This is a genomic window from Sediminibacter sp. Hel_I_10 (assembly GCF_000688335.1).
Taxonomy (GTDB): domain Bacteria; phylum Bacteroidota; class Bacteroidia; order Flavobacteriales; family Flavobacteriaceae; genus Psychroserpens.
The window spans coordinates 807,403-922,745 of sequence record NZ_JHZX01000001.1 but is presented as its reverse complement, the minus strand read 5'-3'; the positions used below and the strand labels follow the sequence as shown (position 1 = coordinate 922,745).

Genomic DNA, 115,343 nt, shown 5'->3' with positions numbered 1-115,343 from the left:
CCTTTGCTTAGATACATTGGTGTAAATTCTCGACCTATAGATAACGCATAAAATCCATTTTCAGGAATTCTTAGGGTATCTGTAAAAGTGCCATCTGCATTAATATTTATCTCAGTCTCATAATCACCAGCGGCCAACTTGGCCTTTTGGGCCTTAGTGTTTTCAATTTTTCCAGTTAATAAAGCGTAATCTACGTTCGCTTCTTTTTCACAAGCCAATATAGATAGCGCTGTAAACGCAATAAGTAATCGTTTCATGTTTTAAATTTTAATTCGCCCAAAAATAGAGTATTAGTAGATTGAATAAGAAAATTTAATAATTATTAACATTTCTTGGTTAGTAGTTAGGTATTACTCAAATTTGAACAGTAAATAGAACACATGAAAGACATACATTATATATCCTCTGAAAGATTGGAAATTTCTACTATAAGAGATATTATTTTTTTTGACCGTAAGGTGGAGCTCTCAGAAGAATCCGTTGAAAAGATTTTAAAATGTAGAGCTTATTTAGATGAAAAAATAAATACTGGGGAAACCGCAATTTATGGTATAAACACAGGGTTTGGCTCATTGTATAATGTAAAAATATCTAAGGATAAACTTGTGAAATTACAAGAAAACTTAGTGATGTCCCATGCCTGCGGTATTGGTGAGAATGTTCCAAAACCGATTGTAAAATTGATGTTGTTTCTTAAAATACAATCGTTAAGTTATGGACATAGCGGTGTGCAATTAGAGACGGTACAACGCCTTGTTGATTTTTATAATAATGATATTTTACCTGTAGTTTATACTCAGGGATCTCTGGGAGCATCTGGAGATTTGGCGCCTCTTGCGCATTTAGCGCTTCCTTTATTGGGTAAAGGGGAAGTTAATTATGATGGCAAGATATGTGCTACTGCAGAAGTTATGGATGCTTTTGGCTGGTCGCCCATTGTATTAAAATCAAAAGAAGGACTAGCATTGCTTAATGGCACTCAGTTTATGAGTGCTTATGGAATACATCTACTTTTAGAGTCTTATAAATTATCTTATTTGGCAGATTTGATAGGAAGTATTTCTTTGGAAGCTTTTGATGGGCGCATTGAACCTTTTAATGCTTTGGTGCATTTGGTAAGGCCACATAAGGGGCAATTAAAAACAGCAGAGCGAATTAGGGGGTTTTTAGAAGGAAGTGAACTGATTGTTCAGACCAAGGCACATGTACAAGATCCTTATTCTTTTAGATGCATGCCTCAAGTACACGGTGCCACAAAAGATACGCTTGAGTTTGTTAAAAAAACGTTTCTTACAGAGATTAATGCGGTAACAGACAACCCGAATATTTTTGTAGGTGACGATGAAATTATTTCTGGAGGAAATTTTCATGGGCAGCCACTAGCTCTTGCGCTTGACTATCTTAAAATAGCCATGGCTGAACTTGGGAATATTTCTGAGCGCAGAACGTATCAATTAGTATCAGGGTTACGGGGACTACCTATGTTTCTTGTTGATAATCCTGGGCTAAATTCTGGGTTTATGATTCCGCAATATACTGCTGCTAGTATTGTAAGTGCTAACAAACAGTTGGCAAGCCCTGCGAGTATAGATAGTATTGTTTCTAGTAACGGTCAAGAAGACCATGTGAGCATGGGGGCTAATGCCGCAGTACAAGCGTACACTTTGGTTGAAAATGTAAAGCGCATTTTAGCTATAGAACTCTTAAACGGTTCTCAAGCTCTGTTTTTTAGGGGGGCTTTGCGCTCTTCGGAAATGATTGAGGGATTTTTAAAGGCATATCGCAGCCAAATAGGTTTTGTAAAGGAAGATGAGATTTTACATGACTTAATGCAGAACTCAATAAAATTTATCACGGAGTTATCAGTTGAAAACGAATTGATTTTTGATTAAAAAATCATACTGCCAAAGAATCGGCCCATTCTTTCGCTTCGTCCAAATGATCAAAAACCTCAAAAGGTTTATTTAGAAATAATTTTTCAATCATGGCATTGGATTTAGCCATATAATTTGAAGAAACCACACAAAAGCCGAGTAGATTCTTTATTTGTGATACCGATTTATAAACATTTGGATCAACTCCGTATGAGTTGATGCGATGTGTGATGTAAACAAAAGGATTGCCTTTAAAATAATCTTGAGCAACAGCTTCAAGAATATCGCTTTTTTCAATATCAATCATTTGCCCTTCATCAACTATCACAATCATGTAGCCATTTTCGATATGGACTTTGCAGAATTCTAGTTTTAAAATTTCAGCCATGGATTAAATATAGCTATTGTTCTTGAAATAAAAAACGTATGCTTCTTTTTTATGAAAGCATACGTTTTTTTAATAAAAAGTGAACTTATGATTATTCAGGTTTGGCTTTTTCCTCAGCCTTCTGAATGTTAATGGTTAACTCATTTTTTTCGGCATCTAGATCCATTAAAATACTATCGCCTTCATGTAATTGAGAATTAATGATTTCTTCAGCAAGTGTGTCTTCAACGTACTTTTGAATAGCACGCTTTAACGGTCTTGCTCCGTATTGCTTGTCAAATCCTTTTTCAGCAATGTAGCCTTTTGCGACATCGGTAAGTACAAGCTCATAACCTAAATCTTTAATTCTAATGATTAAGTGCTGTAACTCAATATCAATAATTTTATTAATATCCTCTTTTTCAAGAGCGTTAAACACCATCACGTCATCAATTCTGTTTAAGAATTCTGGAGCAAATGCTTTTTTAAGTGCGTTCTCGATAACACTTCTCGTATTGTCATCGGCCTGTGCAATTTTAGCAGCAGTTCCAAAACCAACACCTTGACCAAAGTCTTTTAGTTTTCTGGCCCCAATGTTAGAAGTCATAATGATAATGGTATTTCTAAAATCGATTTTTCTACCTAAACTATCGGTCAAATAACCATCATCCAGTACTTGCAATAGCATATTAAATACATCTGGATGTGCTTTTTCTATCTCATCAAGTAGAATAACAGCATAAGGCTTACGTCTTACTTTCTCTGTAAGCTGACCACCTTCTTCATAACCAACGTATCCCGGAGGTGCACCAACTAATCTTGAGATGGCAAATTTCTCCATGTATTCACTCATGTCAATTCTAACAAGCGCATCTTCACTGTCAAATAATTCTCTAGCCAAAACTTTGGCAAGTTGAGTTTTACCAACACCTGTTTGACCTAAAAAGATAAAGGAACCAATGGGTTTGTTAGGATCTTTTAATCCCGCTCTATTCCGTTGGATCGCTTTAACAACTTTAGCTACAGCGTCATCTTGGCCAATAACTTTGCCTTTGATGAGCTCAGGTAATTTTGCCAGCTTGTTGCTTTCGGTTTGAGCAATTCTGTTTACAGGAATACCAGTCATCATAGAAACGACATCAGCCACGTTGTCATCTGTAACTATTTCGCGATGCTGTTTGGTTTCTTCTTCCCATTTTTCTTGGGCAATGGCCAAATCTTTTTCCAGTTGTTTTTCGTCATCTCTTAACTTCGCAGCCTCTTCGTATTTTTGTTTTTTGACTACGGTATTCTTGGTTTCCTTAACCTCTTCTAGTTTCTTTTCGAGCTCTAGAATTTGTTTAGGAACTTCGATATTGGTGATATGAACACGAGAACCAGCTTCATCTAGCGCATCAATGGCCTTGTCTGGTAAAAATCGCTCTGTCATATATCTGTTGGTCAACTTCACACAAGCTTCAATAGCTTCTGGCGTGTAATCAACATTATGATGTTCTTCATATTTACCTTTAATGTTGTTTAAGATTTCTATAGTTTGCTCAACCGTGGTTGGCTCTACAATCACTTTTTGAAAACGTCGCTCTAAGGCGCCATCTTTCTCGATGTATTGTCTATATTCATCTAAAGTTGTAGCGCCTATACATTGTATTTCACCTCTTGCTAAAGCGGGTTTAAACATGTTTGAAGCATCTAAGCTACCGGTGGCACCGCCAGCTCCAACTATGGTATGAATTTCATCAATGAACAAAATGATGTCATCATTTTTTTCTAGTTCGTTCATGACGGCTTTCATACGTTCCTCAAACTGACCTCGGTATTTTGTACCGGCAACTAAGCTCGCCAAATCTAAGGTCACCACGCGCTTATTGAATAAAATACGTGACACCTTTCTCTTTACGATACGAAGTGCAAGACCTTCGGCAATGGCCGATTTACCTACACCAGGTTCTCCGATTAATAAAGGATTGTTCTTTTTTCTTCGACTTAAAATTTGTGAAACTCTCTGTATTTCTTCCTCTCTACCCACAACAGGGTCTAGTTTTCCATCTTCGGCCATAACTGTTAGGTCTCTACCAAAGTTGTCTAATACAGGTGTTTTTGATTTTTTGTTCGATTTAGTAGAAGATTGGCCAAACGGATTTTGTTTCGCATCTCCACCATCATCGCCATCATCTTCTGAAAAAGATTCGGCTTTTGGAATTTCTAAATAGTCGTCATCATTTGTGATCATAGACTTGAATTGTTCTTTAACATTGTCATAATCCACTTTCAACTTATTGAGCAGTTTAGTAGTGGGATCATTTTCGTTTCTTAGTATGCACAATAAAAGATGTGCTGTATTAATAGACGTGCTTTGAAACAGTTTGGCCTCTAAAAAGGTTGTTTTAAGAGCACGTTCTGCTTGTCTTGTAAGGTGCAGGTTCTTTTTTTCGTTTGAAGACACCGTAATGTTTGAGTTAGCAGGGCTTAAGATTTCTACTTTGCGCCTTAAATGATTGAGATCAATCTCAAGCGCAGATAAGATATCTATTGCTTTACCATTGCCATCACGAAGTAGCCCGAGCATTAAATGTTCAGTACCTATAAAGTCGTGACCTAATCGTAAGGCCTCTTCCTTGCTAAATGCTATTACGTCCTTAACTCTTGGGGAAAAATTATCATCCATAGTAATTTCTTTCTGCATTAAAAATAATAAAATCTACCAAATAAAGGCAAAAACTATACCTTAATTGCGATGTACCTTAGCAAGGGATGAAAAATCAGGGCGAATTCAAAGTTTTTGACAAACTACTTATTAAAAAAACCTCAAATTGTTGTTAATAAAAACTTCTGAAAAACGACCTTCTAAAGACCTGAAAACTGCCCAAATTACTTATCTTAGCACGATTTGAAAACTTACAAAAGTCTAATTAAAACATATATATGGAAGAGGGAGAGAAATTGATTCCTATTAACATTGAAGATGAAATGAAATCGGCTTACATTGATTATTCAATGTCAGTCATTGTGTCACGTGCGTTGCCAGACGTAAGAGATGGTTTAAAACCAGTGCATAGAAGGGTTTTGTTTGGAATGCACGAATTAGGAGTTAGGTCTAATACCGCCCATAAAAAGTCGGCCAGAATTGTTGGTGAAGTACTGGGTAAATATCACCCACACGGTGATACCTCTGTGTACGATGCTATGGTTCGTATGGCTCAAGAATGGAGTTTGCGTTACATGTTAGTCGATGGCCAAGGAAACTTTGGTTCTATTGATGGAGATAGCCCTGCAGCCATGCGTTATACGGAAGCTCGTATGAGAAAGATTTCCGAAGAGATGTTAGCAGATATCGATAAGGAAACGGTTGATCTTCAGCTTAACTTTGATGATACCTTAAAAGAGCCTACGGTGCTTCCTACGAGAATACCAGGTCTTTTGGTTAACGGTGCTTCAGGGATAGCCGTTGGTATGGCTACCAATATGCCACCTCATAATTTAGCAGAAGTGGTTGATGGTACCATTGCCTACATTGAAAACAATGATATAGAGATTGATGAGCTTATTCAGCACGTAAAAGCTCCAGATTTCCCAACAGGAGGGATCATTTATGGGTATGACGGTGTAAGAGAAGCTTTTAAAACAGGCCGCGGACGTGTGGTGATGAGAGGTAAAGCTCGCATAGAAGAAGTTCAAGGCCGTGAGTGCATCATTGTTACTGAAATACCTTACCAAGTCAACAAAGCAGACATGATTAAAAAGACTGCGGATTTGGTTAATGATAAAAAAATTGAGGGCATCTCTTTAATCAGGGATGAATCTGATAGAAACGGAATGCGCATTGTATACGTGCTTAAACGTGATGCCATACCGAACATCGTTATAAATATGCTGTATAAATACACAGCATTGCAGTCTTCTTTTAGCGTTAATAATATTGCATTGGTAAAAGGGCGCCCACAGCTATTGAATCTAAAAGATATGATTCATTACTTCGTGGAGCACAGACATGAAGTTGTTGTTAGACGAACCACTTATGAATTGCGTAAGGCAGAAGAGCGTGCTCATATTCTTGAAGGTCTTATTATTGCTTCAGACAATATTGATGAGGTCATTGCCTTGATTAGAGCATCTTCTAATGCTGATGAAGCACGCGAAAAATTGATAGAGCGTTTTGAGCTTTCAGAAATTCAGGCCAAGGCTATAGTCGAAATGAGATTGCGTCAGCTTACAGGTTTGGAGCAAGACAAACTTCGAACTGAGTATGATGAATTGATGAAGACCATCGAAGATCTTAAGGATATTCTTGCCAATAAGGATCGTAGAATGGAGATCATCAAAGAAGAACTTGCTGTTATCAAAGAGAAATACGGTGATGAGCGTCGTTCTGTAATTGAGTATGCTGGTGGCGATTTGAGTATCGAAGACATGATTCCAGATGAGCAAGTAGTCATTACTATCTCCCACGCTGGATATATTAAAAGAACGTCATTAACTGAATATAAAACTCAAAATAGAGGAGGCGTAGGGCAAAAAGCCTCTACTACTCGAAATGAGGATTTCTTAGAATATTTATTTGTTGGTACCAATCACCAATACATGTTGTTCTTTACCCAAAAAGGGAAATGTTTTTGGATGCGAGTGTATGAAATTCCTGAAGGAAGTAAAACTTCTAAAGGAAGAGCTATTCAGAACTTGATCAACATTGAGCAAGATGATAGAGTTAAAGCTTTTATATGTACACAAGACCTTAAGGACGAAGATTACATCAACAGTCATTATGTCATTATGGCCACCAAAAAAGGTCAAGTTAAAAAGACCTCTTTAGAGCAATACTCACGTCCTAGAACTAATGGTATTAATGCTATTACTATTAAGGATGATGATGAACTTTTAGAAGCTAAACTCACAACTGGAAATAGCCAAGTGATGCTGGCCTTAAAATCTGGTAAAGCCATTCGTTTTGAAGAAGCCAAAACGAGACCTATGGGCAGAAATGCATCTGGGGTTAGAGGTATTCGATTAGCGAATGACAAGGATGAGGTTGTTGGTATGATCGCTATTGAAAACTCTCAAGAAGAATCGGTTCTGGTTGTTTCTGAAAAAGGCTACGGTAAACGAAGTTACATCGATGATCCAGAAGATGGAGAAGCGGTATACAGGATTACAAACCGTGGTGGTAAAGGTGTTAAAACCATATCCATTACAGAGAAAACTGGACACCTTGTAACCATTAAGAGCGTTACTGATGATGATGATTTGATGATTATTAATAGATCAGGAATTGCAATTAGAATGTCTCTTGAAAACTTAAGGATTATGGGACGCGCAACTCAAGGTGTGAAATTGATCAATTTGAGAGAAGGCGACTCTATTGCTGCGGTGGCCAAGGTCATGAAGGAAGAAGAGGAAGATATTGAATTGGATGAGGTGAACCTAAACCCTGACATCATCACAGATGATAGTGAGGATGGCACAACTATTGATAATTCAGAAGAAGAATAATTAATTAAAACAGATAACACTAAAAATTAACTCGTAATGAAAACAAGAATTATAGTTGCCTCAGCACTTTTGGTTAGTATAGTTTCCTTTGGACAAAAAAGAGAACTAAGAGATGCTGAAAAGGCCATAAAATCTGGAAATTTTGCCGATGCAAAATCTTCAATCGCTTCTGCCGAATCTTTAATAAGTAATGAAGATGAAAAGATGAGAGCAGAATTTTACTTTCTTAAAGGCCAAGCGTTATATGCAAATGGCACTGGAACCAATGAAGACATTGACAAGGCCATTGAAAGTTTTGAGATGGCAGAAAGTATTGAAGAGGAGTCTGGAAAAAAGAAATATACAGACGATATTGAAGAAGTGAAAACTAAAATGTTAAATAATTTTTTAACAAAGGCTAATGCAGCCCTTCAAAGTAAAGATTACATCAAATCCTCCCAAGGATTTGATAAGGCTTATAGAATGTCCCCAAAAGACACATTATATCTTTATTATGCAGCGTCTACAGCTGTAACTGCTCAAGATTATGATTCTTCTCTTAAATTCTATGAAGAGCTTAGAGATTTAGGCTTTACTGGAGAGGGAATGGAGTACTATGCGACCAGTAAAGAAACTGGAGAAGAAGAGAACTTTGATAATAAAACTATAAGAGATCTGTCTGTTAGACAAGGCACTCATATAGCTCCAAAAGATAGAAAAACAGAATCTAAATCTGCAGAGGTGGTCAAGAACATTGCTTTGATTCATTTAAGCAATGGGGATAATGCTAAAGCAGCAGCTGCTATGAAAGATGCAAGAGAGCAAAATCCTGATGATTTGGGACTGTTAATTTCTGAGGCTAACGTTCAGCTTAAAATGGGAAATAAAAAACGTTTTAAAGAGCTTATGGAAGAAGCTACCTCTAAAGATCCTAAAAATGCAGAGTTACAATATAACTTAGGGGTTATTGCTGCGGAAGCAGGCGAAAATGAAGCGGCTAAATCTTATTATGAAAAAGCTATTGAACTCGATCCTTCTTATGCTGACGCTTACGTGAATATGTCTGTACTGATATTAGGTCAAGAGAGCGAGATTGTTGAAGAGATGAACTCTCTAGGAACATCGTCTAAAGATAATGCGCGTTATGATGAGTTAAGATCACAACGAGTTAAAATCTATAAATCTGCAATTCCTTATTTAGAGACTGCTTTGAAATTAAAGCCACAAAATATTCAAGCTGCTAAAACACTTATGAATATTTACAGCGTAACCTCTGAAACTGAAAAGTTCAAGGCCATGAAAGCTAAAGTAGCTGAAATGGAAGCTGGAAATTAAGTTTCAGTAAAATTGATGTATAAAAAAGAGCGATCTGTGTAAACAAATCGCTCTTTTTATTTTGCTTTATTCTTAATAAAGATATTGATGCGATTTAGGATTAATTTAAGCCTAGATCTTAGCTTTAAACGATTTTTTTTATGACTCTTAGTTTATGAGTATGTTTGTTTTTTTCAGCATTGTAAATGCCTGAATGGTCCAATCTGTCAATTCTTACTTTTCCATGAGCATGAATGATGTAATTATTTTCCATGATGATGCCTACATGAATGATATCACCTTCAGCATTGTCAAAAAAGGCGAGATCTCCTGGCTCACTTTCCTCTATAAAACTCAAGGCTTGTCCTTGCATGGCTTGTTGCGACGCATCACGTTTCAGTAGATAACCATTTAGCAAATAAACCATTTGAGTAAATCCAGAACAATCAATACCAAAAGGTGTCTTTCCGCCCCAGAGATAGGGTGCGTTCAAATATAAAAAAGCCGTATTTAAGAGACTGTCTTTTCCTTGTTGAGATGAAATCGTCTTTCCATCAAACTTGTGCTGCAGTAAATTAACACCATTTAAAACGGCCCCCATAGGCACCGTATGTAAATTTTGTTCTTCGTCATGAACAAACTCAATGAGATCCTTGCTTAAAACAGGGACCTGATCATTCAATTCCTGATAATCTGACTCTGAAATCTCTTGATATTGCTTATTATCTATCCAACCTTCATAAGTATCGAAAGCCAATCGAATTTTACTCCAAGATTTACGCTGTTCTAAAACCTTAAAAAATTCACCATAGAGTACTTGTGAAACCAATTCACTTTTATCAGATGGCTCTGCTCTTAAGGGAACAATACTTAGGTTGCAAATGGCGTAAAGCATCAACAGGAGGATATATCAATTACGTTCTATAACTATTGCCGAAGCTCCACCACCGCCATTACAAATAGCTGCTGCTCCTATTTTGGCATCATTTTGTTTAAGTACACTGAGCAAAGTAATTAATATTCTTACTCCAGAACACCCTAAAGGATGGCCTAATGAAACAGCACCACCATTTACATTGACGTTTTTATCTGTAAGTCCTAGAATTTTCATGTTTGCTAGCCCAACTACAGAAAAGGCCTCATTAAACTCAAAAAAGTCAACGTCTTTTACACTGAGTCCAGCTTTATCTAAAGCCTTGGGAAGTGCTTTGGCTGGAGCAGTTGTAAACCACTTAGGTTCTTGTGCAGCATCAGCAAAACTCCTAATTGTAGCTAAAGGTTTTAAACCGAGTTCTTCAGCTTTTTCGCGACTCATCAAAACAACAGCGCCAGCACCATCGTTTATAGTAGAAGCGTTAGCAGCAGTAACCGTTCCATCCTTAGAGAAAGCGGGTCTTAATGCCGGTATTTTTTCTAATTTGACGTTGGTATATTCTTCATCTTCGGAAACCATTATGGCGTCTCCACGACGTTGAGGCACTTCTACAGGTACAACTTCATCATCAAATTTACCATCGCTCCATGCTTTTGCAGAACGTTGATAGGATTGAATGGCAAAATGATCTTGATCTTCACGTGAAAATTCATATTCCGAAGCACATAAATCGGCACAAACCCCCATAGCATTGTTGTCATATGCATCAACCAACCCGTCTTTTTGCATACCATCTTCTAGGGTGGCGGGTCCAAATTTGGTTCCTGTACGGGCGTGGTAATAATGCGGAATCAAGCTCATGTTCTCCATGCCTCCTGCAACTACAATATCTGTATCTCCTAAAGCTATAGATTGTGCAGCTTGCATTACGGCTTTCATACCAGAGGCACAAACTTTATTAACTGTTGAGCATGGTACTGTATCTGGTATTCCAGCATAAATGGCTGCTTGTCTTGCAGGTGCTTGTCCAGCTCCAGCTTGTACAACATGACCCATTATAACTTCTTCAACCAATTCTGGTTTGAGGTTTATTTTATCTAAGGCGCCTTTTATGGCAGTTGCTCCCAAACGAGGGGCTGCAACGGTTGATAGTTTTCCTAAAAAACTTCCGATAGGCGTTCTTGCCGCCGACACGATTACTACATCTCTACTCATGATTTGCTGTAATTTTAATTTTTACAAAACTACTCATTTTTAAATGAATTTTTGGCATCATATCAATAACATCAAAACCTAATACCATTATATTTTCTTACTTTTGAAATTGTCTGTAAATCACATCTTTTAAACATTAAGGTTTATGGAGAGACATAGTATCTATGAAGGATCTGGTAAATAAGTGGTATAAGAACCACGCGCTTTTGTATAAGATATTGTTGTTTTTAAGTACAACATTTCTTATCGTATATCTATTTCCGAAGAGCGGTAGGTTTAAGTATAATTTTGATAAGGGCAAACCTTGGCAATCAGAGAATTTATTGGCGCCTTTTAATTTTGCCATTAAAAAGTCTGCTGAAGAAATTCAAAATGAGCAAGTAGAGGCATCCAAGATCAGTCCTATTTATTTTGATATTCTAGAATCTGTTGAAGAAAGTGTGTATGCCAATTATGAGCGACAGTTTAAAGCGGCTTTTCCAGATAGTGTAAAACGATCGAATCCGAGATTATATAAAGTTGGGCAATCTGCTCTTGACGAGGTCTATGAGTTTGGTTTACTTGATGAGGGTTATGAATATGTGGAAGACAAAGAAGTCATTTTGCTCAAAGGACAAACCCAAAGCACAAGGGCTTTGTTTTCTGATTTAACTGCTATTAATGAGTTTAAAAGCATCATTGAAAAGAAGCTTGAAGATGAAGGTTATGGTACTTTTAAAACAGCTTTTGTATCGCTGTTTTTTGATATTGTAAAGCCAGATTTAACCTTAAATAAATCACTTACCCAAAATGCTCTAGCCGAAAAACTAGATGCTATTTCTAAGGTTAGAGGGAGCATCGAAAAAGGAACGCTCATTATTTCAAAAGGTGAGATTGTTGAGGGTAATAAATATGACATCTTGAAATCGTTAGAGGCGGAGTATGAATCTCAAATTTGGAGCGCCTCAGATTATAATTTGGTCATATTTGCCTATGCTTTGTTAGTGTCTTTAGCATTGTTAATGCTGCTGTTATTCCTTCGGAAATATAGAATTGAAGTCTTTTTGGATAACACCAAAGTGACCTTTATTTTCTTCAATATCCTTTTGATGATTTTATTGACGACTTTAATTGTCAATTATGATTCAAAGTATGTGTATGTGGTTCCGCTATGTATTTTGCCCTTGGTGTTGAAAGCCTTTTTTGACGCACGCTTAGGTTTATTTGCCCATGTGTTGACCGTATTGTTATTAGGATTTATTGTGCCTAACAATAATGAGTACGTCTTTCTTCAGATTATTGCCGGTATTGTGACGATTCTAACGGTTTCAGAATTATATAAACGCGCAAATCTATTTATTTCTGTAGGTCAAATTACATTGATTTATATGATTGCCTATTTTGCCTTTTTTGTAATCCATGAAGGCAGTATTGCTAATATGGATCTGGCTACATTCGGTTTATTTATCATTTGTGGTTTGGCAACGTTATTTGTACAGCCTCTCATATATATTTATGAAAAACTCTTTGGGTTGGTTTCAGATGTTTCGCTTTTAGAGCTATCAGACACCAATACCAAACTCTTAAAAGAACTTTCTAATAAAGCGCCAGGGACATTTCACCACTCGTTAAATGTGGCAAATTTAGCAGAAGCTTCAGCGAACGAAATTGGAGCCAACGCCATGTTGATAAGAGTAGGAGCTCTGTATCATGATATTGGTAAAATGAAGAATCCAACTTTTTTTACCGAAAATCAAGCCACAGGTCTAAATCCTCATGATGAGTTATCCACTAGAGAAAGTGCAAAGATCATTATTGATCATGTGTTGGATGGGATTGAAATAGCAAAGAAAAATAACCTACCAGACCGTGTGATCGATTTTATTAGAACCCATCATGGCACAAGTTTGGTGTATTATTTTTATATGAAGGAAAAAGGACTAGATGAAACCGTTGAAGAGGATGACTTCAGATACCCGGGGCCAAAGCCCTTTAGCAAGGAAACAGCCATTCTAATGATGTGTGATAGCGTAGAGGCAGCCTCAAAAAGTTTAAAAGAGCCATCGTCTATAAAAATAGATAAGTTTGTGGAGAGCATTATAGCAAAACAGATGGATGATGGGCAGTTTCTTAATGCCAACATCACTTTTAAGGAGATTCAAGCCATAAAGAAAATCTTAAAGACGAAGCTTGCCAATATCTTTCATTTGCGCATTGAATACCCTGAATAATTTTCATTAAAAAAAGTATTAAAAATAGTTGTTATGTTAATGATGATATCTTACATTTGCATCCGCATTTGAAGAGAATGCTAAGTTCATATACAATTGGAGAGGTGCCTGAGTGGCCGAAAGGAGCGGTTTGCTAAATCGTCGTACCTAGAAATAGGTACCCAGGGTTCGAATCCCTGTCTCTCCGCAAAGTTCTCATTTTTTAAATAAAGATAACCAATTCGGGGTGTAGCGTAGCCCGGTTATCGCGCCGCGTTTGGGACGCGGAGGTCGCAGGTTCGAATCCTGCCACCCCGACACAATTAGGTGGTTATAACGGTGTTATAATGATCGAAAAAATAGCAAATTCTTCTTGATAAGAATGCTAAAGATAAAGCCACTTTTTTAGTGGCTTTTTTGTTACTTTTAATTAGAAAATAATACGGGATGTGGCGCAGTCCGGTTAGCGTACACGGCTGGGGGCCGTGTGGTCGCAGGTTCAAATCCTGTCATCCCGACAATTTTTTAAATGACTTCGCTTGAGGCTTGTTTATCCATAGCTTCTTAGCTTTTGTGAAATCTTAGGCTAGTCTTTTTTAGAGCCTTCATGCTTGTACTAAAGACATTTTTACTCCAGAAAAGACATCTAGTTTCTATATTTAATGCTGAATCGTTTTAAGAGTGTCTATACAAGACCTTCTAAAAGGTAGTGATTTGTTCCTCGTCAACTCTCTTGACGAATAAGATCATTCAAATCAAACACGACATCCGTTGAGCACAGCGGATCCTAGATAATACTCTATATGCTTTTTGTAATTATAGATCACTTTCAAGAAGTGTCCTGTAAGTGCTTCTACGATTATATTTCATTCCTGTTCATACTCATCTTATCCAAGCTTAAAAACCACAAAAAGGAAATATTCTACTTAAAATCAAAATGTAAGATCTTCATGAGATTTTGTCCTAATTGATCAATAAGAGTGCATAGCTATTAGCCGAAACTTCACTTCACTTCACTTCACTAAAATTTTCAAGTATTGAGTACAAAGGAAATTTATTTAAGACAACCGATTGCTTATATTAAGTGTATTTATTACATTTGTTTTTGTGCTTTTCATAGTTATTATGATTAAATGTCAATACACCTTTTTTAGTCGTAATAACGCGTTTGTATACAATCTTTAAATGATCAGGATAGTTGTTTTATCTCTAACTTGATTTTCATTACGTTTTCAATGTAATTTGAGTCGGTTTCAGATTTTGAAGTGAAATTATAACTTATCTTAAAAGTGTTCTAATTACACTTATTTTTATTGATTGTTATTATTAAATAGAGTATACGTATCAATGGCTAAATTCGCATGTGTTTTTATTTGTTTAATTTCCGTTATTCAGGCTTTCTGCCAAGATAGCAAGGAATTAAAACTGTGGTACAATAAGCCTTCTGGAACGGTTTGGGAAAATGCCCTCCCCATTGGGAATGGATTTCAGGCAGCCATGGTCTATGGTAATGTTGAAAAGGAAATCTTTCAATTGAATGAGCATACAGTGTGGAGCGGAAGCCCAAATCGGAATGACAATCCTAATGCTTTGGCAGCTATGCCAGAAGTGAGACAGCTGATTTTTGACGGCCAATACCAAGCGGCTGAAAATTTAGCCAATGAAAAAATAATCACAAAAAAGTCTCACGGCCAAAAGTTTCAACCCGTTGGGAGTTTGGAATTGACGTTTAATGGTCATACTGACTATTCTGATTATTACCGAGAACTAGATATTGAAAAAGCTATTACCAAAACGAGCTATAAGCTTGATGGCGTCACCTATACCCGCGAAGCGTTCACATCCTTTGCTGATAGGGTAATGGCTATAAGGCTTTCAGCGGATACTCCAAACAAGATATCATTTTCGACGGTATTTACTAGCCAGCATAATAAACAAGAGATTAAAGTTAATGGAGATAATGAACTTTCACTTTGGGGAACGACTAGTGACCATGAAGGCGTTGAAGGGAAGGTCGAATTTAACGCTCTTGCCAAAATAAAAATAGATGGCGGAAGCCTAAAACAAAAGGACAACTCGGTTGCTATTGAAAAAGCCAATTCTGTTATAATATTTGTTTCCATTGCCTCCAACTTCAACAATTACAATGACTTGAGTGGCGACGAAGAGATGCGTGCAAAAGAGTATTTGGACAAAGCCTTCAACAAGGATTTTGAAACACTTAAATCTGAACACATCTCTGCCTATCAAAAATACTTTTACCGAGTGCAACTTGATTTAGGTTCTACCGAAGCGAGCAAATTTCCAACGGATGAACGACTTAAGAACTTTAAGGATGTTTCAGACCCTTCGTTTTTGACTCTTTATTACCAATACGGACGCTATTTACTGATCTCTTCATCCCAACCTGGTGGACAGCCCGCCAATCTGCAAGGCATTTGGAATGGCAATATGAACCCAGCTTGGGATAGTAAATACACCATCAATATCAATACTGAGATGAACTATTGGCCGGCAGAAAAGACCAGTCTTTCAGAAATGCATGAACCGCTTTTAAAAATGGTCATGGAACTTTCCGAAACTGGTAAGGAAACGGCAAAAGTGATGTATGGGGCAAAAGGTTGGGTGGCGCATCACAATACAGATATTTGGAGAATTACGGGCCCTGTCGATGGTTCCTTTTGGGGCATCTGGAACGGAGGCGGGGCTTGGTTGAGCCAGCATTTATGGGAGCATTATCTATACACTGGCGATAAAACCTATCTAGAATCCGCTTATCCTTCTCTGAAAGGTGCAGCGGAATTTTATGTAGACTTTTTAGTCGAACATCCAAAAAATAAATGGTTGGTGGTCGCTCCAGGTAATTCTCCTGAAAACGCACCCAAAGAACATCCAGGCGCCTCCATTACTGCGGGTTCTACCATGGACAATCAGCTGGTGTTCGATGTGTTTAGCGCTACGATTGAAGCTGCCAAAGTGCTTAACAAGGACAAAGATTTCATTGCAAAACTGGAAGGTTTAAGGCAACGATTGCCGCCGATGCAGATTGGTAAACATAATCAACTTCAGGAATGGCTAGACGATGTGGATAGCCCAGAGGATAAGCACCGACATATTTCGCATTTGTACGGATTGTTTCCATCGAATCAAATTTCGCCCTACAAAAATCCAAAACTTTTTGCCGCAGCAAAAAACACATTGTTACAAAGAGGCGATATCTCCACGGGTTGGAGTATGGGATGGAAAGTGAATTGGTGGGCGAAAATGCAAGATGGTAACAAAGCTTATCAACTGATTCAAAATCAATTATCGCCAGTCGGCACTATCGAAAGTGGCGGCGGAACGTATAACAATCTATTTGATGCACATCCGCCATTTCAAATTGATGGGAATTTTGGTTGTACCTCTGGAATAACCGAAATGCTGATGCAAAGCTCCGATGGTGCCATTCATTTAATTCCTGCGCTTCCAGATAATTTGAAAGATGGTATGGTTTCTGGTTTAAAAACAAGAGGCGGATTTACAATCGAAGACATGATTTGGAAAAATGGCGAATTGGTTTCAGTAAAAATCACTTCCAATCTTGGTGGAAATCTGCGGTTGCGAATTCCAAATGAAATGAAGTTCGAGTCCGGAAATAAATTAAATAAAGCTTCAGACGAAAATCCGAATTCATTTTTTGTAGTGCCAAAAATTAAAGAACCAATCATTTCGGAAGCATCCACGATTCGACCTTTACAATTAAAAGAAACGTTTTTGTATGATATCCCAACTGAAAAAGGAAATTCGTACCAATTCATTATAAAATCATAGATATAACAATAAACAAATGCAGATTCAAAACATACATACTTCAATTTTCACAATCGCAAAATCAATGGGTTTTGTGTTGGCATTCCTAATATCTTCAATTGGTTTTTCGCAAATGCAGTCCTTCGATTTACAGGACGTAAGACTAACGGATGGACCGTTCAAAAATGCCCAAGATGTGGATATGACCTACATTTTGGAATTGGAGCCCGACAGATTGTTGGCGCCTTATTTAATTGACGCTGGTTTGCCAGTTAAAGATGAGCGTTATGGCAATTGGGAAAGTATAGGTTTGGACGGCCATATTGCCGGGCATTATTTGTCCGCGCTTGCCATGCTATATGCGTCCACGGGTAATGAGGAATTAAAAACGCGCCTAGATTATATGCTTTCGGAATTGGAGCGATGCCAAAACGCAAATGACAATGGCTATGTAGGAGGAATACCGGAAGGGAAAGTTTTCTGGGAGCGTATTCACACAGGCGATATCGATGGCAGTGGTTTTGGACTGAATAACACTTGGGTGCCGCTTTATAATATTCATAAACTATTTGCGGGCCTGATAGATGCCTACCGCTTTACCGATAGTGAACAGGCGAAATCCATCGTCATAAAATTAGGAGATTGGTTCGTGGATTTGATTGCACCGCTTTCCGAAGCACAAATTCAAAATATTTTAAAAACGGAGCATGGCGGCATCAATGAATCTTTTGCGGATTTATACATGATGACAAACAATGAAACATATTTAAAAACCGCCGAAAAACTAACTCATAAAGCCTTTTTAGAACCTTTATTGAATGAAGAAGATAAGCTAACCGGTTTACACGCCAACACCCAAATCCCAAAAGTGTTGGGTTATGAAAAAGTAGCAGAATTGACTGATGACAAGGAATTGGCTGAAGCTGTCCAATTTTTCTGGAGAGATGTGACTCAAACCCGCAGTGTTGCTTTTGGTGGCAACAGTGTTGCTGAACATTTTAATCCGGTGGATGATTTTAGCGGAATGGTAAAGTCCAATCAGGGTCCAGAAACCTGCAATTCCTACAATATGGTCCGCTTAAGCAAAGCCTTGTTTCTAGACCATAATGATGTGAGTTATTTAGATTTTTACGAGCGCACGCTTTACAATCATATTCTGTCGAGCCAGCTTCCCGAAAAAGGCGGATTTGTATATTTCACGCCCATCCGTCCCAATCATTATCGCGTCTATTCGCAACCAGAGACTAGTATGTGGTGCTGCGTGGGTTCTGGTTTAGAAAATCACACCAAATACAGCGAACTCATTTATAGTCATAACCAGAATGATGTGTTTGTAAATCTGTTTATTCCATCTACTTTGAACTGGGAAGAAAAAGGGATTTCTTTAACCCAAAGCACGAAATTTCCGTATGAAAATCAATCAGAAATCATTTTAAATTTAAAAAATAAGCAGAAATTCATTGTAAACATTCGTCAACCCGAATGGGCAGAAAATTTTGAAATTTTAGTCAATGGAAAGGTTCAAAAGATGAATGACAAGCCTTCGACGTATAGAAGCATTGAAAGAAAATGGAAGTCTGGCGATAAAATTACCGTCAGATTTAAAACCTCGACTCATCTAGAAAATTTACCCGATGGTTCCAATTGGGTGGCGTTTGTGGACGGTCCTATCGTTTTGGCTGCCAAGACCTCAACCGAAGATTTAGACGGATTATTTGCAGACGATAGTCGAATGGGGCATGCGACTCACGGAAAATACATTCCGTTGGATGAAGCTTATGCCTTAGTTGGTGATAAAGACAGTTATTTATCTCAAGCAAAAGAGCTTGAAAACCTTCATTATAGTTTGGATTCTTTGGAGCTTCAACCATTTTTTGAAGTGCATGATGCACGCTATCAGATGTACTTTCAAACCTATAGTGCCGGTGAATATAAAGAGAAACAGGCCATCTTAAAACAGCAAGAATTAGACGCCGCAGCTTTGGAAGCAAAAACGGTTGACAAAGTGAGTTGCGGCGAGCAGCAGCCAGAAGTGGGGCATTTATACAAAGGGGAAAAAAGTTACTCTGGATATGATGAGGACCGATTTTGGAGAAGCACGCGCGGTTACATGTCTTACCAATTATCAAACAAAAACCGTGAAGGCCAATTTTTGGATATTTCAGCATTGGACGACATCACATTAGAGAACATTGACATATCTATCAATGAGATACCTGCAGAAATCATTTCATCAGAAAATAAAACCATTCGAATAAAATTGAGCGACAACGAACTTGTCAACGTGAAAATGTCCTCCACAAATGACAAACCGACACCGAGATTTTACGAATTACGAATTTTGAAAGACTAATTTTTAGAGCATACAAAACAATACAAATTGATGAACGTACTTTTCAAGTGCATACTGATTTTAAGCTTTTTTATAGGCATTACTTCAAGCGCGCAAGATAAAAAAGCTCAAAACCCCATCATCTATGCCGATGTGCCAGATGCATCGATGCTACGAGTTGGCGACACCTATTATATGAGTAGCACCACGATGCACATGAGTCCTGGCTTGCCTATCATGAAGTCGAACGATTTAGTGAATTGGGAACTTATCAATTATGGGTATGATACGCTTGGACATTCCGATGAACTCGATTTAGATAATGGGAAGAACATGTATGGTCGCGGCTCATGGGCGAGTTGCCTGCGCTACCATAATGAAAAATTTTATGTGAGCACCTTTTCTGCAACCACAGGTAAAACGCACATTTATGTGACTGAAAATCTTGAAAAAGGTCCATGGACAACCATAGAATTTCAACCTTCATACCATGACCATTCCATATTTTTTGATGACGATGGAAAAACCTATATGGTTTGGGGAGCTGGCAAACTCAATATTATCGAATTGAAAGACGACCTTTCAGGCGTTAAGGAAGATACCCAAAAAGTACTTATTGAAAATGCAAGCGCACCGGCCGGCGACAATATTATGTTGGGTGCGGAAGGTTCTCAACTTTATAAAATCAACGGTAAATACTACTTGTTCAATATTACATGGCCACAAGGTGGCATGCGCACCGTGATTATTCATCGCGCTGATAATATTACAGGTCCTTGGGAAGGTAAAGTGGGTCTGCAAGACTTGGGAGTTGCCCAAGGTGGACTTATAGATACGCCGGACGGCAGATGGTTTTCCTATTTATTTAAAGATAATGGAGGGGTCGGGCGCATTCCTTATTTGGTGCCTGTGACATGGGAAGATGGCTGGCCGATTATAGGGAACGATGGCAAAGTACCGCAACAGTTGGATTTACCAGCAAGCAAAGGTCTGATTCCGGGAATTGTGCATTCAGATGATTTCAAACGCAAGAAGAAAGAAGCGGATTTACCTCTGGTTTGGCAGTGGAACCATAATCCAGATAATTCACTTTGGTCGGTCAGAGAACGCGAAGGTTATTTACGATTGAAAACAGGACGAATCGATTCCAGGTTCGTTCAAGCGAAAAATACGTTGACCCAGCGCACTATTGGTCCAGAAAGTACAGGTTCAACACTCTTGGATATTTCAAAAATGAAGGAAGGCGATTTTGCTGGGCTTTGTTTATTGCAGAAAGAATTCGGATTGGTGGGTGTAAAGTTTGAAAACGGCCAGAAAAAAATAGTCATGATGTCAGCGCCAAAAGGCGAAGCAAAAGAAATGCAAAGTATTCCTTTAAATCAAAACAAAATTTACTTAAAAGCGGAATGCGATTTTAACGAAAGAGCTGACAAAGCGAAATTCTTCTACAGTCTCGATGGGAAAACTTGGAAACCTATTGGAGAATCCATCAACATGCCTTACACGCTGCCACATTTTATGGGCTACCGATTTGGACTGTTCAACTATGCCACAAAACATATAGACGGCTATGTCGATTTTGATTATTTCCATATTAGCGATACGATTTCAAAACAATAATAAAAGAGCATATGAATTTCAACAGAACAAAACAGGAAACAAAAACGATTTGGATGCTTTGCATCTGTTTATTTGGAATGTTGCAAGTAAGCGCACAAGAATTACCGTTTCAAAATCCTGAATTGAGTTCTGCAGAACGTGCTAAGGATTTGATTTCACGCTTGACGCTGGAAGAAAAAGCCACCTTAATGTGCGACCAATCCGATGCCATTCCAAGATTGGGAATAAAGAAATTCAACTGGTGGAGTGAGGCACTTCATGGGTATGCAAATAATGATAACGTAACTGTGTTTCCGGAACCGATAGGCATGGCAGCTTCCTTTGATAACGATTTGGTGTATCGTGTTTTTGACGCGGTTTCTGATGAAGGGCGTGCCAAGTACAATCAATGGATTGCAGATGGAAACGAAAATAAACGGTTTTTGAGTCTATCCGTTTGGACCCCAAATGTGAACATTTTTCGCGACCCGCGCTGGGGTCGTGGCCAAGAAACCTATGGCGAAGACCCTTATTTGACTTCGTTGATGGGTGTTTCTGTTGTGAAAGGACTGCAAGGCCCTGCAGATTCCAAATATCGAAAAATATTAGCATGTGCTAAACATTTTGCGGTGCACTCTGGTCCAGAATGGAGCAGACACGAACTTAATTTGAATGATGTCAATCCCCGCGAATTATACGAAACCTATTTACCTGCCTTCAAAGCCTTGGTTCAGGATGCTGATGTGCGACAAGTGATGTGTGCCTATCAGCGATTGGATGATGAGCCCTGTTGTGGTAACACAAGATTGTTGCAACGCATCCTGCGTGATGAATGGGGTTATGAATATATGGTGGTGTCAGACTGTGGTGCCGTTACCGATTTCTTTACCTCTCATAATGTGTCTTCTGATGCCGAACATGCAGCTGCTAAAGCTGTTTTGGCAGGAACGGATGTGGAATGTGTTTGGGAAAACTATCCCTTCAAAACCTTGCCTGAAGCGGTTGCCAATGATTTAATAAAAGAAGCCGACGTCAATAAAAGTTTGGAGCGTGTCTTAATTGGTCGTTTTGATTTGGGAGAAATGGACGATGATGCCATTGTGCCTTGGGCTCAAATTCCTGCATCGGTCTTAAATAGTAAGGAACATCAGGAGTTGGCGCTCGAAATGGCTAGAAAATCAATGACGCTGCTCCAGAATAAAAATAACATTCTTCCTTTAAAGAAATCAATCAACAAGATTGCAGTCATTGGTCCAAACGCTGATAACGAGCCAATGCTTTGGGGAAATTACAACGGTACCCCGAATCAAACTATTACTATTCTCGATGGCATTAAATCTAAAGTTTCCGAAGGAAGCGTGTTCTATGACAAGGCCAGTGATTTGGTGGATGATAAAGTGACAACTAGTTATTTTCCTGAAATTAGTTTCGACGGAAAAAAAGGCTTTAAAGCTACCTATTGGAATACCCCTGATAGAACCGGACCTGTAATTGCCACAACCCAAATTACAAATCCTTTAAAATTGACAACTGCTGGAAACCATGAATTCGCAACTGGCGTAAAATTGGAGGACTTTTCAGCTAAATATGAAGGCGAATTTGTAGCGAAAGAAACGGATACATTAGTGTTCAAAACAGGAGCGACTGGAGCGTTTGAATTATTGGTAAATGGCGAGTCCATTAGTAAATATACCAACTGGCGCACCATCCCTGGACGACTTCCTTTTAAGGTGGAAGCAGGCAAAACCTATAACATTGAGATTCTGTTTGCACAGTCCAATGACTGGCAAGCCAATTTGGAATTTGATTTTGGAAAAGAATTTGACATCGATTTTAGTGGATTGATTAAAAAATTGGAAGGCATTGACACCGTTGTTTTTGTCGGCGGACTTTCAACCTTATTGGAAGGCGAGGAAATGCCGGTTTCTTACCCAGGTTTTAAAGGTGGCGACCGTACCAATATCGAATTGCCATCTGTTCAGAAAAAATGTTTACAAGCCTTGAAAGATGCTGGTAAAAAAGTGGTGTTTGTAAATTGTTCTGGTTCTGCGATTGCCTTATTGGATGAAACAAAAAGCTGTGATGCCATTCTTCAAGCTTGGTATGGCGGTGAATCTGGTGGCCAAGCCGTTGCAGATGTACTTTTTGGCGATTATAATCCTGCCGGAAAACTTCCTGTAACCTTCTACAAAAATTCGGATGCTTTGGGCGATTTTGAGGATTATTCCATGAAAGGCCGCACCTACCGTTATATGGAGGATGCCTTGTTTCCCTTTGGATTCGGATTGAATTATTCCTCATTCAACATTGGTACTGCAAGTTTGAATAAAACGACTATCAAGACTGATGAATCGGTTCAAATGAAAATTCCAGTAAAAAATACGAGTAAGGTTGATGGCACCGAAATCCTTCAAGTGTATGTACATAAAGTGAATGATGTCGATGGTCCACTTAAAACATTGAAAGGATTTAAACGTGTTGAAGTAAAAGCTGGAAAAACGGAAACCATAACTATCGATTTGCCGGCATCTTCCTTTGAATTTTATGATGCAGATGCTGTCGCCATGAGGGTTTCGCCAGGCGACTATGAAGTTTTCTATGGAAACAGTTCAGATTCAAAAGATTTAAAAATGACGAAAGTGACCATACAGTAAAAACGCAATGATGAAGTTTCAGAATAAAATAGTACTCTTTTTAATAAGCTCTTGGCTAGGTGTGAATTCCATTCAAGCGCAGGAAAAATTATATCCCAACGAGTTTCCTTTGGAAGACGTAACCTTATTGGATGGTCCATTTAAAGATGCGCGTGACCTTAATATTGATGTCTTATTGAAATACGATGTGGATAGGTTTATGGCTCCTTACAGAAAAGAAGCCGGTCTGGAACCTAAAGCACCTTCGTACCCAAATTGGGAAGGTCTCGATGGGCATGTTGGTGGCCATTATTTGTCTGCTATGGCGATAAATTACGCTGCAACAGGAAATGAAGCATGTAAAAAGCGAATGGAATACATCATTTCTGAAGTTAATGAATGTCAGGAAGCGAATGCCATCAATCATCCAGAGTGGGGAGTCGGCTATGCTGGAGGTTTTCCCAATAGCGCAAAATTATGGCCAGCCTTCAAAAAAGGCGATTTCAGCTTATATAATTCAGCTTGGGCACCTTTTTATAATCTTCATAAAATGTACGCCGGCTTAAGGGATGCTTGGTTATATGCTGATAATGAAGAAGCCAAAACGATGTTTCTGAAATTCTGCGATTGGGGAATTGATATCACATCAAAACTTTCCGACGAACAGATGGAATCTATGTTAAATATGGAACATGGAGGTATGCCTGAAGTTTTTGCAGATGCCTACCAAATGACAGGCGAAGAAAAATATTTGATGGCCGCCAAACGCTATTCACATAAAGCGATTTTGGAGCCACTTTCAGAAGGCATTGACCATCTCGACAATAAGCACGCAAATACCATCATCCCAAAGATTGTTGGTTTTGAAAGAATTGCCGAGTTGGATAACAACGAAAAATATAACAATGCCGGACGTTTTTTCTGGGAAACTGTCGTCAACAATCGCAGTTTGGCCTTTGGTGGAAATAGCAGAAAAGAACATTTCCCGAGCAAGGCGGCAAGCATTGATTATGTGACTGAAGATGACGGACCAGAATCCTGTAATTCTTATAACATGTTGAAGCTGACGGAAGATTTGTTCCGCGTACATCCAGAAGCTAAATACGCTGATTATTACGAACGGACTTTATACAATCATATTCTGTCTACCCAACATCCAGAACATGGTGGCTATGTCTATTTTACCTCTGCACGTCCACGCCATTATCGCGTGTATTCCGCACCTAACGAAGCCATGTGGTGTTGTGTCGGGACGGGAATGGAAAACCATGGGAAATACAATCAATTTATTTATACCCATTCGAAAGATTTCTTGTATTTGAATCTTTTTATCGCTTCAGAATTAGATTGGAAAGACAAAGGCATCACATTAAAACAGGAAACTAATTTTCCTAATGAAGAACAAACGACCTTGACCATAACCGAAGGAACCGCAAATTTCAACTTAATGCTTCGCTATCCGAATTGGGTTAAGGAAGGTGCTTTAAAAATTTCAGTGAATGGTAAAAACGTTGATTACACAAACAAACCGTCTTCTTACATCAGCATTAACAGGAACTGGAAAAAAGGCGATGTCGTCAAACTCATGTTGCCAATGCAGAATACGGTGGAGCAAATTCCAAATGTGCCGCAATACATTGCGTTTTTGCACGGACCGATTTTATTGGGAGCAGAAACAGGAACCCAAGATTTAAAAGGCTTGATTGCAGATGACAGTCGTTTTGGACAGTATCCGGGTGGCGAACGTTTAGCATTGAACAAAGCTCCGATTTTGGTGGAAGACGATATGCAGCATATTGCTGAAAAATTAGAGCCTATAAAAGGCAACCCTTTAAATTTTAAGTTGAATGTCGAGATGCAAAATCCGCTGGCTACTAATTTGAAGCCTTTTTATAAAATTCATGATTCGCGCTATATGATGTATTGGTTGTCATTGACCAATTCAGGTTACAAAAGTTATGTGGATTCCTTGGCGACTATCGAAACGAAAAAGTTAGAGCTCGAAAAACGTACGGTCGATTTTGTGGGCACTGGCGAGCAACAACCCGAAAGTGACCATTATATGGAAACTTCCAATTCCTTTTCGGGTAATTCACAAGATGAGTTTTGGAGAGCGGCCAGAGATGGCGGTAATTTTAGTTATTTAATGTCCACCCAATCTGCTACCGACCTTGTATTGATACTTCGCTATTGGGAATTTTATTGGGGCACCAAAAAATTTGATATTTATATTGATGATGAAAAATTGGCATCCGTAGATACGTCCAATCATAGCAATATCAGTCAGTTTATCGAAACAGAATATCCTATTCCAAATGCGATGATACAAGGAAAGGATAAAATCAGGGTTCGTTTTCAAGCACAGCCGAATAGTAGTACCAGCGAGATTTATCATGTCCGTTTAACCAAGAAAGCAAATTTAGAATGAAGAAGGAATTTTTTACAAGCATGAAAAAACATCTGGTTATAGGTTTCCTATTGATGTCATCAGCAGTCATTTCACAAAATGCTGAAGTCATAAGTCCTGATGGAAAATTACAAGTGAAGGTTTCTGTTGACAATGGAAACGCTATCTATAAGGTCACTTATAACAATCAACCAATCCTTGAAAATTCGCCTTTAGGATTAATAACCAATGAAGGTGACTTCACTAAAAATTTAGGGTTTGTAGCCTCTTCCAAAGACACCGTTGAAAAGAATTTTGAGCAGGAAAAAATAAAACAATCGTCAATTAAGTATCAAGCCAACACCTTAAAGTTTACGCTCGAAAATTCAGATAAAAAACAGTTGTCCATCGTTTTTCAAGTTAGTAATAATGACATCGCTTTTAGATACGAATTGTCAATTTGGGATAAAACCATGGCTTGTGTGGTTGAAAAAGAGCTTACGGGGTATCGATTTCCAACGAACACAACGAGTTTTCTTTCGCCAATGATGGGTTCCATGACCGGATTTGCTCGTACCGCTCCAAGTTATGAAAGTGGTTATACTGCAGATGTTGCTATGGAAACAAATACTTCTGAAACCGGATATGTCTTCCCTGGACTTTTTCGAATTGGAGAAAATGGTTGGGCATTGTTGTCAGAAACGGGCGTTTCCAGTGCGTATTGCGGGTCTCACTTAAGCAGCTTTGAGGATGGTGTTTTTAGCGTTGCGTATCCCGATATGAAAAATAACAATGGTTTTGGAAGCACGGGCGCTCAAATTGGTCTTCCGGGAGTCACGCCATGGCGAACGATTACAGTTGGCGAAACGCTAAAACCTATTGTAGAAACGACCATTTCTTATAGCGTGGTGGAGCCACTATATGAGCCATCGCAAGAGTATAAATATGGACGTGGCACATGGAGTTGGATTGTCTGGCAAGACAATAGTATGAATTATGAGGACCAAAAAACATATATCGACTTGGCCGCTGCCATGGATTTTGAATACATTTTAATCGATGCTTGGTGGGATAGGGATATTGGTTATGATAAAATGAAAGAGTTGATTCAATATGCTAAATCGAAAGGTGTGGATGTGTTTCTTTGGTATAATTCCAACGGTGTGACCAATGATACGTTTATGACGCCAATCAGTAAGATGAATACCTCCATCGCCAGAAAAAAAGAAATGAAATGGCTCAAGGAAGCAGGTGTAAAAGGATTGAAAGTTGATTTTTTTGGTGGCGATAAGCAAGATACCATGCGTTTGTATGAAGACATTCTATCCGATGCGAATGATTATGGACTGATGATTATTTTTCACGGCGCCACACTCCCTCGCGGTTGGGAACGTATGTACCCGAATTTTGTCGGAAGTGAAGCCGTCATCGCTTCGGAGATGTTAATTTTTACCCAAGATGCACGCGACAAGGAAGCATTTTACGCATCCTTGCATCCATTTATTCGGAATTCGGTTGCGAGCATGGAATATGGCGGTGTACTGTTAAATACATTTCTGAACAAAGGCAACGAAAAGGGTCAAGAGCGATTAACCTCGAATGCATTTCAATTGGCGACCAGTGTCTTGTATCAAAACCCAGTTCAGATTTTCGGATTAACACCGAACAACTTGGAAGACGTTCCAAAATATCAACTCGATTTTTTAAGAAATCTTCCAACCACTTGGGATGAAACCGTTTTCATTGATGGCTATCCCGGAAAATACAGTGTTGTGGCTCGTAGACATGGCGAAAAATGGTACATCGCTGGCGTCAATGCGGAAACTTCCGCCAAAAAATTAAAGTTGAATCTTCCAATGTTGGCAGGAAGTAAAATAAATGTTTATAACGATGACAAAAATAAAAGCACTTTCATGGATGAGATTTCAATTGCTAAAAATGGAGAACTTTCAATAACCATACAATCAAATGGAGGATTTGTAATCACGAATTAATAAATATGAAAAACACATTAATCTTCCTATTAAGTATTATAAATTATTCGGTTTTAAGTTCGCAAAATCCGATCGTACAAACCAATTATACCGCCGACCCTGCGCCGATGGTACACAATGGCAAAGTGTATTTGTACACCAGCCATGATGAGGATGAGTCTACCTGGTTTACGATGGACGACTGGAGGTTATATACAACTGAAGACATGGTCAATTGGACTGACCACGGCGCTATACTATCCTATAAAGATTTTGACTGGGCCAAAAAAAATGCTTGGGCGCCTCAATGTGTTGCCCGTGATGGCAAGTTTTATATGTACGTCCCAATTACAGACCGTCAAGGTAAAAATGGTATTGGGGTGGCGGTTGGCAATAGTCCGTATGGGCCGTTTATAGACCCATTGGGCAAACCATTAATTTCCAATACGAGTGCTGATATTGACCCCACGATTTTTATTGATGATGATGGTCAGGCTTATATGTTTTGGGGAAATCCAGTTTGCTATTACGTAAAGTTGACCGAAGATATGATGACCTTGGATGGCGACATCAAACAAATCCCGAATACTATAGAAGCATTTGGTAAACGTGAAGGAAAAGTCAATGAACAAAGACCTACGACCTATGAAGAAGGACCGTGGATGTATAAACGCAACAATCTGTATTATTTATTCTTTGCTGCGGGTCCAATTCCGGAGCATATCGGCTATTCTACAAGCACCAATATCAACGGACCTTGGACTTATAAAGGAATTGTAATGCCAACCCAAGGCGGCGCTTTTACCAACCATCCCGGAGTCATTGATTTCAAAGGGAAAAGCTATTTCTTCTATCATAATGGCGCACTACCAGGTGGTGGTGGTTTTACCCGTTCTGTTTGTGTGGAAGAACTCAAATTTAATCCAGATGGCTCCATCGTTCAGATGAATATGACTGAAGGCATCAAACAAAGTTTGGGTACCTTAAATCCATATGTGAAAAATGAGGCCGAAACGATTGCCTGGTCAGAAGGCGTAAAATCTATGGAAAATAGGATGGTTGGTAATTTTATCACAGCCGACTATAATGACGCATATACTAAAGTGAAGGCGGTTGATTTCCAAAAAGAAAGCGCTTCAAAATTTACGGCGCGAATCGGTACTACTCATAATTCTGATGTGTCTATGGAAATAAGATTGGACAGTAAAGAAGGCGAGCTACTAGGAACGATAAAAGTGCCTATGACTGGCGGTAATGATAGATGGGAATTACGAACGATTGATATCAAAAACGTTTCAGGTGTTCACGACCTGTATTTTATATTCAAGGGAAAAGCTGCGAGCCAGATTTTGTTTTTTGATTATTGGATGTTCTCAAAATAAAGATAACTATGAATTTCAGAAATCAGATTTCAGTCAAAATAGCAGTGCTAGTTTTTGCTTTCAGTAGTTCGTATGCACAAAATCCTCTGATTAGAAATCAATTTACGGCAGACCCTTCTGCTCGTGTTTTTGGGGATAAAGTATATGTGTTTCCTTCCCACGATATTTTGGCGACAGAAGATAGAGGACGATTGGATTGGTTCTGCATGGAAGATTACCATGTATTTTCTTCGGAAAACCTGACGGATTGGACGGACCACGGCACCATCGTTCAGCAAAATAAAGTGGATTGGGTAAAACCTGATAGTTATAGCATGTGGGCACCGGATTGCATTGAACGAAACGGCAAGTACTATTTTTATTTTCCATCAACAGTTAAAGATTCATTTACGGATATCAAGGGTTTCACAATTGGTGTGGCGATTGCCGATAAACCTGAAGGACCCTATACAACCGAACCAATGCCCATTAAGAATGTCAAAGGGATTGACCCAAATGTGTTTATCGATAAAGACGGACAAGCCTATTTGTATTGGTCTCAAGGCAACATTTTTGGAGCCAAGCTAAAAGATAATATGCTGGAGTTGGATTCTGAAGTGATGACTTTAGGAGAACTTCCAACGAAAGGCTTAAAGGAAGGCCCTTATGTTTTTGAACGAAACGGTATTTATTATTTGACTTATCCCCATGTTGAAAACAAAACAGAACGTCTGGAATATGCGATTTCAGATAATCCTTTAGGTCCATTTAAAGTAGCGGGCGTTATTATGGATGAATCGTCAACGGGCTGCTGGACCAACCATCAATCCATCATAAACTTCAAAAACCAATGGTATCTGTTTTACCATCACAATGACTACTCGCCCAATTTTGACAAAGCAAGGTCCATCAGAGCCGATAGTTTAAGCTTCAATGCAGATGGGACTATTCAAAAAGTAATTCCGACCTTGAGAGGAATTGGAGTTTCAAAGGCTTCCAAAGAAATTCAAATAGACAGGTATAGCCAGATTAGTGAAAAAGGTGCCGCCATTGATTTTATAGATTCCACCGATACTTTTAAAGGTTGGAAAACAGTATTCAGCAACTCTAATGCGTGGATAAAATACAATACGGTTGATTTTGGTAAAAAACGCTTAAAATCAGTCGTCATAAAAACGAAATCAGAGAACGGAGGAACCTTGGAAATTCGTACAGATTCCATGAATGGAACTCTTATTGCGACTGTCACTATTCCTAAATTAGATAATTGGAAAGAATTAAAAATCACTTTGAACAAATTCAAAGCGTACACTCAAAATCTAATCATTGTCTCTAAAGATGATTCTAAAACTGAAGTAGACTGGATAAAATTTGAATAAAACACGAAAAATAAATAGAAATAAAATGAAAAAAACACAACTTATATTGCTCTCTGCAATGGCTGGATTAGCATCCTTTACGACTGCACACAGTCAATCAAAAAAAGCATCGAAGAATCCAGCACTATTTACCTCAGTTACCTACCAAGGAAATGACCAAATTTATAAAGATAACCCGCTAGAATCGAACGAATTTTACACGCCCATTTTACAAGGATGTTATCCAGACCCAGCCATTACGCGCAAAGGCGACGATTATTATATGGTCTGTTCCTCATTTGCGATGTTTCCGGGAGTGCCAATTTTCCATTCCAAAGATTTGGTCAATTGGACAGATTTGGGAGGTGTGTTGAATAATGTGGAAGAATTCAATCCGAATGTGACTGGGATAAGCGAAGGGGTTTATGCTCCGGGGATTACTTATAATCCGCATAACGACACCTTTTATATGATTGTGACGGCGTTTTCAGGAGGATTAGGAAACATCGTTGTGAAAACAAAAGATCCTAAAAAAGGTTGGGGCAGCCCGATAAAACTTGATTTTGGAGGGATTGACCCTAGTATATTCTTTGATGATAATGGTAAAGGCTACATCGTTCATAATGATGCGCCTGACAAAGGCAAGGAACTCTACAACGGACACCGTGTTATAAAAGTTTGGGATTATGACGTTGAAAATGATAAGGTAATTCCAGGAACTGATAAAATTATCGTGGATGGTGGTGTGGACCTTTCAAAAAAACCAATTTGGATTGAAGCGCCACATCTTTATAAAAAAGATGGAAGCTATTATTTGATGTGCGCTGAAGGCGGAACCGGTGGAAATCATACGGAAGTTATTTTCAAAAGTGACAGTCCTAGAGGGCCGTTTATTCCTGCGCCAAGCAATCCAATACTTACCCAAAGATTTTTTCCTAGAGATCGAAAAAACAAAGTGGATTGGGCAGGTCATGCCGATTTGGTCAAAGGACCAAACGACCAGTATTACGGTGTGTTTTTAGCGGTGCGTCCAAATGAAGAAAATAGAGTGAATACCGGCCGCGAGACGTTTATACTTCCAGTCGATTGGTCTGGCGAATTTCCTGTATTTGAAAATGGATTGATTCCATTAGAACCGAAATTGGAAATGCCAGAAGGTGTCGAAAATAAAACAGGAACCAATGGATTTGTGCCTAATGGTAATTTTACGTTTACAGAAAATTTTAGTTCTGATAAACTGGATTACCGTTGGATTGGATTAAGAGGTCCACGTGAAGCCTTTATGTCCACTTCAAAAAAAGGCTTACAAATCAATCCGTTTGATACGAACATCAAAGAGAAAAAACCGACTTCAACCTTATTTCACAGACAACAACATAACAGTTTTACATTCACGACCACTTTGGATTATAAACCAAAATCAGAAACTGATTTAGCGGGAGTTGTGGCACTTCAAAATGAGGGTTCTAATTATGTTTTCGGAGTCACTAAAAAAGATAAAGATTATTATGTAGTACTTCAAAAGAATAGCTGGCCATCACGAAGAGGCGATATTATTTCCGAAATAGTGGCAAGTAAAAAAATCGAGTTGGATAAAACTATCAATCTTCAGATTACAGCGAAAGGTGATACATATGAATTTGGCTATTCACTAGACGGAGCCAATTTTGAAACTGTCGGTGGCACCGTTTCCGGAGATATTTTGTCAACGGATGTTGCTGGTGGCTTTACAGGCGCTTTAATCGGTTTGTATGCGACTTCGGCTAATGATGCGATGCCAATAGTGAAATAGTCTCGTTTATTCTGATGTCGCTCGAATTTGCATCCTTGCGGCGAGAAGACGATAAAAATGTTTAATCACAACAATTGCAATTCAAAAATGAAAAATCATCTAAAACTAGTCATGGTTCTTTTGCTCACAACTGTCAGCAGTATGTATGCCCAAGACCCAAATTTTCATGTGTATTTAAGTTTCGGCCAATCTAATATGGAAGGCGCCGCGAAAATTGAAGCTCAAGACACCATCAATGTGAATGAACGGTTCCAGGTGTTGGAAACTTTGGACTGCCCAAATCTCGATAGGAAAAAAGGGGAGTGGTATACAGCCGTTCCGCCCTTATGTCGCTGTAATACAGGATTAACGCCTGTTGATTACTTTGGTAGAACGATGATTGACAACTTGCCGAAAGATGTTAGCGTTGGAGTCATCAATGTTGCGGTTGGTGGTTGTAAAATAGCCTTGTTCGATAAAGACCGTTATAAGGAATATGCTAAAACAGCACCAGATTGGATGAAGAACATGATTGCGGAATACGATGGTAATCCATACGGCAGATTGGTGGAAATGGCTAAAATTGCTCAAACAAAAGGAGTTATCAAAGGCATTTTGTTGCATCAGGGCGAATCGAATACAGGAGATTCGCTTTGGCCGCAACAAGTAAAAGTGGTTTATGATCATTTATTGAAGGATTTAGATTTGGAACCGAACAGCGTTCCTTTATTGGCGGGAGAAGTGGTTCACGCAGATCAAAATGGTGTTTGTGCAAGTATGAATGACATCATTTCCAAGTTGCCAGAAACAATCCCTTCGGCATCTGTAATTTCGTCTAGAGGCTGTTCAGTGCTTCCAGACAACCTTCATTTTGATGCTGAAGGCTACCGAACACTTGGGAATCGCTACGCTCAAAAAATGCTGACCTTATATGGTTATGTTCCCAATAGGGACGCTTATGCTATGGTACTTCAGGCGCCATTCGGATTTGATTTAGAAAATTCGAGTATCAAACATGGTAAGGTTGAAATGATTAGCTATACATCCAAAACTGTTGGCACAACTCGTAAAGCAAATGTGTATACACCTCCAGGTTATTCAAAGGATAAAAAATATCCGGTTTTATATTTATTGCACGGTATTGGTGGCGATGAGAATGAATGGATGAAAGGAGGAAATCCACAAATCATTTTAGATAATTTGTACGCTCAAGGAAAAGTGCAACCTATGATTGTGGTTATGCCCAATGGTCGCGCGATGAAAGATGATAGAGCGACCGGAGATATCATGGCCAAGGATAAAGTGGAAGCTTTTGCAACCTTTGAAAAAGATTTGTTGAATGATTTGATTCCTTATATAGAAAAAAATTATCCAGTTCTGAAAGATAGAGAACAGCGTGCGATTGCAGGATTATCAATGGGAGGAGGGCAGTCACTTAATTTTGGATTGGGCAATTTAGACACCTTTGCTTGGGTTGGCGGATTTTCATCTGCGCCTAATACCAAAGCACCAAAGGAGTTAGTTCCGAATCCTGAAAAAGCAAAAGATAAATTAAAATTACTCTGGATTTCTTGTGGTGATGCTGACGGATTGTTGCCATTTAGCCAACGCACCCACGATTATTTATTTGAAAATGACGTGCCTCACATTTATTATTTAGAACCAGGATATCATGATTTCAAGGTTTGGAAAAATGGACTGTATATGTTTTCTCAACAGTTGTTTAAACCGGTGGATGACAGTTCCTTCAGTAAATATTCTGTGTTGGGACAGGCTTCAAAAACGAATATGAATGACGCAAAATATCCGCAAGTCTTGCCAGATAACCGCGTCATATTTAAAGTAAAGGCTCCAAATGCTAATCAAGTGAGTGTAAAGTTTGGCAAAGAATATAACATGATGAAAGACGGCGCCGGTCAGTGGATGGTAACGACCGACCCATTAGATGAAGGTTTTCATTATTATGTATTGAATATTGATGGGGCAGAAGTGGTGGACCCTTCTACAGATACCTATTACGGAATGGAACGTCTTGCGAGCGGAGTTGAAATTCCTGGCAAAGACCAAGAATTCTATGCTTTAAAAGATGTGCCGCATGGCAATGTTCAAGAGATTTTATTTGCTTCAAAAAGCACACGTGCCACTAGAAGAGCCTTTGTATATACGCCGCCAGGTTACGGTACAGATGCTTCCAAGACCTATCCTGTATTGTATTTACAACATGGTTGGGGCGAAAATGAAACTTCTTGGAGCAAGCAAGGACACGCCAATTTGATTATGGATAATCTAATTGCTGAAAACAAAATCGAACCTTTTATCATCGTGATGGCTTACGGAATGACTAACGAAGTCAAATGGGGAAAACTAAATGAATTTGATGTGACTCGCTTTCAAACGGTGTTGGTGGATGAGTTAATCCCATATATTGATGCAAATTTCCGAACAAAAGCCAATCAAGATAATCGGGCGATGGCCGGTTTGTCGATGGGTGGATATGAAACAAAATTAATAACTCTTAATCGTCCGGAAATGTTTTCACACTATGCGATTTTAAGTGGAGGGACTTACACTCCTGAAGATTTAGAAAAACACCAAAACTTAAAATTAGTCTTTTTAAGCAGTGGAAGTAAAGAAAATCCCGAAGGTATAAAAAGTGCAACATCAGCACTAAAAGATGCTGGAATTAATGCCGCGTCTTACATTTCAGAAGGCACGGCACATGAATTCTTGACCTGGCGTCGCGGTTTGCGTGAATTGGCAATGCTCCTATTTAAGGAGTAACACTACTCTAGTAAACCCCACGAATATGCTGATGTACCTTCTCCTTATAGAACGATTCTAGTTTATTCATTAATTCATCAGGAAGAGGTGATAGCTCGCTTGCTTTTGCATTGTTCTTTATGTGTTTAGGTGAACTTGCCCCAGGAATGATGGTTGAGACCGCCTCGTGGTCTAGAATCCATCGAAGCGCCATGTCTGTCATGGAGTAGTTTTCTGGAGCAAATGATTTTAACTCATCCGCCAATTCGACTCCAATTTTAAAGGGAAGTCCAGCAAAGGTTTCACCCACGTTAAAGGCATCGCCATCTTGGTTGAAATTTCTATGGTCATTTTCCTTAAAGTGGGTTTGTTTGGTGAATTTTCCGGTGAGTAAACCACTAGCTAATGGCAAACGAACGATAATGCCAACCTCTTTTTCTTTGGCTTGTGGTAATAATTCATCCGTTAACTTTTGTCTGAAAATATTATAAATGACCTGAAGCGATTGAAGGCCTTCTTCATTGAGGCAAATCAATCCTTGCTCAACACTTTCTACACTGGCACCAAAATGTTTGATTTTTCCTTCTTTTTGAAGCTTCCGTAACCATTCAAATATGTCACCTTGTTTTAATGCTTCAAGAGGAATGCAGTGTAGTTGAATTAAATCTAATGAATCCACACCAAGTCGTTTACAAGAAGCATTTACACTTTCAATTAAGGCTTTTTCAGTATAGTTGTCAGGAAAAACATTGGAACCTCTACCAAATTTTGTTGCCACTTTAATATCAGCTTTGGAGTTCTTTAAAAACGCTCCTATTAATTCCTCACTTCTTCCATCGCCATAAACATCAGCGGTATCAAAAAAAGTAACGCCATTATCCACGGCTGCATCTAAAATTTTAAAGGCTTCTTGTTTACCGATTTCATCGCCCCAATTAGCCCCGATTTGCCAACACCCTAAACCAACTTCACTAATTTCGAGGCCATTTTTGCCTAATGTTCTTTTATGCATGTTTTTATATTTGTTTTTAGTATGATATATTTATAGCGCGCTATTTATTTCTTTTGTAAATGAAATATAGCTTCTGCAAATTTTTCTCCTAAATCGATATAGCCCTCACTATCATAATGCCACCGGTCTGAATACTTATAATATCTGGTGCTACGCACTATTGCAGCATTTTTATCAGTTTTCACATATTTTTCCTGTGCATATTGAACCAGTTCACCATAATCCCAAACCTTGCCATCCTTGTCATTCCAAGAATCTGATATTTTTCCTATGACTACAGGTAAATCATCAGAGTGGAAGTTAGCGCGCATCAAATCCATTAGACGTTTGAGATGATTATAATAATTGTTGGCAATTTGTTCTGTGTATGCTGCATCACTCTCTCCTTGCATCCAGAGAATTCCAGAAGGAATCAGAAGATCTTCTTTGCCGTCGCCATCGATGTCATTCGTACTTAGTGCTGTTTGCAGTGTCGTCAAGAAATGGTCATATTGGTTGATTCCATTGGTGCCTTTGTAATCCACATCCCATGACCCAAATGGACCAGCGGCAAGCGTATCGATGGAAGTACCACCTCTGGAATATTTTATAAAGGCGAATTTTTGATTTGGATATAACTCCTGTAATTTTTTTGCAAATGATAATTCAATACCGAACCGATTGGAGAGCTTATTTTTATCAGAATTCAATGTAAAGTCAGTGCCATGTCCTGGTTTTAATGTTTCCCATTTCCCCAATCCTCCATTTTCTTGTTCATCTGGAACGGAATTCCCGTGAAAGATAAAGACATCTTTGAATTCTTTGTTTAACGATGGAGGTAAATCAGAATTGTATCCATAGCCATCCATATTCGATTGTCCTCCAAGGTAAAAAACTTTGATAGTATCTTTGGCCTTTTGCTGGCTTATGGCAAAGGAAGGAATTAGAACACCAAGGATGAGCAGCAGTTTTAAATAATATGTCATTGATTGATTTTTAATTAAAAAACGTGATTATAATGGTTTAAAAATGAATTATAACTACTTGCGCAGTTATAATTCACCAACATGTAATTTATAAAATGTCCATGCTTCGTTCGCTACATTTCTACCCAATTCCAATCCAGCAACGTTATCTGCTTGAATGTGATAACCGCCTAAAACCCGAGACATACCTGCCATTTCCGCTGTTTTTGTAAATGTTGGAAATTCTAATGTGATGGTGTCCCCCAAATTATCAGGCTCGGTCATTGCTCCAGCAACCAATTGAACTTCCGAACCAAATTTGTCGCTTCCCGTCCACAGTCTTAAGGCTTCTGCACAGGCTCCACTAATAGTACTGTGACCAGAAGTATAACTTGGAAATGGTGGACATAAGAATGTATCTGGTGAATAGGGCCGCCATTGGCTTCCATCCATTTCCACCATGCCTTTTCCGACTCCACCCCATGCCTTTATTTTTTCTCCACCGTAATATTCATGAACCAGTGCATAGGGTCTTGCAAAGTCATAATACATTTTTGAATCCCAAGAAGCAATAAAAGCATCCATCGCAACAATTTGATTATAGAAATACATTTTAACATCTTCATCAAGTTTGTGATTATCTCTGCGAGACACATCTTGGGCAAATTTCAACCAGTGACCAGCTTGTTGGACGGATTGGGGGCCATCTCTCATGAATTCAACCAATGCCTTCTGGTGATCAGTTAAGTTGGCTTGCAGATCAATAAGTTCCTTAACTTCAATTTCCAGCTGTTTAGAACCTATCATGGGAGGTGGACCTGGTCGAAATTGATCTCCAGATTTTAAGGCTATGGGGTCTACCTTATCCCAAAAAGGCGTTAGACATCCAGGCGCAAATTGACCTCCTTTTCCATCCGAAAAATTTTTGGGTTGCCAACGGTTTGGATCTATATTTTCATCCACTGAATTAACAGGAGCGTATTTCACATAATTGAAATATGGCTTTCCATTAGATCCTTCTTCTTCACCATACTGATTTGAGCCATCTCCCTTTCGGGCTTCAATAACTGCTTTTGCAGCTAAATTACCAATTCCCTCAGGAGTAGCAGGATCTAATGATTGATTATTTGGGTCCAGTCCTAATTCTCTCATAAAATTAGCGAATAACTCTTTGTCTGATGAGTAATATTCATTTAAGGTTCTAAACGCGGCGTAGCTAATAGCTATTTCTTTATTCTTAAGCGTTTGTTCTTTTAATGATCTTTTATCCACACCCTCAAGATATACAGGAATGGCTTTTTCATCATATATTGACCAAGCATCAAAAACAGAAACGAATATCAATCCCAAATAACGAGAGGTTACTGTAGGCCTTGGTTTGAATTTTTGGGTATCGTTAGCTTGAGCCACTAATGCCATATGTCCCCATTTATAGGCAATATTTTCAACACCCCTAGGTTCTGTTAGCTTTAGGGAATCTTGATTCTTTTGAGCTTGATTGTTTTTACACCCGAAAAGAATTAAAATGACAATTAGAAAAGAAAATGATGTTTTCATGTTTTAATTTTTACAATTCTATATTGAATTTATGAAATGTTTGATGATGTCGTATAAAGTTCATGATCTCTTCTTGATTAATAAATATAACTAAATCTATTTCTTAACATAAAACGAACTTAATCCATTTTTTGAGTACGAACTGCATGATAACAACCTTAGCCTTTACCAAAATAGTCTCGAGAACGCTCCACTAAAGTTAAATAAATGTTCAAATTTATAGTTTCATTTACTAGAACGGCACTATTATCTTTCACCCTCAATTCTTGTTCTCCGCTAAGGAATCTCCATTTTCAAGGAAGGGCACAAATCACGTTGATTTAGCTAGTAAAGGGGGTGCTTCCTGATGCAACTTTTACTGCCGCTTAATTAGTGATAAAATGTAATTCTGATAATTCACCAATTGGCAACGGATGTGCTACTGCAACATTTGTTACTCTAAGGCCTACTGGATTATAGGTTCTATAAGTTCCTTTGAATTGACTTCTATATGTGATTTGTTTTAATAGTGAAACTAACATGCCTCAATCATCACGTAAAAATAATCAAATTAGGATACTATTTAAAATAGATTTATACAACCGATTGTTTGAATTTTAAAATGAAGAATTTAATTTGATTTTCATTTTCTAACCAGAGTAGGTATTGGAATTATCTCAAACGACGCTTAACTATTAAGTAATCTTGCTATTATAAGTAGGTACATGTGTTTTGTTTGTTTAAATGCAGGAATTGAGTGAAATATAGCTATTTTTTTGGTATGAATATTTGGTGTGTCCTAAGCATATGTGTCCTAAGCGGGCAGATAATATTAACCTTTAAAGAAGAGAGGGATTGCTAGTTTTACCTTGTAGAATCCACTAATTTATTATGTATTTTTTACGATTTTACGAAATCGGTTGCACAAATGTTGTGAATAATGCTTTTTTTAATTATTTTTCATTTTTCAAATTTATAAAACCAATTGCATATCCTTTAATTTAAATCATTACACAGTGTTGTATTCTTACACAGGATCGTAATAAAATTTGCTATAATTCTAATTGAAATAGAAATTGATAAAATGAAAAATAATTTTTTAAAACTAGTTGTTGTTTGTCTGTTTTCTGTGGGCTGTAGTTCTGATGATAGTAACGGACCTACTGTAGGCGGTCCCTCTGGCGGAACCGATGATGATGAGGTAGTCTCGGGAGATCCATTATTGTATATTCCTACTGAGAACCTAAAAGATATAGCTAGCTTTCCTATAGGAAATATTGTGTCGGCTGCTCGTTTAGATTCTTCGTCGGAAGCCCAATTTAAAACACTTTTGAATACTGATTATAACAGTATCACTGCAGAAAATGACATGAAAATGAACAACATTTTCATAGGTCCAGATACTTTTGATTTTAGTGATGGTAACGCTATTGTTGCCTACGCAAAAGCCAACGGAATGAGAGTTCATGGACATGCCTTGGTTTGGCACCCTGATTATGCCATACCAGATTGGCTCGAAAACTTTGCTGGAACCAATGATGAGTTTGAGGCACATATAGAAAACTATGTAAAAACCACTGTAGAACATTTCGCAGAAGAAAAGGATGCCGATGGGAACTCAATTGTTACTGGGTGGGATGTAGTGAATGAATATTTTGATGACAGTGGAGATTTGAGAAATAGTCTCTTTACCCAAAAAATGGGATCAGATTATATTAAAAAGATATTTCAATGGGCACGTGAGGCAGACCCTGACGTTAAGCTTTTTTACAACGATTATAATATTGCAGGTCAAACTAATAAACGCAGTTCGATTTTATCAATGGTAAGCGATTTTCAAAATAGTGTGCCAGCCATACCCATAGATGGTATTGGTATGCAAATGCACCTTGGTCTTGCGTGGCCTTCTCTACAGGAAATTTCATTGGCAATCACAGATGTTACTAATTCTGGCTTATTGGTTCATATTTCCGAACTGGATATACAGGTAAATTCAAATGAAGATATAACTAGCTTAACTTTAGAGCGTGCTCAAGAACAAGAATTATTTTACAACCATGTCTCTTCTGAGTATAATTCTATCGTGCCTTCCGATAAACAATATGGAATTACTATTTGGGGAATGAGAGATCAAGATAGTTGGAGATACGACGGCGGAACTGACTGGCTATTACTTTATAATTCAAATTATGAGTTTAAGATTTCGCATCGTGGATTTGCAGATGGACTTTAAAAAATTCGGTGGATACAGATTCAATATAGATAAATCACTGAAGAGAAGATTATGACTTTCAAAAAATAGGATTTCGTAAATTTTCTCTATAGCCTGAGCGGTAAATCTCGGAATTAATCGTGTGCCGACTAAGACAAAATATAGTCGGCCTGATTTTACGGGTTATTAACCTAAAATTTTTAATAATATCATCTTAATGATAGGAGGTTTAGCGAATTTGGAATATGTCCATATTCGGGATGGTAATTAATGCATTTAGTAAAGCTTGATAGCTGGTTTAAAAGTGATCTTATGAATATGACATAGAATTCTATTGACTATAGATCTCAATATTATTATGATGCTTTTTAATCTGAGCATATAACCGAAGCAGATAATAGTGAGAGTAAATTCAAAATAAATAACATAAAGAGTAAATTAAAATTAGATTATGATGATAAAGATGAAAACGATTACACAAATTTTAATGTTCATTCTAATGGCCTTGGGTTTAAGTTGTAGCAGCAGTGATGATAGTAACGGTGTAAGAGTTGGCGGGCCCATAATTCCCGCAGGACCTTCAGATCCTACAGTTTTACAATCAGATGCTTCTACAATTATGTCTTCAGAAACGAAACAAGACATAAGTGGATTTGGTGCCGCAACAGTTTTTAGATTGAATAGTCCCCTTAGCGCTAACGATATGGACAAATTATATGGAAATGATGAGGGAGAGATTGGGTTATCAATTCTGAGAATACGTGTTGCCCCAGATGATAATTCTAGGGCTATTGAGCTTAATCATGCACAAATGGCATCAAATAGAGGAGCTTTGGTTATGGCTACACCATGGAGTCCACCTGCAGATATGAAGACCAATAATGATTTAATAGGAGGGTCATTGAAGACAGAATCCTATGAAGATTATGCCAACTACCTCAATGATTTTGCATCATACATGGATGCTAATGGTGTTCCCTTGGAAGTTATAAGTATTCAGAATGAAGGTGATTATGAAGTCTCATATGAGTCTTGTAACTGGTCTGCCGCTCAAGTACGTGATTTTATGAGGGATTATGGAGGCCTTATAACCAATACTAAACTAATGCCCTCTGAGTCTTTTCAGTTCAGGCATGAACATACAGACCTGACCCTAAATGACCCTGTAGCGGTAGACAATGTAGATATTGTTGGAGGACATATTTATGGTACAGCGCTAGATAATTACCCTTATCCTTTGGCTATGGAAAAAGGGAAAGAACTGTGGATGACAGAACACTATACATCCAGTGACCGAAGTGCAAATCTGTGGCCTGACGCCTTGTTAGTTGGCCGGGAAATCCACAATTGTATGACTATAGGTCAATACAATGCTTATGTGTGGTGGTACGGTAAAAGGTATTACAGCTTTATAGGTGATGGTGAAGAAGGAACGTCTAATGGGGTTGTCACTAAGCGCGGCTATGTAATGTCAAATTTTTCAAAATTCATAAAGCCTGGTTATACAAGAATAGGTGCAGATGAGAATCCTCAAACGGGTATTTCCATTAGTGCATATTCGGGTGAGGGAAAAATTGTTGTTGTTGCCATAAATCAATCTGAGCAAACCGTAGAACAGCAGATTGTATTAACGGGAACAAATAGCACCACTGTTACTCCATATATAACTAGTGCTTCTCAAAACTTGGAGACTCAAGAAGCTGTTAGTATTGAACCAAGTATAGAGGCGTATTTATATGATTTGCCACCAAATAGTATAACAACTTTTGTAACTAATTAGTAAATAGATTATAATTATACAATCAACAACGAGTGGATAACTAGCTTAATTTTTATTTAAAATTCTAAAAATGTTATGGAATTAAGTCTATACAAGAATCAATTCTATCACATCAAAAATAATATTGCTAAACTCTCGATTTTAGTAATATTAATATGTTTTAGTTGCAAGAAAACTAATAAAATTGAAACAGAAACGAAGCTCGTTACTAAAAATAAGAAGAACGCTACCCAAGAGATGATTGACGATATCGAAAAGAGAGTAGCGTCATTCAATGTAGAAAGCGTACCATATATTTTCAATAATGCTAAGGTGTCTGCAATTGAAAAAAGGCTTCAATCGACACGAGGAAATGAGAGACTAAATATTTTATTTTCGTATGGTTTAGAATTGCTGAACGCGGGAAAAACAGAAGAATCAATTAACGTCTTAAAAGAGGTATTAATGGCACTTGATAACATTGATGTGCCATCCAAGTCAGAATCGGTTTACTACATCAAAAAGCAAATGGCAATCGCTTACATGCGAAAGGCAGAACAGGATAATTGTTTTGCTAATCATAATGAAGAATCTTGCATTATTCCCATAAGTCCTAAAGGCCAACATATTATAAAGGAAGGAGCCGAGCAATCCATTGCGATGCTTGAAGAACTTCTTGAGTTAAATCCACAAGATCTTGAATGTCAATATCTCTTGAATATCGCTCATATGACTTTGGGACAATATCCAGAACAGGTGCCAAAAAAATTCAGAATTCCAGAGTCTCATTTCTCAAAGTCCGGAAAAATTATGCAGTTTAAGGATATTGCAATGAGTCTGGGTGTTGATGTTAATCTTAAGTCTGGCGGGACCTGTGTTGATGACTTCAATGGCGATGGTTATTTAGATATTATTGCGTCTTCATGGGGTTTTGATGACCAAATCAGATATTTTGAAAACGATGGAGTAGGAGGATTTACAGACAAAACGAAAGAAGCCGGCCTTGAAGGCGTAACTGGTGGATTAAATTTGAGGCATGCAGATTACGATAATGATGGACATTTAGATTTCATAATTTTAAGGGGGGCGTGGTTATCCATATATGGAAGTTTGCCAAATTCCTTGATGAGGAATAACGGTGATGGCACATTCACAGATACTACAAAATCTTCAGGTATCTATTCGCTCAACCCAACACAAACGGCGGTTTGGGTAGATGTAAATTTGGATGGCTGGCTCGATCTTTTTATTGCGAACGAATGGTCTGAAGCCAAGCAGAGTTATTGTGAGCTGTTTTTAAACAATGGTGATGGTACCTTTAAGGATATTGCTAAAGAGGCGGGTATTACCATTCCAGGATTCTTTAAAGGGGTGGCTAGTGGCGATATAAACAATGATTTATATCCAGATTTATATCTCTCTAATTACGATGGTTTAAATACCTTGTACATTAACACTACAGAGAACTCTGGAAAACCATCTTTTAAATTAGCTGTAAATGCAAGAGTTTCAGAACCGAAATTAAGTTTTCCAACCTGGTTTTTCGATTATAATAACGATGGTTACGAAGATATTTTCGTTTCAGGATATTCTTCTTCAGAAATTCTGCCAGCTGAGATGATGCTTAGAAATATTAGATCAAATACGGCTGAATATAGACCCTTTTTATATCAAAACAATGGGGACAATACGTTTAGCGAAGTCTCCATGGCAAGTAATTTGACAGAACCCATTGCAACAATGGGATGCAATTTTGGAGACTTGGACAATGATGGTTATCTAGACTTTTATTTGGCGACTGGAGATCCTGACTTTTTTTCAATCGTTCCAAATAAGATGTATCGTAATGTAGGTGGGAAGCGCTTTGAAGATGTGACCTATAGTGGTGGTTTTGGACACATACAAAAAGGGCATGCGATTGGTTTTGGAGATATGGATATGGACGGTGATCAAGATATTTATGCCGTTATGGGAGGAGCAGTTGAAGGGGATGTTTTTAGAAATTTGCTTTTTGAAAATCCTATTGGAAATGAAAATAACTGGATCAATATTGTTTTGGAAGGTAAGCAAAGCAACAGATCTGCCATTGGTGCCAAAATCATTATCTCGATCGAGGAGAATCATAAAGAGCGCAAAATTTACAATACAGTTGATTCTGGCGCTAGCTTTGGTGGTAACAGTTTAATGGCCGAAATTGGATTGGGAAAAGCTAAAGTTATCAAAAAGGTTGAGGTCAAGTGGCCCCACCAAACCAGACTAATTTCTGTTTTCAAAAATGTAGAGGTAAATCAAACTATTAAAATTATAGAAGGAGGGGAAATTCAAAAGCTAGATTTGCCTGAATTTTCATTTAACAAAACGATGCCTTTGCATAAGCATAACTAGCCTTTATTGATTTTAAAAATAGTCAGAGGCCCACCATTATTAGTAATCAAATAGCATTGTTCGCCATTAATCGTTATTTTTTTCATGGCTTTCACATTGCCTTCGGTAAAAAAGCTATGATCCATATATGGTGAAAGATTCCCTTTTGAATCTCCTAAAAGGATATAGCCTGTGTTAGCATCATAGCGAATGGTTTCCACTTCTGCCTCGTATATGTTTCCAACGCCTAAGACATCCAAATGACCATCTTGGTTCACATCGATTATCTCAAAGGCCATTGTAGGACCAAACTGAGCTGTTGTGGGTAGCTTTTGAATTTCGAATGAGCCGTTGCCCTTGTTCCTGAGATAAAGACTACTAAACTCAAATGCTGTCTTATGATAAGCTGCATTTAACTCCTTTTCGCCATAGATATCAATCAGGGTAGAATTTGCGAATTCTTTATAGGTCTGGATCTTTTTACTTACAAAAGGATTTTGTTCTGTAGAGCATTCCTTCCCTCTAATAGGAACCAGATTGCCTTTGTAGTATTTGCTTAGAATCATATCATATTTGCCATCCTCATCAAAATTTGTAGAATAAATATGGAGCGGCTTTTCTTTTGTGGGATGAAACTTGTTGTTATCCCCCAAATTACCCACCAGATAATCCATTTTTCCATCTTTATCCAAATCCACTTCAGTAATGGTATTCCACCAGCCCTCAGTCTCATTTAATGAAGTATTTGGAGCTTTAGTGAATTTTCCGTTTTGGTTGTTGAAAAAGGTAATTGGAAACCATTCCCCAACAACAGCTAAATCCTTGTCGCCGTCGCCATCATAATCCGTAAAAAGGAGGTCGTTTACTATGCCTATATCTTTAAGTTCTGGGGCCAGTTCCTCTGTGGCGTCCATATAGCTTCCATTGTTATTTCTCAGTAAATAGGTCTTGGATGAAAGGGGGTATTTTCCAGGAATTACCTGCCCACCAACAATCAAATCTAAATCTCCATCCCCATCAATGTCATTAGCGGCAATAGCTTTAGTGATTCCTAACATCTTGGGCAGTTGGTTGGATTTTGAAAAAGTACCGTTTCCATCATTTGTGTAAAGTCTATCTTGAAGCAATGGATTATTCTCTCCAATTTCGTAGCCACCACTGCCAACATACAGATCCAAGTCTCCATCATTATCGGCATCAAAGAAAAAGGAGGTGTTATCTTCGTATCCACGTTCTCTTGAAAACAAGGCTTCATTGGTTCTTTTATATGTTCCGTTTTGAGTTTGAATGTATAATTCCCCTGCTTGATTCAATGCACCACCGACGTAAAAATCCTCAAGGCCATCCCCATTAACATCAGCTACAGATAGGGCAGGACCTTTTTGGGACTGCTTTTGGGGCAGCAAAGTTTGCAAATCAAAATCATTAAAGCTATTTTCTTGATGCTTGTAGGTAATTCCTAAACTATAGGGATTGACTGTTACAAAACTTTTAGTGACTTTCTCTGGAACAATTCCATCAAACTTAAAGTCTTTTTTATTGAATGTAAGGGACTGGTTCACTTCAATATCGTCCATAGCCAATACTGAATTATCTCCCCAAATGACTTCAATGCGATCTATGGTTTCCTCATCACCCAAACCAAAATTTATTTGATATCCCATGGATGACTGATAGCCCCTAGATGGAAAAAACTCTTGGTATTGTTTTTTTTCCTTTGAAAAGACTCTAACTTTTGCACCAACGGCGTTCATATTGTTTTTATCCCCGATAAGCTTAATGTTAATGTAATTGTTGGTTGAATTATTTTTATAAACTGCTGCCTGATCAGACATATTGTTCATTACTAAATCCAAATCACCATCGTTATCTAGATCGGCATAGGCCGCACCATTGGTATTTATTTTTTTACTTAAGCCCCATTCTTCAGTCATTTTTTTAAATGATAAATCACCATTATTTTTATAAATATAGTTTGCGATTTTTTCAGAAGGCATAATACTCGTTATATCTTCAATTGTCATAGCTCCTTTTTCCTTTTGCTGTCTAAGGGATTCTCTTTTATAATCTTGATTACCTAATTCTCTTTCAATACCATTAGAAACAAAAATGTCCTTGTATCCATCGTTATCAAAATCAGCAATTAATGGCGCCCAGCTCCAATCTGTTTTAGAGATTCCTGCCAATTGGCCAATATCGCTAAAAGAACCGTTACCATTATTCAATTGAAGGGTATTAGCCATATAGGAATGCAAATACCCTGAATTTATCATTTTCCAAAAGCCTTCCGTATTCATGGAAGCCATATTTTCTTTTCCCCGTCGGTGATCTTCAGCAAGCATATCCAAGACTATAAGATCTGGTAAAAAGTCATTATTAATGTCAGCATAATCAGATCCCATCCCATTTAATGGAATATGTTTCAACCTCGTATTAATTTGGTTTGAAAAAGTACCATCTTGGTTATTAATATATAAATAATCAGGATGTATAAAATCATTGGCGACATACACATCAAGCCAACCATCATTGTTAAAATCTCCAATAGATGCACTTAATCCCCATGTTTTATTCATGAGTTTTGCTTGAAGTGTAACATCTGTGAATTTGTTGCCATCATTTCTAAATAAATGGTCTGATGTTTCCCTAAAATACTTCCTTTCGGAACCACTCTCAATCTTACCGCTTTGGTCAAAATCTGAGCGATGATTAACCAAATACATGTCTAGATCTCCATCTTTATCAGAATCAAAGAAATAGGATTGGATAGAAAAACCATTTTGATCCAAACCCCATTGTTTTGCTTCGTTTTTAAACGTACCGTCTTTTTGGTTGATAAAGAGTTTATTTTTTCGAAGTTCATCATTTCTTAAAGATGCGGATTTACATACATAAATATCCAGCCAACCATCGTTGTTAATATCTATCATAGAGACTCCGGTTGACCATCCCTCATTATCTTCCAGACCCGCTTTTGCCGTTTCGTCAACAAATTTGAAATCACCCTTATTGATGTATAGTTTATTGGAATTTTGATTTGAAGTAAAATAGATATCCTCTAAACCATCATTGTTTATGTCTCCTATAGAAACTCCTGCGCCGTTGAATGCATATACATATTCTAGGTAATTAAAATTGATGTCTTGCTTAACCGTGTTTTTAAAATCTATACCTGTTGTCGAATTTTCTACCAGTGTAAACAAAGTAGTAGTATCAGGAGATTTTTTCTCTTTGCCATTGAAATCATTGCAGCTGATTAGCAATGTAATAAATGAAATAAAAAGCCATTTTTCAGAAGTCATTTCTATAGTTTAATTATATACCAAAATAGAAAAAAGGCCATCGAATGACGGCCTTATTATTTTAATCAATTAGTGCCAGTACTAAACTGATACCATATATATGTAATGTCGCCTATTTTAAAACTAATCTAAGGTAGGTACTAATGTGATGTTGTCAATAAAATATACTGCATTTTCTGTAACCCCAAGGTCTAACACAACACTTGCTGGATTAGTGTTAGCTGTAAATGTCCACTCAATTTGTTGCCATTCTGTAGTGATTTCATAATTAGCACTGTAAAGGGCCTCGGGCGTGGTTGAAAATCTCATATTCCCGCCGTTTCCAGGAGTGCCTTGTTGTGCTTTTATTAACATTGACAGTGTGTAACTAGCATCAACTTCTAAGGCAGTTGCGGCACTAGCTATCTGTGTTCTCCATGCATCACCTCCAAATCCAACAGCACGTAAAGATCTTCCAAAAAACGCCTCTTCAGCTTCAGTTGTAGCAGTCATTAAATCTGCTCCATTGAATTTTGACCAATTTACAAACTCATCACCATCTCCAGCTTCGAGTCCTCCATTAAGAAGTAGATTATCACTTATCCAAAATTTCCCTGGTGCTACGGCTTCACCACCATCTGTTACGACTGTGATGTTACTTGCTTCGTTTATGGTAAGTCCAGAAGGCACCGTTATGACTAGTTCTGTTGCCGTGGATGAAACAACATTTGCGTCTATGTCACCTATTCTTACGTTTTGAAGATTGTCAAAAGATAGTCCTCTTAGAGTAACTTCTTCTCCTTCTTGAGCAGCATTGGTCGATAAGCCTTGTATAATAGGGATTGGTCTTATATTCAAGTTGATTTCTTCAGTAACGATGTAACCATCTGCCATCACTAGTGTCAGCGTTCGTTCTCCGGCGCCTCCGGTGGTAGGTGCTATAAATGTAATAGTATTTCCATCCAGCTCATAAGGAAACTGGTCATTATCCACAAACACAAATAAAACTGAGTTGAAATTTTCGCCTTGTAGAATTACCTCTTCACCAACAAATAGCTCTTCAGGAGAAACACTGTTGATAACTACCGGGACAAAATCTGAATCATCTTCACAGCTTACTAAAGAGCTAATTGCGAAAACAGCTAAAAATGCACCTACTAATCTTAAAGCTTTTAACATATTTTTATTGTTTAATTAAATTATAAAATACTAGTGTTTTAAAAAAATGATTTAATGATATTTCAGAGCTAAATTGATTTAAATGATCAAAACCAAATATTATCGCTGAATTATTTAAGTAATTGTAATTTTACCGTATTGATAATCATACGACCAAAAAAAGCATTTAACGTAAATATACATACTTTAAATTAAAAATACAACCGATTGTGTTAATTGTTTTAACATAATTTCTTTTTTTAAAGAATTGCTTTTGTAACCGATTATGATTGATTTTAAGACATCGGAGTAAAAGTCCGCAAGAAGTGGTTCCAAGTTAGAATATTTTTTGAATTTGAGCAGTGGCATTAAAATAATCATGACCATTATTCAAATTGAGAGTGTTAGATATATAGATATTGCTGTCCTATTTTTACAATATAACGATAGCCGCTTATATTCATGCTTAGCATATTCCACTCTCTATGATCACATCGTCTAATTGATTGCTGTCGTCTGCATGCAAATGGCCTGGGGTCTTTGAATGAAAATGGTTTTGGGTGATCATGACTTTAAGAAAGTCAGATTTTCAAAAACATCATTCTTTAACTAAGGTAGAGGAAGAAGATGCTACAAAAAATAAAAAGAGGCTGTTGTATTAACGGCCTCTTTTTGTATAATTTGAATCTATTAGACTAACTCAAATGTATATATTTTATATATTATTGATACCCTGGGTTTTGGTATGCTGCCTTTTCAGCAGCGCTCATATTTAAAAGATCTATTTGGTTTAATGGAACAGGTCTTAAATAATGATAGTCCTCAATGGTTCTATTTGTTGTTGTAGGACTGTGATCAGAAGCATCATTCCCACCAATTTGGTAACTAGAGGCATATTCTTGCCATTTTTGAGTACGTACTAAATCAAACCATCTTTTCCCTTCACCAAAATATTCACGAGAACGCTCTGCAAGAATATAATCTATATCGATAACTGCTGGCGTTGCGTTTACCAAAGTAGTACTATTGTCTTCAATACGTTCTTCCTGTTCACCATTGTCAAAACGCCACATTCCAGCACGTGCCCGTAAGACATTTACTAATTGTCTAGCAGTATAGCCGCCACTTGCGCCTTTTACAGCAGCTTCAGCCGCAACAAGATAAAATTCAGAATATTTTGCAATTGGATAGGGGCGAGTTATGGCACCATTGGGTGACCCCAAACCGCCTTCATTATCTGTACGATAAGTTCCTAATTTCCATAAACCTGGATAAAACCTTCTATTTATTTCATTTAGGTTGATAACATAATCGGATCTCCCCGGTATTTCACCACCACCTATATTTCCTCCATTTACATAAGTCACGTTTGGATTATATTCATCCAAGAAAGAGATTACCGCGTCGCCTGGAGCTATTTCCAGTCCGTTAGCAGCCGTAAGAGTTGGTGTAGTATCACCTGCCTTATCCCAGTTTCCTCTATAGCTACTCACAAATGTAGCGTCGTATCGGGAATCATTGTCCTTGTCGTCAAAGGTTTCTTCAAAAACATTAATGGGAGGCGCCATACGCGTCCAAGGTCGTCCATAACTTTGAGCAGCCTCGCGTTGTACTGCGGCCACACCGTCAACACTGATGGTCGTATAATTAGAAGTTGCCATCCAAGCAGCAGTATTGGCACTGCCACCGGTACCACTAAAACCTATATCTGCACCATTATATATTTGACTTTCCTCGGTACGGTCTGCATATAAAAGCATCTCATTATGACGATCGTTGGTCGCTACGTGCACATCGTAAAAGTAATCGAGTAACTCGTAAGGCCCAGGGTTTTCAATCCCTAAAATAGCGGTATTATAGGCTTGCTGAAAATAATATCCAGCGCCATTTCCATTAGGATCGGTTCGTGGAGTGTCGGGATAAGTTGGAATATTATTAGGGTTTTCGAGCCACCAAGCATAAGTTAAATAAGCTTGTGCTAGATACAACCTTGCCACATTTTTAGTAACAGCACCAGTAATTCTTTGAGTATCTGGTAAAGCGTCTACAGCAGCTTCTAAATCTGGAAGTATAGCTCGAGCATACACTTCGGGAACCGTATTACGAACCGACGTTCTTGTCGCAGATTGATTGAATTGTAGTTCTCCAGAGCCTAGATCTAAAGGTACACCTCCATAGGTTTGAACCAATAAAAAATAATACCAAGCACGGAAGAATTGAGCTTCCCCTATTAAGGATTCATCCAGTCCAACAGCTGCAGCATTTTCAATAATTCCACTTGCCGTATTTATGGCGCGATAGGAGTTACCCCAAACCACACCTACCGCAAAACCACTTTGCGAGCTTAAATTTCCTTGGTCAGTGAGATCAAAATCGAAAAAGTTATTATCGGCGCTCTGTGCAGCAGCATACTCATCGGTTCCTGTTTCGGTCATGTTCAGATAATACCCGTCACCATAAATATTTCTCATATTTTGGTACAAGTAGGTTAACCCCCCTTCTACACCCTGCTCAGTTTGAAAGAACTCTGGGGTAAAACGGTCTCTCGGCGTTTCTTCTAGAATATCTTCAGAACAAGATGTTACAATAAAAGCAATAGCTAAAATTGCAATTGATAAATACTTAATTTTTTTCATAGTCATTTTTTTTAAAATGTTACGTTTAGTCCTAGCAAAAAGTTTCTCGTTGTAGGTGCATTGGCTCCAATAGTTGGTATACCATCAGAGATATTACCTGTATCAACCGCTACATTTTGACGTGTTCCGTCGCCATTTACCCCAGAGTTGGTCTCAGGATCAAGTCCAGATTCATCGTGAAAAGGGGAAAATAAAACAAAGGGATTTTGTACCGTGGCGTAAAGACGCAGCCTTTTGATCCCCGTGTTATCAAGAACATTTTGATCAATATTATATCCTAAGGTCATTGCCCTGATTTTTAAGTAAGAGCCATCAAAATAGCCTAATGTACTCGAATATTTTTGGTTGTCCCCACTTTGAATACCTCCAGGTGCAGGATATTTAGCATCTGTATTAGTTGGAGTCCAATAATCTACATCCACATTATTGTTTCTACCAGTTAATAAATTTAAATAACCGCTTGAAGAATATAGAGTACTAACGACTATACCACCGCTTTGAAACGCACCTACCATATTCAAGTCAAAGTTTTTATATGCAAAACGAGTATTAAAACCACCCTGAAAATCGGGAGTAGGATCAATAATCTTCCTATCGTCTGGACCTATGGCGCGAACAGGAGAGCCGTCTTCGTTATATTCACCCGTATAACGCACCTTTATCATACCTTCATTTCCTCCAGGTTCTAAAATATCCAGGTACTGAAAGTTAGGATCTGACTGATTCCAAAGTCCGATATTTTCAAAATCATAGATCACATTGAGCGGAGAACCTACAAACCAGAGCGCTCCCTCATTTCTTTCTACACCTTCTGTAAGTGCAGTAATTTCATTTCTATTGGTGTAAAAGTTAACACCTACATCCCAAGAAAAACCGTCAGGATTGTCAAAAATCACTCCATTTAGCGCAACCTCTAAACCTTTGTTTTCTGTGGTACCGATATTACGGAATACATTATCAACTCCACCAGTAGGTGGTAATGGCTCGTTCAATATCAGGTCACGGGTCTTGGTTAAATAATATTCCACACTTCCCGATAGGCGATTGTTTAAGAATCCAAAATCCAAACCAAAGTTATAAGTTTCCGAAAATTCCCAAGTTAAATCAGGGCCGGGTAATCCACTTACAAAATAACCTGTGGCAAAATTAGGTCCAAAATTATAGTTTACTTGGCCTAAGCTTCCTAACGTAGAGAAGGGAGTAACCGCCTGGTTTGCGGTTTCTCCGTACCCTGCGCGCAATTTGATAAGGTTAGCCCAAGTTGCGTTTTCCATAAAGGCTTCATTGCTTACGTTCCATCCTAAAGAAACCGCAGGAAACGTAAACCATTCATTACCCTGAGCCAATCGAGATGAACCGTCTCTACGTAAAGTAGCCGTCAATAAATAGCGATTATCGTATTGATACAAAATCCTACCCATCAAGGATAGCAGCCCACTTTCACTATATCCGGTACCATAACCTAAGATATCTTCAGTAAGTATAGTGTCGTCATCAAGGTTATACCATAATGAGGTCTCATCCGGTATATTTCGAGCACTGAAACCTATATTGTCAAATTTTGTGTTTTGCGAGGAAAATAAACCTACGAAATTAACTTTATGCTTTCCAAAATTTCTATCATAAATCAACTGATTTTCGATAAGATAATCTCTTAAAATAGAGCTGTTGTAACTTGCTGAAGATGGATTTATTGGATTAAAGTTAAACACGCCCTCTCCGGTAAAATTACCGTCTCTGGAGGAACGATAGTTCAATCCCACATTTAAGCGATATTTTAAGCCCTCAATTCCAGGGATATCTACTTCACCATAAATGTTGTTATAGCTACCAAAGTCCAATTGTTCATTCGCTCTTCTTTTCCCTGTTCGGCCAATTTCGTTTCTGGTAGGTACCCAAATATTATCTGCTTGGGTTTGAAGGCGTACAGATTCTAAAAAGTTACCGTCCTCATCAAATGGACTAAGCAAAGGAGATGCGCCCAGATTTATACCAACGATGCTGCTGGTTTCACTAAAGTTAGTCAACGAGTTAATCCCAAAACGTATATGATCTCCTATATTTTGATCGAGTTGTACCCGTAAGGTATACCTATCGAAAGAGTCACCGGGAATAACAGATGTTTCCTGAAAATAACCCAGTCCAACATTATAGGAACCATTTTCACTTCCTCCCTGAACACTGATATCGTGAGATGTCTGCAATCCATTTTTGTAGAGCAAATCTTGCCAATCGGTATCATTGCCTAAAGATTCATCACCACCTAAACCGAAAATTGGTGTCCCACCATTGTTAGCAGCCACGTCAGCACGTAATTGTATGAGTTGCGCAGCATTCATCATTGGGAATTTAGCAAATACATCCTTGACCGCATAATAGGTATTATAACGTATTTGTGGTTTTTGGCCTTTTGTACCTGATTTTGTAGTTATTAAAATGACTCCATTAGCACCCCGTGAACCATAAATTGCGGTTGCCGATGCATCTTTTAGGATCTCTAAACTTTCTATATCATTGGGGTTTATATCATTAAGACCTCCAGAAAAAGGAATGTTGTTTAGAACAATCAAGGGATCATTTCCTGCTGTAAGTGAACGTACCCCTCGAATACGAATTTGCGGTGCAGATCCGGGTCTTGTACTGTTGGTTTGAATATTAACACCTGCAGCCCTGCCTTGAAGTGCCTGCTGAAAGTTGGCACTTTGTACCTCATTTAAGTCCTCACCTTTAAGAGAAACTACAGAACCTGTTACAGATTCTCTGCTTTGAGTACCATAACCAATAACAACAACTTCATCTAAGACGCCAGCATCAGGCTCTAGGGTTACGTTTATTTGAGTTTGATTATTAATAGGTACTTCTTTAGTAACATACCCTAAATAAGTAAATACCAATACACCGTCAGAAGGTACGTTTTCGATAGTGTAATTTCCATCGAAATCTGCGGCAGCACCCTTACTTGTGCCCTTTAAAACGACATTGGCTCCAGCAACAGGACCGTTTTCATCGGAAATTACCCCTGAAACTGTGGTTTGGGCAGACATTACAGAGCAGAAGAGTATAGCTAGTATTACAAACCATAGCTCTTTAATGTTTCTCCTTTTATAATTTAAAAAGTTTGTCATAGAAGATCATTTTAGAAATTGAAGTTAGTTGTTGATAAAAAATTAGTTATTAATATTTTGACGAAACAATGGATTAAATCGATGAATAATTAATTGGCGTAAATCATATGATGTTAACATGTATAAAAAAATCAAACATATTATGGCACATAGATTATATATAGGATACTTTCTCAATCTTTTTAAAGAAACCTCTCAATCAATGATTTTTAGAGAGAACAAAACCTGTTCTATATTATCTAATATGTGTTCTATATTAACAAATGTAAATAATACATTTTTAAAAAGCAACCGATTGTGTGAAAAGTTTGTTAATTTATTTTTATAAAATTATTTGGCCTGGCGTTGGATATAATATTTTACTTATAAATCAGCATAATCGCTGATAAATTCGATAATAAACTCAATCGCAATAATTTAAGTTTCTATGAGATTATTATTTTTGATAAGGTTTTAGAGTTGTAATTAATCCGTTTTCGTCATGAATGATCTCACTTACTTTAACAGACCGCAAATGCGTGATTCCTTTTGATAAACTCGAATCATGATAGAACAAAAACCATTTTTCTTCAACTTGGCAAATCGAATGATGCGAGGTCCAACCTACAACTGGTTCCAGAATTCGCCCTTTATAAGTAAAGGGTCCGTAAGGATTATCACCAATGGCATAACAGATAAAGTGAGTGTCTCCTGTTGAATAAGAGAAATAATATTGTCCTTTGTACTTATGTAACCATGCGGCTTCGAAAAAACGCTTTTCATTATCACCTGCTAATAAAGGATTCCCTTGTTCGTCTAAAATAACAACATCTTTCGGCGTTTCTGCAAATTCCAACAAGTCATCACTCATTTTAGCTACCTTAGGCATTAATGCCAATTCATGATTTTTTGGAAGATGGGCTGTTGGGCTTTCAAGATGCTCAGCGTTGTAAGTACCTTCTCTCCAACGTTGTAATTGGCCGCCCCAAAGTCCGCCAAAATACATATAATAGCTACCGTCCTCATCTTGAAAGACAGCAGGGTCAATGGAGAAACTTCCTTTAATAGCCTCTGGTTGAGGCGTAAAAGGTCCTACTGGAGAATCACTCACAGCAACGCCTATTCTAAAGATTTCGTCATATCCTTTTGCAGGAAAGAACAAATAATATTTTCCGTCTTTATGGGCCGCATCTGGAGCCCACATTTGCCTTGAAGCCCAAGGCACATCATCGACATGTAAGGCTATGCCATTGTCTACAGCTTCACTATCTATGCTGTCCATAGATAGAACGTGGTAATCTTCCATGGCGAAATGGCTACCTAAATCGTCAAAGGCTTCTCCCGCATCGATGTCATGGGAAGGATATATGTAGATCTTTCCATTGAAAAAATGAGCAGAGGGGTCAGCGGTATAAATATGAGATACCAAAGGCTGTGAAATCGCTTTTTTGTTTAAAACTTCGAAATCAATATTATCTATATTTTTTTCAGGCATTGTAATTTTTTTTAATTAAGATTATAATCTTCTAATTTTTAAATCTTCTTCAATTGTAGTTTCTATTTTTTTATTGATTTCATAGAAAAACAATAAGCAAGCTCCAATTAAAAAAGGGATTCCAGGAAATATGCTGACTAACAGTTTAATACCGTTAACAGCCGAATCAGGTTGCGTAGTAGAATTAGGAATGTAATCAAAGACCCCTAAAAAATAGGAGGTCAGTGCTCCACCGATACTTAAACCAGCTTTTAGTCCTACCATCATAGCAGAAAATATGATAGCTGTAGCACGGCGATTATTTTTCCATTCAGAAAAGTCTGCTACATCCGCAATCATCGCCCATAGAATAGGGATGGTGATTCCGTAGAAAAAACCATGTAAAATTTGTGAAATAAACATCAGCATGACCGATGTAGGTGGGAAGAAATAAAATGCTAAAATGAACAGTGTTGAAATAAATAAAAACAAAGCAAATACATCTCGTTTTCCATATTTGTCTGCTAACCTTTTAGAAAAAGTAATCCCAACAATCATAAAAATAATACCACCCGCATTGAACAGTCCAAATCCAGCGGATATAGGATCATCTCCAAAATGATTTAACCCAATAGTTGATAAAAAGTCTAATACAGGTTGAATCAGTGCTGCGAGATTTTCTTTGTCAACATAGTTTTCAAAGTAATAGACGTAAGATCCACCTTTCATTGCTAGGGTAATAAATATCAACATCGTAAGTGTTAGCATGATGATCCATGGTCTGTTTTTGACCAAGTCGCCTAAATCTTCCTTAAGACTTGATTTTTGTTCTGGTTTAGGGATGACACGTTCTTTAGTTGTGAAAAAAGTAATCAATAACATAATCGTACCTGCTATTGCCAAAACCGTCATAACTTTTTCAATACCAAGAGCTTTATCGCCATCACCAGCACTTTTGATAATCCCTAGCATAAAAACTTGAACGAAAAATTGTGCGAACATAACCGCTACAAAACGGTAAGAAGACAAGCTATTTCTTTCGCTCATATCACCTGTAATGACGCCACTTAATGCGGAGTAAGGCAAATTATTAGCAGCATATAATAAAAGAAGCAAAGTGTATGTCACTACAGCGTAAATGACTTTGCCTTTATATGAAAAATCTGGAGTAGTAAAGGCTAATAATGCGATGACTCCCAAAGGTACTGCAGTCCATAAAATCCAAGGTCTAAATTTTCCCCATCTGGATTTTGTTCTGTCTGCCAATGCACCGATAATTGGATTAAACCCAAAAGCAGCAATTAGCCCTACCGTGAGCATGATTGCAGAAGCATGTTTTGGGGAAAGGCCATAAATGTCTGTATAAAAGTAGGCCAGATAGGTAACCAGTGTTTGAAAAACCAGATTGGCGGCAAGGTCACCCAAGCTATATCCAATTTTTTCCTTTATGGATAATTTATGTGAAATTGAACTCATATATCTACTCGTTATTTAACTGGTTGTTGTTTGTCAAATCGTTGTTTTAACGCTATGATACTATCGTATGCGGCTTTGGGTTTTAATTCTCTGTCAAAAAGTAAAGGATAATTAGTTCTTCCTCTCACAGGAAATCCATTAAGCCATGACTGTCCATCACTAACGCCCCAAAATGTTACTCTGCTTATTTTGTCTTTGTGTTTTAAAAACAGACTGAAAATATCTTTATAGCGGTTGGCCAATTTCACTTGAATAGAATCCGGTAATTTTTCTTTATACGGATTCATCCCTTCTTTGTTTTCAAAATTTTGACTGATTTCAGCACCTTGTAAATCCCAAGGGTTTGGCAACACACTAACATCTAATTCTGTAATAGCCACCTTGACACCAAGCGACGCATAATCCAAAATGCTTTGCTCAATGTCTTCTATTGAAGGAGAATCTAAATGCCAATGTCCCTGCATTCCAATACCGTCAACCTTTATTCCCTTATCTAGAATATTTTGTACCAATCTGATCGCTCCTTTTCTTTTATCGGCATTGGTCATGTTGTAATCGTTGTAGTATAAATCAGCTTTTGGGTCAATTTCTGCAGCCCATTTAAAAGCATTCGCTAAATAGTCTTCTCCCATTTTATCTAAGAAAACGGATTTTCTTAAGGTACCATCTTCATTCAATGCTTCGTTAACGACATCCCAAGAATTGATTCTGCCTTTATAGTGTGTTACGATATCTTTTACATGACGTTCTGTAGCGTTAGCAAACTCTAAACTATCTTCAATGGTCTGAAACCAAGGTGATAATTGGCTATGCCAAATCAATGTGTGACCATGAATAAACATATCATACTTTTCGCCAAGAGCCACAAACTTATCAGCGAGCTCATAATTGAAGCTGTCTCTTTCTGGGTGAATCATCATTGATTTCATAATGTTTTCCGCAGTGATACTGTTGAATTCATTACCGACGATTTTTGCCATAACTGAATCTGTTTCTTCAATTTGAAACGTATTGATAGCCGTCCCTATATAAAAAGCATCTTCATAGACATTTCTCAATGTGTTTGGTTTAGCGGGGGTTTCAATTTTCTCGTCTTTTGTCTTACAGCTTACAATAATTGCGAGTGCAGCGACGGCTAGCAAAATGTGTTTGGATAGTTTCATAAATTAGTATTAGTTAGTTTCTTCGTTAAAATATGGCACATCTTATCTGTTTACATTCAAGCTTTCTGGTGGGCCTAAATAGGTGTCTTTTAGAGTGCTTGCCTCTGTTTCGATGATGATTCTTTGAAGCACCAAACCTTCATCTACACGATAATAATTTAAAGTATGGTTTCCTGCTTCTTCAATAGTAAGTTCACTAGTAATGACTTTGATATTGTCGGCAACATTGTTGTGCCAATTTTTTGGAACCTTCCCATTATAATTAGTTATGTAAGGGTCAGCTGCATAATTAACTAGAGTAGGAGACTGCTTGTCCCAAGACAATCCATAATACATACCCTCTCTATTGGCGTAGTTAATGGTTGGCGAAAAGTACATATGCACTTTTATTGTTCCTTTCGTCTGAAAGTTGACGTCATACGACAGTCTTGGAGATTTCTTTGAGAGCTCAACTCGTCCTTTGTCAATCGGTAAAGAAATTACGGAAGCCCCAGTTTTACCCAAATTATCAACGACTTTCCATTCAAAATATTTTGGTTCGTATGTATTGGAAAAATCTTTGGCGTTGATGGCGATATAGCCATTATTTTCGATAAAACCTTCCGTGTTTTTGGTATTGAAATTATTTACTTTGATATGAACCGGAATCTCTTTCCCAGCTCCAGAAACGAAGATAGAGGCAGAATTAGAACCTTTCGGCGCTTTGTCCCAATCGATACTGATTTCAACCATTTCTTCAGTTTCCACAGAGCCTTCAGCTTTAGATATTTTTATCCAATCCTCATTAGCTTTGATGGAATAATTGAAAGCTTTCTTCCCTCTGTTGAAGATTTCAATCGCATACGATTGCTTGTTTAAGACATCAAAAACAGGAAGGACGGCGGAATTATTTTCTCCAGACCACCACTCTTCGGAATTTTCAATTGAAATGCCCATTTCGGCGTCATCTGCTGCATCGATTTTAAAGGTTTCCGGCATTTTATTAAATCTAGGTTCTTGCCAAATTTCATAACCAATATGGGTTTGAGACATCATATGGTCCCATTTGCCGTTGGCCATTTCCTTTTGATAATAATCAGTCAGCTCTCTATCTTTTTTGAATAATTCCACAACTTTATCGGCATAAGCGTTTGCCGAAGCCCTGCCTTGTTTTGCATAGAGATTGTTCTTTGCAGCACTCACATACAATTCATTAAGATTAGCGCTTGCCAATACAGGATAAAGCACTAGTTGATAATAAGCATCTTTATAGTTTTCTGGGAGTTTATCGTAGATGGATTGTGCCTGCTTTGCAAGAGCGTTATAATCTTCAACAACTCTGTTTGCTTCATTGTAATGCGTTAAACTATAGGTAGAGGGGTCAATTAATTCATGTTTTCTTCTCGCATTGAATTTGGTTGAACGCCTCATGATGTTTGCAATAGCTTCCGTTTCTATCCCATCAAAAACATCCTTTGCCCAATAGCTATAATAATTATCAAGATTATCGGCAGTGTAGGCTTCGGGATTCCATGCATAATCAAACCAAAACTCCAAAGGGAATTCCATCGGTTTTATATCGCCCACGTTGACAATCCATACTTGATTGACATTATGTTCATACGCCAAATGCATTTGTTCCCAAACCCGTTCAATCTGATTGGTGTTCATCCATTTGTAATTCCGAGGTCCACCAACATAATCAAAATGGTAATAGATGCCATAACCACCTTTTCGAGGTTTTGCATCTAGGCTCGGTAGTTTTCTTAAATTTCCCCAATTGTCATCACATAAAAGCAGTGTGACATCGTCTGGAACTTGCATGCCTTCATCGTAATAATCTTGAACCTCTTTATACAAGGCCCAAATTTGAGGCGTTTCCTCTGCTGGTTTCCCAGTCACGTCTTCAATAATCTTACGTTGGTCTTCTACAATACCTTCCAATAAATCGATGGCTGTTCCTTCGGTCATGGCTTCATCTCCGTCGCCACGCATCCCAATGGTCACAAGAGATTCCGCAGTACCCATATTTTCGATGCCTTTTTTCCAGAAATCGTTCAATCCTTCAGCGTTGGTATTGTAATTCCACTCACCTTTGCCAAAACGTTTCCATTCTTGTTGAGACCTGTCCATCGGTTCGTGATGTGAAGTACCCATAACGATACCATATTCATCTGCCAAAGGTCTGTTGAGTGGGTCGTCATCATTAAAAGCGTTATTCCACATGGCGGGCCACATGTAATTACCTTTCATTCTTAAGATAAGTTCAAAGACTTTATCGTAAAATTCCGCATTGAAGTTGCCATAATTTTCTTTGGCCCAACCTGAAAGGGCAGGAGCTTCATCGTTGATAAAAAGACCTCGATATTTTACTTTGGGTTCTCCTTGGGTGTGAATGCCCGGAAGAACATGTAATTCCGATTGTTTTTTAGCAGGAACATCCGCCCAAAAATGCCAGGCAGAAACTCCTATTTGAGTTGATAGGTCATAGATGCCGTAGATGGTGCCTCGCTTATCGGAACCAACAATTACCAAGGCTTTTTTAACGCCTGGCATGGGATTGTCTACAATTTGCGTGGTAAATTTTTCCCATTTGCCTTGCAGTTGCTTGGCATCGATTTTACCTTTTTTAACCAACTGATTGATAATTGAACTTTTTCCTAGGGTTCCAATGATGATGATGTAATCTGCAGAAATTGAATTAGTCATCAACAAATCTGGACGAATATCAGTAACATTAAAAAAGTCTGTTTGAAGATGCCCTGCCACACGTTTTACGCCAGCAAAATCATCGTCACTCATTAAAATAGGAGCGACGGTTCCGTTAGTTGCCAATGGAAAATTTTCTTTAGAAGCTTTCGATGTTACATATTTTTCAGGGTCAATGGCATACATACTATTGCTTACCATCATGAGTAAAACCCATATGATGACGAGAGGTGCTATTCTATTTGAAAATTTCATAGTGAATTCAGTTTCTTTTACTATTTAGGATGCTTTCAATTTATGACGAATACCCATTTCCAAACCTCTCAATTCGGCTAGGCCTTTAAGCCTTCCAACCAAAGAATAGCCTGGATATTGCTCTTTTCCCTCCTCGATGGATAATAAAAACCCGTGGTCAGGTCGCATTGGAAGGTCAATATTTCGATGTTGCATCAATAGAATTAATTTCTCCATAATGTCCTCAATCGGATTGTCGCCATTGAGATGTTCAGATTCTCTAAAGACATCTTTAGAATCTCTTTTTACATTGCGAATATGTAAAAAATGAATACGCTCTCCGTGGTTTTCTATGATTTGAACCAAATTATTATTTGGCTGTGCACCTAAAGAACCTGTGCAGTAACACAGTCCGTTAGCGTTTACAGGAACCGCCTTAAAAATAGCGTCCAAATCTTCTTGTTTACTGACGACTCTCGGTAGGCCTAAAACTGAAAACGGTGGGTCATCTGGATGAATAGCTAATTTAACGCCCAATTCTTCGGCTACTGGAGCAACTTCCGATAAGAAATGAATTAAGTTCGCTCTCAATCGGTCATTATTGATGTCTTTATAAGCATCCAATAAATCTAATATTTGTTCTCTGGTGAAATTGACCTTACTACCCGGAAGGCCTAGAAGTACGTTCCTAAAAAGGACTTCTTTATCCTGTTCTGATAAGGTTTTTCCGTAGTCAGCTGCAATTTGCTTTTCCTCTTCGGAATAATCATCTTCGACATTCGGTCTTTTCAATAAGAAGATTTCAAAGTAATCGAATGCCACCTGATTAAATAACAAGGCCTTGCTGCCATCTGGGTTTTCAAAGGCATGATTGGTGCGAACCCAATCTAGAATTGGCATAAAATTGTAAGTCACGACCTTGATGCCGCAGCTTGCAATGTTTTTTAAACTGATTTTGTAGTTTTCTATGTATTGCAGGTAATTACCATTCTGTTTTTTGATGTCTTCATGAACAGGTAAACTTTCAATAACCGTCCATTCCATACCGGCATTTTTGACAGTTTCTTGTCGTTCTTTAATGGCTTCAACAGTCCAAATATCACCTACAGGAATTTCGTGTAAGGCGGTCACAATGCCCGTAATTCCGCATTGTCGTAAATCATTTAAGGAAATGGTGTCGTTAGGTCCGAACCATCTCATTGTTTGTTGCATTTGCTTCATTGTATCCAAAAAAAATTAAAATCCTATACTATTACCGCCATCAACAGGAAGAATAGTTCCTGTTACGAATTTAGATTCGCTTGTAGCGAAATAGAAAACAGCATCACCAATATCTGATGGCTCACCTAGAATACCCATGGGGGTTCTAGAAAGCACTTTGTTTTTACGTTCAGGGTCACTATCCAATGCTTTTGCGGACATTTTGGTTTTAATAAAACCAGGTGCTACACAATTTACACGAATATTGAATTGCGCCAATTCAACTGCCATCGCTCGGGTCATCGCTTCAATAGCACCTTTGCTTGCGCTATAGGCAATCACTTTTGGAATGCCATATTGTGATGCCATGGAGCTGATATTTATGATAGAACCACCGCTATGATTTTTCATCACTTTGACAACTTCCCTGCTTACTGAAAATACACTTTTTATATTGGTGTGGATGATGTTTTCGAAATCTTCATCACTGACATCCGTAAATTCCTTTTTGGAATTGATGCCTGCATTATTTACCAAAATATCAATGTTGCCATCTTTAGCTATATCAGCAATCATAGCAGGAATTTCTGATAAATTATTCAAATCAAAAATGATTGGGATGGCGTTGGAGCCTATTTCTGTACAGGCATCTTCAGTTTTATCTTTAGTTCGTCCGATGACATAGGTGGTGATACCGTTATCACATAATTTTTTAGCGGTTGCAAATCCCAATCCGGAATTACCACCAGTAACTATTGCTATTTTTTTTGTCATGATTTTGATTAAGTTTAATTGCCAGGTGCAAAAGGAAAATTTAAAGCTTCAAAGTGCTCCAATGTTTCAGTTGGTTTTTCAACGTTTTCGGGTAATGGCTGTTTAGAATACTGTTGAAAATATAGTAAACAAGCATCCCGCCACCATTTTGCTTCTTTATATTGAATGTTCAATAACATGTTCACATCATTAAAGCGTTCTTCATCTACATAAGGTTTCACATTATTCCACGTGTTAACCATGGTTGCAACTTCGTCCACACCTTCCTGATATTTTAAAGCAAGATTGTTCCAAAGGGTATTGCCATTCTTTAGTTTGTAAGCCCATGACACATGATGGAACCACAATAACAATTCTTCTGGGCAGTTGTCTAGATTATTGAATGTTGTAGCAACTTCAGGAGCATATTGTGCGGTTGCATTGCTTCCGGTCGGCGTTCTGTCAAAACCGATCCCTAAACTATCCGCTTTATGATAATAAACAGGATTCCATTCTGGTCTAGATAAATCTGATACCCAAGGTCCCGGTCCGTAGTGATGACCGGTCGCCATAATGTGATGTAATCCTAAAGGCGTCATGTAGTTCACTACAGCTTCAGTTGATTTTAACATCATGTCTTTTACAGGTTGTATGAATTTCTCGTCGTTTGAGAAGGTGCAATGCAGCCATTCGTCGGCAATGTCATCCGCACTCAAATATGGGTTCCAAGCGAGACGCCCAAATCCATACCAATTGGCTTGTAACATTGGGTTGCCTGTCCAGTTGATATCATTTCCAATATTGCTGACGCCAGCCATTCCTGTCAGTTTTTTGTTATCTAAAGAACCATCAATCACTTTAGCGACGGTAGAACCTTTTCCTTTTCGGTAAGTGTCGGATTCTAAAACTTCCTCATATTGTTTTGGTAGAAAAATGGAATGGGTGCTTTGTCCCAAATATTCCTGCGTAATTTGAAACTCCATCATTAAAGGTGTTTTTGGCATCGCCCCAAACATCGGATGAAATGGTTCGCGTGGTTGAAAATCAATGGCGCCATTTTTTACCTGAACAATCACATTATCTTTAAATTGTCCGTCGTAAGGAACAAATTCAGAATAAGCTTGTTTGGCTCTGTCTGACACATCATGTTCAGAATAAACAAAAGCTCTCCACATCACAATTCCGTTGTGCGGTTTTAAGGCCTCTGCCAGCATATTGGCACCATCCACGTGATTGCGACCATAGTTCTGTGGTCCAGGTTGGCCTTCGGAATTGGCCTTTACCAGAAAGCCACCAAAATCTGGAATCTTTGCATAAATTTCATCTGCTTTTTCTTTCCACCATTTGATGACGGCTGCATCTAATGGGTCGGCCGTTTCTAAACCACCAATTTCAATAGGAGCAGAAAAACGAGCTGTTAAATATACCTTGATGCCGTAAGGTCTGAAGATAGTTGCAAGGGCTTCGACTTTATCCAAATACTGCGGCGTTAAAATAAGCGCATTGGCATTGACATTGGTCAAAACGGTGCCATTGATGCCAATGGAGGCATTTGCTCTGGCATAATCAATATAACGTGGGTCTTTGTAATCTGGTAAACGGTGCCAATCCCAAATTGAAAATCCGGCGTAACCACGTTCAACCGTTCTGTCTAAATTATCCCAGTGATTTAGAAGTCTAAAATCAATTTTTGGAGATTCTGCAATGTTGAGATTTTTTAAGGATGAATTCATTTGCATCAATCTCAGAAAATGATAAACACCATATAAAACAGCAACATCAGATTTTCCAGTAATTACGATTTGACTTTTCCCTTTGAGCGTAAATGATTTGATAATAAAACCTTCATCAGTTAATTTAGTAAACGTATTACCTAATTGCCCTGTAATATCCTTGCTTAAATTAGCCCTGTTACCAAGAATCAAAACGCTATTACTTTTGGATTGCGATTTGTAGTTAGAGTCTAGCATGCCAGCAAAGCCAAGCTCAAGCTCTTTCAACGCGACCTTAATGGTTTCCGTATCTCCAAAATGCACAAGGTTTTTAACATCAGCTTGGTAGTCTAATCTTAAGGTTTCATTTTTTATGTAGTCGTATTGTAGCCAAAGTTTGTAACCGTCATTAGCAAATCCTTTTGAGCAGATTAAGCATAAAATAATTAAAATTTTTCCTTTGTACATAGGTTTTATTTAATAATGGATTACCTGTAGAAATAAGACATTTTCACTAACAATACATCAGATAATTAAATGCGTATTTCATAATATTTACCAATGATAATTGCGAAGATAACAAAATATTCATAATTTGCAACCGATTGTGTTGCGGTAAAACTTGCGACTTCATATTGATTCGCAAGAATCATTTTTATAGATTATCACAAAGATAAAAACCCTTTTAACTAACCATGAAAACATTCACTATTAGATTTCTGATTACGACCATATTGATTGCCATATTGTTTTCTTGCAACGATAAACAAAAAGAAGATTTCACAAGCGATAAAGACCTAGATATTACTTTGGAATTTCCATTTCAAAATCACTCATTGGCAGTTGATGAACGCGTGAACGATTTAATTTCGAGATTGACACTTGAAGAAAAGGTTGGACAAATGATGAATGGCACACCTGCCATTGAACGGTTGCAAATTCCGCCTTATGATTATTGGAATGAAGCGCTTCATGGTGTCGGTCGTGCCTCTGCAGCCACTGTTTTTCCGCAGGCCATTGGCTTGGGTGCCACCTTTGACGCCGATTTGACGTATCGTGTTTCTTCTGCAATTTCAGATGAGGCTAGAGCGTTGTTCAATGCAACCAGTGAAAAAGGCAATTATAATCGCTATAACGGATTGACGTTTTGGACTCCAAACATTAATATTTTCAGAGACCCTCGTTGGGGACGTGGTCAAGAAACCTATGGTGAAGACCCTTATCTAACGTCAATTTTGGGAGCATCCTTTGTAAAAGGATTGCAAGGTGACAACCCTAATTATCTGAAGACTGCAGCCTGTGCCAAACATTTTGCTGTACATAGCGGCCCAGAGCAGGTAAGGCACGAATTCAATGCAGAGGTAAATCAAAAAGATTTGTGGGAAACGTATTTGCCCGCTTTCAAAGTATTAGTAGATGCAAAAGTTGAAGCCGTGATGTGCGCTTATAACAGTACAAATGGCGAGCCTTGCTGTGCCAATAATTATTTGCTTACCGATGTGCTCCGCAATCAATGGAATTTTAAAGGTCATGTATTGAGTGATTGTTGGGCCATATTGGATTTATATGTTGCAAAAGGAAAGGGAGGCCACGGTACGGTGACCACGCAGGCGGAGGCAGCGGCTTTAGCAGTAAAAAGTGGTGTTAGTTTGAATTGTGGCGATGCTTATGAAGCATTACCAGAAGCGGTAAAAAACGGATTGATAACAGAAAAAGAGATTGATGCACAATTGGCAATTCTCCTAAAAACACGTTTTAAATTAGGCTTGTTTGATAAAAAAGGGAGTAATCCTTACGATGCTATTTCTTTTGACGTCGTGAATTCGGAAAGCAATAGAGCCTTGGCAAGAGAAGCCGCTCAAAAAAGTATTGTTCTTTTGAAAAACAATGGGATTTTACCTTTAAAAACAGACCTTCCAAAATATTTTGTGACCGGACCCAATGCCACAAGTGTAGAAATTCTATTGGGGAATTATTATGGCGTCAATTCTAATATGGTCACTATTTTAGAGGGTATCAGTGCTGCCATAGATCCTGCGAGTCAGTTGCAATATCGATTGGGAGCGATGCTCAACCAAGAATCTTTAAATCCTATAAACTATGCCACGGGTAATGCTGGAAATAGCGATGTCACCATCGTGGTTTTAGGGCTCTCAAGTACCTTGCAAGGTGAAGAGGGCGATTCTATTGATTCCGACACAGCTGGCGATAGATTGGATTATGATTTGCCAGAAAACCAACTCAAGTATCTTCGGGATTTGAGAACAGCCGCTGATAAAAATACGGAAGATAAAAAACCAATTGTTGCTATGATTACAGGAGGAAGCCCAGTAAACCTTTCCGAAGTTCAAGAACTGGCAGATGCCGTTTTATATGTTTGGTATCCAGGAGAAGAAGGAGGGACGGCTGTGGCTGATGTGCTATTTGGGAAGGTGTCGCCATCTGGTAGATTGCCCATTACCTTTCCGAAATCATTAGACCAATTACCTGCTTATGAAGATTATTCAATGAAAGGAAGAACCTATAAATACATGGATGTAGACCCCATGTATCCTTTTGGTTTTGGGTTGAGTTATACTACTTTTACTTATTCAGATATTAAAACCGAAACAGCATCTATTTCAAAAAATGATAAGATTAAGGTTAATGTTACCATTAAAAATACAGGGAATGTAAAGTCGGACGACGTGGTCCAACTATATATTTCAGATATTGAAGCCTCCGTTCGAGTCCCTAATTCTCAATTAATTGCAACCAAAAGAATTACTTTGGAACCAAATACATCTAAAAACGTGGAATTTGAATTGACACCAGACGATTTCGAAATTGTAAAAGAAGATGGTTCTAGAAGTATTGAAGCTGGAAAATTTAAAATCTATATTGGTGGCTCCAGCCCCATGAAACGAAGTACAGAACTGGGAGCGGCTAAGATGGCCGAGTTGGAACTCACTGTAAATTAATAATCCATATCAAATGAATAAGTTACAATCGTTACTCATCATCTTAGTTTTTAGTGTATTTAATTCTACTTTAAATGCCCAAATAAAATTACCTCAATTGATTAGTGATGGCATGGTATTACAACGCGATGTCGAAATCCCGATTTGGGGCTGGGCGAGTGCTAATGAAAAGATTGTCGTTCGCTTTAATGGAAAAACGTATAAGACTTCCGCATCTGCTGCAGGCGAATGGAAGATGGACCTGCGTAAAATGAAATCTGGTGGTCCTTACACCATGACTATTTCCGGAAAAAATAACCTAGAGGTTAAAGATATTTTAATTGGAGACGTCTGGTTGTGTACAGGGCAATCCAATATGGTACATCAATTGGATATTCATGATGTGCTTTATGCTGAAGAAATTGCAACCTCGAACAATCCAAACATTCGCCATTTTAAAGTTCCAACCACCACAAGTATTGCTGGGCCTCAAGACGATTTGGATGGCGGAGAATGGCAGAAGGCAATCGGCGAGGAGGTCAGACCCTTTTCAGCAGTAGCTTATTTTTTTGCAAAGAAGATTTATGAGAAAAATCAAATCCCAATTGGATTGATAAATGCCAGTGTAGGCGGTACCCCAATAGAAGCTTGGATACCCAAAGAAGGCTATAAAAATTTCCCTGCCATTTTAAAAATTATAGAAGAAAATCAAGACAGCACGTTTGTAAACAATCTGAAGAAAAACCAGCCGTCAGTTCCTAAAGAGGTGGATGAGGAAACAGATAAAGGTCTCATTGGAGAATTGCCTTGGTATGATATTAACTTTAAGCCAAAAAACTGGAGACGAATCAATATTCCTGGATATTGGGAAGACCAAGGGGTGAAGGATTTAAATGGGGTTGTTTGGTACAGAAGGGACATCGACATACCAGCATCGATGGTTGGTGAGAAAGCACGCGTTTTTTTAGGAAGAATCGTCGATGCTGATGAATTGTATATCAACGGCGTCAAAGTAGGGAACAAAACCTACCAATATCCTCAAAGACGTTATGATGTGCCAGACCATCTTTTAAAAGCAGGTAAGAATGTGTTCGTGGTTCGTGTTACCAACAACTATGGGAAGGGTGGCTTTGTTACCGATAAACCCTACTATGTGTTTACTAAAAAAGATACTGTGGATTTAAAAGGCTATTGGGATTATAAAGTTGGAGATGTTTTTAAGCCATTTGATTTTTCAACAGTTTCAAACGGAAATCTAGAGACGCCAAGACCAAGACGTATAAATCCGCAAAACGAACCGACTTCCTTATACAACGGTATGGTGGCTCCATACCACCAAATCCCTTTAAAAGGCATACTTTGGTACCAAGGCGAAAGTAATACTGGTAATCCAAAAGCGTATGAAGCGTATCAACGCACTTTGATTTCAGGATTGAGAACCGTTTTTAATCAACCCAATCTGCCATTTATTTATGCACAACTTCCAAATTTTATGGATGTAGCTTATCTGCCTTCAGAAAGTAATTGGGCAGAATTAAGGGAAGCACAATTAGCAGCATCGACCGTTCCAAACACGGCAATGACCGTTAATATTGAATTGGGAGAATGGAACGATATTCATCCCGACAATAAAAAAGATGTTGGGGAACGTATGGCTTTGGCTGGATTGAAGTTGGCTTATAATGAAGACATTGTCTATTCAGGTCCTATTTATGATAGTTATAAAATAGAAGACCGTAAAGTCATCATTTCTTTTAAACATGTTGGAAGCGGATTAACAACTGATGATGGTGAAGCATTAAGCGAATTTGCGATTGCGGGAGATGATAAAAAGTTTGTATGGGCAAAGGCGAAAATAGAAGGCGATACCGTAATTGTTTGGAGCGATGAAGTTCCTAATCCAAAATACGTTCGCTACGCGTGGGCCGATAATCCTGATAATCCGAATCTTTATAACAAAGAAGGATTGCCTGCTTCTCCTTTTAGAACTAAAGAATAAAAATTGAAAAATATGAAATCACTTTTTATATTGATTGTGATGTATTGCTTAACATGTACACAAAACGTCGTTGCTCAAAACAATGAGAGAAACAGAGTCATTATATTATCTGATATTGAAGCAGACCCAGACGATACACAATCATTTGTTCGCTTACTATTATATTCAAATCAAATAGATATAGAAGGTATGATTGCCACAACGTCTTGTTGGCACAGAAATAGTGTGGAGCCACAATCCATTGAAAACATCATTCAGGCGTATGGTAAAGTGCGAATAAATCTCGAAAAACACGAAGCTGATTTTCCTAATGAAACAGAATTACTTTCACTTGTAAAAAGTGGTTTGCCAAAGTATGGTATGTTGGGCGTTGGAAAAGGAAAGGATTCGGAAGGTTCTGATTGGATTATAAAAATTTTAGAGGAAGATGATGAGCGCCCATTATGGATTTCGGTTTGGGGCGGCGTGAATACTTTGGCGCAATCACTTTACAAAATAAAAGAAACGAAATCTCTAGCAGTTGCAAAAAAAATGATTTCAAAATTAAGGGTTTATACCATTTCTGACCAAGATGATAGTGGTATTTGGATTCGAAATAATTTTCCTGAACTGTTTTATATTGTAAGTCCTGGCGACCATTACGCTACAGCAACCTGGAGCGGAATCAATACATTTTTTAAAGGCATTAATAACGAAGTCATTAGCAATAAATGGATTGCTGAAAATCTGCAGCAAAACCATGGTGCACTAGGAGTAGCCTATCCTGATACTGCTTGGGGCGTTGAAGGTGATACACCTGCTTTTTTGTCCTTAATCCCTAACGGATTAAACAACCCTGAACACCCAGAATATGGTGGTTGGGGAGGTCGCTACGAATTGTATAAACCTGATTTTTCTAAAACAACAAAAGGTGGTTCCATTGTAGAATTGGCTCCAGAAACTAGAGAAATTTGGACGAATGCTGTTGATTCTTACACGCCATACATTTACAATCAATATGGAAGAGCGGTTAAGAAAGATACCGTAACATTCAATGATTATAAAATAACGTTAGCCCGTTGGCGAGAAGACTTTCAGAATGATTTTAGGGCCAGAATGGATTGGTGTGTAAGTTCATATGAAGATGCAAATCATGCACCTTTAATCGAATTGAAAAATTCAAATTACATCACTGTGAAATCTGGAGAAGGTTTTGGGGTAGATGCGAGCGAATCAACAGACCCTGATGGTGACAGCATTTCATTTTTGTGGTTTCAGTATCCAGAAGCAGGAACTTATGAAGAAGAGATAAAATTTCAACCAGAAAACGCACATGCAATTTATATAACGGCACCAAAAGTTGAGAGGAAAGAAACACTTCATTTTATTCTCAAAGTAACCGATAAAGGTACTCCGGCCTTAACGAGTTATAAACGAATCATTGTGACGGTTCTACCAAAATAAAGGGTGTGTAAAAACTATATTTTTTTTGAAGACTCACGAACCAAAACTTCGGTGTTTAAGAATGTAATTTGTTTTACAATGTCAGTTTTCTTTTTCTTGCTTTTTAGATTTTTGAGAATAATTTCAGCAGAGGTTTCTCCCATTTTGAATGCAGGATGTGTAATGGTCGATAAATTAGGTTCAATAATGTTTGAAATGGGGTCATTGTTAAATCCAATGACCGCTAGTTGTTGCGGTATTTTTATGCCTAGTTTTTTTGCAGTTTGTATGGCACTTACTCCTAATATATCGCCAGGAGCAAAAATGCCATCTGGAGGGTTCTTTAATTGTAACAACTTTTTACAAGCCTTTTCAGCCTCTTCGTAGGTTATAGCATCTGTCTTGACTATAAGTTCGTCTTCTATTGGAAGATCATGCTCTTTGAGTGCTGCTAAATAGCCTTCTTTTCGTTCGTAATAAATACTGAATTCTAAACCTGCAGTAATATGTGCAATACGCTTACAGCCTTGAGAGATAAGGTGCTTAGTGGCTTTATATCCTGCATCAAAGTTATCTATAACGACGTGAAATGTATCAAAATTCTTCGGAACTCTATCCACAAAAACCAAGGCCGTATCATTATCAATAAATCTTCTGAAATGGTCGGTATTTTTTGTTTCCATAGCCAAGGAACAGATCACACCGCTAACACGGTTATCGTATAAAGATTGGGTCAAATTAACTTCTTCTTGGTAAGAGTCATGGGATTGCATGATCAATACCGTATAGCCCGCTTTTTGCGCTGCCACCTCAATGCCGCTAATCAATGAAGAAAGGAATGGTTGTGTCACAGTGGGTAATAAAACGCCTATGGTTTTCATTTTGTTACCACGAAGACTAGCGGCTAAATTATTGGGCCGATACCCCATTTCTGCCGCTGTTTTTTTAATCCTCTGAGCGGTTTTTTTACTAATGGTATGATGGTCTTTTAAACCTCTGGAAATAGTTGAAGTTGCTAAATTTAATTTTTTTGCAATATCATATATTGTAACTTCATTAGTAATCTTCATATGCAGTTAGTTAGTGGTTTCAAAGATACATCTTTTTTTATGGTTTTGTGATATTGACACGTTGCGACTGGCGTAATAGACCAGTGTAACATACAATCAACAAATTAAAACGATACATGTACAAGTTAAAATGTGATCTGATTTTTATAGCGTTTATTTAAGTTTAGTGAAAGCAAGAACGTCAAATTATTCGTTATGTTTGTAAGGTACTTAAAGACAAGTTTTAAAACTCGATAATGCGCTATTTAAGATGGATTCAATTTTTGGTGATTTGTAATGTCTTATTCACTTGTAAGGATGCAAATCAAAAAAACAAGGAAGTTTTAGCAACTGATGCTTTTTCAGAAGAAAAATTTGAATATACAAACGAGCTAGCAGGTGAAACAAGTCCCTACTTATTGCAACATGCCCATAATCCTGTAAACTGGAAACCTTGGGACGATAAAGCGTTTGAGCTTGCGAAAGAGAACAATCAATTGATTGTGTTAAGTGTTGGGTATTCGTCGTGCCATTGGTGCCATGTCATGGAGGAAGAATCTTTCGAAGACACTCAAGTTGCCAAATTGATGAACGATAGCTTTGTAAGCATAAAAGTAGATAGAGAAGAGCGACCAGATGTAGATACTATTTATCAAACGGCGCTAGAATTGGTAAATGGCTCAGGAGGTTGGCCCTTAAATGCTATTTTATTGCCTAATGGAAAGCCCGTGTATTTGGGAACCTATCATGATAAGGAAAGTTGGTTAGCGATATTATCAAAATTTAGTTCAGAGTACAACAATAATCCGCAGCAATTAGAGCAATATGCAGAGCTTCTGACCAATGGTGTTCAAGAGGTTTATGGCAATGCGACAATTAATCAAAATGAATCCATAAATAAGGAATTAATCCAATCGAGTGTTTTAAAAATATCAAAACTTTGGGATAAAGAATGGGGTGGCAATCTTGGAGATCAAAAGTTTATAATGCCGAGTGAACTGAATTTTTTATTGGATTATGCCATCATCGCAGATAACCCCGAAGTAAGAGAGCATATCAAAAACACATTGGATCATATTCTTTTGGGAGGTATTCATGACCATATAGGAGGTGGTTTTTTTAGATATAGTACCGACAATCAATGGAAATATCCTCATTTCGAAAAAATGCTTTACGACAATGCGCAACTGTTAAGTTTATACTCCAAAGCCTATCGTGTTTTTAAAGATCCTGCTTACAAAGACGTCATTGAATCAACACTCGAGTTTTTGAGTGCTGACATGAAGGGTGATCAAGGCGGTTACTTTAGTGCGATAGACGCAGATGTCAACGGAAAAGAAGGTGAATATTATACTTGGACCAATGCTCAATTAAAAAAGGTTTTGGGAACAGATTTCGCATTGTTTTCAAAATTTTATTCAATTCATAAAGAGAATTCAAAAGATGGCAAGTATCTACCTTTTAATAGAATGGCCGTTAGTGATTTTGCCAATTCCAATAGTATATCCGTTTCCGAATTACAAAATAAAATTTCAAAATGGAAGACGAGCCTGTTAAAGGTACGCAGAGAGAGAATACAGCCTAAAAAAGATGATAAGATCATCACCTCGTGGAATGCACTTTTGGTAAAAGGCTATGTAGATGCGTACACGGCGTTAGGTGATGACGAAATTTTACAAAAAGCGAAAAGCACTTTTGATTTTTTAATTAAGAATAATTATAAGAGTAAAAAACTGGTTCATATCTTTAAGAAAGATAGTAAGGTAAAGGACGTGTTTTTAGAAGATTATGCGTTTATGATTCAAAGTGCATTGGCCTTGTATAAAGTGACGTTCGATTTAAATTATTTAAATATCGCTAAGGAATTGAACCAAAAAGTCATTGCTGATTTTTCCGATAGTTCAGGCTTATTGACCTTTAGTTCGACAGACGAATTGATTACAAAAATAATTAGAGCCGATGATGGGGTTTTGCCATCTGCAAATGCGATCATGGCACAGAATTTATTAGAACTCGGACATATCAATTATGACAAAACCTTACTAAAACAATCCAAAGAGATGGTTTCATTGGTAAGCAGTCAGTTTAAAGACTATCCTCAAAATTTTGGAAATTGGGGCGTTTTGATGCTCAATACTTCCTATCCGTATTTTGAAATTGTAGTTACAGGAACTAATGCAAATGCATTAATTACTCAATTGAACACTTATTATATTCCAAATACCTTGCTTATTGGCTCTACTGTAGAAAGTGAGATGCCCTTGCTTAAAAATCGTTATGTGGAAGGAGAAACCTATATCTACATGTGCCAAGATAATACCTGTAAAATGCCAATTAAAACAACAGAGACCGTTTTATTACAATTTAATAAATTGGGTTATTTTGGATTGAATCCTTGATTTGTATTTTGAACAAAAAAAATATTTTGAAATAACTATCAACTAATTTGTTGTGATACAATTTATTGTTTCAGAGGCTTTATTTTAAAATAAAACAGAAAATTTTTCAGAAGAAATAAAATACAGTGATTTTTTGAATAAATAGCCTTTCATTATTTATTTTTGAAACAAACGGTTGCGGATTTTTGTGAATCCTCATTTTCGAATCCTAATTTTATGTATTTATCAAGAATTAAGACGCTTGCTTTTTTTGTATTTATCCTTAATTATTCTTGTAAGGATGACGCTATAATTAAAAAGCAAGCAACGGCAGAAACTCTTTTCACTAAAATTTCAAGTGAACATAGTAGTGTGCATTTTGCGAATTCGGTTGAGGAAACGTCAGAATTCAACGTTTTAAAATATTATTATGCATACAACGGCGGCGGCGTTGCTATTGCAGATATCAACAATGATGGCCTACAGGACATCTATTTCACAGCAAACCAAGAATCGAATAAGCTCTATTTGAATAAAGGTGATTTTAAATTCCAAGATATCACCACAAAAGCCAATGTTGCTGATGCTGGAGGTTGGACGACAGGTGTCACCATGATAGACATCAATAATGATGGTTGGATGGATATCTATGTGTGTAAATCAGCATCATTAAATGATAACGTACGTCGCAGAAACAAACTGTTTGTAAATCAAAAAAACGGCACTTTTAAAGAACAAGCTGCAGAATGGGGTCTTGATGATGACGGATTTTCGATTCAATCTTACTTTTTTGATTATGATAAAGATGGCGATTTAGATATGTATTTAATCAATCATAGAAGCGATTTCCTTAATTCCGTAAACCTGAAAGCAATCCTAGAAGACAAAGAGTTTTATCCTCAAACCTCTGACCACTTGTACCGTAATGATGGCACTAAATTTACAGATGTCACAATGAACAGTGGCATTGTAAATAAAGAGTTTAGTTTGAGTGCTTCCATTGGCGATTATAACAATGATGGTTGGTTGGATGTGTTTGTGGCCAATGATTTTATTACACCAGATAAATTGTACATCAATAATAAAAATGGCACATTTTCCAATCAAATAAATACAAACCTGAAGCATATCACATACAGTAGTATGGGGTCCGATTTTGCGGATATTAACAATGACTTTTTACCAGATTTGATGGTTTTGGATATGTCTGCAGAAGACCATAATCGAGGCAAACAAAATATGGCCAGTATGAATACAGAAGGTTTTTGGTGGATTGTGGAAGCAGGATTTCATTACCCTTACATGTCCAATGGTTTAAATTTAAATAATGGTAACGGTTATTTCAGTGATGTTGCCCAAGTAGCTGGTATCTCTAAAACCGATTGGAGTTGGGGACCATTGATAGCAGATTTTGATGGCGACGGATTTAAGGATATATTTATTACCAACGGCATTAAAAGGGAGATTGCAAATCAGGATTTTGGAAATTATTTGGACTCAAAACAAGATTCATTGCAATACATGCCTATTGACAAGATCTTGGATAATATGCCTTCCGAAAAACTTCAGAATTATGCCTTCAAAAACAATAAAGATTTGACTTTTAAACGTGTAATGGAAGATTGGGGTTTAAATCAAGCAGTTAATTCTAATGGTGTCGCTTATGCCGATTTGGATAATGACGGTGATTTGGATTTAGTCATTAATAATCTTGAAGATGAAGCCAGTATCTATCAAAATAATGCGACCTATAATTTTGTAAATATCAAACTTGTTGGTGATAGTAAAAACAGCAATGCGATTGGCTCAAAAATTAAAGTGTATACCGATAGCACGCAACAATATCAAGAATTATTTCTATCAAGAGGCTATCAATCGTCCGTATCTCCAATTTTGAATTTTGGAGTTGGTGATGAAGAAATGATAAATAGAATTGAAGTCGTTTGGAATGATGGTAAGATCTCGACTATGGAAAATGTCAAGGTGAATCAAACACTAACATTTGAGAAGGGCACATCGAAATCAGGTGCTGAAACGATGTATGAGCGACCAACTAATTTTACAAGATTGGATCCTGAATCATTGGGTATTACCTTCAAACATGATGAGAATACGTTTAATGACTTCTCAAAACAGGTGCTGTTACCTCAAAAACAATCGCAACAGGGCCCAGCATTTACGCAAGCGGATATTAATAAGGATGGCTTGATAGACTTTTTTGTAGGAGGTGCACTAAATCAACCCGCTGAAATCTATCTTCAAAATAGTAAAGGAACTTTTGATAAAACCCAACAGACTATTTTTGAAACAGATAAAAGCTATGAAGATAATGGCGCCCACTTTTTTGATGCGGATGGCGATGGTGATTTAGATTTGTTTGTGGCAAGTGGAGGTTATGAGCTCAATGAAAATGACGCTTTATTACAAGATAGGCTGTATTTAAATGATGGTAAAGGGAATTTTACGAAGTCCAATAACTTGCCTAAAATGCTAACCAGTACAAAAGCGGTTGTACCATTTGATTATGATAATGATGGGGATTTAGATTTGATTGTGGCGGGTAGAGTGATTCCAGGGAAATATCCGGTATCTCCAAAATCGTATATTCTTAACAATTCAAATGGAAAATTCACGGATGTTACAAAAACGATAGCACCGGATTTTGAGGAAGTAGGTATGGTGAACGACATCATTTTGTCTGATTATGATGGGGATAATGACCTCGATTTGATGGTTGTTGGGAAATGGATGCCCATAACTATTTTTGATAACGTGAAAGGTAAATTCGAAAAAAGAGCGATTCCATCGTTAACCGATACGGAAGGTTGGTGGAACACCATCTCAGAAATAGATTTTGATAAGGATGGCGATATGGATTATTTTGTGGGTAACATTGGTGGCAATAACAAATTTCATCCTTCCAAAGAAAAACCACTACATATTTACGGAAACAATTTCGACGCTGACGGGAACTACGATATGATTATGAGCAAACTCTATCATGGAAACTTGGTGCCAGTAAGAGGCAAAGAATGTTCCACAAGTCAAAATCCGTTTGTTAGCCAAAAAATTAAATCGTATAAAGAATTTGCAAATTCAACCTTGACAGATATTTATGGAGCGGACGTCATCGCGAATTCCTATCACAAAAAGGTCACTGAATTTGAATCGGTCTATTTAGAAAACAAGGGAAATGGTGAATTTGTCATCAAGCATTTGCCAACCACCGCTCAATTGGGTCCTACCATGTCCTATGTGTTTGCAGATGTAAATAAAGACGGACATTTAGATGTGATTGGTTCTGGAGCCATACATGAGTCCGAGGTTGAAACCGTTCGATATGATTCAAATGTGGGCTATATCTTATTAGGGGATTCCAAAGGCGGAATGACTCCTTACAAGGATATCAGTTTTTACAATGATTTAAATGCGAAGCATATGGAATTGGTTACCATACAAAACAATTCATATGTATTTATCGCAAATAACGATAGGCCGTTCGCGATTTTCAAACTCAATTAAGCCGATATTTAGAGGGTATTTATTTAAGCGAAGGTTTCAATATATAAAATTGATACATATAACCTTCGCTCTAATTAATCTTCTTTCGTGGAAAGTATTGCCTCCAATGCCTTTTTAGGTTGTTTATTGCGGTCGTACAGTAATGGGTAATTGGTTCTATTGGCTATTGGGTAGTCATTTTTCCATGACATCCCATCATGTAATCCCCAAAATGTGATTCGGCTTATCTTGTCTCGTTTGTTATAAAATATTTTAAATAGTTCAGCATATCTATTAGCTAATTGCTGTTGCATAGCTTCTGGCAAACCATTTTGATAAGGGTCTAAAAATGTTTTGAACTCTTCCAAATCATATTGCGGGTGCAATAATCCTGTTCCAATGATTTGACCTTCTTTAGTTAGTGGCAATACATCGATATCCAATTCCGTAATCATTACTTTTGCACCTAATGAAGCGAAGGAATCTATGGCAGCCTCAATATACTCGGTTTTGGGTAATTCAGTCCCCAATGTCCTTGAATACCTACACCATCCACTCTCACGCCTTCTTTTTGTAGCATTCGTATCATTCGCATAATTCCATCTCGTTTTGTAGGTCGCCAAGCATTAAAATCATTGTAATATAGTTCTGTGTTTGGAGCATATGTTTCTGTAAACTTAAAGGCATTTTTCACTAAAGTATCGCCATTACCAATGCCATTGACCCAAGTGGTTGGTCGGTAAGAGCCATCATTATCTATGATTTCATTGACAACGTCCCATGCATCTACTTTACCAGCGTATCTGCCGGCAATAGTTTCAATATGTTTGCGCATCTGCTCTATTTGCGCCTCTTTAGTTTTTGGTTGTCCTTCGTTATCCTTAAAAAACCAAGCTGGGGTTTGATTATGCCATATTAAAGTGTGCCCGACAATGAATAAATTATTTTGTTTTCCAAAATCAACAAAGTCATCGGCAGGTTTGAAATTATAAACGCCTGGTTCAGGATTGATGCGCTCGGCTTTCATGACATTTTCTGGGGTAATGGCGTTGAATTGTTCCAAAATAATCGTTCTAGAAATTGAATCCTTCCCAGATGCCATATCTTCATTTAAGGCATTTCCGATTAAGAAATCCTCCTTAAAAGTATTCTTCAACGTAGTGTTTGAAGTTTCACTTCTTGACTTTGAAGCCTTCTTTTGTTCTTCACAGCCAGTAATAAGGAAGACACAATAAAAGGATAGGAGTTTGAGTAGGATTCGATTCATTTTTAAGTAATTTAAGATGCAATTGAGATATTAATTAGGATGTTGTATTTTTTGAATCAATCATTTCAAAATTATGTACATCAGAAATATATTTTGAAATTTTTACGTAAATATAAATATAATATTTATTTTTACATACCAGAACAGAACAGAACGGTTAATGAATTTAGAAATTAATTTTGATAGCGATATTCCAAAGTATCAGCAGTTGGTTAATACCATAAATGATGCGCTTGCTAGCAGTACGATTTCTAGTGGCGATGCCTTACCATCTGTAAATAATATCTGTAAAGATTACAATCTTTCCAGAGATACGGTCTTTAAGGCCTATACTATTCTAAAGGAAAATGGGGTGGTAGAATCCGTTCCTAATAAAGGCTATTATGTCGCAAACGACACTCGAAAAGTCCTTTTAGTCTTGGATACGTTCAAGGCTTATAAGGAAGTTCTGTATCATTCTTTTGTGAACAACCTGCCTAAAAATGTAATTGTAGATGTACAGTTTCATCACTATAACATCAATAATTTCAGAACAATTCTCAATAACAGCAAAGGCAAGTATTATAAATATGTCGTGATGCCCTTTAATCATAAAGAGGTAACATCCATTTTTTCAGAATTCGATAATGACAAACTATTGTTGATTGATTGGAATATCCATTCAACTCAAGCAAATAATTATGTGTTTCAAGATTTTGGAAAGTCGTTTTACGACGCTTTGGTTGAAACGATTCTTCCTTTCAAAAAATACAAGAAACTCGTTTTTGTATATCCAACGTTTACGAGCCACCCCAAAGAAAGTCTTGCCTATTTCAAGAAATTCTGCGAAGAACATCAGTTTAAAAATCGGATTATTACCAATCCGGAAGAATTCAAAGTCGTAAAAAATGAGGCTTATATAAGCGTAAGCGATAGAGTTTTAGGTCTGTTTTTAGAACAATGTAAGGCCCAAGGTTTTGAGCCAGGAACGGATGTCGGATTTCTGTCTTACAATGAAACCCCAATGAAAAAATTCATCTATAAAGGGATTTCAGTCATCTCAACTGACTTTAAGGAAATGGGAGCCCACGCTGCGGAATTCATCAAACATGACAAACCATTACAAGAATATATACCAACAATATTAATATTAAGAGATTCATTATAAACTATGTACTATTTAGGATTAGACATCGGAAGTTCGTCAATTAAAGCCGCTTTGGTTGAAATAGCTACCGGACGAAGCATAGGCGTTGCCCAAGAACCGGAGCAAGAAATGTCCATGTTTGCCCAAAAAAACGGGTGGGCAGAACAAAAACCCGAAGATTGGTGGAAGCACGCTTGCAATGCCATCACACGGTTAAAAAAGCAATATAATATCTCTCGAACCCAGATTAAAGGCATCGGGATTTCTTACCAAATGCACGGACTTGTGATTGTGGACGAAGCTGGGAATCCACTTCGAAAAAGTATCATTTGGTGCGATAGTAGGGCAGTGGAGATAGGCAACGAAGCGTTAGAAGCTCTTGGCGAAGACAAATGTGCCAATCACTTATTGAATTCTCCTGCGAATTTCACCGCTTCAAAATTGAAATGGGTAAAAGAAAACGAGCCAGACATCTATAAAAAGATTTACAAATTCATGTTGCCGGGCGATTACATTGCTTTCAAATTCTCGAACGTGATCAACACGACGATTTCGGGACTTTCAGAAGGTATCTTTTGGGATTTTAAAAATGAATCGGTTGCTGATTTTCTCTTGGAATATTATGGCATCGATAAAAATTTAGTCCCAGATATTGTGGATACGTTCGGATTGCAATCTGTTGTGGATGAAAAAGGAGAAGCAGAAAGCGGCATTGCTGCTGGAACACCAATCTATTACAGAGCCGGAGACCAACCGAATAATGCCTTATCATTGAACGTGTTTAACCCTGGCGAAGTAGCGGCGACAGGTGGAACATCAGGCGTTGTCTATGCGGTAACCGACAATTTATCTGGAAAGGAAAGCACACGAGTTAATAATTTTGTTCATGTTAATCATGAAAAGTTAAATCCTAGAATAGGAAAATTACTCAATATTAATGGTGCTGGTATTCAGTATCGTTGGTTGCTGAACAACCTTGATGTCAGTTCTTATGAAGAGATGAATAATTTGGCTGCCGACATCAAGATTGGTTCTGATGGTGTGTGCTTAATTCCATTTGGAAATGGCGCCGAACGAATGCTGAACAATAAAGAAATCGGTACGCGAATCGCAAATTTAAATTTAAACAATCATCATAAAGGTCATATCTGTAGAGCTGCTTTAGAGGGCATCGCGTTTTCATTCGTCTACGGTATGGAAATTTTAAAATCAGATGGTATTAAACCAAGTGTCATCAGGGCTGGTAACGATAATTTATTCCGTTCAGAAATTTTCGCAAATACGGTCGCTACGCTGATAGAACAGGAAATAGAAATCTACAACACCACAGGAGCCATCGGCGCCGCGCGTGCAGCCGATTTACATAAAGGTAATTTTGAAAGTTTTGGGCAGGGCATTATCGATAATGACCATGTCATGACGTTCATGCCATTCAAGGACAAAAGGCCTTATTTGGAAGCTTACAATAATTGGAAAAAAGAACTAGAAATTATATTAAACAACAAATAATAACTTATTAAATCATTAGTAAAATGGCAATTATAGGAAACAAGGAATACTACAAAGGTATCGGAGACATTAAGTTTGAAGGAAAAGAATCAGACAATCCATTAGCATTTAAATATTACAATCCAGACCAAGTGGTTGCAGGAAAAACAATGCGTGAGCATTTTAAATTTGCAATTGCTTACTGGCATACTTTCTGCGGACAGGGAAGCGATCCGTTCGGTCCAGGAACCCAAAGTTTTGAGTGGGATAAACCAACTGATGCGGTTGAAGCAGCCAAAGAAAAAGCAGACGCAGCTTTCGAATTTATTACCAAAATGGGCTTTGGATACTATTGTTTCCATGATTACGATTTAATTAGTGAGGGCGCCACATTCCAAGAATCAGAATCGAGATTGGCAACGATTACTGAATATCTTAAGGAAAAACAAAAAGCATCAGGAGTTAAATTATTGTGGGGTACTGCCAATTGTTTCTCAAATCCTCGCTATATGAATGGCGCATCTACCAATCCAGACTTTAATGTTGTGGCGAGAGCTGGTGGTCAAATAAAATTGGCATTAGATGCAACTATGGCATTAGATGGTGAAAATTATGTATTTTGGGGAGGTCGTGAAGGTTATATGAGCTTGTTGAACACTGATATGGGACGAGAATTGGACCACATGGGACAATTTTTAACGATGTGCAGAGATTACGCGCGTTCTAAAGGCTTTAAAGGAAATTTCTTTATCGAACCAAAACCAATGGAGCCTTCAAAACATCAATATGATTTTGATACCGCAACCGCGATTGGGTTCTTAAAGGAATACGGTCTAGACAAAGATTTTAAAATAAATATTGAAGTCAATCACGCCACTTTAGCACAACACACCTTTCAACATGAAATCGAAACTGCTGCAAAAGCAGGGATGTTAGGCAGTATGGATGCCAACAGAGGCGATTACCAAAACGGATGGGATACGGATCAATTCCCAAACAACATCCAAGAAACAACCGAAGCGATGTTGGTATTCTTAAAAGCTGGTGGTTTACAAGGTGGTGGGATCAATTTTGATGCTAAAATCAGAAGAAATTCAACCGATTTAGAAGATGTTTTTCACGCTCATATTGGTGGTGCAGATACCTTTGCAAGAGCTTTGTTGATTGCAGATAAAATCATTACATCATCTCCTTATGAAAAATTAAGAACTGAAAGATATAGTTCTTTTGATTCTGGAAAAGGAAAAGACTTTGAAGCAGGTAAATTAGATTTAAATGATTTATATAAGATAGCTCAAGAGAATGGCGAATTAGAATTGAAAAGTGGAAAACAAGAGTTGTTTGAAAATATCATAAACCAATACATCTAAAATGAACAAAAAGATAGACCAACAATCGGCAGATAATATTAGAGCCTTGGCAGTAGCCATGGTCGAAAAAGCATACTCTGGGCATCCTGGAGGCCCTATGGGAGGTGCAGATTTTATGCACATCCTGTATTCGGAATTCTTCAAGTTTGATCCAACGGACATGACTTGGCCATTTAGGGACCGTTTCTTTATGGATGCTGGGCATTTGTCAACCTTGATGTATGCACAATATTATTTGTTGGGTAATTACGAAAAAGATGACGTCGCTAACTTTAGACAATGGGGGTCAATTACCCCCGGTCATCCTGAAGTTGATGTTAAAAGAGGCATTGAAAATACGTCTGGTCCATTGGGTCAAGGTCATACTATGGGCGTTGGCGCTGCCATTGCAGCAAAATTCCTTCAAGCGCGTTTTGGCGATTGGATGAATCATAAAATTTATGGTTTCATTTCTGACGGAGGTGTTCAGGAAGAGATTTCTCAAGGTGCAGGTAGAATTGCTGGCCATTTGGGCTTGAGCAATTTTATCATGTTCTTCGATTCCAACGACATTCAGTTATCTACTGCCACTGATGAAGTGACCAGTGAAGATACTGAAATGAAATACAAAGCATGGGGATGGAACGTTATGACGATTGATGCACATAACCATGACGAGATTAGAAAAGCGCTGACCGATGCCAATAATGAAACCGAACGACCAACCCTAATTATCGGTAAAACGATAATGGGTAAAGGTGCGGTTGCAGCAGACGGAAGTATGTTTGAAGGCCACTGTGAATTGCACGGTCAGCCCATCGGGAACTCTGGAGCAGATTACGAAAAAACCTTACTTAATCTAGGCGCTAAAGTTGAAAGTCCTTTTGATATTTTTGAAGATGTTCAATCGTTTTACAAGGATCTTCTCAAGAAAAAAGAAACTGAAGCAGCTCAAAAGAAAAAGGAAATCTCCACTTGGAAAAAGGAGAATGCAGAGCTTTCAGATAAATTGGATTTCTTTTTATCAGGAAAGTTGCCAGAATTGGATTTTGAATCCATCGAGCAGAAAGCGGGGTTGGCTTCTAGAGCGGCATCCTCCGCTGTGTTGGGTTATCTAGCCGGTAAGGTGGAGAACATGATTGTGTCTTCTGCTGATTTATCTAATAGTGATAAAACCGATGGCTTCTTAAAGAAAACACACGCGCTTAAAAAAGGAGATTTTTCAGGTTCTTTCTTACAAGCAGGTGTTGCGGAGTTAACCATGGCATGTATCGCTAACGGATTGGCATTACACGGCGGAATTATTCCAGTCGTAGCCACATTCTTTGTGTTTTCAGATTATATGAAACCAGCCATTCGTTTAAGCGGAATTCAAGAATTACCAGTGAAATATGTTTGGACACATGATGCCTTCCGAGTTGGAGAAGATGGACCAACCCACCAACCGGTGGAGCAAGAAGCTCAAATCCGATTATTGGAAAAATTGAAAAATCATAGCGGTAAACCAAGCTTTTTAGCCTTGCGACCTGCAGATTCAGCAGAAACAAGTGTTGCTTGGAAAATGGCTTTGGAAAATAACTCAACGCCTACCGGATTGATTCTATCAAGACAAGGTATCACAGATATTTTATCGGTTAATGGTTCAAGATATAAGGATGCATTAGCGGCTGAAAAAGGTGGTTATCTCGTTAAAGAAGTTGAGAATCCAGATGTGGTTTTAATCGCAAATGGTTCTGAAGTGGCAACTTTGTTTGAAGCAGCCGAGATTTTAGAGTCCCAAAACGGATTAAAAGTGAACATCGCTTCTGTGATTTCTGAAGGATTATTCAGATTGCAATCTAAAGATTATCAGGACAGCGTGATTCCTAAAAACAAACCTTTATTTGGTTTAACAGCAGGTTTACCAGTAAATCTTGAAGGTTTGGTTGGAGATAACGGAACAGTGTTCGGATTGGACCATTTCGGTTATTCTGCACCAGCGACTGTGCTCGATGAAAAATTTGGTTTCACAGGAGAAAAAGTCAGCAAACAAGTATTGGAGTATTTAAAAACAACTAAAAAATAAGATTATGAAATTCTTTATAGATACAGCAAACCTTGATGAAATAGCCGAAGCACAAGCTTTGGGAGTTTTAGACGGGGTTACTACAAATCCTTCGTTAATGGCAAAAGAAGGTATTACCGGAAAAGATAATATTTTGGCGCACTACAAGAAAATCTGCGATATCGTAGATGGTGATGTGAGTGCCGAAGTTATTTCAACGGAATTCGACGGGATGGTTGAAGAAGGGGAGGCGTTAGCCGCTCTGCATCCACAAATCGTAGTAAAATTACCGATGATTGCAGCAGGAATAAAAGCCTGTAAGCATTTTTCAGATAAAGGAGTAAGAACTAACGTGACTTTAGTGTTTTCTGCTGGGCAGGCATTATTGGCAGCAAAAGCAGGAGCTACTTATGTGTCGCCTTTCTTAGGAAGATTAGATGATATTTCTACCGACGGATTAAATCTGATTGCAGAAATTCGTTTGATTTATGATAACTACGGGTTCGAAACTCAAATATTGGCAGCATCCATTCGTCACACCATGCACGTTATTGACTGTGCGAAATTAGGCAGTGACGTCATGACCGGACCGCTCTCATCTATCACTGGATTATTGAAACACCCATTGACGGATATTGGTCTTGCTAAATTTTTAGAAGATTATAAAAAAGGAAATAACTAAAACAAACTATAACTTCAAGTAGAAGTCGTTCGTTTGTTTTTCATCATATTTTTCTTGGTCAAACTGATAGAGATATGACCCTTTCGTTGAAGAGGTCATATCTTTTTCTTTTAATTTAATCAGGATGTCCATCGATTTGATTTTATTGATAAAGTTTCGTTTGTCCAATTCTTTATCCAAAATCGTTTCATACAATTTTTGTAATTGACGCATCGTGAATTTTTCTGGTAATAATTCAAAACCAATTGGATTTATTGACGTGCGGCGTCTCAATCGTCTTACCGCTTTAGCAAGCATTTCGTCGTGGTCAAATATCAAATTGGGTACTTTACTTAAGCTAAACCATTTCGCTTTAAAATTATCTGTTGATTTTTCATGGTGCTTTTCAATATTTACAATGGCAAAGTAAGAGGTGGAGATGGTTCTTGCTACAGGATCGCGGTTCACATCACTAAAGGCATACAATTGTTCTAAATAGATGTCATGCATCCCTGTCAATCTGTAAAGAATGCGAGAAGCGGCGTCATCTAAAGTTTCATCTTTTTTCAAGAATCCACCCATTAAGGACCATTTTCCTTTTTCAGGTTCAAAATCTCTCTGAACCAGCAGCACTTTTAAATCCTCATCATCAAATCCAAAAATGATACAATCTACAGCTAAAAACAGCCTGTCATCTGGCATGTAACCTTTATACATAAAAAAATTTTTGCAAAAATAAAACAAACTTTTAATAAATAAGGGCTGAAATCCTTTAAGTGTTAAAATTACATTTATTTTTTAAAACGTTAGGTTTTCAAAATACTTTTTAATTACTTTGAAGTGTCTGAAATACACTTATATGTAATTTAGATACCATTTTAACTTTGATTAGTGACATATTTAGTCACTGTGTTTTGAGATAATCAGAGAAAAACATTGAATTGATAAACTACTAACCACTACTTTTTAAAGATTTAATTTAATGAATACAAAATTCTTCAAGTTTTTACAACCGCTCATTTTTATTTGTATTACCACATTAGGATATTCCCAGACTACCACAGTTAAATGGGGTAACACAAATGACACAATAAAAATCAATAAACACATTTATGGTCATTTTGCAGAACATTTAGGCAGATCTATTTATGATGGTTTTTATGTTGGTGATTCGTCTAAAATAGCGAATACAAATGGTGTTAGAAATGATATTATTAATGCCTTGAAAGACTTAAAAATTCCCAACTTAAGATGGCCAGGAGGTTGTTTTGCGGATACGTATCATTGGAAAGATGGCATAGGTCCAAAAGAAAATCGTCCGACGATTGTTAATCAATGGTGGGGTGGAGTTACCGAAGATAATAGTTTTGGTACTCATGATTTTTTGAATTTATGTGAGGTACTTGGTGCTGAACCTTATCTCTCTGGAAATGTTGGAAGTGGTACCGTTCAAGAGTTTGCAGATTGGGTGCAATACACCAATTTTGATGGTAAAAGTCCGATGAGCGACTTAAGAAAGGAAAATGGGAGGGAAAAACCATGGAATGTAAAATATTGGGGGATAGGTAATGAAGCTTGGGGCTGTGGCGGAAATATGACTGCAGATTACTATGCGAATATTTATAGAACCTACGCCACGTTTATTTCCGATTGGACAAATTCTGGAGGCTTAGTGCGTATCGCCTCTGGAGCCAGTGGCGACGATTATAATTGGACAGAAACCTTGATGAAAAATGTACCAAACAAAATGCTGGGAGGTCTGGCATTACATCACTATTCGGTAATCGATTGGGAAAATAAAGGACCTTCTGTAGATTTTACAGAGAATCAATATTTTTCTACCATGACAGAAGCCTTAAAAATGGAGGAGCTTGTAACAAAGCACTCCGCTATTATGGACAAATACGATCCAGATAAAAAAATTGATTTGGTCGTAGACGAATGGGGAGGTTGGTATGATGTCCAAGAAGGAACGAACCCAGGGTTTTTATATCAACAAAACACGATGCGTGATGCTGTTTTGGCAGGAGCGACATTGAATATCTTTAATAATCATGCAGCTAGAGTTCGTATGGCGAATTTAGCGCAGTGTGTGAACGTATTACAGGCCGTAATTCTTACCGATAAAGCGAAAATGATTTTAACGCCAACTTATCATGTCATGCATATGTACAAGGTACATCAAGATGCGACATTGATTCCTTTGGAATTTGAATCTCCTCTATACACTTTTGAAGGAAAAACACTGCCTGCCGTATCTGTTTCTGCTTCAAAAGACAGTACTAAAACGGTTCATATCTCTATGGTTAATGTAGATGCGCACAAAGAAAATACGATTGAACTTGACTTAAATGTATTAGGATTGAAAAATGTCACTGCCTCCATTTTAAGCTCTAAAAATTTACAGGATTACAATTCTTTTGATAAGCCTAATAACATACAGCCAACCAACTACAAGGATTTTAAATTTAAAAAGGGAGTGCTTCAAGTAACTCTCCCACCATTCTCCGTAATTGTATTGGAAGCAAAATAATGATTTTAAAAAGTATTAAATTAAAAGATTGAGATGAGTAATTATGTAATTGGAGTGGATTACGGTTCGGATTCTGTGAGAGCTGTCTTATTAGATACATCTACAGGAGTGGAGTTGGCATCCAGCGTTCACTATTACCAGAGATGGAAAAATAATGAGTATTGCAATCCGTCCATCAATCAATTTCGCCAACATCCCCTAGACCATATTGAGGGCCTGGAAAATACTGTTAAAGCGGTTGTCGAAAAAAGCAATGTAAAAGCTAAAGAGATTAAAGGCATTTGTGTCGATACCACTGGGTCTTCGCCTGTTCCTGTAAGCAAAGATGGGATTCCGTTAGCAATGGTGGAGGGTTTTGAACATAATCCAAATGCTATGATGGTGCTGTGGAAGGACCATACCGCGATTCCAGAAGCCAACGAAATCAATAAATTGGCCAATAATTGGGGCGGAGAGGATTTTACAAAATATGAAGGTGGCATCTATTCATCAGAATGGTTTTGGGCAAAAATATTGCACGTCATCAGAGAAGATGAGGCTGTAAAAAATGCGGCTTACACCTGGATGGAACATTGCGATATAATGACCTATTTATTGATTGACAATAAGGATTTAAAATCATTTAAAAGAAGTCGCTGTGCTGCTGGTCACAAAGCCATGTGGCACGAAAGCTGGAACGGTCTGCCTCCTAAAGAATTTCTGGGTCAGTTAGACCCTTATTTATCTGAATTGCGGGATCATTTATATACCGAAACATTTACATCTGATACGATAGCAGGAACTCTTAATGAGGAATGGGCAAAAAAATTAGGGCTAAACACTGAGACTATTATTGCCGTTGGAACCTTTGATGCACATGCAGGAGCGGTTGGTGCAAAAATTGATAAAAACACCTTGGTACGGGTCATGGGAACCTCTACTTGCGATATCATGATATCTCAAAACGAAGTGATAGGAACCAAAACCGTTCGCGGTATTTGTGGACAAGTGGATGGCTCTGTGATTCCAGGTTTTATAGGCTTAGAAGCTGGACAATCCGCTTTTGGAGATGTGTTGGCCTGGTTCAAGGATATCTTGAATTGGCCAATTGAAAATTTAGTGATGACGTCTGAGTTGCTTTCAGAAGCAACGAAGAAACAACTTCAGGAAGAAATTGATGCCAAATTCATCAAAACCTTATCAGAACAAGCAGAGCAAATTCCTTTATCAGAAAGTATCCCAACGGCTTTAGATTGGATAAATGGTCGTAGAACACCAGATGCAAATCAAGAATTAAAAAGTGCAATTAGTAATTTGTCACTCGGCACTAAAGCCCCGCATATGTTCAAGGCTTTAGTGAATGCTATTTGTTTTGGCTCTAAAATGATTGTGGACCGTTTTGAAAGTGAAGGTGTCAAAATTGAATCTGTTATAGGTATTGGAGGCGTCGCAAGAAAATCACCTTTCATCATGCAAACCTTGGCCAATGTATTAAACATGCCAGTGAAAGTTGCCGAATCTGACCAGGCACCCGCTTTGGGAGCAGCAATTTATGCATCGGTTGCCGCTGGAATCTATCCAAATGTGATAGAGGCCAGTAAAAAAATAGGAAGTGATTTTGAGGCTGAATATCTTCCGCAGGCAGATCGTATTAAGGTATATGAAGATAGAATGAAATCCTATAAAGTATTAGGGGAATTTATTGAAACTACTATTAAAGAAAAGAAACATGAGTACCAAGTATAAATCATTAAAGGAAGAATGCTACGAGGCGAATATGCAACTGAATGCTTTAGGTTTGGTCGTGTACACTTTTGGTAACGTCAGTGCCGTCGACCGAGCTAATGGTGTTTTTGGCATTAAGCCCAGTGGAGTGCCTTACGAGTCATTAAAACCAGAAGACATAGTGATACTCGATTTTGAGAATACTGTTGTTGAAGGAACAATGAAACCATCATCAGATACGAAGACGCATTCTTTTTTGTACAAGAATTGGGATGACATCGGGGGCGTTTCTCATACACATGCCAAATTTTCCTGTGCGTGGGCACAAGCGCAAAAAGATGTTCCGATTTTCGGAACGACGCATGCAGATCATTTAACTGCAGATATTCCTTGTGCGCCGCCTATGAGCGATAATTTGATTGAAGGAAATTATGAGCATAATACGGGAATTCAAATTTTGGATTGTTTCAAGAATAAAAATCTTTCCTACAAAGAAGTCGAAATGATTTTAATAGGAAATCACGGTCCATTTACTTGGGGAAAAGATGCAGCGAAAGCGGTTTACAACAGTAAAGTATTGGAAGTTGTTGCAGAAATGGCCTATCTCACACTTCAAATAAATCCGGGAGCTCCACGCTTAAAAGAAGCATTAATTAAAAAACATTATAACCGTAAACATGGCAAAGATGCCTATTACGGACAATAACCAACACACATAAAATGATTGATATCACACATAAAGAAATTTGGTTCGTAACAGGTAGTCAACACTTGTATGGCGAAGAAACATTAAATCAAGTGGCGAAAAACTCACAGGAAATCTCCAAAGGCTTAGACGCCTCAACTCATATTCCTGTAAATGTCGTTTTCAAGCCAACGGTAAAAACACCTTCAGAAATTACAGCCATTTGTGAAGCCGCGAACGCTTCCAAAGAATGTATTGGGATTATCACTTGGATGCATACCTTTTCTCCTGCTAAAATGTGGATTGCCGGTTTGAGTATTCTGAACAAGCCACTGTGTCATTTACATACACAGTTTAATGCAGAAATTCCTTGGAAAGACATCGACATGGATTTTATGAACCTCAACCAATCTGCGCATGGCGACAGAGAGTTTGGTTATATCATGTCGCGCATGCGTATCAAACGTAAAGTTGTTGTTGGGCATTGGCAAGAAGAGCGCGTTCATAAAAAAATCGGAATCTGGTCAAGAGTCGCTTTAGGCTGGGACGAAATGAGACATTTGAAAGTGGCGCGAATTGGAGACAATATGCGTGAAGTAGCTGTCACCGAAGGCGATAAAGTAGAAGCACAAATTCGTTTTGGTTTATCTGTAAATGGTTATGATTCTTCAGATGTGACTTCAAAAATCGAGAAGGTTTCTGAACAGCAAATTTCAGACTTGATCAAAATATATGAAGCCGATTACAATTTGTCTGATAATTTAAAGGCAGATGGTAGTATGAGAGCATCTCTAGTTGAAGCGGCGAAAATAGAAATAGGGTTGCGTGCATTTTTAGAGGATGGTGGTTTTAAAGCATTCACCGATACGTTTGAAAATTTAGGAGATTTGAAACAATTACCTGGTTTGGCCGTACAACGTTTAATGGCCGATGGTTATGGTTTTGGAGGTGAAGGCGACTGGAAAACGGCTGCGATGGTGCGTGTTATGAAAGTCATGGCACATGGATTAGAAGGAGGTACTTCGTTTATGGAAGATTACACCTATCATTTCACACCAAAAAAATCCTATGTTTTAGGGTCTCATATGTTAGAAATTTGTCCAACCATTGCAGATGCCAAACCAAGTTGTGAAGTGCATCCTTTAGGGATTGGCGGCAAAGAAGACCCTGTTCGATTGGTATTTAACTCACCAGAAGGCTCTGCAATTAATGCGTCTTTGGTAGATATGGGCAATCGTTTTAGATTGATTGTAAATGAAGTTGAAGCCGTAAAACCAATGGGCGATTTACCAAAATTACCAGTTGCACGTGTGCTTTGGGATGCCAAACCAAGTTTAGATATAGCAGCAACGACTTGGATTTTAGCTGGCGGTGCACATCATACCGTCTATTCCCAAGCCTTAACCACAGAGTATATGGAAGATTTTGCAGATATTACAGGAATTGAATTATTAGTTATTGATCAAGATACGAAGATCAGAAACTTTAAGGATACAATGAACGCCAATGAGGCCTATTACAATATGTTCCAACATCGTTTATAACTAAAACCGAAAAGAGATGAAAGTTTTAAAACCAGTCAGACATTTTATGATGTTTGCTTTATTCGCAAGCGTTGTTTTTCAATGTAAAGAAACTAAGAAAGAAGAAATAAGCGAGAAACCAGAAACCATGAGTGAGGAAACACAAAACATAATAAAGTCAGATTTTGGTAAACTGGACGATGGTACTATTATAGAGCAGTATACTTTAAAAAATACCAACGGTGTAGAACTTAATGTGATTACTTACGGAGGAAGAATTACATCCTTAAAAGTACCTAATAAAGATGGAGAATTTGAGAATGTTGTTTTAGGTTTTGATACCATTGAAGACTATGAAAAAGACAATCCATTTTTCGGAGCGTTAATTGGTCGTTTTGGAAATCGAATTGCAAACGGTAAGTTCAACTTAGAAGGTAAGGAATATACCTTGGCTACTAATGATGGTTCAAATCATCTGCATGGTGGCGTAAAAGGTTTTGATAGGGTGGTTTGGACAGCGGAACCTATCGAAGGCACAGATGATTCATCTTTAAAACTCACTTATTTAAGTAAAGATGGTGAAGAAGGGTATCCAGGAAATTTAAATGTAACGGTACTGTATACGTTGACCAATGATAATGCCCTTGAGGTGTCTTACGAAGCAACATCAGATATGGCTACAGTGGTTAATTTAACGCAACATGCTTATTTTAATTTGACAGGAGATTTTTCTAAAGATATTTTAGAGCACAAGGTTGTGATTGATGCAGACGCCTTTTTACCAGTTGACGAAACATTGATTCCGACGGGAGAAATCAGAAAAGTTCAAGGAACACCTTTCGATTTTACATCTGTAAAACAAGTTAGTAAAGAGATCAATGCAGATAATGAGCAGTTAAAAAGAGGACAGGGGTATGACCATTGCTGGATACTAAACGGAGACAAGGGCGTGCTGCGTTTCGCGGCATCTGCCTATGATGATACCAGTGGACGTTTTATGGAAATCTATACTGAAGAGCCTGCAATTCAATTTTATACGGGTAATTTTTTAGATGGGACTTTACCGATGCCTAATGGAGGGATGTATGCTCACAGAACAGGTTTTTGTTTAGAGACACAACACTATCCAGATGCGCCTAACCAGAAAGCCTTTCCTTCAACAGTTTTAGAACCAGGTGATACATACACGACAAAAACTATTTTTAAATTTTCTTTGAAATAAAGTAGAGTTATGGTGCTTTGGTTAAAGATGTAAACTAATTAAATTTTTATTATGGGAATGATTTCTTTTGTCGGCTTCACAGTATTGGTTGCTATTATTGCTTGGTGGTCTTCTAGAAAAACGGATGAAAAATCATCTGACGGTTATTTTTTGGCAGGTAGAAGTTTAACAGGTCCTGTAATCGCGGGATCGTTATTGTTAACCAATCTATCCACAGAGCAAATTGTAGGCATGAATGGTGTCTCTTTCAGGGATGGAATTCCAATTATGGCATACGAAGTACTTGCTGCTATTGCCATGGTGTTTACGGCATTTGTGTTATTACCAAAATATCTTAAAAGTGGTATTGCTACGATACCGCAATTTTTACAAAATAGATATGGTAAATCAACCAAGACAATTGTGTCCCTATTATTTCTCTTGGGATATGCCATTTCCATGTTGCCAACCGTATTGTATTCAGGTGCCTTGGCCATTAATACCATGTTTGAAATTCCTGAAATGTTAGGAATGGAGCCAGAACCTGCACTTTGGGTAACTGTGTGGACAATTGGTGTTCTCGGAAGTATTTATGCAATTTTTGGAGGCTTAAAAGCAGTGGCGGTATCAGATTCTATAAACGCCGTAGGTCTCATCATAGGAGGGTCTTTGATTCCTATTTTTGGTTTGATGAAAATTGGTGATGGCAATGTGCTTACAGGACTAAATAAATTAACTACTGCACTCCCAGAAAAGTTTGATATTATCGGTGGTCCAGATTCAGATGTACCATTCTGGACGCTTTTTACGGGAATGATTATCGTCAACTTTTACTATTGGGGCACCAATCAAGCCATTATACAAAGAGCGCTTGGTGCAAAAAATTTGAAAGAAGGTCAAAAAGGATTGCTATTGGCAGCATTTGTAAAAATTCTAGGGCCTTTTATAGTAGTACTTCCTGGTATCATTGCATTCTATATTTTTAATGGCAATCTTGAAAATGCAGATGAAGCCTATCCAATGGTTGTAAAGGCAGTGTTGCCAGTAGCATTTATTGGATTTTTTGCGGCGGTATTATTTGGTGCTATTTTGAGCTCTTTTAACAGTGCTTTAAATAGTTCTGTAACCTTATTTGGACTTGATTTTTATAAAGAATATATTAATAAATCAGCTTCGGAAATGCATGTTGTAAGGGCTGGAAAAATTTTCGGAATTGTTCTCGCTTTATTCTCTATGGCAATAGCACCTTTATTGTATGGTGTAGAGGGTGGGATTTTCACCTATCTTCAGCAGTTAAACGGAACGCATAGTGTGCCAATTTTGGCGATTGTGATTGTTGGAATCTTTTCAAAACGTGTTTCAGGAAAAGCTGCAAATATTGCCATTTTATTTAGTGTTGTTACGTATTTAATAACCTTGTATGTCATCAAGCCAGACTTGAGTTTCTTGCACCTTATGGGAATCTTGTTTGTGTTGACCATTTTAATAATGTTTATTGTAAGTAAGTTTTATCCACGAGAAACTGATTATAAACAAGAATATACAGGTCAAGTAGACATTACAGATTGGAAATACTTAAAGCCAGTTGGTTATGCAGTTGTTGCGATGGTCATAGGCCTATACATCTATTTATCATAGAAATCGAGTCATCGAATAAACGAATTTTGAGTAGGTGCCATTTTAAATTTAAGCAAATTTAAAATGGCATTACTTTTATCTGAAAAGAACCAGTTGAATACGGTTTACCAACACAGTTTTTAGATTAAACTATATAAATCAATGTCAAAAAAACCGAAAGCACTTCAAGAATAAATTAAATTTTAGATATGATTATTAGGTTGAAAATAATGTTAGCATCGCTAAAAACATTCCATGTGAAAGCAGTACTGATTTGTTGTGTTTTCTTGAATTTGTTTTGTTTTGGTTTCGCCCAAGAATTAAGGGTTTCTGAACGGCCTTATTGGGAAGACCCAGAGATTTTTCAGGAAAATAGAGCTCCTGCTCATGCAAGCTTTTACCGCTATCCCAATGAAGCATCAGCAATAGCGAATAGCCGTTATTACAACTCACCATTGTATCAATCCCTCGAAGGAAAGTGGAAATTTAATTGGGTGAAAAAGCCGAGTGAACGCCCCGTAGATTTTTATAAATCTGATTTTGATGCATCTCAATGGAATGATATAAATGTTCCGGGCAATTGGGAATTACAGGGCCATGGATTACCAATTTATACCAATGTCGCTTATGTGTTTCCGAAAAATCCTCCGTTTATAGACCACGATTATAACCCCGTTGGAAGCTACATAAAAGAATTTCAAGTGTCAAAAGACTGGGATGGTAAAGATGTGTTTATTCATTTCGGAGGGGTGCGTTCGGCCATGTATTTGTGGGTTAATGGTAACTATGTGGGTTATAACGAAGGCAGTAAAACGGCTGCTGAATTTGAAATCACCAACTATTTAAATCCTGGTAAAAATTCGATAGCAGTAGAAGTCTACCGTTGGGCGGATGCGTCTTATATGGAAGATCAGGATTTTTGGAGGTTGAGTGGAATGGATAGAGAAGTATTTCTTTATGCCAGAGACAAAACCACGATGCTGGATTTTACTGTGACATCTGGGCTGGATGCTTCTTATAAAAATGGTGTTTTTGGGGTGACCATGGAGTTTGGTAATACTAGTTCCTCAACTAAAGACATACAAGTGTCCACAAAATTAATGGATGGCGACACCGAAATTTCATCTTTCAATAAAGAAACAAAAATAAATAGAGGCCATAATCAAAACCTTACGTTCCAAGGCGTTATAGAGAATGTAAAACCTTGGAGTGCAGAAGTGCCAAACCTCTATACCTTTGTTATTACTTGGAAAAACAATAACAACCAAGCTATGGAGTCAACGGCTATTAAAGTTGGTTTTAGGTCTGTAGAAATAAAAAACGCACAGCTGTTGGTAAATGGTAAGGCAGTTTACCTGAAAGGTGTAAATCTTCATGATCATGATGAGACCCTCGGACATACCATAAGCGAAGAATTGACCTTGCTGGACTTACAGCTCATGAAACGAAATAATATCAATGCCATTAGATGCTCCCATTATCCTAAAAATCCATTCTTCTATCAGATGTGCGATGAATACGGTTTTTATGTCATAGATGAGGCAAATATAGAAACACACGGAATGGGCACCACAAATCAGGGTCTAGACAACAATAAAGCACAACAGGCCATCCATCCTGCCTATCGACCGGAATGGAAAGGGGTACATCTAGACCGTACCATCCGAATGTTTGAAAGGGATAAAAACTTTCCAAGTATTATTATTTGGTCTTTGGGGAATGAAGCAGGAAACGGTGAAAACTTTTTTGCTACCTACGACTGGTTGAAAGCGAATGACACCACACGACCTGTTCAATATGAAGGGGCAAAAAACTATGCCAATACCGATTTATATGTCCCAATGTACGATGGCATTACTCAAATGATTGATTATGCTAAAAACAATCCTAAAAGGCCGTATATCCAATGCGAATATGCACATGCCATGGGTAATAGTGTTGGGAATTTGCAAGACTATTGGGATGTTATGGAAACCTATGACGTACTCCAAGGTGGGTTTATTTGGGATTGGGTAGATCAAGGCTTGCTAACCAAAGATAAAAGCAATCAAGAGTATTGGGCATATGGCGGTGATTTTGGAGCTTCACACTTACAAAATGACGGAAATTTTTGTATCAATGGTATTGTCAATGCAGATCGTACGCCTCATCCGGCACTTTATGAAGTCAAAAAAGTATACCAATTTATCAAATTCAAAACATTCGATGCCATAACAGGGAATGTAGAGATTTATAATGGCTATGAGTTTATCAATCTAGACGAGTTTGATGTTTCATGGACCTTAAAAAAAAATGGAGTAGTCAAAAAACAGGGTGCAATGGATGCTTCAGGTATAGCGCCAAGAACCAGTAAGGTTTTACATATTGAGTTACCGGATATGGATACCGCAATAAACGAATATCAGCTTGTTATTTCAGCAACCACAAAGGAAGAGCAGCCATTGGTCCCGAAAGGACATGAGTTGGCATTTGGTGAGTTTGAAATCAATCGCTTAAAAGGAATGCCTTTTGACACTTCAGTCAAAGGGGATATGGCAGTTCAAACGACCGATAGTTTGGTGAGTATCGCGAACAAAAACGTTAAGATTGTATTTAATACAGCAAGTGGTAAGCTCACTGTTCTTGACTATGGTTATGGCAATTTGATTTTAACATCTCCACAGCCCAACTTTTGGAGAGCTACTACAGACAATGATTTTGGTTTTCAAATGCCGAAACGTTGGGAGGCTTGGAAAAAGGCAAGCAAAAATCAGCGATTGACATCCTTTACCATATCAGAAAGAAATACGCATACTGTAAAACCTATTACCAAGGGGAAAGTTCATAATGGAACGCTACTGGTGGAGTCTACTTTTAGGGTGGAAGCTACCAATGCCAGTATTAAAGTCAGTTATGAAATCAATAATGATGGAGAAATTAAAGTTACTACAGCAGCTGAGGGGCTTACCTCAGATCTGCCTCCGCTTCCTAGATTTGGTACTAATTTGGTCATTGATAAAACATACGACTCGGTTGCCTGGTATGGTAGAGGTCCTCACGAAAATTATCAAGACAGGAAATCGTCTGCCCAAGTTGGTAAGTACAGTGCAAAAGTAAAAGATTTATATGTTGCTTATGTCTGCCCTCAAGAAAATGGCTATAAAACCGATGTGCGCTGGGTGACATTTCAAAATAGCTTAGGTCAGGGATTACAATTTTCAGCACTGAATACGCCATTGAGTTTTGGAGCACATCAACAGTACAATGAGGATTTTGATGAAGGGGAAAAGAAAATGAACCGGCATACCAACGACATCATTGAACGAGATATCGTCAACATCAATATCGACTATAAACAAATGGGAGTTGGAGGCGACAATTCTTGGGGAGCACAGCCGCATGACCAATATAAAATCTTCCCAACAGATAATCTGGAATACAGTTTTGTGATACGCCCTTTGAGGTAGCTTATTGACTAGTGTTTAATTTTCTTAAAATCGTTTATATTAAACTCACGATTGAGTTTAATGGTCTTAATTTTACAAGGATTAGTGCTTAAAAACGTGATAATTTGACTTTAGCCCACTGATAGCCTTATATATATCTTCCTTTATTTCTATCTCTATAATATTCTTAGCAACAAATTTCTGATTCAACTCAATTTCAATTCCAATATAATTCTTAGAAAATTGTTTTCTCAAAAACGTTGTAAAACCGTCTGCTTTTCCTAAATAAGGGTAATTAAATCGCACGTTTAAGTTTGGGTGGTGCTTTAAAAGTTGTGTTTTTAGATGTTTACAGAACTCTTGTTCTTCTTTCTGTTGAGAATCATATAATAAGCCAATATCGCAGTTACGGGTTTTACCATTAAGTTGCGGAGTAAAACTATGTATGGAAAGGTGAAGCACTTCTCCTCTATGATTAATATAATCACGAATTTTGTCTTCTACTCTAAATCTATATGGCAAATAATAGTCTTTTATGATATTGTCTTTTTCAATTTTAGAAAGATGTTTAGTGAATTCTGAAAACAACATGGGGTGATGTAATGAACGATTAAGTTCAACGAATAAACGTGAGGTAGTGCTATAAAATGAAACATCAGACAGAGGCTTTAAATATTGAAATACATCTAAAGCACCAAGATCGTACCCTCGATGCGTTTTTAAAACTTCATCGTTTGGAAAACGTTCTTTATATGTCTCGGGAATATCATTTCCGCCATGCTCACAGGTTAAAACAAGTCTCACGGTTTATATAAAGTATTGGTCATTAAACAATCTTGAAGCTGACGATATACAGAAGTAATATGTTTTTCTGAAGTGTCTTTTCCAAAACCTTTTAACAACCGCGTCGCCAAGGTGCCGTCTTCTAAAATTAATTCAATAGAATGGTGGTGAGAACTATGTAAATTCGGTTTAACATGTTGGTATAAATGTTTCCATAGGTCTCCTAGAGTTTGAGTTTCTTTTAAACCAAATAATCTGAGATATTCAAAATTATCGATTTTGGAATTTTCAGCATATTTTATGGCATCATTCAAAATGAGAAATAAATCTTCCTTTGTCCAATTTTTTTGAACTTGTAGCGTACAAAAATCCTTATTTATAATCGCCTTTAAGACTTCTATAACAAAGGCGCAGATGGCGATATCTGCTTTTGGACATTCTTGAATATCCATGAGACGAATCTCTATAGCATTGCGATCAAAACGGGCAATGGCTCCTCTCGAATTTAAAAAGTGTTTGTCTAAAATCTTATTTTTATCATACGGTGTAATGGCCTGTTTTATTGGCTCAAAAATTGTTGCGTGATAATCTAATTTTGAAAAGGTACGTTCAGGAATTACAAGACCTGTCAATTCTGGAATCTCCTTCTGGTTGTTTTTATAAAACTCTAAGCGCGTGTCTTTAAAACCTGTAACTTCACCTTCTAGTATGGGAGAACTGGCACATAATCCAGGTATTAATGGTAGTATGATTCTTATGGCTGCATGCAGTTCTTCAAATTCCTTATCGTTATAAAACGGTAAATTAATGTGTGTACTTTGTACGTTACTCCAACCATGACCTTTGCAATTAAAAATAGTATTGTATAGTGCATATACTTCACTATAGCTGTGTTTCCAAAGTTGGGTGTCTGTATTAGGATTCATTAATGGATGTGATGCAGTACCTAGTAATTGTGTATTCAGTGCCTTTAAAATTCCATTAATTTCCAGAACATTGGCATGAAACTTTTTTGATAAATCATCAAGACTGTTTGCGGGTCCATTGGTTTTAAGTTCTACAACATGTGCAACAAGTTCGTTGCTCCATGCAATAGCTCCATTATCAATGTCGGCCGTTAGTTCCCCCGCTTTTTTTGTAAGCAATTCATCAACGATAGGAGCGACTTTAAAAGTGTCATTCTTCACTAGCATATATTCGAGTTCTATTCCAAAAACTTCAAATAAGTGATATTTCTTCTTCATTTTTAAGCTAATCTTTTTTTAAATGCAGTAAGAATTTCTGTGTAAACCAAATCGCCATAATGCGCATCTTCAACTCCAAAATCTATATTGGGGTTATCGTTAATTTCAATGACCATTAACTTATCGTCAACCACTTTAATATCAATTCCGTAAAGACCTAATCCCATTAGTTTTGCTGATTTCAGCGCCATATCAATAATATCTGCTGGCACATCTTCAATTGGCAAACAATCTGCTTCACCATCTTGTTCTTTCTTATTTTTTGTATTCCAATTATAAATTTGCCAATGCCCTTTTGCCATGTAATACTTACAAGCATAAAACGGTTTATTGTCTATGATGCCAATGCGCCAATCGTAATCCGAAGGGCAAAACTCCTGAGCGATAATTAAATCAGATTCCTTTAGCATTTCAGTAACCAAAGCATCATATTCTTGTTGTGTTTTCGCCTTTTTTACGCCAAATGAAAATGTAGAATCTGGAGCCTTAAGTACACATGGTAAACCAGTTTGCTCTAGCACAGAATTTCGGTTGTTTGCATGCACAATTATTGTTTTTGGAGTGCATATGTTTGCATTATTTAAAGCTTCTGCCATGTACACCTTATTACAGCATTTTAAAATTGCATCAGGATAATCAATAATGGCAATAGCTTCTTGTTGTGCTTTTCTGGCAAACGTGTATGCTTCATTATTGACTTCTGTACTTTGTCTTAAAAATAGCGCATCAAAAGAAGAAAGTCTTGATAAATCTTTAGGTTCAATAATTTCGGCGTAGATATTCATTTTTTCAGCTATTTCCACAAATTTCTTCAACGCTTTGGGGTTACTTGGTGGAGCAGGATCGTTTGGATTTACCAAAATAGCCAAATCGAAATCGTAGTTGGCTACCTTTGCTGTATCGTAACGTTTTTTAGAAAAATACTGATTTGCAAATTCATAAACACTTGTTTTGTGTTCTTCAGGAATTTCGGATTCCGATATGACCTTTATGCTTTGTATGTTCCATTTTGTCGTATGATTAAAATTCACACGTAAAAATGGAACTTGAAAGTGTTTGTAGAACAACGAACTTAAGTTTTTATATTTCTGTGCTACGTTTTGCCCAAAGTAAATGCTCAAAGTAAAATCTTGAGACTTGATATTTTTTAAGTTTTGCTGAATGACATCATCAAATTCATCAGAAACAATTCTAACAAGTTTTAATGCTTTGATATCCACAATATTTTTTGTGGTAGGAATTGGTGAATGGCCTCTCGCTTCTGCCAAAAGGGAAACGTAATAGCCTTTAGATTGGTACGAGTAATCTTTACACAGATTAAAAATTCTTGCGCTTTTTAAAAGGGAATACTTCGGATTTGTAAGGTAATCTTGTGAAGATATTACTGTAACACTATCAGTTGAAAAGTTCCAGTTTTCAGGCTGATTTACAACAATGTATTTGTTCATTTTGAGCGCGATGCGCTATTAATATTTTAAGCAAAATTATATTATTTTTTGATTGGTTTTACAAAGAGAATTAAATTCTATTTGGATAGTTTTTTTGCCAGTGTTCATTTTGTGTTTTCAGGTGTGACTATAATTAATGATCTGATTTTGAGTCAACCTATTTCAGGAATATTCATATTAGTAACTGATGAAAATTAAACGTTTTAGGATAGAGGGTTTAGGGGCTCGAGTCCTCCGCTTTGCACCAATTTAATAAAATGCTCAACCAAAGAAGTAGCGTGTTAATAAAACAAGTAAAAAAGGCATTAACGTCTCACTAAAATACTTTGATAGGTTGCATTGGAGATCAAATCTAATTTAGAAATTCAAATGCTTGTTTCAAGAGTTAATTACAGGCCCATTAAAGATTTTTGCAGCAAGTAAGCTTTATAGTGAGTGATTAAAATAGTTGTGTGAGATAGGGGAGTAGGTGTTAGTTTTTGATGATTGAATGTTGGTTTACTCCTTAAATTTATTGTGTAAATGTTTATATTTGAGTGGATATAGCGAGTTGGCAATAATTTGAAAAAAATGCAATTACTTCCTATAAATGAGATAAAATTCGATCCTATAAAACTTTATAAGATTAGGTCCACTATGGAATCGACTTTCAGGCTTATTACTTTCAGCAGAAGTCATTTAGCGGATGATCTCCTGAATGCATATATTGACCAAACTTCAAATTTTAGAGAGTTACTGAGTATCAAAAATGCTCAAATGGAAGCTCAAAATGAAGAAGAAGCAATTAAATATACTAAGCTCCTGAGAAAAACTTCCGAATTTATTTCTCATGAGGTAAAGAACAGTGTTGATTTTACATCAGAAATACAGTTGTTTCAACTATTTAGACTTATATCTCCTGATTCCCATTCTTCGCACCCAAATAGGTATAGACATCAGATAGTGCAGATTGGAAAATATTTGTGCCCTTTGCCCGAAATGGTACCTGGATTGGTAAAAGAATTGTTTTACCGAATTTCAGAAATCAAAGATCCAATAATTAGAGCTATTTATTTCCATCATGAAATGATAAGAATCCATCCATTTTCAGATGGAAATGGAAGAACAATCAGAATGGCGAAAAACTGGATGTTAATGTATCAACTCTATCCATCAATTTTCATTTCAGATTCGGATGAAAAAAAACAATATATAAATACGCTCGCAAAAAGTTTTGAATGGCTACATAATAAAGAATGTAAATGGAATCAAAATTTAGATGATTTTTTTAATCAAGAATTAGAAAGATTAATTAGAAATTCTGATACGATTTACGAAACGGTTTTAAAAGCAGGTAACAAAAGAGAATAATTAGTTTAAAAAACGAACTAAAAACTATTGCCGTGTATAATTAATTGCTTTGGTCGTTGCTTATTTGGAAAATTCCTTCGGAATTTTCCCGCGTTCGTTTTTGTTTACTAATTTAGTTGCTTACCAACGCAACTAACTATACACAATTACGTTGTGTGTAATTCCCCTCTTCTCCCAAAAAAATAATCACTTTAAGGTAACGTTTTTGTACCTTGGTTAGTGCTCATTGCAAGACCGATTTTAAATTGATGCCCTTAAGCTCGTGCGTAATTCTGGTTGGAATGTAAAAAGCCTTTGATATATCCAGTATCAAAGGCTTGTGATAATCACACTGATGAATCCCTTGGGGATATCTCGTTCAGAATATTTTCTTGATTGCAATATACATTCTCTTTGAGCATTTTTATTAATCTAAATCAAATAAAATGTCAGAAAGAAAATTAGAAATGGATATCATCAATCCCAATGCGGCTGGAATTGATATCGGAGGTCGCTCACATTTTGTGGCAATCAACCAAGAGCAATCGGACGTGAGAGAATTCGGTGTTTATGCCCAGGACACCAAAGAACTGCTGAAATGGCTACTCGACAATGATGTTAGAACAGTGGCCATGGAATCTACGGGCTCATATTGGCAAAATCTATATGCCGAACTACAGGACTCAACCATTGAAGTGATCCTGATCAATGGGAAATTCACCAAGAACATCAAAGGCAAAAAAACAGACGTATTGGATTGCATGTGGATCCAGAAGCTACATTCACTGGGACTTTTGAGCGGAAGTTTCCTGCCAGACCTGCAAACTGAATATTTAAGGACCTTGGTGCGCCATAGGGGCAATCTGATCGAGACCACTTCCCAAGCTTCGAACAGGATGTCCCAGAACATGAGACTGATGAACTTCAGATTGGATGTGGTGGTAAAGGACATTGTGGGACTGACCGGATTGCGTATCATAAATGAGATCTGCAATGGGGAGACCAGCGGAGAAGAGCTTGCCAAATTAAGACATGGGAACTGTAAAAAGTCAGAAGAAGAAATTGCCAAGGCACTGCAGAGCAACAATAGACAGGATTATCTGTTCGTCCTGAAACAGGAACTGCGAAAATATCAAGATGCCCAACAACTGATCATGGAATGTGATGATGAGATCAAAAAGCTTCTGGACGAATTCATAGACCGGGACAATGTAAAAAAAGCATTGTTCATCGATAAGAAAGTGCACAAGAGAATCAACAAGAACACACCCAAGAACATAGACCTGAACCTAATCTCCTATCAATACTTTGATGGACTCGACCTATATGCCATAGAAGGTTTTAGTCACGGTACAGTGCTCACATTGATGAGTGAGCTTGGTGAAAAGGGAATATTGGAGTTCCAAAATGCACAACACTTTGCTTCTTGGTTAAGACTCGCGCCAAACAATAAGATATCGGGCGGACGTATTCTCAGCAGCAGGACTCCAAAAGGCAGCAATAGGCTCAAGATCGCTCTCAGACAAGCCGCAAATGCAATTGGAAATTTAAAGGACACGCACCTCTCAAATTTCTTTAACAGGATCGCATATAGAAAAGGTCGTGCAGTGGCAGTATCCGCTACCGCAAGAAAACTGGCCACCATCCTTTGGAATATGCTTTACAAAAAGCAACAGTACTGTCCACCAATTATATATGAATACCTCGACCAGAAAAGAAAGAGAAAAGTGTTAGAACTTCAAAAACAAATTGCTAATTTAGACAATAGAATGAGTAAGATACAACCTGCCTGAAAGTCAGTAAAAACAGGATAAAATGAAAACGTTACTCAGAATTTGAGAAATGACAAACAGAAAGATAAATATTCTAATTATTGCAATTTTATGCATAACTCTTAATTGTTGTGCGTCCTTTACTAAAAAAAGATTTCGAAAGGAAATTGAAAATCTTGAAGACATAAATTTAAATAAATTGGAAGGAAACTATTCATTTCATCCAATAAGGAGATATTATAGTTTGGGAAAAGAAGACCCAAATGATAAGATTCCAGATTCTTTAGTTCGAAATAACGCCTACGATTTTTTAGTCAATGAAAACTATGAAAAAAGAAAAGAGTTTGATTCTTTACGGAAAAAGGAAAATGAATATCAAGTAAGTTTAAATCTGGAAAACTCAAAGAAGTTAAGATTGAAAGTACTTGAAAACTCAACAGTAATTAAAGATACAATGTTCATAGGTAAGTACAGAAACGGAATGTTTTATCTTGATAATAAATATCTTGACTGTAACGGAATTCCACATCTCTTTGGAGGTTGCAGAAATAATAAAAGAAGAATAGGACTGACTAAAAACGGGAATTTACTTATCAATGAAGCTTTTAGTAATGAAGGAGCAATATTATTAATCATCGGAGCGGGATATAGTTATAATGTGACATATGAATATAAGCGCAAATAAAAAACTACACACAACACATTATATAAGAAATTGCTAGTTTTATACGAAACCAAAGCTAGCAAACACGAAACTTTTCATACACTAACCGTTGGCTGCAATGGTAAAAAAACTCCCAGAATTCAATAATTTTGTATCAAAATTTAGCCTTTTTATGAAAAATATATATAGTAAGTACTCTTTAATAATCTTGTTTGTAATGTTAACTCAAACTTTAATTGGTCAAGAAATGATTTTGACCAATGAGTATAAAAAAGAAGTGATTGAAAAACTATCGATTTTGATAAACGATTTTTATATCTATCCTGATGTGGCCAAAAAAACTAGTATTCATCTAAATACTCAAGTTGAAGCAGGGTTTTTTAATCAATATAAAGACAATCAATCATTTGCAAAAGCGCTCACAAACGAAGTCCAAAGTGTCAACAAGGATAAACATATGCGCATAATGGCAAACAAACCTTTTGAAGTTCGAGGAAACTCTCTAGAAAGAAAGGCAGAAATGCGGATGGATCAGATCAATAATTACCGAACCTATAATCATGGTTTTCGAGAATTGAAATTATTGGAAGGGAATGTAGCATATTTGGATATTAGAGGATTTGCAGAGATGGACAGAGCTAAAGAAATTGCAGATGCCTATATGAAATTATTGTCCCAAGCAGATGCGGTTATTATTGATTTAAGTAAAAATGGCGGTGGCAGCCCTCATATGGTTCAATATCTATGCAGCTATTTCTTTGATCAAAAGTTACATTTAAATAGTCTGTATTACAGAGAAGGAGATAGAACAGAAGAATATTGGACTTTAGAGGAAGTTGGTGGGAGAAAAATGGCTGATGTGCCTTTATTTATTGTCATAGGTGAAGAAACATTCTCTGGTGCAGAAGAATTCTCATATAATATGCAAACTCAGAAAAGAGCAATTTTAATTGGACAAACATCTGCGGGTGCTGCGAATCCAGGAGGAACAAGAATGATTAATAAAGATCTTGGTGTTTTTATACCTACAGGTCGGGCTATTAACCCAATTACGAATACAAGCTGGGAAAATAAAGGTGTTGTACCAGAAATCAAGACAACAAAAGAAGAAACATTTGAAAAAGTCAATGCACTAGTTAAAAAGGCAGCAGAAGATCGAAGAAAAAATAAACTAGAAAACTATATCAGGTTACATAAAGAACTAAACACGCATCTTGATCAATACGAGAAAGGAACATCAGGGACTAATATAAGAAGCAGTATAACAAAATTGGTGAAAGCAAGTCTTTTCGGTGAATGGGATATCAATAACTTAGGTTACCAATATTTAATGGATTTTAATAAGCCGAAAATTGCTTTATGTCTTCTAGAATCAAATACAATACTTTTTCCCAACTCCCCAAATATGTATTTGGTAGCTATGGAGAAGCTTTGAAAATAAACGGAGATTTGAATGCTTCTTTATTGAGTTATCAAAAAGCTGTAGATGTAGCAATCAAAAACAATGACCCAAATCTTGATTACTATAAAAAAGCCTTACAAAAGATTATTGACGAAATGGAGTAAGGCAAGTAAGGTTTTATTCCTACAGCTAAACAAATAAAGGCGGTTGCTCACAATGTAAATAAAAAATAGTCGAGTTTGTGTTGAATTCAATGTTCAGCTTTCGTATCAAAGTTTGTGCTTAACCGAAAGCTTAGTGTTTCGAAATCGCCTACTTTTCATATACTAACCTTTTAGTAACAATTTGAAAAAACTACATTACATATTTATAATTTAAATTATAACTCTAACTGGATGTACTTCGGTTAAAAAAGCATAATCAAATTAAGACGTAGCTCAAATTAAAAGTAATGAGTTAACATTATGTGACGGAACATTTCAGAACAAATGTGAGAAATGTGAAGCGGAAATTTATTCACTTTGGTCAACTATAGATTATAAGTCGGAAAAACTTGAAGATTGGGTAGATTTGATTATTAAATTAAAGGTTACCGATAATTTTAACTAGAAAGCAGAATTAATTCGAGGTGACAAAATTATTGATACTCGAATTCTCGAAGGTAAAATTGTTGATAATTACTTCCAGCTTAAAAGACAATTGAAAACAGATTTTAAATTTAAAATTTTATGGTCTTTAGGCGATAGTTCGGTCAAACTAGCAATGAATAAAGAAAAAGAGTTGGTAGTTTTAAGGGAAAGTGGTGGAATTGCATTATTGGTTGCTTTTCCAGTATTCGGTGCTGACTCACGACTGATTGAAACTAAATACGAAAGAGCTGAATAAACTCTAGGTAACAACGTATAAAAATAATAGGTAATGAGTGCTTAAACCAATGTTAATAGCATATTTGCAAGGTCGCCAAATTTTTAAATTTGGCTTGTTGACAAAGGAGAGATAATAAGAAAAATTTGAAAATTCCGCTCGTGTATAATCCGAAAATTATCGATTATTTTAAGTGCTACTTTTCATATACGAGTACGAGAAGTTAGCAACAATTTGAGACAATGGAATAATTCTTGATTTCTAAACATCTTATATTTTGAGCTGTAAAAGCAAAACAAAACTCAATGAGAAAGATATTATTATCAGAATTTAGCACGTTAGAAATTTTAAATAAGCTGATTTCATCGACCTTATTATTTCTCTTTTCATTTCAATGTATTTTAGCGCAATCCATTATTTCTGGAAAAATTGTTGACCCAAACAACGAACCAATATCATTTGCCCATATTCGTTTAGAAAACACCAATATAGGAACGATTTCAAACGATATTGGTCTGTTTAAATTAGTCGTGAATATTGAGAATAAGAATAACCGTCTAATTATTTCTTCATTAGGGTATAAAACAGAAAAAATAACTTTAAGTGATGAATATCAAACGATAACCTTGACTGAAGATGTTACTCAGTTAAATGAAGTTGTCATTGTTTCAAAAGATTACGCAAAAGAACTTATAGAAAAGGCCATAAATGCAATTCCAAACAACTACCCAACATCCGACGAGCGACACACAGGTTTTTTCAGAGAAACCACTACTTGGGAAAATGAAAAAAAAACCAATCTATATAAACGAAGCTGTAATAGATGCCATTAAAGAGGATTATACTAAAAGAAACAGGTCTGGAGATGTAAAACTAATGGAATTACGTAAATATCAAAGTGAAGCGCTAGATTCTCTAGATTTTAGAATTTATGCTGGGAGCCATCACATACATAGGTTTGACATCGTAGCAAGAAGAGAAGCTTTTCTGTCAAATCCAGAAGCGTATAAGTATAGAATAATCGATACATTAAGACAGAACGGAAAAGATATTTATAAAGTTTTTGTTGAAAAAAAGAACGAAAATTCTGCATACGTATATATCCAAGAAGAAACATTTGCGATAGTAAAAGCAGAAATTAAACTAAACTCTGATTTTGGTAATTTAGGTGATCGAGAATTTTTTAATTTTACAGTAACTTACGAGCAAGGTGAAGATAAACAATGGCGGTTTATGAATTCTTATTACAAAACAGCCTTCAAAAAACAAGGTAAGATTCTTAACTTAACCAGCGAGTATGTGACAACAGATATTAAACCAGACGATACAAAAATACCATACCTAGAAAGGTTTCAGTTCTCTGAAATTCTGTTGGACGACACAAAAGAATACAATGCAGACTTCTGGAATAATTATACCATCATTTCACCTAATGAAATTTCAGAGTCTTTATTTAAATCTATTGATTACACAAAAGTAGAGAACGACAAAAAACAGTCTGGTAATATTCCTGATTTTGTTAAACGAATATCATTTTAAACTGGGCTGACTTGGACTGTATTAGACATGGCATCCAATACCATAGATTATAATAATTCAGTCATTGATATCCAACAAAATAACAGGGCAAATAAGAGAGGGTCAGTTAGTTTTGCCATATCCATTTTTTACGCCGTCAAACCTCATTTTATGATTGGGTATGCTAACGAGAGTAAAATTTCTAGAACGGGAATTAACAGTCATGATGTGGTTATTGCAGGTAAGTTTAATTTAAATACTAATGGAAGACCTATAAACATATCACCAAGACTTCATTTTGGATACCAAGAGCTAGATTATTATCTTCAACAGTTTAATCTTGAAGACGATATAGAAATTGATGGAAATGAAATCAAGAGCGAAAAGGTAAATGTATTTCTTTCTCAAAGAGGGTTTCGGGTAAAACCAGGTCTAGTTTTGTCCGTAGAAAGTAGCAAACATGTAAGCTTTTTAATTTCTAAGTCGTATAATCTACATTTGAATCAAAAAAATGGACTAGTATTTCGTGAAAAGGGCGAATCTGAAAAGTTTCGAAGAAAAATATTTCTTGAAAATGGACAAGAAAATCTATCCATAGAAAGTAACCAAAAACGTTTATTTGAAAATACAATTAGTATAAATTTAGGTATTGCTTTTAGGCTTTGACACAAGCTGTACAAAAAAACAGTTGCTAACACCATATATAATTAGTTGCTATTAATAGTGTTTATTTGGAAGATTCCTGCGGAATATTCTATCTGTGTTTTATTTGCTAAATTAGTTGCTTAACAACGCAACTAACCATACACAATAACGTTGTAGCCAATACTAATCAAAAATTCGAAAATTAATGAAATTTAATGAACTTCAAATTGACAATTTTAAGGCAATTGAATTAGTCAAGATTGAATCTCTTGGAGATTTAGTTTTAATTGCCGGACAAAATGGAGTGGGGAAATCTTGCATTTTTGATTGTATAAGATTATTCAAATCTAATTATGGAAGTTACAATCAAGATGAAATCAACAACTTTTACAATGAATTTCAAGTTCGTATCGGAAACCAATTTAACGCAGACAAACTTTTTAGAAATAAAGAACTTCCAATAAAAATAAGTGCTACAATTACTCTAGCAGATAAAGAGATAGAATTTTTAAAGAAAAATGGTGAAATTTTATTACAAAGACTGCTCTGGAGATCATATACTAAAAACCCTAACTATGACCCAACTAGTGATGATCCTTTAAATTCTGCTGCTTCTAATCAAAGAATGTATGGTCAAAAAGTAAAAATAGAGACCAATAGATACATGGCTGAATTTGAAAAATTAATCCAACAAAATGAATTTAAAGGAGAAGTGTTAATTTTTTCCGATAATACTCAAGAGGTTTTGCCAAACATAATTTTGGAGCTTATATTCCACACTTTTAGTCCTGATGAACTTGGAATTATTGACTATCATGGTGCACACCGCAGTTACCAAAAAGAAAATTTACAGAACTTAAATTTAAATTTTGGTAATTCAAATGAAAATTATCAAAACCATGCGTTATATAATTATACTAACAAATATAATAATGTAAAAACTGAGATGGCTTCCAGTTATGTAAAAGCTCTAATTGCTAAAGAGAGTGGTGCTACTGATCATGCGATATCTGATCTTAATAATTCTTTGAGTTCCTTATTTTCGAATTTTTTTCCTGGTAAAAGTTTTAACGGAATGGTCCCCAATGCTAATGGATCACTGGAGTTTCCAGTTGAAATAAAGACAGGTGAAAAACATGATATTTCCGATTTAAGTTCGGGAGAAAAAGAAGTCTTATTTGGATATTTGAGATTGAGAAATCAAGCTCCAAAAAATTCTGTAATTCTTATCGATGAACCAGAATTACATTTAAACCCTAAACTGGCAAAAAAACTTCCTGAATTTTATTTTGAAACTATTGGTAAAGAATTAGGTAACCAAATTTGGTTAGTTACACATTCAGATGCAATTCTTAAGCAAGTTGCGGGTAATACTGATTACAGCATTTATCACATGTCTGAATCTTTAAATGATGGAAATAACCAAGTAAGAAAAATTTCATTGGAAAATGATGCAGAAGCAGCATTAATAGATTTGATTGGAGAGTTCTCTTCATATGACAAAGGAAATAAAATTGTCATTTTTGAGGGAGAGGATTCTGACTTTGACAAAACCATGACTAGCATGTTATTTCCAGAATTCGAAAGCAATACTAATTCCATATCAGCTGGTAGTAAAACAAATGTATCTAATCTCCAACATGTTCTAAAAATAGCAGCAGATGAAGGAATTATTTCAAAAACATTTATTTCTATTGTAGACAAAGATTCAAGTAAAATAATAGAAGATCTTGAAACTCTTGAATTTTCATGGGATTCCTACCATATAGAAAACTACCTATTAGATGAAAAATATATTCATAAAGTGTTAGTGGATTTAGGTGTTAAAAATGTAGAGTTCGATAATGAAGAGAATATATTAGAATCCTTAAAGCAATGCGCTAAAGAGAATTTAAAATTCCACATTCAGCACGAATTAAATCAATTCGTAACTTCTGAATTGAATTATTCTGTAACAACTAAAATAGATAGTAGCAATTCTCTTAATGAAGAATATTTTAAAGCAGTCGAAAAAACGATTTCTGAAATTGAACTAAAAAAGAAAAATTCTTTGAGCCAAAAAGAATTATATAAAAAAGAAAAAATAATTGCCAATAAATTCAGTACGGCTTTAAAAGATAATACTTGGAAATCTATTTTTAATGGTAGAAACATTTTAAAGTGCTTTACCAATAAAATAAATATTATTCGCTATGAGCAATTTCGAAATCTTATAATTTCTAAAATGAAGAATGAAAATCACAAACCAGAAGGAATGAAAAAAGTTATCGATCAAATTTTAGATATAGAATAGTACTGGTCACATCAATCTGTATAAAACATAGCTGGTTTAGACTTTTTCGAAGGTCGCTGAGTATTTAAGAAGTCCGCCAAATCAAAGATTTGGCTAATTGCTAATCTGAAAATTATTATAAATTTATACGCTACGTTTCATACATAAGAACTCAGCCATAAAAAACAAACAGCCAGAAACAGAATGAAAGAAATAGTATTAAATGACGGAAATAAAATACCAATCATAGGTTTTGGAACCTATAAATCTACAGAGCAAGACGGTATTAAATCTATAAAAAATGCTTTGAAAATAGGATATAGAATGGTTGATACAGCCGCCAAATATGATAATGAAAAAGAAGTTGGGAAAGCAATAAATGAAAGTGGAATCAATAGAAAAGAAATTTTCGTAACCACAAAATTATGGCGTGAAAATTTAGGTTATAAAGAAGCTAAAAAAGCTTTCGACAAATCACTCAAAAAACTTGGCTTGAATTATATTGACCTGTATTTAATTCATTGGCCTGCCAACGCAAAAAATTATACAAATTGGCAAAAAGCAAATTCAGACAGTTGGCGTGCTATGGAGGAATTACAAGCTGACGGAAAAATAAAATCCATTGGCGTAAGCAATTTTTGGCAAGAACATTTAGAGGTACTTTTTCAAACCGCAAACGTAATTCCTGCAGTCAATCAAATTGAATTTCACCCTGGTTATTGGCAACCAAAATTGACTGAATTTTGTAAAAAGCATGACATTACGGTTGAATCTTGGTCACCTTTGGCAAGAGGAAAAGTCTTTGGAAATGAAGTATTACAATCTATAGCTAGAAAACATAATAAATCAATAGCTCAAATTTGTTTGCGATGGATTATTCAACACGAAACCATCATAATCCCTAAATCAAATACACTAGAAAGAATTGAAGACAATATCAACATTTTTGACTTTAAATTATCAGACGAGGAGATGAAGCTAATAAATGAACTTTCGGAAATGGGATTTAGTGGAGAATTGCCTAACATTTGGCCAGACGTATTGGATGTTAAAAATTAAAAATAAGGCGGCTAACAATAGCTATAAGTAATTGCTTATTCTCACTTACTTTATAAATTCCTAAGGAATTTATGACTCGGTTTGTATTTGCTAAATTAGTTGCTTAAGCCATGCAACTAATCTTATACAAGCACGTTATTATTAATGTAAAAACGCAATCCAGAATTCAATAACTTAACGCAACAAATCTAATCTTATAAATTTTTAAAATAGACATAAAAACTCAGCATCTAAAAATTGCATAAACATAAGCAAGATGATTAATCACATAGAGCTATACTTAACTAATGCCACTGTAAAAGGGACAACTTGCTAGGGTTCTTATTAAAAAGCAACAGCCCTCTGCTATAAAGCATTGATCATGCCCATACACTTAATGGCTAATATAGGGTTCACCCGTAGGTAATCCATAGGTAACCCGTATCAACGTCATGGCGCATGTAGGTAATATCTTGGTAGTCTTAG

General features: G+C 37.1%; 70 protein-coding genes, 3 tRNA genes and 1 pseudogene (1 of these 74 running past the window's edge). 48 read left to right on the top strand and 26 right to left on the bottom strand.

The window, feature by feature from the left end:
* Positions 1-257: the beginning of a TlpA disulfide reductase family protein gene (locus tag P176_RS18965; RefSeq protein ID WP_051605397.1), read on the bottom strand. Its footprint begins 1,162 nt before the window's first position; 257 of the gene's 1,419 nt are visible here — the first part of the coding sequence; the start codon lies at positions 255-257; its stop codon lies off the left edge, out of view.
* Between the two features lie 123 nt (positions 258-380).
* Between P176_RS18965 and hutH the strand changes: the two genes are divergently transcribed.
* On the top strand, positions 381-1,892 hold the full coding sequence (gene hutH, locus P176_RS0104020; protein WP_026753488.1) for a histidine ammonia-lyase: 1,512 nt from the start codon (positions 381-383) through the stop codon (positions 1,890-1,892).
* 4 nt (positions 1,893-1,896) lie between these two features.
* Here hutH and P176_RS0104015 read toward each other — a convergent pair whose 3' ends face one another.
* Positions 1,897-2,262, bottom strand: coding sequence for a hypothetical protein (locus P176_RS0104015; RefSeq protein ID WP_026753487.1), 366 nt, complete (start codon positions 2,260-2,262; stop codon positions 1,897-1,899).
* A gap of 91 nt (positions 2,263-2,353) precedes the next feature.
* A complete protein-coding gene (locus P176_RS0104010; RefSeq protein WP_026753486.1) occupies positions 2,354-4,906 on the bottom strand; it encodes an ATP-dependent Clp protease ATP-binding subunit in 2,553 nt (850 codons plus the stop codon).
* Positions 4,907-5,163: 257 nt separating this feature from the next.
* Between P176_RS0104010 and gyrA the strand changes: the two genes are divergently transcribed.
* Both gyrA and P176_RS0104000 read left to right on the top strand, forming a co-directional pair.
* The gene (gene gyrA / locus P176_RS0104005) at positions 5,164-7,725 is read left to right on the top strand and encodes a DNA gyrase subunit A (protein ID WP_026753485.1); all 2,562 of its coding nucleotides are present in this window, start codon (positions 5,164-5,166) and stop codon (positions 7,723-7,725) included.
* A gap of 36 nt (positions 7,726-7,761) precedes the next feature.
* Positions 7,762-9,039 (top strand): tetratricopeptide repeat protein, encoded by a 1,278-nt coding sequence (locus tag P176_RS0104000; protein ID WP_026753484.1) that lies wholly within the window; start codon positions 7,762-7,764, stop codon positions 9,037-9,039.
* Positions 9,040-9,163: 124 nt separating this feature from the next.
* On the opposite strand, the gene P176_RS0103995 is transcribed toward P176_RS0104000, so the two are convergent.
* Positions 9,164-9,913, bottom strand: a complete 750-nt coding sequence (locus P176_RS0103995) for a C40 family peptidase (protein WP_026753483.1) — start codon at positions 9,911-9,913, stop codon at positions 9,164-9,166.
* Between the two features lie 15 nt (positions 9,914-9,928).
* Positions 9,929-11,107, bottom strand: coding sequence for an acetyl-CoA C-acyltransferase (locus tag P176_RS0103990; protein WP_026753482.1), 1,179 nt, complete (start codon positions 11,105-11,107; stop codon positions 9,929-9,931).
* Between the two features lie 164 nt (positions 11,108-11,271).
* On the opposite strand from P176_RS0103990, the gene P176_RS0103980 reads away from it, so the two are divergent.
* The 14 genes from P176_RS0103980 to P176_RS18960 all read left to right on the top strand — a co-directional run bounded on the left by P176_RS0103980 (position 11,272) and on the right by P176_RS18960 (position 35,282).
* Complete coding sequence (locus P176_RS0103980; protein WP_026753481.1) at positions 11,272-13,317, top strand: HD family phosphohydrolase; 2,046 nt, start codon at positions 11,272-11,274, stop codon at positions 13,315-13,317.
* A gap of 98 nt (positions 13,318-13,415) precedes the next feature.
* Positions 13,416-13,504 (top strand) — tRNA-Ser (locus tag P176_RS0103975).
* Between the two features lie 35 nt (positions 13,505-13,539).
* Positions 13,540-13,614, top strand: a tRNA-Pro gene (locus P176_RS0103970).
* Positions 13,615-13,739: 125 nt separating this feature from the next.
* Positions 13,740-13,814: transfer RNA gene (locus P176_RS0103965), tRNA-Pro, on the top strand.
* An 829-nt stretch (positions 13,815-14,643) separates the two neighbouring features.
* Positions 14,644-17,109: a glycoside hydrolase N-terminal domain-containing protein gene (locus tag P176_RS0103960; RefSeq protein ID WP_026753480.1), complete on the top strand. Its 2,466-nt coding sequence runs from the start codon at positions 14,644-14,646 to the stop codon at positions 17,107-17,109.
* Positions 17,110-17,221: 112 nt separating this feature from the next.
* Complete coding sequence (locus P176_RS0103955) at positions 17,222-19,441, top strand: glycoside hydrolase family 127 protein (protein WP_156033199.1); 2,220 nt, start codon at positions 17,222-17,224, stop codon at positions 19,439-19,441.
* 30 nt (positions 19,442-19,471) lie between these two features.
* Positions 19,472-21,040 carry a glycoside hydrolase 43 family protein gene (locus tag P176_RS0103950; protein ID WP_026753478.1) on the top strand — a complete coding sequence of 523 codons (1,569 nt, stop codon included), beginning with the start codon at positions 19,472-19,474 and terminating at the stop codon, positions 21,038-21,040.
* Positions 21,041-21,051: 11 nt separating this feature from the next.
* Complete coding sequence (gene xyl3A / locus P176_RS0103945) at positions 21,052-23,673, top strand: xylan 1,4-beta-xylosidase (RefSeq protein ID WP_037348706.1); 2,622 nt, start codon at positions 21,052-21,054, stop codon at positions 23,671-23,673.
* Positions 23,674-23,680: 7 nt separating this feature from the next.
* Positions 23,681-26,080 carry a glycoside hydrolase family 127 protein gene (locus P176_RS0103940; RefSeq protein ID WP_156032946.1) on the top strand — a complete coding sequence of 800 codons (2,400 nt, stop codon included), beginning with the start codon at positions 23,681-23,683 and terminating at the stop codon, positions 26,078-26,080.
* Positions 26,077-28,032: a glycoside hydrolase family 97 protein gene (locus P176_RS0103935; RefSeq protein ID WP_081820668.1), complete on the top strand. Its 1,956-nt coding sequence runs from the start codon at positions 26,077-26,079 to the stop codon at positions 28,030-28,032. The genes P176_RS0103940 and P176_RS0103935 overlap by 4 nt, the downstream gene beginning before the upstream one ends.
* A gap of 5 nt (positions 28,033-28,037) precedes the next feature.
* Positions 28,038-29,393 carry a glycoside hydrolase family 43 protein gene (locus P176_RS0103930; RefSeq protein ID WP_026753474.1) on the top strand — a complete coding sequence of 452 codons (1,356 nt, stop codon included), beginning with the start codon at positions 28,038-28,040 and terminating at the stop codon, positions 29,391-29,393.
* Between the two features lie 8 nt (positions 29,394-29,401).
* Positions 29,402-30,751: a family 43 glycosylhydrolase gene (locus P176_RS0103925; RefSeq protein WP_081820667.1), complete on the top strand. Its 1,350-nt coding sequence runs from the start codon at positions 29,402-29,404 to the stop codon at positions 30,749-30,751.
* A 25-nt stretch (positions 30,752-30,776) separates the two neighbouring features.
* Positions 30,777-32,522, top strand: coding sequence for a glycoside hydrolase family 43 protein (locus tag P176_RS0103920; RefSeq protein WP_026753472.1), 1,746 nt, complete (start codon positions 30,777-30,779; stop codon positions 32,520-32,522).
* A gap of 111 nt (positions 32,523-32,633) precedes the next feature.
* The gene (locus P176_RS18960) at positions 32,634-35,282 is read left to right on the top strand and encodes an alpha/beta hydrolase-fold protein (RefSeq protein ID WP_231481300.1); all 2,649 of its coding nucleotides are present in this window, start codon (positions 32,634-32,636) and stop codon (positions 35,280-35,282) included.
* Positions 35,283-35,289: 7 nt separating this feature from the next.
* Here P176_RS18960 and P176_RS0103910 read toward each other — a convergent pair whose 3' ends face one another.
* The 4 genes from P176_RS0103910 to P176_RS20345 all read right to left on the bottom strand — a co-directional run bounded on the left by P176_RS0103910 (position 35,290) and on the right by P176_RS20345 (position 39,295).
* The gene (locus P176_RS0103910; protein ID WP_026753471.1) at positions 35,290-36,273 is read right to left on the bottom strand and encodes an aldo/keto reductase; all 984 of its coding nucleotides are present in this window, start codon (positions 36,271-36,273) and stop codon (positions 35,290-35,292) included.
* Between the two features lie 44 nt (positions 36,274-36,317).
* A complete protein-coding gene (locus P176_RS0103905) occupies positions 36,318-37,238 on the bottom strand; it encodes a sialate O-acetylesterase (RefSeq protein WP_026753470.1) in 921 nt (306 codons plus the stop codon).
* Between the two features lie 66 nt (positions 37,239-37,304).
* Complete coding sequence (locus tag P176_RS0103900) at positions 37,305-38,774, bottom strand: vanadium-dependent haloperoxidase (protein WP_026753469.1); 1,470 nt, start codon at positions 38,772-38,774, stop codon at positions 37,305-37,307.
* Between the two features lie 365 nt (positions 38,775-39,139).
* Positions 39,140-39,295: a hypothetical protein gene (locus P176_RS20345; protein WP_156032944.1), complete on the bottom strand. Its 156-nt coding sequence runs from the start codon at positions 39,293-39,295 to the stop codon at positions 39,140-39,142.
* Between the two features lie 542 nt (positions 39,296-39,837).
* On the opposite strand from P176_RS20345, the gene P176_RS0103895 reads away from it, so the two are divergent.
* From P176_RS0103895 to P176_RS18950, 3 genes are all read left to right on the top strand, one after another.
* Complete coding sequence (locus tag P176_RS0103895; protein ID WP_026753468.1) at positions 39,838-40,986, top strand: endo-1,4-beta-xylanase; 1,149 nt, start codon at positions 39,838-39,840, stop codon at positions 40,984-40,986.
* A gap of 442 nt (positions 40,987-41,428) precedes the next feature.
* On the top strand, positions 41,429-42,745 hold the full coding sequence (locus P176_RS18955) for a glucuronoxylanase (protein WP_197022140.1): 1,317 nt from the start codon (positions 41,429-41,431) through the stop codon (positions 42,743-42,745).
* 75 nt (positions 42,746-42,820) lie between these two features.
* Positions 42,821-45,109, top strand: coding sequence for a CRTAC1 family protein (locus tag P176_RS18950; protein WP_051605393.1), 2,289 nt, complete (start codon positions 42,821-42,823; stop codon positions 45,107-45,109).
* Here P176_RS18950 and P176_RS0103880 read toward each other — a convergent pair.
* The 11 genes from P176_RS0103880 to P176_RS0103815 all read right to left on the bottom strand — a co-directional run bounded on the left by P176_RS0103880 (position 45,106) and on the right by P176_RS0103815 (position 66,435).
* Entirely contained in the window at positions 45,106-48,390 is a 3,285-nt protein-coding gene (locus tag P176_RS0103880) for a VCBS repeat-containing protein (protein ID WP_037348705.1), read from the bottom strand. The genes P176_RS18950 and P176_RS0103880 overlap by 4 nt on opposite strands.
* A gap of 123 nt (positions 48,391-48,513) precedes the next feature.
* Positions 48,514-49,548: an IPT/TIG domain-containing protein gene (locus P176_RS19955; RefSeq protein ID WP_026753466.1), complete on the bottom strand. Its 1,035-nt coding sequence runs from the start codon at positions 49,546-49,548 to the stop codon at positions 48,514-48,516.
* A 701-nt stretch (positions 49,549-50,249) separates the two neighbouring features.
* On the bottom strand, positions 50,250-52,163 hold the full coding sequence (locus P176_RS0103855; RefSeq protein ID WP_026753464.1) for a RagB/SusD family nutrient uptake outer membrane protein: 1,914 nt from the start codon (positions 52,161-52,163) through the stop codon (positions 50,250-50,252).
* Positions 52,164-52,174: 11 nt separating this feature from the next.
* Positions 52,175-55,288, bottom strand: coding sequence for a TonB-dependent receptor (locus P176_RS0103850; protein WP_026753463.1), 3,114 nt, complete (start codon positions 55,286-55,288; stop codon positions 52,175-52,177).
* A gap of 436 nt (positions 55,289-55,724) precedes the next feature.
* Positions 55,725-56,762 (bottom strand): glycoside hydrolase family 43 protein, encoded by a 1,038-nt coding sequence (locus P176_RS0103845; RefSeq protein ID WP_026753462.1) that lies wholly within the window; start codon positions 56,760-56,762, stop codon positions 55,725-55,727.
* 21 nt (positions 56,763-56,783) lie between these two features.
* Entirely contained in the window at positions 56,784-58,217 is a 1,434-nt protein-coding gene (locus P176_RS0103840; RefSeq protein ID WP_026753461.1) for an MFS transporter, read from the bottom strand.
* A gap of 11 nt (positions 58,218-58,228) precedes the next feature.
* Entirely contained in the window at positions 58,229-59,380 is a 1,152-nt protein-coding gene (locus P176_RS0103835; RefSeq protein WP_026753460.1) for an endo-1,4-beta-xylanase, read from the bottom strand.
* 42 nt (positions 59,381-59,422) lie between these two features.
* Entirely contained in the window at positions 59,423-62,323 is a 2,901-nt protein-coding gene (locus P176_RS0103830) for a glycosyl hydrolase 115 family protein (protein WP_026753459.1), read from the bottom strand.
* A gap of 24 nt (positions 62,324-62,347) precedes the next feature.
* Positions 62,348-63,514, bottom strand: coding sequence for a mannonate dehydratase (gene uxuA, locus P176_RS0103825; protein ID WP_197022139.1), 1,167 nt, complete (start codon positions 63,512-63,514; stop codon positions 62,348-62,350).
* A gap of 24 nt (positions 63,515-63,538) precedes the next feature.
* Positions 63,539-64,276 (bottom strand): SDR family NAD(P)-dependent oxidoreductase, encoded by a 738-nt coding sequence (locus P176_RS0103820; protein ID WP_026753457.1) that lies wholly within the window; start codon positions 64,274-64,276, stop codon positions 63,539-63,541.
* Between the two features lie 14 nt (positions 64,277-64,290).
* Positions 64,291-66,435 carry an alpha-glucuronidase family glycosyl hydrolase gene (locus P176_RS0103815; protein ID WP_037348704.1) on the bottom strand — a complete coding sequence of 715 codons (2,145 nt, stop codon included), beginning with the start codon at positions 66,433-66,435 and terminating at the stop codon, positions 64,291-64,293.
* A 227-nt stretch (positions 66,436-66,662) separates the two neighbouring features.
* Here P176_RS0103815 and P176_RS0103810 point away from each other — a divergent pair, with 227 nt between their 5' ends.
* From P176_RS0103810 to P176_RS0103800, 3 genes are read left to right on the top strand one after another with little or no spacing between them, the layout of a single operon-like run.
* Entirely contained in the window at positions 66,663-68,927 is a 2,265-nt protein-coding gene (locus tag P176_RS0103810) for a glycoside hydrolase family 3 N-terminal domain-containing protein (protein ID WP_026753455.1), read from the top strand.
* Between the two features lie 13 nt (positions 68,928-68,940).
* The gene (locus P176_RS0103805) at positions 68,941-70,905 is read left to right on the top strand and encodes a sialate O-acetylesterase (protein ID WP_026753454.1); all 1,965 of its coding nucleotides are present in this window, start codon (positions 68,941-68,943) and stop codon (positions 70,903-70,905) included.
* Positions 70,906-70,917: 12 nt separating this feature from the next.
* Entirely contained in the window at positions 70,918-72,348 is a 1,431-nt protein-coding gene (locus tag P176_RS0103800; RefSeq protein ID WP_026753453.1) for a DUF1593 domain-containing protein, read from the top strand.
* Between the two features lie 14 nt (positions 72,349-72,362).
* Here the strand turns inward: P176_RS0103800 and P176_RS0103795 are convergent, their stop codons facing one another.
* On the bottom strand, positions 72,363-73,397 hold the full coding sequence (locus P176_RS0103795; protein ID WP_026753452.1) for a LacI family DNA-binding transcriptional regulator: 1,035 nt from the start codon (positions 73,395-73,397) through the stop codon (positions 72,363-72,365).
* Positions 73,398-73,633: 236 nt separating this feature from the next.
* On the opposite strand from P176_RS0103795, the gene P176_RS18940 reads away from it, so the two are divergent.
* Both P176_RS18940 and P176_RS0103785 read left to right on the top strand, forming a co-directional pair.
* On the top strand, positions 73,634-75,775 hold the full coding sequence (locus P176_RS18940; protein WP_051605392.1) for a thioredoxin domain-containing protein: 2,142 nt from the start codon (positions 73,634-73,636) through the stop codon (positions 75,773-75,775).
* Between the two features lie 216 nt (positions 75,776-75,991).
* Positions 75,992-79,276: a VCBS repeat-containing protein gene (locus P176_RS0103785; protein ID WP_026753451.1), complete on the top strand. Its 3,285-nt coding sequence runs from the start codon at positions 75,992-75,994 to the stop codon at positions 79,274-79,276.
* 74 nt (positions 79,277-79,350) lie between these two features.
* On the opposite strand, the pseudogene P176_RS19945 reads toward P176_RS0103785, so the two are convergent.
* A pseudogene (locus P176_RS19945) lies at positions 79,351-80,357 on the bottom strand (endo-1,4-beta-xylanase).
* Positions 80,358-80,682: 325 nt separating this feature from the next.
* Here P176_RS19945 and P176_RS0103770 point away from each other — a divergent pair.
* The 5 genes from P176_RS0103770 to fsa are packed head-to-tail and all read left to right on the top strand — an operon-like array spanning position 80,683 to position 87,211.
* On the top strand, positions 80,683-81,669 hold the full coding sequence (locus tag P176_RS0103770; protein WP_026753450.1) for a GntR family transcriptional regulator: 987 nt from the start codon (positions 80,683-80,685) through the stop codon (positions 81,667-81,669).
* A 3-nt stretch (positions 81,670-81,672) separates the two neighbouring features.
* Complete coding sequence (locus P176_RS0103765; protein ID WP_026753449.1) at positions 81,673-83,157, top strand: xylulokinase; 1,485 nt, start codon at positions 81,673-81,675, stop codon at positions 83,155-83,157.
* 23 nt (positions 83,158-83,180) lie between these two features.
* Positions 83,181-84,506 carry a xylose isomerase gene (gene xylA, locus P176_RS0103760; protein ID WP_026753448.1) on the top strand — a complete coding sequence of 442 codons (1,326 nt, stop codon included), beginning with the start codon at positions 83,181-83,183 and terminating at the stop codon, positions 84,504-84,506.
* Between the two features lies 1 nt (position 84,507).
* Positions 84,508-86,550 (top strand): transketolase, encoded by a 2,043-nt coding sequence (locus P176_RS0103755; RefSeq protein WP_026753447.1) that lies wholly within the window; start codon positions 84,508-84,510, stop codon positions 86,548-86,550.
* Positions 86,551-86,554: 4 nt separating this feature from the next.
* Complete coding sequence (gene fsa, locus P176_RS0103750) at positions 86,555-87,211, top strand: fructose-6-phosphate aldolase (protein ID WP_026753446.1); 657 nt, start codon at positions 86,555-86,557, stop codon at positions 87,209-87,211.
* Positions 87,212-87,217: 6 nt separating this feature from the next.
* Here fsa and P176_RS0103745 read toward each other — a convergent pair whose 3' ends face one another.
* Positions 87,218-87,907: an NUDIX domain-containing protein gene (locus P176_RS0103745; RefSeq protein ID WP_026753445.1), complete on the bottom strand. Its 690-nt coding sequence runs from the start codon at positions 87,905-87,907 to the stop codon at positions 87,218-87,220.
* A gap of 265 nt (positions 87,908-88,172) precedes the next feature.
* Between P176_RS0103745 and P176_RS0103740 the strand changes: the two genes are divergently transcribed.
* The 7 genes from P176_RS0103740 to P176_RS0103710 all read left to right on the top strand — a co-directional run bounded on the left by P176_RS0103740 (position 88,173) and on the right by P176_RS0103710 (position 99,899).
* The gene (locus P176_RS0103740) at positions 88,173-89,723 is read left to right on the top strand and encodes an alpha-N-arabinofuranosidase (RefSeq protein ID WP_026753444.1); all 1,551 of its coding nucleotides are present in this window, start codon (positions 88,173-88,175) and stop codon (positions 89,721-89,723) included.
* Between the two features lie 33 nt (positions 89,724-89,756).
* Entirely contained in the window at positions 89,757-91,448 is a 1,692-nt protein-coding gene (locus tag P176_RS0103735; protein WP_026753443.1) for a ribulokinase, read from the top strand.
* Positions 91,432-92,133, top strand: a complete 702-nt coding sequence (locus tag P176_RS0103730) for an L-ribulose-5-phosphate 4-epimerase (RefSeq protein WP_026753442.1) — start codon at positions 91,432-91,434, stop codon at positions 92,131-92,133. The genes P176_RS0103735 and P176_RS0103730 overlap by 17 nt, the downstream gene beginning before the upstream one ends.
* A 14-nt stretch (positions 92,134-92,147) precedes the next feature.
* Positions 92,148-93,656, top strand: coding sequence for an L-arabinose isomerase (araA, locus tag P176_RS0103725; protein ID WP_026753441.1), 1,509 nt, complete (start codon positions 92,148-92,150; stop codon positions 93,654-93,656).
* A gap of 16 nt (positions 93,657-93,672) precedes the next feature.
* Entirely contained in the window at positions 93,673-94,857 is a 1,185-nt protein-coding gene (locus P176_RS0103720) for an aldose epimerase family protein (RefSeq protein ID WP_026753440.1), read from the top strand.
* A 51-nt stretch (positions 94,858-94,908) separates the two neighbouring features.
* Positions 94,909-96,474 (top strand): solute:sodium symporter family transporter, encoded by a 1,566-nt coding sequence (locus tag P176_RS0103715; protein WP_026753439.1) that lies wholly within the window; start codon positions 94,909-94,911, stop codon positions 96,472-96,474.
* A gap of 236 nt (positions 96,475-96,710) precedes the next feature.
* Positions 96,711-99,899, top strand: coding sequence for a glycoside hydrolase family 2 TIM barrel-domain containing protein (locus tag P176_RS0103710; RefSeq protein WP_197022138.1), 3,189 nt, complete (start codon positions 96,711-96,713; stop codon positions 99,897-99,899).
* Positions 99,900-99,980: 81 nt separating this feature from the next.
* Here the strand turns inward: P176_RS0103710 and P176_RS0103705 are convergent, their stop codons facing one another.
* From P176_RS0103705 to P176_RS0103695, 3 genes are read right to left on the bottom strand one after another with little or no spacing between them, the layout of a single operon-like run.
* Positions 99,981-100,682 (bottom strand): N-formylglutamate amidohydrolase, encoded by a 702-nt coding sequence (locus P176_RS0103705; RefSeq protein WP_026753437.1) that lies wholly within the window; start codon positions 100,680-100,682, stop codon positions 99,981-99,983.
* The gene (locus tag P176_RS0103700; protein ID WP_026753436.1) at positions 100,679-101,905 is read right to left on the bottom strand and encodes a glutamate-cysteine ligase family protein; all 1,227 of its coding nucleotides are present in this window, start codon (positions 101,903-101,905) and stop codon (positions 100,679-100,681) included. Before P176_RS0103700 ends, P176_RS0103705 begins: the two co-directional genes overlap by 4 nt.
* Before the next feature lie 2 nt (positions 101,906-101,907).
* Positions 101,908-103,353, bottom strand: a complete 1,446-nt coding sequence (locus tag P176_RS0103695; RefSeq protein WP_026753435.1) for a RimK family protein — start codon at positions 103,351-103,353, stop codon at positions 101,908-101,910.
* A gap of 636 nt (positions 103,354-103,989) precedes the next feature.
* On the opposite strand from P176_RS0103695, the gene P176_RS0103690 reads away from it, so the two are divergent.
* From P176_RS0103690 to P176_RS0103640, 11 genes are all read left to right on the top strand, one after another.
* Positions 103,990-104,703 (top strand): Fic family protein, encoded by a 714-nt coding sequence (locus tag P176_RS0103690; RefSeq protein WP_197022137.1) that lies wholly within the window; start codon positions 103,990-103,992, stop codon positions 104,701-104,703.
* Positions 104,704-105,128: 425 nt separating this feature from the next.
* Positions 105,129-106,475 (top strand): IS110 family transposase, encoded by a 1,347-nt coding sequence (locus P176_RS0103685; RefSeq protein WP_026753433.1) that lies wholly within the window; start codon positions 105,129-105,131, stop codon positions 106,473-106,475.
* Between the two features lie 49 nt (positions 106,476-106,524).
* Positions 106,525-107,139 (top strand): hypothetical protein, encoded by a 615-nt coding sequence (locus P176_RS19940; protein ID WP_051605388.1) that lies wholly within the window; start codon positions 106,525-106,527, stop codon positions 107,137-107,139.
* Positions 107,140-107,236: 97 nt separating this feature from the next.
* Complete coding sequence (locus P176_RS0103675) at positions 107,237-108,553, top strand: S41 family peptidase (protein WP_037348702.1); 1,317 nt, start codon at positions 107,237-107,239, stop codon at positions 108,551-108,553.
* Positions 108,550-108,684, top strand: coding sequence for a hypothetical protein (locus P176_RS20755; RefSeq protein ID WP_255327182.1), 135 nt, complete (start codon positions 108,550-108,552; stop codon positions 108,682-108,684). The genes P176_RS0103675 and P176_RS20755 overlap by 4 nt, the downstream gene beginning before the upstream one ends.
* Before the next feature lie 535 nt (positions 108,685-109,219).
* On the top strand, positions 109,220-109,405 hold the full coding sequence (locus P176_RS0103665) for a hypothetical protein (protein WP_026753431.1): 186 nt from the start codon (positions 109,220-109,222) through the stop codon (positions 109,403-109,405).
* Between the two features lie 284 nt (positions 109,406-109,689).
* Positions 109,690-110,217: a carboxypeptidase-like regulatory domain-containing protein gene (locus P176_RS0103660; RefSeq protein ID WP_026753430.1), complete on the top strand. Its 528-nt coding sequence runs from the start codon at positions 109,690-109,692 to the stop codon at positions 110,215-110,217.
* Positions 110,168-110,923, top strand: a complete 756-nt coding sequence (locus tag P176_RS0103655) for a hypothetical protein (protein ID WP_026753429.1) — start codon at positions 110,168-110,170, stop codon at positions 110,921-110,923. The genes P176_RS0103660 and P176_RS0103655 overlap by 50 nt, the downstream gene beginning before the upstream one ends.
* Positions 110,924-110,950: 27 nt before the next feature.
* Entirely contained in the window at positions 110,951-111,568 is a 618-nt protein-coding gene (locus tag P176_RS0103650; RefSeq protein ID WP_026753428.1) for a hypothetical protein, read from the top strand.
* 184 nt (positions 111,569-111,752) lie between these two features.
* Positions 111,753-113,840, top strand: a complete 2,088-nt coding sequence (locus tag P176_RS0103645) for an AAA family ATPase (RefSeq protein ID WP_026753427.1) — start codon at positions 111,753-111,755, stop codon at positions 113,838-113,840.
* 183 nt (positions 113,841-114,023) lie between these two features.
* Complete coding sequence (locus P176_RS0103640; RefSeq protein WP_026753426.1) at positions 114,024-114,878, top strand: aldo/keto reductase; 855 nt, start codon at positions 114,024-114,026, stop codon at positions 114,876-114,878.
* Positions 114,879-115,343: the final 465 nt, after the last annotated feature.

Excerpts from the sequence above, each read along its gene's own strand:
- xylA (WP_026753448.1), top strand. The coding sequence starts at position 83,181 with ATGGCAATTATAGGAAACAAGGAATACTACAAAGGTATCGGAGACATT.
- P176_RS0103805 (WP_026753454.1), top strand. The coding sequence starts at position 68,941 with ATGAATAAGTTACAATCGTTACTCATCATCTTAGTTTTTAGTGTATTT.
- P176_RS0103960 (WP_026753480.1), top strand. The coding sequence starts at position 14,644 with ATGGCTAAATTCGCATGTGTTTTTATTTGTTTAATTTCCGTTATTCAG.
- P176_RS0103820 (WP_026753457.1), bottom strand. The coding sequence starts at position 64,276 with ATGACAAAAAAAATAGCAATAGTTACTGGTGGTAATTCCGGATTGGGA.
- P176_RS0103720 (WP_026753440.1), top strand. The coding sequence starts at position 93,673 with ATGAAAGTTTTAAAACCAGTCAGACATTTTATGATGTTTGCTTTATTC.
- P176_RS0103800 (WP_026753453.1), top strand. The coding sequence starts at position 70,918 with ATGAAATCACTTTTTATATTGATTGTGATGTATTGCTTAACATGTACA.
- gyrA (WP_026753485.1), top strand. The coding sequence starts at position 5,164 with ATGGAAGAGGGAGAGAAATTGATTCCTATTAACATTGAAGATGAAATG.
- P176_RS0103910 (WP_026753471.1), bottom strand. The coding sequence starts at position 36,273 with ATGCATAAAAGAACATTAGGCAAAAATGGCCTCGAAATTAGTGAAGTT.
- P176_RS0103740 (WP_026753444.1), top strand. The coding sequence starts at position 88,173 with ATGAATACAAAATTCTTCAAGTTTTTACAACCGCTCATTTTTATTTGT.
- P176_RS0103810 (WP_026753455.1), top strand. The coding sequence starts at position 66,663 with ATGAAAACATTCACTATTAGATTTCTGATTACGACCATATTGATTGCC.
- hutH (WP_026753488.1), top strand. The coding sequence starts at position 381 with ATGAAAGACATACATTATATATCCTCTGAAAGATTGGAAATTTCTACT.
- P176_RS0104000 (WP_026753484.1), top strand. The coding sequence starts at position 7,762 with ATGAAAACAAGAATTATAGTTGCCTCAGCACTTTTGGTTAGTATAGTT.
- P176_RS0103770 (WP_026753450.1), top strand. The coding sequence starts at position 80,683 with ATGAATTTAGAAATTAATTTTGATAGCGATATTCCAAAGTATCAGCAG.
- P176_RS19940 (WP_051605388.1), top strand. The coding sequence starts at position 106,525 with ATGACAAACAGAAAGATAAATATTCTAATTATTGCAATTTTATGCATA.
- P176_RS19955 (WP_026753466.1), bottom strand. The coding sequence starts at position 49,548 with ATGTTAAAAGCTTTAAGATTAGTAGGTGCATTTTTAGCTGTTTTCGCA.
- P176_RS0103690 (WP_197022137.1), top strand. The coding sequence starts at position 103,990 with ATGGAATCGACTTTCAGGCTTATTACTTTCAGCAGAAGTCATTTAGCG.
- uxuA (WP_197022139.1), bottom strand. The coding sequence starts at position 63,514 with ATGCAACAAACAATGAGATGGTTCGGACCTAACGACACCATTTCCTTA.
- P176_RS0103675 (WP_037348702.1), top strand. The coding sequence starts at position 107,237 with ATGGTAAAAAAACTCCCAGAATTCAATAATTTTGTATCAAAATTTAGC.
- P176_RS0103850 (WP_026753463.1), bottom strand. The coding sequence starts at position 55,288 with ATGACAAACTTTTTAAATTATAAAAGGAGAAACATTAAAGAGCTATGG.
- P176_RS0103930 (WP_026753474.1), top strand. The coding sequence starts at position 28,038 with ATGAAAAACACATTAATCTTCCTATTAAGTATTATAAATTATTCGGTT.
- P176_RS0103950 (WP_026753478.1), top strand. The coding sequence starts at position 19,472 with ATGAACGTACTTTTCAAGTGCATACTGATTTTAAGCTTTTTTATAGGC.
- P176_RS0103640 (WP_026753426.1), top strand. The coding sequence starts at position 114,024 with ATGAAAGAAATAGTATTAAATGACGGAAATAAAATACCAATCATAGGT.
- P176_RS0103735 (WP_026753443.1), top strand. The coding sequence starts at position 89,757 with ATGAGTAATTATGTAATTGGAGTGGATTACGGTTCGGATTCTGTGAGA.
- P176_RS18960 (WP_231481300.1), top strand. The coding sequence starts at position 32,634 with ATGGTTCTTTTGCTCACAACTGTCAGCAGTATGTATGCCCAAGACCCA.
- P176_RS0104015 (WP_026753487.1), bottom strand. The coding sequence starts at position 2,262 with ATGGCTGAAATTTTAAAACTAGAATTCTGCAAAGTCCATATCGAAAAT.
- P176_RS18950 (WP_051605393.1), top strand. The coding sequence starts at position 42,821 with ATGGAATTAAGTCTATACAAGAATCAATTCTATCACATCAAAAATAAT.
- P176_RS0103685 (WP_026753433.1), top strand. The coding sequence starts at position 105,129 with ATGTCAGAAAGAAAATTAGAAATGGATATCATCAATCCCAATGCGGCT.
- P176_RS0103855 (WP_026753464.1), bottom strand. The coding sequence starts at position 52,163 with ATGAAAAAAATTAAGTATTTATCAATTGCAATTTTAGCTATTGCTTTT.
- P176_RS0103835 (WP_026753460.1), bottom strand. The coding sequence starts at position 59,380 with ATGAAACTATCCAAACACATTTTGCTAGCCGTCGCTGCACTCGCAATT.
- araA (WP_026753441.1), top strand. The coding sequence starts at position 92,148 with ATGATTGATATCACACATAAAGAAATTTGGTTCGTAACAGGTAGTCAA.
- P176_RS0103900 (WP_026753469.1), bottom strand. The coding sequence starts at position 38,774 with ATGAAAACATCATTTTCTTTTCTAATTGTCATTTTAATTCTTTTCGGG.
- P176_RS0103955 (WP_156033199.1), top strand. The coding sequence starts at position 17,222 with ATGCAGTCCTTCGATTTACAGGACGTAAGACTAACGGATGGACCGTTC.
- P176_RS0103990 (WP_026753482.1), bottom strand. The coding sequence starts at position 11,107 with ATGAGTAGAGATGTAGTAATCGTGTCGGCGGCAAGAACGCCTATCGGA.
- P176_RS0103755 (WP_026753447.1), top strand. The coding sequence starts at position 84,508 with ATGAACAAAAAGATAGACCAACAATCGGCAGATAATATTAGAGCCTTG.
- P176_RS20345 (WP_156032944.1), bottom strand. The coding sequence starts at position 39,295 with ATGTTAGTTTCACTATTAAAACAAATCACATATAGAAGTCAATTCAAA.
- P176_RS0104010 (WP_026753486.1), bottom strand. The coding sequence starts at position 4,906 with ATGGATGATAATTTTTCCCCAAGAGTTAAGGACGTAATAGCATTTAGC.
- P176_RS0103905 (WP_026753470.1), bottom strand. The coding sequence starts at position 37,238 with ATGACATATTATTTAAAACTGCTGCTCATCCTTGGTGTTCTAATTCCT.
- P176_RS0103650 (WP_026753428.1), top strand. The coding sequence starts at position 110,951 with ATGGCATCCAATACCATAGATTATAATAATTCAGTCATTGATATCCAA.
- P176_RS18940 (WP_051605392.1), top strand. The coding sequence starts at position 73,634 with ATGCGCTATTTAAGATGGATTCAATTTTTGGTGATTTGTAATGTCTTA.
- P176_RS0103765 (WP_026753449.1), top strand. The coding sequence starts at position 81,673 with ATGTACTATTTAGGATTAGACATCGGAAGTTCGTCAATTAAAGCCGCT.
- P176_RS0103920 (WP_026753472.1), top strand. The coding sequence starts at position 30,777 with ATGAAAAAAACACAACTTATATTGCTCTCTGCAATGGCTGGATTAGCA.
- P176_RS0103845 (WP_026753462.1), bottom strand. The coding sequence starts at position 56,762 with ATGCCTGAAAAAAATATAGATAATATTGATTTCGAAGTTTTAAACAAA.
- P176_RS0103830 (WP_026753459.1), bottom strand. The coding sequence starts at position 62,323 with ATGAAATTTTCAAATAGAATAGCACCTCTCGTCATCATATGGGTTTTA.
- P176_RS0103980 (WP_026753481.1), top strand. The coding sequence starts at position 11,272 with ATGAAGGATCTGGTAAATAAGTGGTATAAGAACCACGCGCTTTTGTAT.
- P176_RS0103660 (WP_026753430.1), top strand. The coding sequence starts at position 109,690 with ATGAGAAAGATATTATTATCAGAATTTAGCACGTTAGAAATTTTAAAT.
- P176_RS0103880 (WP_037348705.1), bottom strand. The coding sequence starts at position 48,390 with ATGACTTCTGAAAAATGGCTTTTTATTTCATTTATTACATTGCTAATC.
- P176_RS0103795 (WP_026753452.1), bottom strand. The coding sequence starts at position 73,397 with ATGAAGATTACTAATGAAGTTACAATATATGATATTGCAAAAAAATTA.
- P176_RS0103935 (WP_081820668.1), top strand. The coding sequence starts at position 26,077 with ATGAAGAAGGAATTTTTTACAAGCATGAAAAAACATCTGGTTATAGGT.
- P176_RS0103645 (WP_026753427.1), top strand. The coding sequence starts at position 111,753 with ATGAAATTTAATGAACTTCAAATTGACAATTTTAAGGCAATTGAATTA.
- P176_RS0103925 (WP_081820667.1), top strand. The coding sequence starts at position 29,402 with ATGAATTTCAGAAATCAGATTTCAGTCAAAATAGCAGTGCTAGTTTTT.
- P176_RS18955 (WP_197022140.1), top strand. The coding sequence starts at position 41,429 with ATGAAAACGATTACACAAATTTTAATGTTCATTCTAATGGCCTTGGGT.
- P176_RS0103730 (WP_026753442.1), top strand. The coding sequence starts at position 91,432 with ATGAGTACCAAGTATAAATCATTAAAGGAAGAATGCTACGAGGCGAAT.
- xyl3A (WP_037348706.1), top strand. The coding sequence starts at position 21,052 with ATGAATTTCAACAGAACAAAACAGGAAACAAAAACGATTTGGATGCTT.
- P176_RS0103815 (WP_037348704.1), bottom strand. The coding sequence starts at position 66,435 with ATGTACAAAGGAAAAATTTTAATTATTTTATGCTTAATCTGCTCAAAA.
- P176_RS0103700 (WP_026753436.1), bottom strand. The coding sequence starts at position 101,905 with ATGAAGAAGAAATATCACTTATTTGAAGTTTTTGGAATAGAACTCGAA.
- P176_RS0103785 (WP_026753451.1), top strand. The coding sequence starts at position 75,992 with ATGTATTTATCAAGAATTAAGACGCTTGCTTTTTTTGTATTTATCCTT.
- P176_RS0103715 (WP_026753439.1), top strand. The coding sequence starts at position 94,909 with ATGGGAATGATTTCTTTTGTCGGCTTCACAGTATTGGTTGCTATTATT.
- P176_RS0103745 (WP_026753445.1), bottom strand. The coding sequence starts at position 87,907 with ATGTATAAAGGTTACATGCCAGATGACAGGCTGTTTTTAGCTGTAGAT.
- P176_RS0103895 (WP_026753468.1), top strand. The coding sequence starts at position 39,838 with ATGAAAAATAATTTTTTAAAACTAGTTGTTGTTTGTCTGTTTTCTGTG.
- P176_RS0103840 (WP_026753461.1), bottom strand. The coding sequence starts at position 58,217 with ATGAGTTCAATTTCACATAAATTATCCATAAAGGAAAAAATTGGATAT.
- P176_RS0103940 (WP_156032946.1), top strand. The coding sequence starts at position 23,681 with ATGATGAAGTTTCAGAATAAAATAGTACTCTTTTTAATAAGCTCTTGG.
- P176_RS0103995 (WP_026753483.1), bottom strand. The coding sequence starts at position 9,913 with ATGCTTTACGCCATTTGCAACCTAAGTATTGTTCCCTTAAGAGCAGAG.
- fsa (WP_026753446.1), top strand. The coding sequence starts at position 86,555 with ATGAAATTCTTTATAGATACAGCAAACCTTGATGAAATAGCCGAAGCA.
- P176_RS0103695 (WP_026753435.1), bottom strand. The coding sequence starts at position 103,353 with ATGAACAAATACATTGTTGTAAATCAGCCTGAAAACTGGAACTTTTCA.
- P176_RS0103655 (WP_026753429.1), top strand. The coding sequence starts at position 110,168 with ATGAAAAAAAAACCAATCTATATAAACGAAGCTGTAATAGATGCCATT.